The sequence below is a fragment of the Pseudomonas sp. TH15 genome (assembly GCF_016651105.1).
Taxonomy (GTDB): Bacteria; Pseudomonadota; Gammaproteobacteria; order Pseudomonadales; family Pseudomonadaceae; genus Aquipseudomonas.
This window is the reverse complement of record NZ_JAEKEL010000001.1, coordinates 569,953-683,435: the sequence shown is the minus strand read 5'-3', so window position 1 is coordinate 683,435 and position 113,483 is coordinate 569,953. Positions and strand designations below refer to the sequence as shown.

The window sequence follows — 113,483 nt, the reverse complement described above, 5'->3', positions numbered from 1 at the left end:
GGTGATCAAGGCCCTTGTCGAGGAAGTGCGCGCGGTCGGTGAATGGTCCAAGGCCAATCCCGAAGACGTCACCAAACAAGTTTCGCCTCTGCTCGGCCTGCCGGCAGACATCACCCTGACCTCGGTGAAACGCCAGGGCTACGGCGCGTTGTTCCTCACGCCGGAAGTGGTCGCCGCCCAACAGAAAATCGCCGACAGCTTCTACCAGCTCAAGCTGATTCCCAAGCCCTTGAGCATCAAAGACGTGATCTGGACGCCACCGGCAGCCGTTGCCAAAGCGCAGTAATTCGATTTCCTAAGGAGACCACTCCATGAGCCTCAATATTTTCTGGTTCCTGCCTACCCACGGCGACGGCCATTACCTTGGCACCGCCGAAGGCGCTCGCGCCGTTGACCACGGTTACCTGCAACAGATCGCCCAAGCGGCGGATCGCCTGGGTTTCGGCGGTGTGCTGATTCCCACCGGTCGCTCTTGCGAAGACTCGTGGCTGGTGGCCGCATCGCTGATCCCGGTCACCCAGCGTTTGAAATTCCTTGTCGCCCTGCGCCCCGGGATCATTTCCCCAACGGTGGCCGCGCGGCAAGCGGCGACACTGGATCGCTTGTCCGGCGGTCGTGCGCTGTTCAACCTGGTGACGGGTGGTGATCCGGATGAATTGGCCGGCGACGGTTTGTTCCTCAGCCACGAAGAGCGTTATCAGGCCTCGGTAGAATTCACCCGCATCTGGCGCCGCGTGCTGGAAGGCGAAACCGTCGATTACGACGGCCAGCACATCAGCGTTAAGGGCGCCAAGTTGCTCTATCCGCCGATCCAGCAACCGCGTCCGCCGCTGTACTTCGGTGGTTCGTCGGAAGCCGCGCAGGACCTGGCCGCCGAACAGGTGGAAATGGTCCTGACCTGGGGCGAACCACCGGCCGCCGTGGCCGAGAAAATTGAGCAAGTGCGGGCCAAAGCCGCGAAGCTCGGTCGCACCGTACGCTTCGGCATTCGCCTGCATGTGATCGTGCGTGAAACCAACGAGGAAGCGTGGGCCGCGGCGGATCGACTGATCTCCCATGTGGACGACGAGACCATCGCTCGGGCCCAGGCTTCGCTGTCGCGGTTCGATTCGGTGGGTCAGCAACGTATGGCCGCACTGCATGGCGGTAGCCGCGACAACCTGGAAGTCAGCCCCAATCTCTGGGCCGGTGTTGGCTTGGTGCGCGGCGGCGCCGGCACCGCATTGGTGGGCGATGGCCCGACCGTGGCCGCGCGCATGAAGGAATACGCGGACCTGGGCATCGACACGTTCATCTTCTCCGGTTATCCACACCTGGAAGAGGCTTACCGCGTCGCCGAATTGCTGTTCCCGCACATTGACGTGCAGCGCCCGGAACAGCCCCAAGGTGCCAACTTCGTCAGCCCGTTTGGCGAGATGGTGGCCAACGACATCCTCCCTAAAGCCGCGTCCCAGAGCTGAGGCGCCGCCATGAAGAAAATTATCCACACCCTCGCGCCCTGGGCGTTGCCGGTGTTGTTGCTGGCGGTGTGGCAGTTATCGGTGTCGGCGGGTTGGTTGTCGACACGGATTCTGCCGGCACCCATCGCGGTGATCGAAGCCGGCGTGAGCCTGGTGCGCAGCGGCGAAATCTGGACTCACCTCGCCATCAGTGGCTGGCGTGCGGCGCTGGGTTTCACCATTGGCGGCAGCATTGGTCTGGCGTTGGGCTTCATCACCGGCTTGTCGAAGTGGGGCGAGCGCCTGCTCGACAGTTCGGTACAGATGATCCGTAACGTACCGCACCTGGCGCTGATTCCACTGGTGATCCTCTGGTTCGGCATCGATGAGTCGGCGAAGATTTTCCTGGTGGCGTTGGGCACGTTGTTCCCGATCTACCTCAATACCTATCACGGCATCCGCAACGTCGATCCGGCGCTGGTGGAGATGGCGCGCAGTTACGGCTTGTCCGGTTTCAGTCTGTTCCGTCAGGTGATCCTGCCGGGTGCACTGCCTTCGATTCTGGTCGGTGTGCGTTTCGCGCTGGGCTTTATGTGGCTGACGCTGATCGTCGCCGAAACCATTTCCGCCAGCTCCGGCATCGGCTATCTGGCGATGAATGCGCGAGAGTTCTTGCAGACCGACGTGGTGGTGCTGGCGATTCTGTTGTACGCGGTGCTCGGCAAACTGGCCGACCTTGCGGCCCGTGGACTGGAGCGTGTCTGGCTACGCTGGCATCCGGCGTATCAGGTTGCCAAAGGAGGTGCCGCATGACTGCTCAACAACCTCCACGCCTGCTGCGCGGGATTCCGCTGGCGGTGCGCAAACTGCAAAAGACTTTTGGTTCGCGGCAAGTGCTGCGCGAGATCGACCTGCACATTCCGGCCGGTCAATTCGTCGCCGTGGTCGGTCGCAGCGGTTGCGGCAAAAGCACTTTGCTGCGCTTGCTCGCTGGTCTCGACCTGCCCACGGGCGGCGAATTGCTGGCCGGTTCTGCGCCTTTGAGTGATGCCCGGGAAGACACGCGATTGATGTTCCAGGAAGCGCGTCTGCTGCCATGGAAAAAGGTTATCGACAACGTCGGCCTCGGGCTCAAGGGCAACTGGCGGCCGAAAGCGCTCGATGCGCTGGAAGCTGTCGGTCTGGCGGATCGTGCCAATGAGTGGCCGGCGGCCTTGTCCGGTGGCCAGAAGCAACGTGTGGCCCTGGCCCGCGCGCTGATCCATCAACCGCGCTTGCTGCTGCTGGACGAACCCCTAGGCGCCCTGGATGCCCTGACCCGAATTGAAATGCAGCAACTGATCGAACGGCTCTGGCAAAAGCACGGTTTCACCGTGTTGCTGGTGACCCACGACGTCAGTGAAGCGGTGGCGATTGCCGATCGGGTGATCCTGATCGAAGAGGGCGAAGTCGGCCTCGACCTGCACGTGGAACTGCCGCGCCCTCGGGTTCGTGGCTCCCATCGGCTGGCGGCGCTGGAAACCGAAGTCCTCAACCGTGTGCTGTCACTGCCCGGCGAGCCGCCGGAGCCGGAACCTGTTTCACCATTGCCTACGCAACTGCGCTGGGCGCAATAACTCACGCCTCATCTCAACGACAGGAATCAACATCATGACTATCAAAGCCATCAACGTTCGTAACCAGTTCAAAGGCTCGATCAAAGAAATCGTGCTGGGTGACGTGCTGTCGGAAATCGACGTGCAAACCGCTTCCGGGATCGTCACTTCAGTGATCACCACCCGTTCGGTGAAAGAGCTGGAACTGGTGGTCGGCAGCGAAGTAATCGCGTTCGTGAAATCCACCGAGGTGTCGATCGCCAAGTTGTAAACGCGTGCATTACGAACAACCCTGGAGGGTGTGAGCCCTTCGGGGATTTTTATGCGAGTGAATCAGTGAGTTCGGTGGTGTGGCATTCGCGAGCAAGCCCGCTCCCACAGGGGATTTGTGCCGAACACAAATTCCATGCTCATTGAAGATCAATTGTGGGAGCGGGCTTGCTCGCGAAGAGGCCATTGAAGCCACTAGAGAACTCAGGCTGAAAGGGTGCGCTTGGGCAAGTAGGGCGGCAGATAAAGCCCCAAATACGCATCAAACACCCGCATCCCTTCCTCAGCCATGCGCGGTGTGATCTGCCCATGCAGTTGCACCGAGCGCGCATACACCCGATCTCCCAGCTCCATCGCCAACGCAAACACATCCACATCCATCGGCAGCCTCGGCAGCTCGAAGTGGTGATCGAACAGTTTGTGCATCAGGTCGCCCAGTTCGATGTCGTGCTGGCGGTCGGCCTGGGTGACTTCGGTCAGGCCGTGCTGGGCGAGGATCAGTTGCCGGGCGGCCGCGTCTTCGCCGTAGATGTCGAGCATGCGCTGTTCCACCAGTCGTGACAGGTCACGCCAGCTGTGGAGGGCTTCGTGGTTGATCGGCGCTTGCAGGCAGGCGCGGAATGCTGCGTGGACGTCGGCGGTCAAGGCTTCGAGCAGGGCCGGGACGCTGGCGAAGAAGTGGTAGACCGAGGACGGCGGGATCTGCGCGCGCTCGGCGACGCTGTAGATCGACAGGCTGGCCACGCCCTCGGCGGCGAGCAGCGTGCGGGCGGCATCGAGTATCGAATCGATCCGGGCCTGGCTGCGTGCGCGGGGTTTGCGAATAGGGGCGGGGCGCGTCATTGGAGTCTCCTGCGGGGCAGCGGGCATTGTACGCAGAGCGGGCGGATGTTCCATATCCCCTGTGGCCCTCAGTGATTCACTGTGGCGAGGGAGCTTGCTCCCGTTGGAGGCCGTAGGACTCCCTTTAATACGCAATGCGGTTCTGTCAGGCACACCGCATTGACTGGTTTTTTGGGGTGGCTTCGCGACCCAGCGGGAGCAAGCTCCCTCGCCACAGGGGTTGATGGCGGCCATAAAAAAACGCCGTCGGCCTTATCAGCCGGCGGCGTTTCTTTTTTACTGCAACCACTTACACGGTATGCAGGTACCAGTTGTACTCAAGGTCGGAGATGGAGTGTTCGAACTCCTCCAGCTCACTTTCCTTACAAGCCACAAAGATATCGATGTATTTCGGATCGATGTACTTGGCCATGACTTCGCTGTCGTCCAGCTCACGCAATGCGTCGCGCAGGTTGTTCGGCAGGCTTTGCTCGTTCTGCTCGTAGGAGTTGCCTTCTACGGGCGCGCCCGGCTCGATCTTGTTGGTCAAGCCGTGGTGAATACCGGCCAGAACCGAAGCCATCAGCAGGTACGGGTTGGCATCGGCGCCGGCAACGCGGTGTTCGATACGTACGGCATCGGACGAGCCGGTCGGTACGCGAATCGCTACGGTGCGGTTGTCCAGGCCCCAGCACGGCGAGTTCGGCACGTAGAACTGTGCGCCGAAACGACGGTACGAGTTGACGTTCGGGCAGAGGAAAGCCATCTGCGCCGGTAGGGTCTCGAGCACACCGCCGATCGCGTGACGCAATGCGGCGTTCTGCTCGGGATCCTCACTGGCAAAAATATTCTTGCCGTCTTTGTCGAGAATCGAAATGTGCACGTGCAGACCGTTACCCGCCTGGCCTGGGTAAGGCTTGGCCATGAAGGTGGTGTCCATCTCATGGTCGTAGGCGATGTTCTTGATCAGGCGCTTGAGCAACACCGCGTAGTCGCAAGCCTTGATCGGGTCGGCCACGTGGTGCAGGTTCACTTCGAACTGCGCCGGGGCACTTTCCTTGACGATGGCGTCGGCCGGGATGCCTTGCTCTTTCGCACCTTCCAGAATGTCCTGGAGGCAATCGACATATTCGTCGAGGTCGTCGATCAGGTAGACCTGTGTCGAGTGCGGACGTTTGCCGGAGATCGGCGAGCGAGGTGGTTGCGGTCGACCGTTCACGTTCTCCTGGTCGATCAGGTAGAACTCCAGTTCGAACGCGGCGCAGATCGTCAGACCCAGGTCATCGAACTTGGTCACGACTTGACGCAAGACTTCGCGAGGATCGGCGAAGAAAGGTTCACCTTCGATTTCGTGCATGGTCATTAACAGTTGCGCGGTAGGGCGCTTCTGCCAAGGCTCATTGCACAGGGTGTCGGGAATTGGATAGCAGATTCGGTCAGCATCGCCGATGTCCAGACCCAGGCCGGTGCTTTCCACCGTAGAGCCATTGATATCCAGAGCAAATAGAGAGGCCGGCAGGTTGATGCCTTTCTCGTAAACCTTGTGGAGGCTGGTGCGTTCAATGCGCTTGCCGCGCACCACACCATTCATATCCGCAATCAGAAGGTCAACGTACAGAACCTCAGGATGTTCCTTAAGGAACGCGTTCGCTTCGTTAAGCTGAACGGCACGCGGGGGTACCGACATGATGCAACACCTTTGTTGTTAAAAATATCAATCATTGATCTCTTCGGGTTTCAGTCAACCCGAACGGCATGCCGAAGTCAAGCGAGGCCTTTTTTGCCCTAAAAAAGCGCTCGCAGGGCTTTTTTGAGGCACTTTGGGGCGTTTTTTTGCCTTTAAGCGCTTTGGTGCCCGCGGGCTTGAGCGGGCCGTGTTGTATTTTTTACGGGGGTGTTGTGTAAAAAAATGAACAAGGCTAAGCTCGATTCAAACCCATAACACCAATAATACCGGGGTGCTTCATGTCTCGCCTGCCGTTAATCGGCGTCACCATCTGCTCTAGGCAGATAGGTCTGCATGCTTATCACATCAGTGGCGACAAATACGTACATGCCATGGCCTCAGTTGCCAAAGGCGTGCCGTTGATTCTTCCGTCTTTGGCGGATCCGCTGGCCCCGTCCGATATTCTGGACGGTCTGGATTGCATTCTCTTTACTCGCTCTCCCTCCAATATAGAACCGTTTCACCGTGGCAGCCCAGCCAATAAGCCGGGTTCTGCTCATGATTCTGCACGCACATCTAGCTTTCGCTGACCCTCTCCAGGGTCGCGACGGGTATTTGTGCCCGGCCATTGCAGTGGCAATCTGTATCACGCGACGCCGACGCGTCAAACAACGCCTGACTTATAAGAGTCAGGAAACTCAGCCTAGAGGCATTTATGAGTAACAACCTCGACCAGCTCACCGATTGGTTGAAAGACCACAAGATCACAGAAGTCGAATGCATGATCGCCGACTTGACCGGGATCACCCGGGGCAAGATTTCGCCGACCAACAAGTTCATTGCTGAAAAAGGCATGCGCCTGCCCGAGAGCGTTCTGTTGCAGACCGTGACCGGCGACTACGTCGAAGACGACATCTATTACGAACTGCTCGACCCGGCCGACATCGACATGATCTGCCGCCCCGACCAGAACGCGGTGTTCCTGGTGCCTTGGGCTATCGAGCCTACCGCTCAGGTGATCCACGACACCTACGACAAGCAAGGCAACCCGATCGAGCTGTCACCGCGCAACGTGCTCAAGAAGGTCCTGAAACTCTATTCCGACAAGGGCTGGCAGCCGATCGTGGCGCCGGAAATGGAGTTTTACCTGACCAAGCGCTGCGAAGACCCGGACTTCCCGCTGCAACCGCCGATTGGCCGTTCCGGTCGCCCGGAAACCGGTCGCCAGTCGTTCTCGATTGAAGCAGCGAACGAATTCGATCCGCTGTTCGAAGACGTCTACGACTGGTGCGAACTGCAAGAGCTGGACCTCGACACGCTGATCCACGAGGACGGCACGGCGCAGATGGAAATCAACTTCCGTCACGGCGATGCCCTGTCCCTGGCCGACCAAATCCTGGTGTTCAAACGCACCATGCGCGAGGCCGCGCTCAAGCACAACGTGGCGGCGACCTTCATGGCCAAGCCCATGACCGGCGAGCCGGGCAGTGCGATGCACTTGCACCAAAGCATCATCGACATCGAGACCGGCAAGAACGTCTTCTCAAATGAAGACGGGACCATGAGCCAGTTATTCCTGCATCACATCGGCGGTTTGCAGAAGCTGATCCCCGAGCTGTTGCCGCTGTTCGCCCCGAACGTCAACTCGTTCCGCCGCTTCCTGCCGGACACCTCGGCACCGGTGAACGTGGAGTGGGGCGAAGAAAACCGCACCGTGGGCCTGCGCGTACCGGATGCCGGCCCGCAGAACCGTCGGGTGGAAAACCGCCTGCCGGGCGCCGACGCCAACCCGTACCTGGCGATTGCCGCGAGCCTGCTCTGCGGTTATGTCGGCATGGTCGAAAACTTGAACCCAAGTGCGCCGGTAGTGGGCCGTGGCTATGAACGCCGCAACCTGCGCCTGCCACTGACCATCGAAGACGCGCTGGACCGGATGGAAAACAGCGCGACGATCGAGAAATACCTGGGCAAAAAATTCATCACTGGCTACGTCGCGGTCAAGCGGGCCGAGCATGAAAACTTCAAGCGCGTGATCAGTTCGTGGGAGCGGGAATTCCTGCTCTTCGCCGTCTGATGCGCCGGGCGCGGCTGTGTCTAGCTGCGCTCTAACCAATAACAAGGAGAATTCGCATGACCAGCAATAACCCGCAAACCCGTGAATGGCAGGCGCTGAGCAACGATCACCATCTGGCGCCGTTCAGCGACTTCAAACAGCTTAAAGAGAAAGGCCCGCGCATCATCACCAGCGCCAAGGGCGTTTACCTCTGGGACAGCGAAGGCAACAAGATCCTCGACGGCATGGCTGGCCTGTGGTGCGTAGCCATCGGTTACGGTCGTGATGAACTGGCCGACGCCGCCAGCAAACAAATGCGCGAGCTGCCTTATTACAACCTGTTCTTCCAGACCGCTCACCCGCCGGTGTTGGAACTGGCCAAAGCCATCGCCGACATCGCGCCAGAAGGCATGAACCACGTGTTCTTCACCGGTTCCGGTTCCGAAGGCAACGACACCATGCTGCGCATGGTTCGTCACTACTGGGCGATCAAAGGCCAGCCGAAGAAGAAAGTCATCATCAGCCGCAAGAACGGCTATCACGGTTCCACCGTGGCCGGCGCGAGCCTGGGTGGCATGACTTATATGCACGAACAAGGCGACTTGCCGATCCCGGGTATCGTCCACATCGCCCAGCCGTACTGGTTCGGTGAAGGTGGCGACATGAGCCCGGAAGAGTTCGGTATCTGGGCCGCCAATCAGTTGGAAGAGAAAATTCTGGAAGTCGGCGTGGACAACGTCGGTGCCTTTATTGCCGAACCCATCCAGGGTGCCGGCGGCGTGATCGTTCCGCCTGAAAGCTACTGGCCGCGCATCAAGGAAATCCTCGCCAAGTACGACATTCTGTTCGTGGCCGACGAAGTGATCTGCGGTTTCGGCCGTACCGGTGAGTGGTTCGGTAGTGATTACTACGACCTCAAGCCCGACATGATGACCATCGCCAAAGGCCTGACGTCCGGCTACATCCCGATGGGTGGCCTGATCGTGCGTGACGACGTGGTGGCGGTGCTCAATGAGGGCGGCGATTTCAACCATGGCTTCACCTATTCCGGTCACCCGGTGGCCGCTGCGGTGGCACTGGAAAACATCCGTATCCTGCGCGAAGAAAAAATTATCGAGCGCGTTCACGCAGAAACGGCACCCTATTTGCAAAAGCGTCTACGGGAACTGAGCGATCACCCGTTGGTGGGGGAAGTGCGCGGCGTTGGTCTGTTGGGGGCCATCGAACTGGTCCAGGACAAGGCCACTCGCAAGCGTTACGAAGGCAAGGGCGTCGGCATGATTTGCCGCACGTTCTGCTTCGACAACGGCCTGATCATGCGTGCCGTGGGCGACACCATGATCATTGCTCCGCCACTGGTGATTACACCGGCTGAAATCGATGAGCTGGTGGCCAAGGCGCGCAAGTGCCTGGACCTGACCCTGAGTGCCTTGCAGGCCTAAGTGCTAGGCTCTGGGCGGGGTGCGAAGACGGCACTTCGCCCGGAGTAAACAAAGGATGGGTCTTTCCTTGAAAGCCTGCCTTGTAACTTGCCAGACTACCGTTTGTTCGGATGCCCAGTAACAGGCCGCTGAGCACGTGGTTAAAAAGAAAAAATTGGAGCATTACCCATGAAGGCATTAGGTATGAAGATAGCTGGCAAGACCCTCCTCGCCATGTCCCTGATGGGCGTGATGGCGGGTGCAGTACAGGCCGATGACAAGGTGCTGCATATCTACAACTGGTCCGACTACATTGCACCGGACACCATCGCGAACTTCGAGAAAGAGTCCGGGATCAAGGTGGTGTACGACGTTTTCGACAGTAACGAAACCCTGGAAGCCAAGTTGCTGGCAGGCAAGTCCGGCTACGACGTCGTCGTGCCGTCGAACAACTTCCTCGCCAAGCAGATCAAGGCCGGCGTTTACCAGGAGCTGGACAAGTCCAAGCTGTCCAACTACGGCAACCTGAACAAATCGCTGCTCAAAGCGGTTTCCATCAGCGACCCGGACAACAAACACGCCTTCCCTTACATGTGGGGCTCGATCGGTATCGGTTACAACCCCGAGAAGGTCAAGGCTGCACTGGGCGTCGACACAATCGATTCCTGGGACATCCTGTTCAAGCCTGAAAACATCGCCAAGCTCAAAGGCTGCGGTGTGAGTTTCCTCGATTCGCCGACCGAAATGCTGCCAGTCGCGCTGCATTACCTGGGCCTGCCTACCGACAGCCAGAAGAAAGAAGACATCAAGAAAGCCGAAGATCTGTTCCTGAAGATTCGTCCTTCGGTCACTTACTTCCACTCGTCCAAGTACATCTCCGACCTGGCCAACGGCAACATCTGCGTAGCCGTCGGTTACTCGGGTGACGTGCAGCAAGCCAAGTCCCGCGCTGCTGAAGCCGGTGACAAGGTGAAAGTCAGCTACGCCATTCCAAAAGAAGGCGCTGGCAGCTTCTACGACATGGTCGCGATCCCTAAGGATGCGGAAAACGTCGACGGTGCCTACAAGTTCATGAACTACCTGTTGCAGCCGAAAGTGATGGCCGACATCACCAACGCCGTGCGTTTCCCTAACGGTAACGCCGAAGCAACCCAGTACGTGAACAAGGAAATCACTTCGGACCCGGGCATCTACCCGTCCGCCGAAGTGCAGGCCAAGCTGTATGCGATCGCTGATTTGCCAGCGGCCACTCAGCGTGAGCTGACCCGCAGCTGGACCAAGATCAAATCCGGTAAATAAGCCGATTTGAAGCCACATCCTGTTGCCGTTGCCTGCGCGGTGGCGGCAACAGGAATAATTAAATGACAGAAAGTTTTGCTGGAACGGTTTATCGAGGGTAAGTTGCGCGCCGGTTTTGTTGCTGGGCAGCTAAGGCTGTCATGTAACACGGGGCAACTTGGGCCCAACTAATTTTAGAGGACCTCCACTTGCCTATTTTTTCTTTGTTGCGCAATGCCCTGCTGGTCGGCGCCGGACTGACGATTGCCGTCAGTGTCCAGGCTGCGCCCACAGTGCATATTTATAATTGGTCGGATTACATCGCTCCAAACACCTTGGCCGATTTCCAGAAGGCCACCGGCATCAAACCGGTTTACGACGTGTTCGATTCCAACGAAACCCTGGAAGGCAAGTTGCTGGCCGGGCGTACCGGTTATGACGTGGTCGTGCCGTCCAACCACTTCCTCGGCAAGCAGATCAAGGCCGGCGCATTCCAGAAACTCGACCGCTCGCAACTGACCAACTACGCCAACCTCGACCCGGTGCTGCTCAAGCGCCTGGAACAGAACGATCCGGGCAACCAGTACGCCGTGCCGTACCTGTGGGGCACCAACGGCATCGGTTACAACGTCGACAAGATCAAGGAAGTGCTGGGCGTCGACAAGATCGATTCCTGGAGCGTGCTGTTCGAGCCGGAAAACATCAAGAAGCTGCACAGTTGCGGCGTGGCGTTCCTCGATTCCGCCGATGAAATGATGCCGACAGTCCTCAACTACATGGGCCTGAACGCCAACAGCACCAACCCCGAAGACTACAAAAAGGCCGAAGCCAAGTTGCTCGCGGTGCGGCCTTACGTGACCTACTTCCACTCGTCCAAGTACATCTCGGACCTGGCCAACGGCGACATCTGCATCGCGATCGGGTTCTCCGGTGACATGTTCCAGGCCCGGTCCCGCGCAGCCGAAGCCGGCAAAGGCGTGAAGGTCGCTTACACCATCCCGAAAGAGGGCGGCGCGCTGTGGTTCGACATGCTGGCGATTCCAAAGGATTCGAGCAATGTCAAAGAAGCCCACGCGTTCATCAACTATTTGCTGAAACCTGAGGTGATTGCCCAGGTCAGTGATTCGGTCGGCTATGCCAACCCTAATCCAGGGTCGGACAAACTGATGGAACAGTCCATCCGCACCGACGTAGCGGTTTATCCACCGCAAGCAGTGCTCGACAAGACCTACGTGTCGGTCGAGTTACCACCGAACATTCAACGTTTGATGACCCGCAGCTGGACCAAGGTCAAGTCGGGTAAATAGCTTCAAGGCTCAAACTATCCAAGGTTGGCTCACCTCGAGCGAACTGCACTCTTTTTTTCTGGGAGTTTCGTAAATGGCAGTTGCCTCCGGCGCCTATAAGAAAGCCCTCGAGGGCGACCAATCACCTAAACAGGTGTTGGTCAAAATCGACCGGGTCACGAAGAAGTTCGACGAGACGATTGCGGTGGACGATGTGTCCCTGGAAATCAAAAAGGGTGAAATCTTTGCCCTGCTCGGCGGTTCGGGATCGGGCAAATCCACCTTGCTGCGGATGCTCGCAGGGTTCGAACGGCCCACGGAGGGGCGCATTTACCTCGACGGCGTCGACATCACCGAGATGCCGCCGTACGAGCGACCGATCAACATGATGTTCCAGTCCTACGCCTTGTTCCCGCACATGACCGTGGCGCAGAACATCGCCTTCGGCCTCAAGCAAGACAAGATCTCGTCGTCGGAAGTCGATGCCCGCGTGACTGAAATGCTCAAGCTGGTACAGATGAGCCAGTACGCCAAGCGCAAGCCGCATCAGTTGTCCGGTGGCCAGCGTCAGCGTGTAGCCCTGGCGCGTTCGTTGGCCAAGCGGCCGAAGCTGTTGCTGCTCGACGAACCGATGGGTGCACTGGATAAAAAACTCCGTTCGCAGATGCAACTGGAGTTGGTCGAGATCATCGAACGCGTCGGCGTAACCTGCGTCATGGTGACCCACGATCAGGAAGAGGCCATGACCATGGCCGAGCGCATCGCGATCATGCACCTGGGCTGGATCGCCCAGATCGGCAGCCCGATCGACATCTACGAAACCCCGACCAGCCGTCTGGTCTGCGAGTTCATCGGCAACGTCAACATCTTCGAAGGTGAAGTGATCGACGACGCCGAAGGCCACGCGACCATCACCTGCAAAGACCTGGATCGCCAGATCTACGTCGGCCACGGCATCAGCACCTCGGTGCAGGACAAGTCCGTTACCTACGCGATTCGCCCGGAAAAACTGCTGGTCACCGCCGAAATGCCGACCTGCCAATACAACTGGTCCAGCGGCAAGGTCCACGACATTGCCTACCTCGGCGGCCATTCGGTGTTCTACGTCGAATTGCCGAGCGGCAAACTGGTGCAGTCGTTCGTTGCCAACGCCGAGCGCCGTGGCCAGCGTCCGACCTGGGGCGATCAGGTCTACGTGTACTGGGAAGACGACAGCGGCGTGGTACTTCGCTCATGAACATGCGCAAACTCAAACGCCGACTCAATCGAATAATTCCCGGTGGCCGCCAACTGGTCATCGGGGTTCCGTTCATCTGGCTGTTCATGTTCTTCATGCTGCCGTTCTTCATCGTCTTGAAGATCAGCTTCGCCGAAGCCGACGTGGCGATCCCGCCGTACACCGAGATCTATAGCTTCGTCGACCAGAAGCTCCAGGTGCTGTTGAACCTGGGCAACTACGCGATGCTCGGCGACGACGAGTTGTACATCGCTGCCTACCTCGGCTCGCTGAAGATGGCGTTTTTCAGCACCATCCTCTGCCTGCTGATTGGCTATCCGATGGCCTACGCCATCGCAAGCGCCCGTAAAGAGCTGCAAACGGTGCTGGTGCTGCTGATCATGATGCCGACCTGGACCGCGATCCTGATCCGCGTTTACGCGTGGATGGGCATCCTCAGCAACAACGGCCTGCTCAACGGTTTCCTGATGAGCATGGGCTGGATCAACGAGCCGTTGCAGATCCTCAACACCAACCTGGCGGTCTACATCGGCGTGGTTTATTCGTACCTGCCGTTCATGATCCTGCCGCTCTACGCCAACTTGGTGAAGCACGACCATAGCCTGCTGGAAGCCGCGTCGGACCTCGGTTCGAGCACCTTCAACAGCTTCTGGAAGATCACTATTCCGCTGTCCAAGAACGGCATCATCGCCGGCTGCATGCTGGTGTTCATTCCGGTGGTGGGCGAGTTCGTGATCCCGGAACTGCTCGGCGGTCCGGAAACCCTGATGATCGGTAAAGTGCTCTGGCAAGAGTTCTTCAACAACCGCGACTGGCCGGTGGCGTCTGCCCTGGCGGTGGTGATGCTGTTGATCCTGATTGTGCCGATCATCCTGTTCAACCGTAGCCAGGCCAAAGAAATGGAGGGCAAAGAATGAAGCGCTTCAGTTTCTCGAGCTTTATGTTGGTGTTCGGTTTGCTGTTCATCTACGCGCCGATGCTGATCTTGGTGATCTACTCGTTCAACGCCTCGAAACTGGTAACAGTTTGGGGCGGCTGGTCGATCAAGTGGTACGTCGGCCTGCTCGACAACACCCAACTGATGGGCTCGGTGATGCGCTCGCTGGAAATCGCCTGCTACACCGCGATTGCCGCGGTGGCGTTGGGCACACTGGCCGCGTTTGTGCTGACTCGCATCACCCGATTCAAGGGCCGCACGCTGTTCGGTGGCCTGGTGACGGCGCCGTTGGTGATGCCGGAAGTGATCACCGGTCTGTCGCTGTTGCTGCTGTTCGTGGCCATGGCGCAGATGATCGGCTGGCCGCAGGAGCGTGGCATTGTAACGATCTGGATCGCCCACACGACGTTCTGTGCGGCGTATGTGGCGGTGGTGGTTTCGGCGCGTTTGCGTGAGCTGGACCTGTCCATCGAAGAAGCCGCCATGGACCTTGGCGCGCGGCCGTGGAAGGTGTTCTTCCTGATCACCATTCCGATGATCGCGCCATCGTTGGCGGCGGGCGGGATGATGTCCTTCGCGCTGTCGCTGGATGACCTGGTGCTGGCGAGCTTCGTCTCCGGCCCGGGTTCGACGACCCTGCCGATGGAAGTGTTCTCGGCGGTACGCCTGGGCGTGAAGCCTGAGATCAACGCCGTGGCCAGCCTGATCCTGTTGGCGGTATCGATCGTGACCTTCATGGTCTGGTTCTTCAGCCGCCGTGCCGAGGAAAGCCGCAAGCGGGCGATTCAGCAAGCGATCGAAGAAGGTGCTGCCGATTCCTGGAAGCAACCGGACGTGCGTCGGGCGCAGGCGCCGGAAGCGGCTTAAGCCACATCCGGACACTAGCGATGAAGCCTTGTGGTGAGGGGATTTATCCCCGTTGGACTGCGTAGCAGGCCCCTTCTGTTTAGATCAAGAGAGGGGTCGCTTCGCAACCCAACGGGGATAAATCCCCTCGCCACAGGACCTATTCCACAGTTGGATTTAGGCAGTCCAGGGGGATTGGCGGATGACCTCGACGAAGTTCATCGGCTTGAATTCCGGCTCCTGATCCTTCAGCACATCGGTCTTCACGTTGCCGAATGTGGTCTGCGGACGGTGGCGCAAGCCGTCGGCAAACGCGCAGATGATGCACTCCTTGAAACCTTCCCCACGCGGGTGCGCATGCACCACCGCTTCACGCTGTACGCTGCTGAACGCCGCGTAATCCATGCCCAGCACGTCCATCTCGACACCGGCAGTCACCAGCGCCACAGTCGGACGCAAATGCTTCGGCACGCCCGGCGTGGTGTGCAGGGCAATCGACAGCCACACCTGTTCGATGTCGTCATCGCTCAACCCGTAAGGCTTGAGAAACGCTGCTGCCGCATTGGCGCCGTCGACTTCAAAACGCTCGTCAGCGCTGCGATGACCTTCAACCAGACCGAGGTCATGGAACATTGCTCCGACGTAGAGCAGTTCAGGATCGTAGGCCAGTTGCTGGCGCTCACCGCTTAGCGCGCCGAACAAAAATACCCGGCGTGAGTGGTGATAGAGCAGATCGGATTCGATGTCGCGAATGTACTCGGTGGTGGCCCGGGCGAGGGCGCTGTCAGGGATTTTGATGCCGGCAATGGTCGTGCTCATGGGAGGTTTCCTCACTGAAACGCCGTCGTGGCGCTGATGGGCAAAGTCTGTTCCTGGCGCTGAAAGCGAACAATCGACGCATGGCTGCGATCCTTGCCAATCCACCTGCAAATCGTGCCAACTGCCCTTCACAAGCTGGTATGCCATCAATTGTGGCGAGGGGGCTTGCCCCCGTTCGGCTGCGCAGCAGTCGTAAATCCAGCGCATGAAGACTACCTGAAAAAATGCGGTCGTAGGTTCTGGGGCTGCTTCGCAACCCAACGGGGATAAATCCCCTCGCCACTGGGTTACAGGGGACTTCAAAAAACATGAATAAAACCAGCGTGCAGTCGCGCATGGCTGCGATCCTTGCCAATCCGCCTGCAATGCCAACTGCCCTTCACAAGTTGGAATGCCATCCATTTGTGGCGAGGGGATTTATCCCCGTTCGACTGCGCAGCAGTCGTAAATCCAGCCATGATGACTGCCTGACACAACGAGGTGTATGGTCTTGGGGCTGCTTCGCAACCCAACGGGGATAAATCCCCTCGCCACTGGGTTACAGGGGACTTCAAAAAACATGATTAAAACCAGCGTGCAGTCGCGCATGGCTGCGATCCTTGCCAATCCGCCTGCAATGCCAACTGCCCTTCACAACTTGGAATTCTATCCATTTGTGGCGAGGGGGCTTGCCCCCGTTCGGCTGCGAAGCAGTCGTAGACCGGTGCATGCGGACTACCTGAAAAAATGCGGTCGTAGGTTCTGGGGCTGCTTCGCAACCCAACGGGGGCAAGCCCCCTCGCCACTGGGTTACAGGGGACTTCGAACCATGCAAAAAACCGTCGCCATCGTGGTGTTTTCCGGCGTTCAGTCGCTGGACGTCACCGGGCCCATGGATGTGTTCGCCGAGGCCAATCGTTTTCTGGCGCCGCAGGATCACTATCGGCTGGAAGTGATCGGCGTCGAGCGCGGGATGATGCCGTGTTCCAACGGTTTGTCCTTGAACGCTCACCGGCATTTCAGCGAAGCGCTTGAGGCTTATGACTTGCTGCTGGTGGCCGGTGGGCCGCAGTTGCCGTTCATGGATTTTGGCGTGACGTTCGACGCCTGGCTGCGGGACGCGAGTGCGCGGGCGCAACGCTTTGGTTCGATCTGCAACGGCGCGTTCATGCTCGCCCGGGCCGGTTTGCTCGAAGGACGAACTGTCACAACTCATTGGGGCGACGCAGCTGCGTTGGCGGCGATGTGTCCGTCGACGCAGGTGGAGGCTGATCGTTTGTACGTGCAGGACGGCGAGCTTTACACCTCGGCCGGGGTAACGGCGGGGATTGATTTGTCGCTGTACCTGTTGGGTCTCGATCACGGCCCGGAAGTCGCACTCAGCGTCGCCAAACGCCTGGTCGTGTTCACCCAGCGCTCGGGCGGGCAATCGCAGTTCAGCCCGTTCCTCACACCTCACGCCGAACCGACTTCGGCGGTGGCGCTGGTGCAGCTCTATGTCCTCGCCAACCTCAACGGCGACCTGACCATCGCCGATCTCGCCAACGCCGCCAACATGAGCGCTCGCAACTTTTCCCGGGTGTTCGCCAAGGAAGCGAAAGTGACCCCGGCGGAATTCGTCGAGCGGGCGAGGGTGGATGCGGCGCGGGTGCTGCTGGAAAGTACGCGGTCGCCGCTCAAGACCGTGGCGTATCAATGCGGGTTTCGCGATGCCCAGCACATGCGCAGTGTGTTCAACCGCCGGCTCGGGGTGACACCGCAGCAGTTCAGGCTGAACTTTGCGGTTCTGCTCTGAGATTTAAGGTGTTGCTGATGGCTCTTTCGCGAGCAGGCTCGCTCCCACAGGGGAATGCATTGCAAATGTGGGAGCGGGCTTGCTCGCGAAGACGGCAATCCGAACAACAAAAAACTACCGCGCCGGCAACAGCTTCAACGTACTCCGGGTATTCGCCGTCACTTCTTCATCACTGAAATGCGCCTGCAAATAAACCCCTTCGATATACGCCTCAGCCTGGTCGTCATAGTGGCTGTCGAACGGCACGCCGCTCTGGCCGACCGGGTTGATGGTCAGGCTGTGGGCCGGGTCGGCGAAGTCGATCAGCCGCCGGGTCGACGGGCCATACGTCACTGGCCATGGCGCCGGGCCAATCTTGGCCGAGAGGTTGTTCGGTACTTCGTGGCTGCCGGGAGCGGCGAACGGGCCGACGTTGAAAATCCGGTCCAAAGGCTTCTGCATCCCCAGCGGATGACCGTGGGTCAGCGTGTGCGCCTTGCCCCACTGCCACTGGGTGAAATCAGCACCCAGCGTGGTCTTGAGGTGCGCAATGCTCGCCTGCCACGCGACCTTCACCGTGTCGGCGCGGGTTTCCTTGGCCGGGGTGTTGCGGTTGTCCCACCACGGCGAATCCGGGCTGGCGGCCAGGCGCGGTAACGCAGCGTCGATCACCCGGGTCGAGAGCAGCGTTTCAAAGAAGTCGTTGCCCAGTTCATCGCGCATCGTCGCGTCGGCCAGGTTGTACAGAAACTGGTTGAACACCGTGGCATTGATTGAATCCAGCGGGTAATCGCCTTGCCACTGGGCCAGTTGCTCCACCAGTTTCTGTTCGGCCGAGTCAGTGACCACTTCACGCAATACCGGCAGCAACGGCGCCAGCAAGCGCGGGCCGTAAGCGGTGGTGGTACCCAGTTGCAGCTTCTGGTTGGCGTCGTTGTCCCACTTCACGTTTTTGTCGTTGAGCTGGCGATTGAGCTGTTGACCGCGGTCGGCCAGGTTGTAGTAGCCGGGAATCTCCATGCCGGTGGGCGAGACGGGTTGGAAGTTGGCCGAGACGATATAGCCCCGCGCCGGGTTCTCTTCCTGGGGGTTGGCGCTGAACGGGTAGAAACCTTCCTTGTCCGCCTGACTGGTGCTGCCATCGAGGATGAAGCCCGGTTTCACTCCAGCCGGGCGCTTGGGCAGCAGGGCCGAGGCCCACCAGCCGATATCACCCTTGGCATTGGCGTAGACGATGTTCAACCCCGGCGCCTGAACCTTGGCCGCTGCGGCGCGGGCCTTGGCGAGGGTGTCGGCACGGTTGAGCTGATAGAAGCCTTCGAGAATCGGATTCGGGGTTTCGAGGAACGCCCACCACATGGCGACCGGCGTCTTGCCGGCGGCGGTGCCGAGCACGTCGTTGATGATCGGGCCATGAGGCGACTGACGCAGCGTCAGCGTGACCGGCGCCTGGCCTTTCACGGCGATCTGCTGTTCGGTGCTGACCATGTCCACCCACTTGCCGCGATACCAGACCTGGTTCGGGTTGTCCGGGTTGACCTTCTCGGCGATCAAGTCCAGGTCGTCATTCTGGAACATGGTCAGGCTCCAGCCGAAATCCAGGTTGTGCCCCAGGAACGCGAACGGCACCAACGCCTGATGGTGACCGTAAAGCTCAAAGCCCGGCGCCGACAGTTGCGCCTCGTACCACACCGACGGCACCGAGAAGCGAATGTGCGGGTCTCCGGCCAGCAGCGGCTTGCCACTTTTGCTGCGGTTACCGGAAATGACCCAGGCGTTGCTGCCCTCGAACTGCGGCAAGCCGTTCTCGGTCATGGCTTGTTCGCTCAGACGGGCGAGGGCGTTCAGGTCTTTCCAGTCGCTGGCGGCCAACGCCGGGCCGGGTTTGGCGCGGGCCTTGGCCAACACGCCTTTGGGCTGCCAGTCGAGGTCGAAGATGTTCAGGTAGTCGGGGCCGAGCTGATCGCGGACGTAGGTCAGCAATGGCTCGGTGCGAAACGCGGCGGCAAAGCTGTAGGCCATGTAGCCGGCGACGCTGATGCTGTCTTCGGCGGTGAAGGGGCGTTTGTGGATGCCCAGCACGTCAAACTCTGCGGGTGCAGCGTGGGTGTCCTGATATTGGTTGATCCCGTCCAGATAAGCTTGCAGGGCTTTCCACGCCGGTGACTGACGATCCAGCGCGGCCACATAGCTCTCGGCACGCTCGCGGATGCGCAGGCTGCGGAACAGTTTGTCGGTGTCCACCAGTTTCGGCCCGAGGACTTCCGCCAGTTCGCCACGGGCCAGCCGGCGCATGACCTCCATCTGGAACAAGCGGTCCTGGGCGTGGACGTAGCCGAGGGCGCGGTAGAGGTCGGTTTCGTTGTCGGCGCGGATATGCGGTACGCCGCGCTCGTCGTAGCGCACGGTCACCGAACCTTGCAGGTTGTTCAGCGTCACCTGGCCCTGGCGCGTCGGCTGCTTGCTGTAGATGTAGCCGCCCACGCCGATGGCGAGCGCGACGATCAGCAAGGCAAGTACGGTCAGGACGCGTTTCATGGTGACTCCTTGTTCTTCGAGATTGCCGCCCGTGTGGGCTGCAAACATGTAGCACAGACTTTCTGTGCCGGGCACCCACCGTCCTTGAATAGTCCGGAATGCCTTACTTCACTTCCACCGCCCACGGACAATAGCAACCCACCGCCAGCGTGTGGGTGGCGTTCACCGTGCGGCCTTCGTTCAGCGCTTGCAGGATCGGTTCGATAAAGCTGTTGCTCGAGTTGCAGGTCAGGCCTTCACTGTACGGGCCGAAATACGCGAGCTTGCCGGCGCGGTCCCAGATCGCCACCGCCGGGCTGGCGGGGATCTGCTCGGAGCCGGGCAGTACGGTGATGGTTTTCAGGCTGCTCAAGGTGCTGGGCAACTGGCCGTGGCTGCCGGGTTTTTGTACCGAGTAAAACTCGACGCCCTGCGGTACATAGCGCTCAACCAGTTCGGTGAGGTGCTGTTGATTGCCAACGTTGCACGGGCAGGCCGGGTCCCAGAAATGTACGAGGCGGATGGCGCCGGGGCCGGCGAGGTTGTCGGGCAGGCGCAATGGGTCGCCGGAAAACACCGCCGTGTGCTCGCTGAACGCCCGCAGGTAGCGACCCTGAAACCAGTCGTACGCCGCCCACAGCACGCCGGCACACATGAGGGCGAGCAGGCTGGCAAGCAGAGTGGTGCGGTAGGCCGGACGCATGGGTTTCGATCCTCGAAGGTCGGCTAGCTTGCCATGCTTGCCGCGACAGATGAATATCGCAGGCCCATAAAGTCTGTTTCACGTTCTGGAATAACCATGCCTGCCACTTTCACTCCCGATCATTTGCGCGCCGGCCTGCGGCCATTGGCCGAGTGGCAGCCGTTGTCGACTGAGGGCCAGGCCTATCAGACGTTTTATGGGCTGGATTTCCCCGGACGTACGTTGCGCAAGGGGCTCGGTCGTTTCGCGGTCGATGGTTATGAGGTGGTCAGCCAGGTCTGGTGGCCGGCGCGGGCGAAGGCGACGTTGTTCCTGTTTCACGGCTTCTACGATCACACCGGGCTCTATCGGCATGTGATTGAGTGGGCGCTGGATCAGGGGTTTGCGGTGATCGCCTGCGATTTGCCGGGGCATGGCCTGTCCAGCGGCGAGCGCGCGAGCATCAAGGATTTCGCCGAGTATCAGGACACCCTGCAAGGCTTGTTCACTGAAGCGCAGTCGCTGAATTTGCCGCAGCCGTGGCACCTGTGCGGGCAGAGCACTGGCGGGGCGATCGTGATTGATCATGTGCTGAACCAAGGTGCGAACAGTCCGGCTCAGGGTCAGTTGATTTTGCTGTCGCCGCTGGTACGACCGCGAGCCTGGGGTTGGTCGCAGTTGAGCTATTACCTGCTCAAGCCCTTCGTCAAAGGCATTGCCCGGCGTTTCAGCGAGAACTCCAATGACCCGGCGTTCTTGCCATTTCTGCTCGCCGACCCGTTGCAGCCGCTGCGTTTGCCGACGGCGTGGGTGGGCGCGTTGGGACGCTGGATCAAGCGCGTCGAGGCCGCACCGAACAGCCCGCGACGGCCGCTGATCGTGCAGGGGCAGGCGGACATGACGGTGGACTGGGAGCACAACCTGGAGGTGTTGAAGGCCAAGTTTGATCGGCCGCAGGTGTTGATGCTGCCTGAGGCGCGGCATCATCTGGCGAACGAGACGCTGGCGTTGCGGGAAGAGTATTTCGGGTTTTTGACGAAGCGGATTAAAGGCCGGAATCTGTAGCGGCTGTTAGGGCCTCTTCGCGGGCAAGCCCGCTCCCACATTTGAAATGCATTCCAATGTGGGAGCGGGCTTGCCCGCGAAGGAAATCTTCCAAACGCCCAAAATTACTGATTTAAATTCGAGGTGCTTTGCCCCACCGCCAACCCCGCGCGAATCGCCGCCAGCGCTGCCTGGTAATACGCCTTGCCCTCAGCCGATTCGGCAAACGTGGCGAATTCTTCCAGTTCGTTATCCGACAAGTCGCGATAAACGTAGAGCAGCGTGTTGTTGAGGTCGGTGCCAATCTGATCCATCAAGCGCTGGCGCTGACCATTCAACATCCCTGGCGCCTGACCGCCACCGAGCAAACCGGGGATCATCGAACTCAGACTGTCCGCCGCGATGCCGGCAATTGCCAAGGTGACTTCAGCACCTGCCTCGCGGGCCGGTAAGGCTTGGGCCAGATGGCCGATGATCAACAGACGCGTGTCGCTGGCCTCGATCTTGGGCAAGCCCTTGGCGTTTTTCGCCAGTTGATCGCGCCGGGTCGCCAGCAGTTCGGCGGCGACGATTTTCTTGCCCAGTGGAGTTTGAAAGAAAGTCAGGGCCGGTTTCGGGTCGGCCAGGGTCTTGCGCAATTGCGCTTCGGCGCGCTGGTCCATGGCTTGGGGGGCGAAGCGCTGGTTGCTGTTGTTCACCAGAGCCTGAAACACCGCTGGCGGCAAGCTGTTCTGGTAGCGCTGCTGAGCGGCCGAGAGTGCGTCGTTGAAATGCGCGCGTTGGTCTGGCCAACCGGCGACCTTGTACAACTGGTCGTGGCCGTCTGCCCAAGCGGGCAAAACACAGAACATCAACAGTGAAAAAAGCAAACGGCGCATAGGGACTCCTGTCAGCAGGCGACTATTCTCCGTGCGGTACAAGAACTTGTCGAGAATTCGTATCAGCCCGCTGCGCGGCTCTGTCGGATTTGCAGGCACAGGAATACTATGCGCGCCATGCAAATACCCTCTGATCACCCGCTGCTGTTACGTATCGTCGACGACTTGGCCGAACGTGGCTGGTCGCGGCAGAATATTTTCCTGCCTCTGGGTCTGACCCGGGAACTGGCGGCTGAGTGCCGTAAACGTGCGGCCGAGGGTGAACTGGCCCCGGCGGCGGTGGGCCGTGGGCCGACTTCAGAGATTCGCGAAGGCATTCGTGGCGACCACATTCAGTGGCTCGAACCCGGTGAAACCGAGGCCTGCGACAGTTATCTGAGTTTGATGGACAGCCTGCGCGAGGCGATGAATCGCGGGTTGTTCCTCGGTCTGGAAGACTTCGAAAGCCACTTCGCCCTGTACCCGCCCGGTGCTTTCTACCTCAAGCATGTGGACCGTTTCCGCGACGACGACCGGCGCATGGTCTCGGCGGTGATCTACCTCAATGACGCCTGGCTGCCCGAGCACGGCGGCGAACTGCGCATGTACCTAGAGGATGGCGTCGAACACAACGTCGTGCCTACTGGTGGCTGCCTGGTGGTATTCCTGTCGGGCGAAGTGCCCCACGAAGTCCTGCCTGCGACCCGGGAGCGCCTGTCGTTGACGGGCTGGTTCCGGCGTCGTGGCAACGAGCCGTTCTGATCATGCAAAAGATTCTGGTCAGCCGCTGCCTGTTGGGCCACCGCGTGCGCTACGACGGTGGGGCCAGTGGGCCGTTTGATTTGCTGGATCAGTGGATCGCCGAAGGCCGGGTCGTGCCGTTGTGCCCGGAAGTGGCCGGCGGGTTGCCGACGCCAAGGGCTGCGGCGGAGATTCCGGGCGGGCAGGGTGGTGACGTGCTTGATGGCGTTGCTGCGGTGATGACCACCGAGGGCGAGGATGTCAGCGCACAGTTTCTGGAGGGTGCTCGGCAGGCGCTGGCGTTGGTGCAGAAACACGGCATCCGCGTGGCGGTGCTGAAAGCCAACAGCCCATCGTGCGGCAATCTGCTCACGTATGACGGCACGTTCAGTGGAGTGAAAGTCTCCGGCGAAGGCGTGACGGCTGCGTTGCTCAAGCGCCATGGGGTGCAGGTTTTCAGCGAACTCGAACTCCCGCAAGCCGCATTGGCCCTGACCCGCCTCGACTAGCCATTCACCACAAAACACTGTGGGAGCTGGCTTGCCAGCGATGGCATTGGGTCAGCCACCATCATTGCTGACTGAACCACCGCTATCGCTGGCAAGCCAGCTCCCACAGGTTTTTTGTTCACTTCAGGTTTTCAGTGGTCTGCGCTGTGAACCATTTCTCGGTCAGCGCTGCCAGGCGCCCGTCGGCTTTGATCCGCTGCATGGCGCTCGCAAGGCTGGCCTGAAACGCCGGATTACCTTTCTGAAACGGTATCGCCATCTCCACCGGCGGGCTCGACTTTGGCTTGGCGTCAGTCAACGCCTGCACCAGCACCATCGGCCGTGGTTGCTCATCCTTTTTCGCCAGCAGTTGTGCATCGACCTTGCCGTAAGGTTCGCTGAAGTCGAAACGATCCTTCAGATTCGCGGTCACTGCTATGTGGTTGATGGCGACGTCGTACTTGCCGGTTTCAACGCCTGGCAGCAGATCGTTTGACTCAGTGACAACGAAGTCGGCCCGCACATCCAGCTCATTGGCCAGCAACTGACCCAGCTCGACTTCAAACCCTGTGAGTTTGCCGTCGTCCTTGAAATTGAATGGCGGTGTATTGGCTTCCAGGGCAATGCGCAATTCGCCACGGTCGTTAACGTCATCAATCAGTTCGGCATGAGCCAAAGGGCTCAAAAGGGGTAGCAGGCAGATCAGGCCAGGCAAAAAACGCATGGTCACTCCTTTGAATTCATTATCGCGTCGCTCTGGTTCAGGCGCGCTTTGCTATGGTTATTGAGGTCCTTCGACAACGAATAGCCGTGAAGTTGTCACGGCCAAGCGGATTTTACGAAAAAACTGGAGAAGAGAATGCAAACATTCATGTCACGTGCTGTTTTGGCGGCCCTTTTGCTGGGCGCTTCGATGATGGCCAGCGCAGCTACCCCGGCCCCGCAAGGTGCCGCAGTGAACATCGGCTCGCCAACCAGCGGCGAAACTGTTGGCAAGACGTTCAAGGTCAAGTTTGAAGTCAAAGGCGTTGCTCTGGCTCCGGCGGGTGACGCCACTGCGAACACCGGCCACCACCACCTGCTGATCGACGCCAAGGAGGTCATTCCTGCCGGTTCGGTGATCCCGTCAGATGCCAATCATGTGCACTTCGGCAAGGCCCAGACTGAAACCGAGGTGACATTGACCCCAGGCCAGCACACGTTGCAACTCGAACTGGGCGACAAGAACCACATGGCTTTCGATCCGCCAATCGTCTCGGAAAAGATCACCGTGACGGTGAAGTAACTTTTCCGCAGGCATGAAAAAGGGAACCCGAGGGTTCCCTTTTTTTGTCGCTCAAGCAGTTATCAGAACAGTACACGGCAACGAATGGTGCCGTTGATGTGCTGCAGTTTCTCTTGGGCGATTTCCGAGTAGTCGGCGTCTACGTCGATAACCACGTAGCCGACTTTCTCGTTGGTCTGCAGGAACTGACCGGAGATGTTGATACCGTTTTCGGCGAAGACCTTGTTGATCTCGCTCATCACACCCGGAATGTTCTGGTGGATGTGCAGCAGACGGTGCTTGCCAGGGTGAGCCGGCAGGGCCACTTCCGGGAAGTTCACCGACGATACGGACGTACCGTTGTCGCTGTACTTGACCAGTTTTTCTGCCACTTCCAGACCGATGTTGGCTTGCGCTTCAGCGGTGGAACCACCGATGTGCGGGGTCAGGATCACGTTGTCCAGGCCACGCAGCGGGCTCTCGAACTCTTCGTCGTTGGAGCGAGGCTCCACCGGGAATACGTCGATGGCCGCGCCGATCAGGTGCTTGTCCTTGATCGCGTCCGCCAGGGCGTCCAGTTCGACCACGGTGCCGCGAGCGGCGTTGATCAGGATGCCGCCCTTCTTGATAGCGCGGATTTCCTTCTCGCCGATCATCCACTGGGTGGCTGCGGTTTCCGGTACGTGCAGGGTGACGATGTCGGACATGCCCAGCAGCTCGGTCAGGTTACCGACCTGAGTCGCGTTGCCCAATGGCAGCTTGGTCACGGTGTCGTAGAAGAACACCTGCATGCCCAGGCCTTCAGCCAGGACCGACAGTTGCGTACCGATCGAGCCGTAACCGACGATGCCGAGCTTCTTGCCACGGATCTCGAAGGAATTGGCCGCGCTCTTGATCCAGCCGCCACGGTGGCAGGAAGCGTTCTTCTCAGGGATGCCGCGCAGCAACAGGATCGCTTCGGCCAGCACCAGCTCGGCAACGGAGCGAGTGTTGGAGTACGGGGCGTTGAACACGGCGATACCGCGTTCGCGGGCAGCGTTCAGGTCAACCTGGTTGGTGCCGATGCAGAAACACCCTACAGCCACGAGCTTCTTCGCGTGATCGAAGATCTCTTCGGTCAGTTGAGTGCGAGAGCGAATGCCGATGAAGTGCGCATCAGCGATCTTTTCCTTCAGCTGGGCTTCCGGCAGAGAACCTGTAAGGTACTCGATGCTGGTGTAGCCAGCCGACTTGAGAACGTCGACAGCCGATTGGTGGACGCCTTCGAGAAGAAGGAACTTGATCTTGCTCTTATCGAGAGAAGTCTTGCTCATCTGCGTAAACCTGTATCCCGGAGAAAATTGGCAGGAAGTAGCCAGCAGATGCTGACCCGGACGGCAACAATGCCGTCACCGCAGAATAGCCTTTGGGCACTACCCTGCGGGGTCGGTATGCTAGCATACGCACCCCGCTAAACACTCATTCCTGCGACGTGAAGCGTTCTCAGGATGACCATGAATTGTTCGAGAGTTCTGTCGATGACCAATCCTTCCCTGATTGAAGAGCTGAAGACCCTGGTTGAGCCTGGCAAGGTCCTGACCGACGCCGACTCCCTGAATGCTTACGGTAAGGATTGGACCAAGCATTTCGCCCCCGCGCCCACCGCCATCGTGTTCCCCAAGACCACCGAGCAGGTCCAGGCCATTGTCCGTTGGGCCAATGAGCACAAGGTCGCGCTGGTGCCGTCCGGTGGGCGCACCGGGTTGTCCGCCGCTGCCGTGGCGGCCAATGGCGAAGTGGTCGTCTCGTTCGACTACATGAACCAGATTCTCGAGGTAAACCTCACCGACCGTACGGCCGTTTGTCAGCCGGGTGTGGTCACTGAGCAGTTGCAGAACAAGGCCGAAGAACACGGGTTGTACTACCCGGTGGACTTCGCTTCGGCAGGTTCGAGCCAGATTGGCGGTAATATCGGCACCAATGCCGGCGGGATCAAGGTTATTCGCTACGGCATGACCCGCAACTGGGTGGCCGGCATGAAAGTCGTCACCGGCAAGGGCGATCTGCTGGAACTGAATCGCGACCTGATCAAGAACGCCACCGGCTACGACCTGCGCCAGCTGTTCATCGGCGCCGAAGGCACCCTCGGTTTTGTGGTCGAAGCGACCATGCGTCTGGACCGTGCGCCGAAAAACCTCACCGCGATGGTCCTCGGCACCACCGATTTCGACTCGATCATGCCGGTACTGCACGCGTTCCAGAGCAAACTGGACCTGACCGCGTTCGAATTCTTCTCCGACAAAGCCCTGGCCAAGGTCATGGGCCGCGGCGATGTGCCGGCACCGTTCGAAACCGATTGCCCGTTCTACGCGCTGCTGGAATTCGAAGCGACCACCGAAGAAGTGGCCAACCATGCCCTGGAAACTTTCGAACATTGCGTCGAGCAGGGCTGGGTGCTGGACGGCGTGATGAGCCAGAGCGAAACCCAGTTGCAGAACCTCTGGAAGCTGCGCGAATACATCTCCGAAACGATCTCCCACTGGACGCCGTACAAGAACGACATTTCGGTCACCGTATCGAAAGTCCCGGCGTTCCTGAAGGAAATCGACGCGATCGTCGGCGAACATTACCCGGACTTCGAAATCGTCTGGTTCGGCCATATCGGCGACGGCAACCTGCACTTGAACATTCTCAAGCCGGATAACCTGAGCAAGGACGAGTTCTTTGCCAAGTGCGCTACGGTGAACAAGTGGGTATTCGAAACCGTCGAGAAGTACAACGGTTCGATTTCCGCCGAGCACGGCGTGGGCATGACCAAGCGTGACTACTTGACCTACAGCCGTTCCCCGGTTGAGATCGAGTACATGAAAGCCGTCAAGGCTGTGTTCGACCCGAACGGCATCATGAACCCGGGCAAGATCTTCGCGGTGTGATCCGCGAGTTTTAAGAATCCACGAGCAGGAGTCGGTAATGAGCTATCAGCACCAGTATGTCGACGGTACGCGTATTCACTTCCCGCTCGGGAAAGTGGTGTGCATCGGCCGCAACTACGCCGAACACGCTAAGGAACTGGACAATCCGGTGCCTACCGAGCCGTTGCTGTTCATCAAGCCGGGCAGTTGCGTGGTACCGCTGGAAGGCGGTTTTGCCATTCCGACCGAGCGTGGCTCGGTGCACTACGAAGCGGAAATCGCTGTGTTGATCGGCAAGCCGCTGTCGACCAAGCCGAGCCGTGAAGAAGTGCTCGACGCGATCTCCGGTTTCGCTCCGGCCCTGGACCTGACCCTGCGGGACAAACAGGCCGAGCTGAAATCCAAGGGCTTGCCGTGGGAAGTCGCCAAGTCCTTCGACGGCGCGGCGGTGATTGCCCCATTCGTGTCTGGCAGCACCTTTGCCGACCTGACCGATATCGGCATTCGCCTGACCATCAACGGCGAAGTGCGCCAGGATGGCAACAGCAAGGACATGCTCAACCCGATCGTGCCGATGATTCAGTACATGGCTGGCTGCTTCTCGCTGCAGGCGGGTGACGTGATTCTGACCGGCACCCCGGTGGGTGTTGGCCCGCTGAATGTCGGTGACGACCTGGTGCTGGAACTGGCCGGTGCGAGCAGCTTCACCAGCAGCGTCCGCTAACCCGCCATTCCTGTCATGTGAGCTTTGTGGTGAGGGGGCTTGCCCCCGTTGGACTGCGCAGCAGGCCCATCTTTTGGGGCCGCTTCGCGACCCAACGGGGATAAATCCCCTCACCACAGAAGTAAGTCTCGGCATTCATCGATGTGATCGCTTCTGCAAAGGTGCAGGGTAATCCAGCCATTTTCCGTTTTTTTCACATCCTGTCTGGAAAATCCGGGACTCTTGGCGGCTGAGCCTGCCCGTTTGTGCTATTACCTCTAGCCTGAATTTCTGGAACGCATCCCCTGATGGCAACGCAACCGCTCCCGCCCCTGCAAACTCCTCGTCGTCCACGATTCCTCATGCGCTGGTATTACTGGCTGTTGCTGGCTGCGGCGGCGGGCTATGGCCTCGCGTTCGCGATGCATTGGGACAACCGCGCTGTGCATTGGGTCAAGGAGAGCTTCGAAAGCCCGGCCGAACGCCAGCAAAGTGTCTGGCTGCCGGATTATCGGGCGGTGATCGACGCCAAACTGCTGCCGGGCATGGAAAAGGACGAAGCTTCGGACCTGTCCTACGACCCGCAGACAAAAACCCTGTTTTCGGTCATGGGCAAGAACCCGTTCCTGGTCGAGTTGACGTTGCAGGGCGATGTGCTGCGCAAGATGCCGCTGGTGGGTTGGGTCAATCCGGAAGGTGTGACGGTCATGGGCAACGGTCTGCTGGCCATCACCGATGAGCGAGAGCACATGCTGTCCATCATCAAGGTCGATGCCACTACCCGCGAACTGAACCGCGACAACTTCCCGAAATACGATCTGGGCCCGTCAAAAGACCAGAACAAGGCCTTCGAAGCCGTTGCCTGGGACCCGCGCAATCAGCAGCTTTTGCTGGGTGAAGAGCGTCCGCCAGCACTGTTCCGCTGGAAGAGCGACGGCAGCCAGAGCCTTAAGGGCGACAAAGAGAAACTGATTAATAACGATCTGGACATCCGTAACCTGTCGGCCTTGACCATCGACCCGCGCACTGGTCACACCCTGGTGCTGTCCGCCGACTCGCACCTGCTGATTGAGTTGGACGAGAAGGGCGATCAGGTCAGCTTCATGACCCTGCTGGGCGGTTTCAACGGCTTGAAGAAGACCATTCCCCGCGCCGAGGGCGTGGCCATGGACGAAGCGGGCACGCTGTACATGGTCAGTGAGCCGAACCTGTTCTATCGCTTCGAAAAGCAAAAGTAACCACATTCCCCCCGCCCTGCGGGAAACACCTGTAGGAGTCCGGCTTGCCGGCGAAGGCGTCCTTGAGATCGCCATCGCGAGCAAGCTCGCTCCCACGGTTGTGGTTCAAGGCTACTGGCCATTAAGCTTGAATTCAGACGGCCGTGATATTTCATCCGCCCGCCCTGTTTTCGAGCTTGCCTGAATGCGTCGACTTGCCCGCCCCAAACCCCTGATTTTGATTCTGTCGGTGATTGCGCTGAGCGTGCTCGTCGCGGTGGGCCAGTACTTGCGTCTGTTCGAACGTGCCTGGTTCAACCTTCAGACGGTCTGGCTGCCGGAAAATGCCCAGTCGATTGGCCTCGACCAGTATCAAGTCGTGGTCGAGGCGCACGTCATTGACGGGTTGAACGACGACGTCTCGGCACTGACCTACGATCCTGTGCGCAAAAGCCTGTTCACCGTGACCAACAAAAACGCCGAGCTGATCGAGCTGTCCCTGGACGGCAAGATCCTGCGGCGGGTGGCGCTGATCGGCTTCGGTGACCCGGAGGCGGTGGAGTTCATCAGCGTCGATACCTACGTGGTGACCGATGAGCGCCAGCAGCGGCTGATCAAGATTCATCTGGAGAAGGACACGACGTTCCTCGATGCCGCGGACGCCGAGCAAATGACCCTTGGCGTGCACATGAGCGGCAACAAGGGCTTTGAAGGGTTGGCTTATGACTCGGTGGGCAAGCGGCTGTTTGTCGCCAAGGAGCGCGACCCGATGCTGATCTACGAAGTGCAGGGCTTCCCGCATTACAACCCGGAGAAATCCTACGCCGTACACGTCGTCAACAACCCCAAGCGCGATGCCGGGATGTTTGTGCGAGACCTGTCGAGCCTGCAATACGATGAGCGCAGCGGCCACCTGATGGCGCTGTCCGATGAGTCACGGCTGATTCTGGAATTGGATATCGACGGCCGGCCGCTGAGTACGATGTCACTGAACAGTGGGCGCCAGGGCCTGCAAAAGACCGTGCCGCAGGCGGAAGGGATCGCGATGGACGACGACGGCACCTTGTACCTCGTCAGCGAACCGAACCTGTTCTACACCTTCAAAAAACCGACAAAACCCTAACAATCACCACAAACCCAATGTGGGAGCGGGCTTGCTCGCGAAAGCGCCGTGTCAGCCAATGAAGATGTTGGCTGAACTGGCGCTTTCGCGAGCAGGCTCGCTCCCACAGGTTTCTTCGTCTGCCCACAATTGTGTGGGTGACTGGGCCTACTCAGCCTTCAGGGTTTTTACGCCTTCGCTAGTGCCCAACAACAGCAAATCTGCCGGACGCGCCGCGAACAAACCGTTGGTCACCACGCCGACGATCGCATTGATCTGCGTTTCCAGCTCTACCGGGTTGGTGATTTGCATGTTGAACACGTCGAGGATGATGTTGCCGTTGTCAGTCAGCACGCCCTCACGGTAAACCGGGTCGCCGCCCAGTTTCACCAGCTCGCGGGCCACGTGGCTGCGGGCCATCGGGATCACTTCCACCGGCAGCGGGAACGCGCCGAGTACCGGCACCAGTTTGCTGCCATCGGCGATGCAGATGAAGGTCTTGGCCACGGCCGCAACGATCTTCTCGCGGGTCAGGGCGGCGCCGCCACCCTTGATCAGGTTCAGGTGTTCGTCGCTTTCGTCGGCGCCGTCGACGTAGAACTCCAGGTCGCTGACGGTGTTCAGCTCATACACCGGAATGCCGTGGCCCTTGAGGCGGGCGGCGGTGGCTTCGGAACTGGCGACCGCGCCATCGAAAGCGCCCTTGTGCTTGGCCAGTGCATCAATGAAGCAGTTGGCGGTGGAGCCGGTGCCGACACCGACGACGCTCTTGTCGTCGAGTTTCGGAAGGATGAAGTCGACGGCGGCCTGAGCCACTGCCTGTTTGAGTTGATCCTGGGTCATGCGGGCTCCGAAGCGGGCAAGGAGGGAACGGAAAGGCCGGCATTATAGGCTTCGGGGCGGTGAAGGTCATTGCCCGATTGGCGGGATGGAGATGAGGCGGTCGGCGCAGATCCCTGTGGCGAGGGAGCTTGCCCCCGTTGGAGTGCGAAGCGCTCCCCAGCATTCTTCCAGGTACATCAAATTAGTAGGTTTTACGACTGCTTCGCAGCCGAACGGGGGCAAGCCCCCTCGCCACAATGGATCGACGGTGTCCCCGAAGGATAAAACCACCTGTTTAGTGTGGTCGCTCAGGTAAAAGCCGGGTTAGACTCCTTGGCCCTGCCCAACCCGCTCAGTGATGCTTTCCGATGCTCGAACAGTACGTCAAAAAGATCCTCACCTCGCGCGTTTATGACGTTGCCGTAGAAACCCCATTGCAGACTGCTCGCCAGCTCTCCGAGCGGCTGGGCAACAATATTTGGCTCAAGCGCGAAGACTTGCAGCCGGTGTTTTCGTTCAAAATTCGCGGCGCCTACAACAAGCTGACCCAACTGAGCGATGAAGAACGCGCTCGTGGTGTGGTCACCGCATCGGCGGGCAACCACGCGCAAGGTCTGGCCCTGGCGGCCAAGGTGTTGGGCGTCAAAGCGACCATCGTCATGCCCAAGACCACTCCCGAAATCAAAGTCGAAGGCGTGCGTTCCCGTGGCGGCAAAGTGGTGCTGCACGGTGATTCGTTCCCGGAGGCCCTGGCCTACTCGCTGAAACTGGTCGACGAAAAAGGCTACGTCTACATCCACCCGTACGACGATCCCCACACCATTGCCGGGCAGGGCACGGTGGCGATGGAGATTCTGCGCCAGCACCCTGGTCGTCTGGATGCGATTTTCGTCCCGGTGGGCGGCGGCGGCTTGATCGCCGGTATCGCGGCCTACGTGAAATACCTGCGCCCTGAAATCAAAATCATCGGCGTCGAGCCGGATGACTCCAACTGCTTGCAAGCCGCTATGGCCGCTGGCGAGCGGGTGATTCTGCCGACTGTGGGCATCTTTGCCGACGGCGTGGCGGTGGCCCAGATCGGTAAGCACACCTTCGATATCTGCAAAGACTACGTCGATGATGTGATCACCGTCAGTACCGATGAAATCTGCGCGGCGATCAAGGATATCTACGACGATACCCGCTCGATCACCGAGCCTGCCGGCGCGCTTGGCGTGGCCGGGATCAAGAAATACGTCGAGCTGAACGGCGTCACCGGGCACACCTTCGTGGCCATCGACTCCGGCGCCAACGTCAACTTCGACCGCCTGCGCCACGTTGCCGAACGCGCCGAACTGGGCGAGGGCCGAGAAGCCATCATCGCCGTGACCATCCCCGAGAAGCCGGGCAGCTTCAAGGCGTTCTGCGAGGCGATTGGCAAGCGCCAGATCACCGAATTCAACTACCGCTACAACACCGGCAGCGAAGCGCACATCTTCGTCGGTGTGCAGACGCACCCGGAAACCGATCCGCGCAGTGCGCTGATCGCCAGCCTGAGCGAGCAGGGCTTCCCGGTGCTCGACCTGACCGACAACGAACTGGCCAAGTTGCACATCCGCCACATGGTTGGTGGTCGCGCGGCGCATGTGGTTGATGAAGTGATTCTGCGGTTCGAATTCCCGGAGCGTCCGGGAGCGCTGTTCAACTTCCTCAACAAACTGGGCGGGCGCTGGAACATCTCGATGTTCCACTACCGCAACCACGGAGCGGCGGATGGCCGTGTGGTCGCCGGCCTGCAAGTCCCGCATGACGAACGTCATCTGGTGCCGGCAGCGCTGGAAGAAATCGGTTACCCGTACTGGGACGAAAGCGACAACCCGGCCTATAAGCTGTTTCTCGGCTGAGCGGCTACGCTGATGGGCAAGTCATAAGGAAATCGAACAATGGAAACGTTAACCGCCCTGAAAATGGCTCATATGGTGGCAACGGTGTTGCTGCTGGCCAGTGCCTTGGGTCTGGCGATCTGGGTCGGGCTTGCACGGCGCAAGGGCGACGCAACGGCGGGAAGTCGCACGTTGCAGCGGCCCCGGGTGTTCGTTTGGCTGCTGATGGGCCTGGCGTTGCTGAGCATGCCGTTCACGGGGTGGTGGATGGTGCATCTGGTGGGTTGGCCGCTGGGGCAGACCTGGATTCTGGCGTCGAGCGTGCTCTACACCGTGGCGGCGCTGGCGTGGTTCTGGCTGCTGGTGCGCCTCAACAAACTGCGCAAGGCGCCGGGTGGCGTGGGTAAATTTACCTTTGCCTTGGCGTTGTTCAGTTTTGTCTGCTTTATCGCGATTGCGGGGTTGATGGGCGCCAAGCCGGTTTAAGGCGTTGGGCCGCGTTGACCCCATCGCGAGCAAGCTCGCTCCCACAGGGGATTTGTGTCGATCACAACATTGTGGCCTTTCACAAATCCTGTGGGAGCGAGCTTGCTCGCGATAGCGATGTCAGTCGCGCAGAGTCATCACCGGCCAACCACGCTTCTCGGCCTCGGCCCGCAGATTCGGATCAGGGTCCACAGCAACCGGATTCGTCACCTGCTCCAACAACGGCAAATCATTCATCGAATCGCTATAGAAATAGCTGTCTTCCAATGAATACCCCGTCTCTTCCAGCCAACGATTCAACCGTGTCACCTTGCCCTCACGGAAGCACGGAATGTCGGTACTGCGCCCGCTATAACGGCCATCGACCATTTCGCACTCAGTGGCGATCAGGGTTTCGACACCCAGGCGCAGGGCAATCGGCCCGGTAACGAAGCGGTTGGTGGCGGTGATGATCACCAGTTTGTCGCCGGCTTCGCGGTGTTTGGCCAGCAGTTCGATGGCCTTGGGCAATACGATCGGTTCGATGCAGTCGCGCATGTAATCCGAATGCCAGTGATCCAGCGTGGCCATCTCGGTGCGGCCAAGGATTTCCAGGCAAAAATTCAGGTACTCGGCGTTATCCAGCTTGCCCGCCAGGTAATCCTGATAGAACTCGTCGTTGCGTGCCTTGTACGTCACGGCGTCGAGAAAGCCGCGTTCGCATAGGTAATCGCCCCAGGCGTGGTCACTGTCGCCGCCCAAAAGCGTGTTGTCCAAGTCGAATAAAGCCAGCCGCATTGCAGTTACTCGCTGAAAAGTCTGTAGAAAGGCCCCCAGAATACGTACTTTTCACAAGAGTGCACATAAGGTGGGCCGGCTCGTTGCTGCCTTCACAACCTTTGTGGAACAATGCGGCGACATGCGTTTGCGAGGTTGTTGCCGTGATCGACCCCGATGGTTTCCGCCCCAATGTCGGGATCATTCTCACGAATGATGCTGGCCAGGTGCTATGGGCTCGCCGTATCAATCAAGATGCCTGGCAGTTTCCACAGGGCGGGATCAACCCCCAGGAGACGCCGGAAGACGCCTTGTACCGCGAGTTGAACGAAGAAGTGGGTCTGGAGCGCGAAGATGTTGAAATTCTCGCCTGCACCCGGGGCTGGTTGCGCTATCGTTTGCCGCAACGTCTGGTCCGTACCCACAGCCAACCGCTGTGCATCGGCCAGAAGCAGAAATGGTTTCTCCTGCGCCTGATCTCCAACGAGCAGCGGGTGCGGATGGATTTGACCGGTAAACCGGAATTCGATGGCTGGCGCTGGGTCAGTTATTGGTATCCGTTGGGCCAGGTGGTGACATTCAAGCGCGAGGTGTATCGACGCGCTCTCAAAGAGCTTGCCCCGCGCCTTTTAACGCGCGACTGACGACGGAGTTCGACCCCGAGCCATGCTCAATACGCTGCGCAAGATCGTCCAGGAAGTTAACTCCGCCAAGGATCTCAAGGCGGCGTTGGGGATTATTGTGTTGCGCGTCAAAGAGGCCATGGGCAGCCAGGTCTGCTCGGTCTACCTGCTTGATCCAGAGACCAACCGCTTCGTGCTGATGGCCACCGAGGGCTTGAACAAGCGCTCGATCGGCAAAGTCAGCATGGCACCCAACGAAGGTCTGGTTGGCCTGGTCGGCACGCGTGAAGAACCCCTGAACCTCGAAAACGCCGCGGATCACCCGCGCTACCGTTACTTCGCCGAGACCGGTGAAGAACGCTACGCCTCATTCCTCGGGGCGCCGATCATTCACCACCGTCGCGTCGTCGGCGTGTTGGTCATTCAGCAAAAAGAACGCCGCCAGTTCGATGAAGGTGAAGAAGCCTTCCTCGTGACCATGAGCGCGCAACTGGCGGGCGTTATCGCCCACGCCGAGGCCACCGGTTCGATCCGTGGCCTGGGCCGCCAGGGCAAAGGTATCCAGGAAGCCAAGTTCGTCGGCGTACCGGGTTCGCCGGGTGCGGCGGTCGGTACCGCGGTAGTCATGCTGCCACCCGCCGATCTGGACGTGGTGCCGGACAAGACCATCACCGACATCGACGCCGAACTCGGGCTGTTCAAGACCGCCATCGAAGGCGTGCGCGCCGACATGCGTGCCTTGTCCGCCAAGCTCGCGACCCAGCTGCGCCCGGAAGAGCGCGCGCTGTTCGACGTCTACCTGATGATGCTCGACGATGCCTCGCTGGGTAGCGAAATCACCACCGTGATCAAGACTGGCCAGTGGGCCCAGGGCGCGTTGCGTCAGGTGGTCACCGAACACGTCAACCGTTTCGAATTGATGGACGACGCCTACCTGCGTGAGCGCGCCTCGGACGTCAAGGACCTCGGTCGCCGTCTGCTCGCCTACTTGCAGGAAGAGCGTCAGCAGACTCTGGTCTACCCCGACAACACCATTCTGATCAGCGAAGAACTGACGCCGGCGATGCTCGGCGAGGTGCCGGAAGGCAAGCTGGTGGGTCTGGTCTCGGTACTCGGTTCCGGTAACTCTCACGTCGCGATCCTGGCCCGTGCCATGGGCATCCCGACGGTGATGGGCCTGGTCGACCTGCCGTACGCCAAGGTCGACGGCATCCAGATGATCGTCGACGGCTACCACGGTGAGGTCTATACCAACCCGAGTGATTTGCTGCGCAAGCAGTTCGCCGAAGTGGTCGAGGAAGAAAAACAACTGGCCCTCGGGCTCGATGCGCTGCGGGACTTGCCGTGCGTCACCGTCGATGGCCACCGCATGCCGCTGTGGGTCAACACCGGCCTGCTGGCGGACGTGGCGCGGGCGCAGAAGCGTGGCGCTGAAGGCGTGGGCCTGTACCGCACCGAAGTGCCGTTCATGATCAACCAGCGCTTCCCGAGCGAAAAAGAGCAACTGGCGATCTATCGCGAGCAGCTCGCCGCGTTCCACCCGCAACCGGTGACCATGCGCAGCCTGGACATCGGTGGCGACAAGTCGCTGTCGTACTTCCCGATCAAGGAAGACAACCCGTTCCTCGGCTGGCGCGGGATTCGCGTCACCCTCGACCACCCGGAAATTTTCCTGGTCCAGACCCGCGCGATGCTCAAGGCCAGCGAAGGCTTGAACAACCTGCGGATTCTGCTGCCGATGATCTCCGGCATTCATGAGCTGGAAGAAGCCCTGCACCTGATTCACCGGGCGTGGGGCGAAGTCCGCGACGAAGGCACCGACGTGCCGATGCCGCCGATTGGCGTGATGATCGAGATTCCGGCAGCGGTGTACCAGACCAAGGAACTGGCGCGGATGGTGGACTTCCTGTCGGTTGGCTCCAACGACCTGACCCAGTACCTGCTGGCGGTGGACCGGAACAACCCGCGAGTGGCCGACCTCTACGACTACCTGCACCCGGCGGTGCTGCAAGCCTTGCAGAACGTAGTGCGTGACGCCCATGCCGAAGGCAAACCGGTGAGTATCTGCGGCGAAATGGCCGGCGACCCGGCGGCAGCAGTGTTGTTGATGGCGATGGGCTTCGACAGCCTGTCGATGAACGCCACCAACTTGCCGAAGGTGAAGTGGATGCTGCGCCAGATCAACCTGAGCAAGGCCAAGGAATTGCTGGCTGAGCTGATGACCATCGACAACCCGCAAGTTATCCACAGCTCGCTGCAATTGGCGCTGAAGAACCTTGGGTTGGCGCGGATGATTAATCCGGCTTCGGTCAAGACGCTCTAAACCTGCTGCGGCCTCTTCGCGAGCAAGCCCGCTCCGACATTTGAAATGCATTCCGAATGTGGGAGCGGGCTTGCTCGCGAAGGCGTCCGCCCAGATAACACCAATCTAAATCGTCAACTCCACTTCCCCCAAATGCCCGCCATACGGGCCAAAACTGCGCTCCACCATCACCCGCGTCCCATCCGCCTGAACGATCAACGCCGTACTCGCCCGTGTCCCATACGTCGGGCTGGCAATAAACACACTCGACAACAACGTCTCGGTGGCCAACCCCACCCCGGTATCCGGCAGTTCCGCAAACGGCGCTGCCTGCGAGTCGCTCAAAATCGCCAACAACGCCTCAGGCCGCGGATCGTTCAGCACTTCACTCAACGCAGCCTTGGCCTTGAGCACCTTCGGCCACGGCGTATCCAGCCCGGCGTTCGACAATCCATAAACCCCCGGCGCCAGCATCACCGCCGCGGTTTCCCGTGCATTGAAGTGCCACAGCTCGTTGGTATTGCCTATCAGTAGGTTAAACCCGGCATATTCCAGCGAACGTCCGACAACGTCGCTCAAATAGTCATCAATGGACATGTCGCCGCTGAGAAACCCCGCGACCAATTCACCCCGTGACTTGCGCGACGGAGGTTGATGCGGATCGCGGATATTCGTCAGCGCGGCAAAGCGTCCATCGGCACCCACGCCGAGCCAGGTACCGCCCGCTTCCAGATCCCGGCCGGCATGAACGTGGGGCGAATGTGACCACTGAGCCAGGGGCAGGGTGGGCCGGGCATAGAATTCGTCGCGGTTGGCCGCCACGATCAACGGCTGGGCGTGGCCGGGCCGCCAGGCAAAGACAATCAGGCACATAAGGTGGTCCTTGTGTGTTTTTTGCTCACTCTACGCAGACATCGCCCGTCGATCCATCGGCTTGCGTAGTAGAGCCCGAGGCCATGCATCCGTTACCATGCCGCACCTGTTTTTGGGGATGCGTGAGGATACGGTCGTGGAATTTCTGCTCTACCTGGCGCTCGGCGCCTGTGCGGGCGTGCTGGCCGGGCTGTTTGGGGTAGGCGGCGGGATCATCATCGTCCCGGTGCTGGTGTTCAGTTTCAAACTGCAAGGCTTCGATCCGTCGATCCTTACGCACCTGGCCGTCGGCACTTCACTGGCGACGATCATCTTTACCTCGGTCAATGCGGTTCGCGAGCATCACCGCCGGGGCGCCGTACGTTGGCCGATTTTTGCCTGGATGACCGTTGGCATTCTCATCGGCGCCGGTTTCGGCGCGCTGACCGCTGAAGCGATCTCCGGCCCGAATTTGCAGAAGATCATCGGCGTATTCGCGTTGATCGTCGCCGCTCAGCTCGCCCTGGACTTCAAACCCAAGGCCAGCCGAACGGTGCCGGGTAAAGTCGGTCTGACCGTGGCCGGTAGTGTGATTGGCTGGGCTTCGGCGATTTTCGGGATTGGCGGCGGGTCGTTGACCGTGCCGTTCCTGACCTGGCGTAGCGTGCCGATGCAACATGCGGTGGCCACATCGTCGGCCTGCGGACTGCCGATTGCCCTGGCAAGTGCATTAAGTTTCATGATTTTGGGCTGGCACGATCCATTGTTGCCGGCCCATAGTCTCGGTTTTATTTATTTGCCGGCGTTGCTGGGGATTGCTCTGACCAGCATGTTTTTCGCCCGCTTCGGTGCGCGACTGGCTCACAATTTGTCGCCGCGCTTGCTCAAAAGACTATTCGCCGCTTTGCTGTTCTGCGTCGGGCTGAATTTCCTGCTCTGATGCCAATCGCAATCCTGGCTTAATCCTGAGGTGGCAGCGTCCCCCCGGGAATTTTGAAGGTTTCAACTCTAACGAGGAGTCGCAATGCTGCCTTACCCGCAGATCGACCCGGTGGCCCTGGCCATCGGTCCGCTGAAAATCCACTGGTACGGTCTGATGTACCTGATCGGCATCGGCGGCGCCTGGCTGCTGGCGTCCCGTCGGCTGAACCGCTTCGATCCGACCTGGACCAAGGAAAAACTCTCCGATCTGATCTTCTGGTTGTCGATGGGGGTTATTGTCGGTGGCCGTTTGGGTTATGTGCTGTTTTATAACCTGAGCGCCTACATCGACCAACCGACGCTGATCTTCGAAGTGTGGAAGGGCGGCATGTCGTTCCACGGCGGGTTTATCGGTGTAATGCTGGCGGCGTTGTGGTTCGGTAAAAAGAACGGCAAGTCATTCTTCCAACTGATGGACTTTGTAGCACCGATGGTGCCGATTGGTCTGGGGGCGGGGCGTATCGGTAACTTCATCAACGCCGAGTTGTGGGGCAAGCCGACCGATCTGCCGTGGGCGATGGTGTTCCCGCCGTTCAGCGACCCGGCGCAGCTGCCGCGTCACCCGTCGCAGCTGTATCAGTTCGCACTGGAAGGCGTCGCGCTGTTCCTGATTCTCTGGCTGTTCTCGCGCAAGCCGCGGCCAACCATGGCGGTATCCGGGGTGTTTACACTTTTCTACGGCATCTTCCGTTTTGCTGTCGAGTTCGTCCGAGTACCGGATGTCCAAGTCGGTGACCACGGCTATCTAGCCTGGAACTGGCTGACCATGGGCCAGGTGCTGTGCATCCCGATGATCGTCGCCGGTCTGTTCCTGATCTGGCTGGCTTATCATCGCGAGCCAAAGACCCCAGTGACTTCGGCCGCTTAAGACGCCGCGCTTTAGATTCGAATCCGGGGCCACGGCTCCGGGTTCCAGGACACAGGTAACTCATGAAGCAATATCTCGATCTGGTGGCTCACGTCATCAAGAACGGCACCAAACAGGCCAACCGTACCGGCGTTAACACCATCAGTTTCCCTGGCGCGATGCTGCGTTATGACCTGAAGGAAGGTTTTCCGGCGATCACCACCCGCAAGATGGCCTTCAAATCGGCCATCGGCGAGATGTGCGGTTTCCTGCGCGGGGTGAACAACGCTGCCGAATTCCGGGCGCTGGGCTGCAAAGTCTGGGACCAGAACGCCAACGAAAATGCCCAGTGGCTGGCCAACCCGTTCCGTCAGGGCGAAGACGACCTCGGCGAGATCTATGGTGTGCAATGGCGCAAATGGCCGGCGTACAAGCAGATCCCGCTCAGCAACCCGGCGGCCATCGAGCAGACCCTGAGCCAGGGCTATCGTCAGATTGCCGAAGGTGAAGAAGACGGTCAGGCCTACGTGGTGCTGTACAAGGCGATCGACCAGATCCGCCAGTGCGTCGACACCATCATCAAGGACCCGGGCAGCCGTCGCATCCTGTTCCACGGCTGGAACGTCGCCCAGCTCGATGAAATGGCCTTGCCGCCGTGCCACCTGCTGTACCAGTTCCACCCGAATGTCGAGACCAAAGAGATTTCTTTGACCCTCTACATCCGCTCCAACGACCTGGGCCTGGGCACGCCGTTCAACCTTACCGAAGGCGCTGCGCTGCTGAGCCTGATCGGTCGCCTGACCGGCTACACGCCGCGCTGGTTCACCTATTTCATCGGTGACGCCCATGTCTACGAAAACCATTTGGACATGCTGAATGAACAGCTCACCCGCGAGCCGTTCCCGATGCCGAAACTGGTGATCAGTGACCGTGTGCCGGAGTTTGCCAAGACTGGCGAGTACCAGCCGGAGTGGCTGGAGTTGATCGAGCCGAGTGATTTCTCGCTTGAGGGTTATCAGCACCATGCGCCGATGACCGCGCCGATGGCGGTCTGATTCAGGCACCGCTTCGCGGTGTTCGCGGGCAAGCCTCGCTCCTACAGGTTCACACCATTCCCGTAGGAGCGAGGCTTGCCCGCGAAGGCGTCCTCAATGCCCATGACTTCTCCCGACATGGGAATGCTCAACCTCCGTCGCCACAACCCCGCCGCTCACTTCCAGCCGCTGCAAAATCCCGCACTGATCGATATCCGGCCCTTCGCTGCAACGTTGGCGCAGGTCGAGCAGTTGTATCTGCAAGGCCAGCAAACCATCGATCCGTGCCTTGACGTGATGGATGTGTTCATCAATCAGCGCATTCACGTTTTCGCACTGATCCTGCGGGCTGTCGCGCAGGGTCAGTAGGCTGCGGATTTCTTCGAGAGTCATGTCGAGGGTGCGGCAGTTGCGGATAAACGTCAGCCGCTCGGCATGAGCCTGGGTGTAGACGCGGTAGTTGCCATCGCTGCGGGCCGGCTCCGGGAGCAGGTTTTCGCGCTCGTAATAGCGGATGGTTTCCACTGCGCAGTCGGTCAGTTTGGCCAGTTCTCCGATCTTCATCGCGACAATCTCCAAAAGGTTGCTTGACCCTATAGTGGCTACAGGGTCTTTACTTGGCAACAGGCATCTTTATGGACGCAACCCGATGAGCGATTCCCTTCACACCCACAAACCCGAGGCTGATCACGATCACGATCACGATCACGATCACGATCACAGCCACAAGCTGCAGCCTGTGCAGAAGAAGCACGACCATGGCGGCCACGGGGATTCCTGCTGTTCCTCCAAAGCCGCCGCGCCATCGCTGATCAAGCTGAGCGACAAGCCGACCGACGGCGCGCGGCTGAGCAGTTTCCGCATCGACGCGATGGACTGCCCGACCGAGCAAACACTGATCCAGAACAAACTGGGCAAGCTGTCGGGTGTGCAGCAACTGGAATTCAACCTGATCAACCGGGTGTTGGGCGTGACCCACGACCTGCCGAGCACTGCGCCGATCATCGAGGCGATCAAGTCGCTGGGCATGGTCGCGGAGCCATTGGAGCAGGGCGTCGAAGCCCCCGCGCCGGCCGCCGAGAAGAAGCACTGGTGGCCTTTGGCGCTGTCCGGCGTGGGCGCGTTGGCAGCTGAAGTCATCCACTTCACCAACGCCGCACCGACCTGGGTGGTGGCGATCATCGCGCTGATTTCGATCCTCAGCGGCGGCCTCACCACTTACAAGAAAGGCTGGATCGCCCTCAAAAACCTCAACCTGAACATCAACGCACTGATGAGCATCGCGGTGACGGGTGCGATCCTCATCGGCCAATGGCCGGAAGCGGCGATGGTGATGTTCCTGTTTACCATCGCTGAATTGATCGAAGCCAAGTCCCTGGACCGCGCCCGCAACGCCATCGGCGGGCTGATGCAGATGACCCCGGAACAAGCCACGGTGCAGCAGACCGACGGGAGTTGGGTCGAGCAAGACGTCAAAACTATCGAGCTGGGTGCGCGAGTGCGAGTGCGTCCGGGCGAGCGCATCGGCCTCGACGGCCAAGTGGTTTCCGGCACTTCGACCATCGATCAGGCGCCGATCACCGGCGAAAGCCTGCCGATCGAGAAGACTGTGGGCGATAAAGTCTTCGCCGGCACCATCAACCAGGCGGGTTCGCTGGAATACACCGTGACCGCTGCGGCCAACAACTCGACCCTGGCGCGGATCATCCACGCCGTCGAGCAGGCTCAAGGTGCGCGGGCACCGACCCAGCGCTTCGTTGATCAGTTTTCGAAAATCTACACGCCCGTGGTGTTTGTGTTTGCCCTGGCTGTCGCGGTTATTCCGCCATTGTTCATGGGCGCGCTGTGGTTCGACTGGATCTACCGGGCGCTGGTGTTGCTGGTGGTTGCTTGCCCATGTGCGCTGGTGATTTCCACCCCGGTGACCATCGTCAGCGGCCTCGCGGCAGCGGCGCGCAAAGGGATTCTGGTCAAGGGCGGCGTCTATCTGGAGGGCGGTTACAAGCTCGATTACCTGGCCCTGGATAAGACCGGCACCATCACCCACGGCAAACCGGTACAGACCGATTATCTGTCCCTCGACCCGACTACCGATGAAACCGCGCCAGCTATTGCCGCAGCGCTGGCCGGCCGTTCCGATCACCCGGTGTCGCTGGCTATCGCCAACGCCGCTGTGGATAAACAACTGGCGCCGTGGGTTGTGGATAACTTCGAGGCTTTGGCCGGTCGCGGTGTGCGCGGTGAAATCGATGGTCAGGTCTATTACCTGGGCAACCATCGTCTGGTGGAAGAGCTGAACCTCTGCTCGCCAGCGCTGGAAGAAAAACTGTTCGCCCTGGAGAAACAGGGCAAATCGGTGGTGCTGCTGCTCGACAAGTCTGGCCCCTTGGCGCTGTTTGCCGTGGCGGACACAGTGAAAGAGTCCAGCCGTGAAGCGATTCAACAGCTTCACGATCTCGGCATCAAAACCCTGATGCTGACCGGCGACAACGTCCACACCGCCCAGGCGATTGCCGCGCAAGTCGGGATCGACGAAGCCAAGGGCGACCTGCTGCCGACCGACAAACTGCAAGCCATCGAAGCCCTTTATGCGAAAGGACATAACGTCGGGATGGTCGGCGACGGCATCAACGACGCCCCGGCATTGGCCCGGGCTGAGATCGGTTTTGCCATGGCCGCCGCAGGCACCGATACCGCCATCGAGACGGCTGATGTCGCCCTGATGGACGACGATCTGCGCAAAATCCCTGCGTTCATCCGACTGTCGCGTCAGACCTCAAGCATCCTGAAACAGAACATCGCCCTCGCTTTGGTCATCAAGGCTATCTTTCTTGGGGTAACCTTCGCCGGGATCGCCACCATGTGGATGGCGGTGTTCGCCGACATGGGCGTCAGCCTGTTGGTGGTGTTCAACGGTTTGCGCCTGTTGCGCAAATAAGCGATGAGGAACGGGTGTGCTGAGTGCCGAGCTGAAGGCGTTTTACATGGTGGCCCGCTTGGGCAGCATTACCCTGGCGGCCAAGAAGCTCGGCCTGAGCCAACCCACCGTGACGACCCAGATTCGGCATCTGGAAAGCCAATACTCGGTTGAGCTGTTCTACCGTGGCGGTCGCCGCCTCAGCGTCAGCGATGAAGGCGCGCGGCTGCTGCCGATGGTCAAGGCGCTGTTGCAGCAGGAAGCCGACATCGAGTTTTTCCTGCGCAACAGCGGCCAGGTCCAGGGCACGTTGCGCATCGCCGCCACCGCTCCGTATTACATCCTCGATCTGGTGAAGACCTTTCGCGAGCGTTTGCCGCAGGTGGAAGTGTCGGTGGAAATCGGCAACTCCCAGCAAGTGCTCGAAGCGCTGGAGGATTACCGGGTCGATGTCGCCGCGTCTTCGCAGTTGCTGGACGATGCGCGGCTGATTCGCCGAGTGCTCGGCAGCGATCCGCTGGTGCTGGCGGTACATCGTAATCATCCGTTGGCAGTACACGATCATGTGCCGCTCAGCGCGTTGGCGGGGCATACCTTGTTGATGCGTGAGTCGGGCTCGACCACTCGGCGGCTGACTGAAGAGTTACTGGCCAGCGCCGGGGTGAGTTTCGGGCCGCTGCTGGAGATTGGTAGCCGTGAGTCGATCCGTGAAGCGGTGCTGCGCAATATCGGCATCAGCATCATCGCCCGGCAGGAAGTGCCGCATGACCCGCAATTGCGGGTGCTGACCATCGAGAATGCGCCGCAGATTCCGGAGTACTTGTACTGCCTCAAGGAGCGAAAGGGCGCGCGGTTGCCGGCGGCGTTTCTGGGGTTGGCGCAGGAAATGGCCCCCGCCTAGATTCCTGTGGCGAGGGGGCTTGCCCCCGTTCGGCTGCGCAGCAGTCGTAAACCCATTAAATGCGGTATGCCTGAAAAAACACCCTCGCAGTTTTGGGGCCGCTTCGCGACCCAACGGGGCAAGCCCCCTCGCCACAATTTCATCTGGCATAAGGCTGTGGATTTCTCTCAACCCAAATCCCCGAATACCACTATCGGCCGTTTTTGCCTCGTTGCCACATGACGGACGCATTACAAACCTAGGATGGCCCTCATCTGCTTGATGAGGTCTGTCCATGAACCACTCGATCGCAACTGCCCTGACCAACCCCGGCGCACCCATGAAAGTGCGCGGCGTGCAGAAACGCTTCGGCGCCTTCACCGCGCTGGATAACGTTTCCCTCGACGTGGCGGCCGGTGAGCTGGTGTGTCTGCTGGGCCCGTCGGGTTGTGGTAAAACCACCTTGCTGCGTTGCATTGCCGGTCTGGAGAAGCAGGACAGCGGCGAGTTGTACCTGGGTGATCGCGACGTTTCCCACCTGGCGCCGCAAGCCCGGGACTACGGCATTCTGTTCCAGTCCTACGCGCTGTTCCCCAATCTGACCGTCGAAGCGAACATTGCCTACGGCCTCGCCGGCAGTGGTCGCGATGAAGTGCGCAAGCGTGTCGGTCAGATGCTGGAACTGGTCGGCCTGCTCGGCAGTGAGAAAAAGTACCCCGGCCAATTGTCCGGCGGCCAACAGCAGCGCGTCGCACTGGCCCGAGCCTTGGCTCCGGCGCCTTCGTTGTTACTGCTCGACGAACCGATGTCGGCACTCGACGCGCGAGTCCGCGAGCACCTGTGCACCGAGCTGCGCCAATTGCAGCGCAACCTCGGCGTCACGACCCTGATGGTCACGCACAATCAGGACGAGGCCATGCTGATGGCCGATCGCATCGCCGTGATGAACAACGGCAGAGTCGAGCAGTACGCCACGCCGCAGGAAATCTACGACCGTCCGGCCACGCCGTTTGTGGCGGAGTTCGTTGGTCAGGGCAACTGGCTGCCGTTCCGCCGCAGCAGCGACAGCCACGCCCAGGTTGGCGGGATGAACATGCGCCTGGCCGAAGGCAGTGCGAAAACCGCGTCCGGCCGTTTGTTCTGCCGCCCGGAGGCGATCAACGTCAATCCGCCGGTGCACGAAGAAAACCTGTTCCCGGCCAAGGTTCGTGAAATCACTTTCCTCGGCAACCGTTGCCGCATGAGCTTCGAACTCGATCAACTGCCGGGCCACGCACTGCTCGCCGAGCTCGCGCCGGAAGCCATGCCACGCCTCGGTGCTCAACAAATCATGGTTGCCTTGCCTCCGCGTAGCCTGCAGGTGTTTGCCTGATGGGCGCGAACCTCGCGCTGCCGATACCGCACAAGCAGGTTCGGCAGACCTCCCGTGCCGAGATCGGCGACCGGGTGTTCGTGGTCGGCGGCAAAGTTCTGTTGCTGGTCTTGCTCGGTGTCGCGGTGTTGATGCCGTTGCTGGCGATCTTCTGGCGCGGTTTCAGCGCTGAAGCCGGGCAGGGCGGTGGTCTGGTGGCTGCCCGTGAATTGGTGACCAGCGCGAATTTCCACTGGTTGCTTGGCAACAGTCTGAAAGTTTCCCTCAGCGTCGCGGCCATCGTCGTACCGCTGGCTTACCTGTTTGCCTACGCCCTGCAACGTACGTTGATGCCGGGCAAGGGCATCTGGCGCGGGATGTCTCTGTTGCCGCTGATGGCACCGTCGATGCTGCCGGGGATTGCACTGGTTTACCTGTTCGGTAACCAGGGCATGTTGCGTGGTTTGCTCTCGGACAATATCTACGGTTTCTGGGGGATTGTTCTCGGTGAGGTGATCTACACCTTCCCACACGCCTTGATGATTCTTCTGTCGGCGCTGTCCCTGGCGGATGCGCGACTGTTCGATGCCGCTTCAAGCATGGGCGCCAGTCCGGCGAAAGCCTTTCGCAGCATCACCTGGCCGGCGACTCGTCAGGCGGTGTTCGCGGCGTTCTGCCTCGTCTTCACCCTGACCATCACCGACTTCGGCGTGCCCGTAGTGGTTGGCGGCGACTATCAAGTGCTGGCGCTGGAAGCCTACAAAGCCGTGGTCGGCCAGCAACAGTTCGGTCGTGGCGCGTTGATCGGCATGGTTCTGCTGCTGCCGGCGCTATTCAGTTTCGGGGTCGACGCCTGGCTGCGTCGGCGTCACGGCGATTCCATGAGCGGTCGGGCGCAAGTGTTCAAACCGGCGCCATCGAAGCTGCGGGACGGCTGCTACCTGGCCGTTGTGCTGCTGATCTGCGCGGTGTTGCTGTTGGTGTTCGGCATGGCGGTGTACTCGTCGCTGGTGAAATTCTGGCCGTACAACCTGTCGCTGTCGCTCAACCATTACCAGTTCAACGACACCGCAGGCGGTGGCTGGCTGGCCTACGGCAACAGCGTGAAGATGGCCCTGTGCACGGCGTTGATCGGCAGCGTGCTGATTTTCACCGGCGCCTACCTGATGGAAAAAACCAAAGGCCAGCGCGGATTGAATCTGACCCTGCGCATGCTCAGTTTCGTACCGATGGCGGTGCCGGGTCTGGTGTTGGGCCTGGGTTACGTCTTCTTCTTCAACCTCAACGGCAACCCGCTGCATGTGCTCTACGGGACCATGACCCTGCTGGTGGTCTGCACCATTGCTCACTATTTGACCACCGCGCAAATGACCGCCACCACTGCGCTGCGCCAACTCGACGCCGAGTTCGAGGCCGCCGCGCTGTCGCTCAAGGCGCCGCTGTATCGGCATTACCTGCGGGTCACCGTGCCGATCTGCCTGCCGGCGCTGCTGGACATCGTGCGCTACCTGTTCGTCTCGGCGATGACCACCGTCTCGGCAGCGATCTTCCTCTACAGCCCCGACACCATCCTTGCGGCGGTGGCGGTGCTGAACATGGACGACGCCGGCAACGTCGGTGGCGCGGCGGCGATGTCGACTTTGATTCTGTTCACTTCGGCGGGCGTGTCCCTGCTGCTGGCCTGGGCTTCGCGCGGTTTGCTGCGCCGCTCCCAGGCCTGGCGGCAGACCGCGCCTGGCCATTGATTTTCAATCCCGCAAACCTCAACTCAAACAGGAAAAGATCATGTTCAAGCCCCTGGCCCTGGCCGCTGCTGTCCTCACCGCTTTCAGCCTGAACGCCTTCGCGGCGAAAACCGAGTTGACGGTGTACACCGCCCTCGAAGCCGAACAACTGACGGCCTATAAGGCGGCCTTCGAAAAGGCCAACCCGGACGTCGAGATCAAGTGGGTGCGTGACTCCACCGGGATCATCACCGCCAAACTGCTGGCCGAAAAAGCCCGGCCACAAGCCGACGCAGTCTGGGGCCTGGCGGCGTCGAGCCTGGCGATCCTCGATCAGCAAGGCATGCTGCAAAGCTATGCGCCAAAGGATTTGGCCAAGATCGGCGGCAACTACCGCGACGCCGCCAACCCGCCAGCCTGGGTCGGCATGGACGTCTGGGCCGCGACCATTTGCTTCAACACTGTCGAAGCCGAAAAGCAGGGCCTGAGCAAACCCGTGAGCTGGCAAGACCTGACCAAGCCTGAGTACAAAGGCAAGATCGTCATGCCTAACCCGGCCTCGTCCGGCACCGGTTTCCTTGATGTCAGCGCCTGGCTGCAAACCTTCGGCGAGAAGCAGGGTTGGGCGTACATGGACGGCTTGCACCAGAACATCGGCCAGTACGTTCACTCCGGCTCCAAGCCTTGCAAACTGGCGGCTTCCGGCGAATTCCCGATTGGTATTTCCTTCGAATACCCGGCCGTCCAGCTGAAACGCCAGGGCGCGCCGCTGGACATCATCCTGCCGAAAGAAGGCCTGGGCTGGGAGATCGAAGCCACCGCTGTAATCAAGGGCACGGCCCATGAAGAAGCCGCGAAGAAACTGGCGGACTTTTCTGCCAGCCCGGCGGCGATGGAACTCTACAAAGAGAACTTCGCGGTCCTCGCGCAACCCGGTATTGCCAAGCCGCAGACCGAATTGCCCGCGGATTACGAGCAGCGTTTGATCAAGAACGACTTTGCCTGGGCCTCGAAGAATCGCGACGAGATCTTGACCGAGTGGCGTAAGCGCTATGACGGCAAGTCCGAGAAGGTCGTTGCCAAGTAAGATCTCTATCGGCTGATACGGCCTCATCGCGAGCAAGCTCGCTCCCACATTGGATCGTGTTCACCACACAATTCTCTGAGGGAGCTGACACATTGGATCTTCAGTGAACGCAAATTCTGTGTGCACCAAAAATCCCCTGTGGGAGCGAGCCTGCTCGCGAATGCGGTCTCTCATTCAGAGCACCTCTAAATGACACACCACAAAGACCTGCTCATCGTAGGTGCCGGCATCCTCGGCCTGTCCCACGCTTACGCCGCCGCCAAGCGCGGCCTCAAGGTCACTGTTTTCGAACGCACCGCTACGCCCCTCGGCGCCTCGGTGCGCAACTTCGGCCAAGCGCTGGTCACCGGCCAACCACCCGGCCCGATGCTCGAACTGGCCATACAACGGCCAGTTCAGCCATCACCGCGCCGCGCTGCACGGCAAGGACGATCAGCAACTGTATTCGCGCGAAGCAATTCCAGCGCTGATCGACTACCTGCGCCGCGAATTGGGCGTCGAGTTTCACTTCTCCACCCTGGTGCGTGACATTGAGCCCGGCCGCTTGCATAGCACTGCCGGCAGCTTCTTTGCCGAGCAGATCATCGTCTGCTCCGGTCACGACTATCAGACCTTGCTGGCTGAGTCGATTGCCGCGCTCAACCCGCAAATCTGTCGTCTGCAAATGCTTCGCGCCCGGCCGCAGATCAACCTGAATCTGCAACACGCACTGCTCACCGGATTGAGTTGCGTGCATTACGGCGCGTTTGCCGACCTGCCGGAAGCTGCGGCGGTGCAAGCACAGATCCTGCGGGACGCGCCGCACTTGCAGGAGAACGGCATTCACCTGCTGATCAGCCCGACGCCTCACGGCGAACTGATCATCGGCGATTCCCACCATTACGGCAGCGACCCTTCACCGTTCAACGCCGAGCAGGTGGACGACTGGATGATCGAGCTGGCCGAGCAGACCCTGGGCTGCAAAGTGCAAGTGGTCGAGCGCTGGCAGGGTGTCTATGGTTCACGGGGACCGGGGCCGTTCTCGTTCCTGCGCCCGGCGAAAGGTTTGGGCGTGGCGTTGATGCACACTGGCGTCGGCATGAGCGTCGGGCCGGCGATGGCCGAACGTAACGTCGCACTGTTGTTGGGAGAGGATTGATGGAGCGCCATGAACAAGTGATCGCCGAAGTCTTCGCGCTGTACGAGCGCTTTGGCGACAGCGACTACATCGGTGAGCCGGTGTCGCAGATCGAGCACATGTCCCAGGCCGCCGAACTGGCCATGGCCGAAGGCTTCGACGATGAAGTGGTGTTGGCGGCGTTCTTTCACGATATCGGGCATATCTGTGCTGAGGATGCCGAGAACATGGGCGGGTTTGGCGTGGTCAGTCATGAGCGTTTGGGCGCGGATTATTTGCGTCGGGCTGGCTTCAGCGAGCGCATGGCGCGGCTGGTGGAATACCACGTTCAAGCCAAGCGTTATCTGACGCTCAAGGAGCCGGGGTACTACGAGCGTTTGAGCGAAGCCAGTCGCCGGACGCTGGAATATCAGGGTGGGGTGATGACGGTGGCCGAGGCTGAGGCGTTTGAGCGTGATCCGTTGTGTGCGGTCAGTTTGCGGATGCGGCAGTGGGATGAACTGGCAAAGGAAGAGTGGGTGCCGGTGATTGATATGGCAGTGCTGAAAGAGAAAGCGGCGCGATTGTTTGCTGCCTAAGTTTTTGAACCGAGTTGCTGCAATCGCTAGCAGGCTAGCTCCCACAGGGGATTTGTGTTGTGACCACGATCCAGTGTGGGAGCGAGCCTGCTCGCGAAGAGGCCGGCTCAGGCGCTACAAATCTTCAGCCAAAGACTCAACCTGTTCCTGCCTTTCCCCCTGACTCAACTTCGCCTGCGGATTAAGCGACGACCATTGCGGATGCGCCCGAGCCTTGTTCAGGGCTTCGGGCAGTTTGCCTTCGCGCCAGGTTTTGTCCTGCGGCGTGGCGACCTGGATGCTGTCCATCGCCGCATGTCCGCGCTGGTTCAGGGCTTGTACCAGTTGCCGCTGACGCAACGCCAGCAACCGCAACACGCTGTCGTCGACAGTCAGCTCCCGCTGCCCCTTGATCTTGCCCAGCAACCGGCCGCCATAACTGCGCGCGGTTTGCAGGGCGCCGCCGGCAATCGCACCGGCCAGTGCTGCTGCGCCGAGGGTCAGGCCGCCGACCAGCAGGTCCACGCCAGCTCCCGCCGCCGCGCCGGCCGCGATGCCACTGCCAACCCGCACCCCCAATTGCTTGAGTGTTTCCGGGTTGAACAAGTCATCACCCCAACGGCCATCGAGCAGCGGCAAGTCACTGGCCGCCGCGTCCTGTGGGCGGAACGCGTAGAGCTTGAGCAACGCTTCGACGCAACGTTGTTCCCGTTGTCGAACGGCTTTGCGCAATTCGTTGATTGCTTGTCGTTCCAGCTCAGGTTTACTCGCCACGCTGCGCCGGCACGCGGCGCAATCGATCAATAATTCGGCAATCAGCCGCGCTGCACTCTGCTGGCGAGCCAGGCGTTGAGCCTGTTGATCGGCGATCAGCCGTTCAAGCTGCTCGCGGGAGTGTTCCAGCAACAGTGCGAGGCTTTCATAGAGTCTGCGTTCGCCATCTTCTGGTGGAGCGACGCTGTCGAAACGCACCAACGCATGCAAACCCAGCCGCGCCAGAGCCTCGCGCCAATCCGGTTCGCGATGGTTGGCGCTGCTGACGAAATTCAGCACCGGCAGCAACGGTTTGCCGCAACTGGCCAACACTTCCAGTTCGTCGCGGTACTTGGCCAGCACCGGTTCCCGGGCGTCGATCACATAGAGTCCGGCGTCCGAGGCCAGCAGTTGGCGCAGCACCTTGGCCTCTTGTTCGAACCGCTGTCGGGCCTCGCTGCCCTCGAGGAATCGCGCCAGGCGTGCCGGGCCGTCGAGGCGTTCGCCGGGGCGTTCCAGGCGTTCGAGGTAGTCGAGCAGGGCGATGGCGTCTTCCAGGCCGGGCGTGTCGTAGAGGTCGAGCAGCGGCTCACCGTCCACCGACAACCGCGCGCCTTCGACGTGGCGGGTGGTGCTGGGCCGATGGGACACTTCACCGAAACCGACGTCCCGGGTCAGGGTGCGCAGCAATGAGGTTTTGCCGACGTTGGTGTGGCCGACGACGGCGAGCTTCAACGGCTTAGTCATGACCGGTCTCCAGCCAGTTCATGGGCGCGCAATCAGCGAATGGCAGTTCAAGCTGTTGCAACGCCGTATGCCAGTCACCGAGTCGCTCGGCATCCAGCGCTTCGCCGGGCGGCGCTTGCAGCAGCCAGACGCGGGTGGCGCTGGCGTTGCGCGCCAGTTCGGCGATCAACGCCAGGCTGCCGCGATCCGGTGAACGGCGCGGGTCGCAGGCAATCAACAGGCGAGCCGGGGGAAAGCGGCTGAGCTGTTCGAGGAGTTTGTTGCGCGACTCGCGGCTGTCGAGGATGCCGGCATCGCTCACGGTTTTCGGTAGTTGTGGCGGCCATGGGCGTTGACCGTCCAGTTCGATGGCCACCAGCAGCGCGCCATCGCTGTGCAATTCGCTGACGCTGCTTTCGACGCGGTGAAGTTGATCCGGGGCGGCATCGCTGATGCCCAGGCGTTCGCTGGTGGGCATCAGGCGTTCGCGTAATTGAGCGTAGCCGGGCAGGTTCAAATCCAGACGCAAGGCAGCCTGGCCGGTTTTCCAGCGCCACAGGCAAAACAGCGCCAGCAGCAGGCGCGGCACCACGCCGTAAACCACCAAGACGCCGACCAGCCAGGTTGCCCAGGCCTGACGGGCGCTTTCGATGTTGAGCGCGGTGTCGCCGCTGGCGCGGATCATCTCCACGGTCGGCACGTTGAAGCCGAGCAAGGCCGGCAGGGTGCCGAGGGTTTGGGTCATGGCGACAAAGGTGTCGGCGCTGAGCAGGGTGGTTTCCCAGACAAAGCCGTAACGCCGGGTCGCCATCAGCGTCAGCAGAATCGCCAGGGCACTGAGCATCGCCAACAGCCACAAGCTGTTGACCAGCACGCCGATGGCCCAGCGATTGAGTTTGTGCCGTTGCAGCAACAGCAGCAGGGCCGGGGCCAGTTGTGCGGCTTTGGCGTCGCGGGCGAGTTTTTCGCTGAGCCACAGCCACAGTCGTCCGAGAGTAGCGCCGTGTTCACCGGCAAATACCAGGCCCAAGGCCCAGCTCAGTAGAAGAATCAGGTTCAGCCCGAGCAGGCTGCCCAAGGCCCAGAACACATTCACCGCAATTTGCCCATCGCTTAGCGCCGCAAACGCGAGGCCGGCGCCGCTGACCACGGCCACTATGACGAGCACCAACAACGCCAGTCGTGCACCTTGCAGCCAGTGGGTGAGCGCGTTGGTCAGCCCATCGCGTTCGGCCAGCCACAGGGCGCGGCGTTGAATCCGTGTCGGCAGGTCGCCGCCAGCCGTGCGGGCCAGTCGGTTGGCTTCCAGGTCATCCAGTGGCCCGGCATGTTCTTCGCGCAAACGGATGGTTTCCGTCAGCCAGAGGTTATTCAGTTCAGTCACGCGGCATCCCGTCGCTTAAATGAACGGTGAGCATAACCGCTGTGGCGCTTATCCGGGAAAGGGAGGCTCTGGTATCCTCGCCGGCATGACTAAATCACTCCCCCTTAGCCTGATCGCAGCCCTCGGTGAAAACCGTGTGATCGGCGTCGACAACAGCATGCCCTGGCACTTGCCGGGGGACTTCAAATACTTCAAGGCCACCACCTTGGGCAAGCCGATCATCATGGGGCGCAAGACCTGGGATTCCCTCGGTCGTCCGCTGCCGGGCCGGTTGAACATCGTGGTCAGCCGTCAGGCGGATCTGGTGTTGGCGGGCGCGGAGGTTTATCCGTCGCTGGAGGCTGCGGTTGTTCGCGCTGAAGAGTGGGCGAAGGAGCAGGGCATCGATGAGCTGATGCTGATTGGCGGGGCGCAGTTGTATGCCCAAGGCTTGGCACAGGCCGATCGGCTGTACCTGACGCGTGTCGCGCTGAGCCCGGAAGGGGATGCGTGGTTTCCGGAGTTTGATTTGAACCAGTGGAAACTGGTGTCGAATGTGCCGAATCCGGCGGAAGGGGATAAGCCGGCGTACGCATTTGAAGTTTGGGAAAAAGCCTAAATTGTGGCGAGGGGATTTATCCCCGTTGGGTTGCGCAGCAGCCCCAAAATAATGGGGTCGCTACGCAACCCAACGGGGATAAATCCCCTCGCCACAAGTATGTGTTGCAGTTAAGCCTGAGCCAACTCCGCATGCTCATCCGCATCCAGCAGCTCTTTATCCGTCTGCTGCATGATCTGGCTGGTAATCGCCCCCGCCGTAATCGAACCGCTGACGTTCAACGCCGTACGGCCCATGTCGATCAGCGGCTCGACCGAAATCAGCAACGCCACCAGTGACACCGGCAAGCCCATGGCCGGCAGCACAATCAACGCGGCAAACGTCGCGCCGCCACCGACCCCGGCCACACCGGCCGAACTCAGGGTCACAATCGCCACCAGCGTCGCGATCCACAGCGGGTCGAGCGGGTTGATGCCCACGGTCGGCGCGACCATCACCGCCAACATCGCCGGGTACAGACCGGCGCAGCCGTTCTGGCCAATGGTCGCGCCGAACGAAGCGGCGAAACTGGCGATGGACTGCGGGATGCCCAGGCGACGGGTCTGCGCTTCGATGCTCAGCGGAATGCTCGCTGCGCTGGAGCGGCTGGTGAAGGCAAAGGTCAGCACCGGCCAGATCTTGCGGAAGAAACGCAGCGGGTTGATCCCGGCCGCCGACACCAGCAGGCCATGGATCACGAACATCAGGCCCAGGCCGATGTAGGACACCACCACGAAACTACCGAGCTTGATGATGTCTTGCAGGTTGGAGCCGGCGACCACTTTGGTCATCAGCGCCAAAACGCCGTACGGGGTCAGCTTCATCACCAGACGCACCAAACGCATCACCCAGGCTTGCAGGGTGTCGATGGCGTTGATCACTTTCTGACCTTTCTCGACGTCGTCTTTCAGCAGCTGCAGCGCCGCGACCCCGAGGAACGCAGCGAAAATCACCACGCTAATGATCGACGTCGGCTTGGCGCGGGCCAGGTCGGCGAACGGGTTCTGCGGGATGAACGACAGCAGCAACTGCGGCACATTCAGGTCGGCGACCTTGCCGGCGTAGTCGGTCTGGATGGTTTGCAGACGGGCCATTTCCTGAGTGCCGGCCACCAAACCATCGGCGGTCAGGCCGAACAGGTTGGTCAGGCCGATACCGATCAGCGCCGCGATGGCGGTGGTGAACAGCAGCGTGCCGATGGTCAGGAAGCTGATTTTGCCCAGCGACGAGGCGTTGTGCAGACGGGCCACAGCGCTGAGGATCGAGGCGAACACCAGCGGGATCACGATCATTTGCAGCAACTGCACGTAACCGTTACCGACCAGATCGAACCAGCCGATCGAGGCTTTCAGCACCGGGTTGCCGTCACCGTAAATGGCGTGCAACGCCACGCCGAATGCCACACCCAATGCCAGTGCGAGCAGGACTTTTTTGGCCAGGCTCCAGGAGGTGTGACGGGTTTGCACCAGGCCGAAGAGCAGGGCGAGGAACACCAGCAGATTGAGAATCAGCGGCAGATTCATAAAGACTCCGATAAGGCTTGTGCCAACTGCCTTCCAGGGCAGCTGCGAACCGGCAAGCTTAACAGCTTGATATCTAATGAATTAATATCAAAAACAGAGGTGGACTGTCGTTTTTGGAATAAGCCAGTGCCGCTCTGGGGAATGCGCCTGACGGAATCAGGACGTAAGCGGTCGCGGGCGGACGAGAACGGTCACACTTTTTTGTTAGCGTCGATCTCTTTGAATCAGGGTCTCTCTACAAGGAAGCATGCAGATGAAGTTCGCACCGAAAATGCTGGCTGTCGCACTGGGTTTAGGATTGGGCTTGAGCCTTGCGGGCCAGGCGTTCGCGACTGACCTGAAACACTGGCCAGCCGATCAGGCCAAGGCACTGGACGCGATGATCGCGGCCAATGCCAACAAAGGTAACTTCGCGGTGTTCGACATGGACAACACCAGTTACCGCTACGACCTCGAAGAGTCGTTGCTGCCGTTCCTGGAAAACAAGGGCCTGATCACCCGCGAGACCCTCGATCCCTCCCTGAAACTGATTCCGTTCAAGGACACCGCCGACCATAAGGAAAGCCTGTTCAGTTACTACTATCGCCTCTGTGAAATCGACGACATGGTTTGCTATCCATGGGTCGCCCAAGTGTTCGCAGGCTTCACCCTTCAAGAGCTCAAGGGTTATGTCGATGAGCTGATGGCGTCCGGCAAACCGGTGCCGAGCACGTATTACGACGGCGATGTGGTCAAGAACATCGACGTCCAGCCACCGAAAGTCTTCACCGGCCAGGCCGAGCTTTACAACAAGCTGATGGAGAACGGCATCGAGGTCTACGTGATGACCGCCGCCTCCGAGGAACTGGTGCGCATGGTCGCGGCCGATCCGAAGTACGGCTACAACGTCAAACCGCAGAACGTGATCGGCGTGAGCACGCTGCTCAAGGACCGCAAGACTGGCGAACTGACCACCGCGCGCAAACAGATCACTGCTGGCAAGTATGACGAGAAGGCCAACCTCGGCCTGGAACTGACGCCATACCTGTGGACACCGGCAACCTGGATGGCCGGCAAGCAAGCGGCGATCCTCACCTACATCGACGAGTGGAAAAAACCGGTGCTGGTGGGTGGCGATACACCGACCAGTGACGGCTACATGCTGTTTCACAGCGTCGACGTGGCCAAGGGTGGCATCCACTTGTGGGTCAACCGCAAAGACAAATACATGACTCAGCTCAACGGCATGATGGCCAAGCACGCTGCGGCTCAGGCGAAAGAAGGCTTGCCGGTGACGGCGGACAAGAACTGGGTGATCGTCAAGCCTGAAGAGATTCAGTAACCCACACAGATCTAGTGTGGGAGCGAGCCTGCTCGCGAAAGCGTTGTGTCAGTCATCCTCTTCGTTTCTGACATACCGCATTCGCGAGCAGGCTCGCTCCCACAGGGGATTTACAGTGTTCAGTAGCTCGTGGCAGACAAAAAAATGCCCCGCACTTGGCGGGGCATTTTTTTGTTCGACGGTTAAGCCTTACAGCCCGTCGAGCATCGCCTTGTTACGCACAGCACCCTTGTCAGCGCTGGTGGCCAGCAGGGCGTAGGCTTTCAGCGCGGTGGTCACTTTACGTGGACGTTTCTCTACCGGTTTCCAGCCTTTCTGGTCTTGCTCGACCCGGCGTGCCGCCAGTTCTTCATCGCTGATCAACAGGTTGATCGAGCGGTTCGGAATGTCGATCAGCACTTTGTCGCCGTCCTGCACCAGACCAATCGCACCGCCGGCAGCGGCTTCTGGCGAAGCGTGACCGATGGACAGACCCGAGGTGCCGCCGGAGAAACGACCGTCGGTGAGCAGCGCGCAGGCTTTGCCCAGGCCTTTGGATTTCAGGTAGGACGTTGGGTACAGCATTTCCTGCATGCCCGGGCCGCCTTTCGGACCTTCGTAACGGATGATCACGATGTCGCCGGCCTTCACTTCGTCAGCGAGGATGCCGCGTACGGCGCTGTCCTGGCTTTCGAAGATCTTCGCGTTGCCTTCGAAGACGTGGATCGACTCGTCGACGCCGGCGGTTTTCACCACGCAACCGTCCAGGGCGATGTTGCCGTACAGAACGGCGAGGCCGCCTTCTTGCGAATAAGCGTGCTCGACACTGCGAATGCAGCCGTTTTCACGGTCGTCGTCCAGGGTTTCCCAACGGGTCGACTGGCTGAACGCGGTTTGCGTCGGGATGCCCGCAGGGCCGGCCTTGAAGAAGTGATGCACGGCTTCGTCGGTGGTCTGGGTGATGTCCCACTTGGCGATGCCTTCGGCCATGCTTTTGCTGTGCACGGTCGGCAGCTCGGTGTGCAGCAGGCCGCCACGAGCCAGCGAGCCGAGGATGCTGAAGATGCCACCGGCGCGGTGTACGTCTTCCATGTGGTACTTCTGGATATTTGGCGCGACTTTGCACAGTTGCGGCACGTGGCGGGAGAGGCGGTCGATGTCCTTCAGGTCGAAGTCGATCTCGGCTTCCTGGGCGGCGGCCAGCAAGTGCAGGATGGTGTTGGTGGAACCGCCCATGGCGATGTCCAGCGTCATGGCGTTTTCGAACGCCTTGAAGTTGGCGATGTTGCGCGGCAATACCGACTCATCGTTGTCGCCGTAGTAACGCTTGCACAGGTCGACGATGGTGCGGCCGGCTTGCAGGAACAATTGCTCGCGGTCGCTGTGGGTGGCCAGGGTCGAACCGTTGCCCGGCAATGCCAGGCCCAGGGCTTCAACCAGGCAGTTCATCGAATTGGCGGTGAACATGCCGGAGCACGAACCGCAGGTCGGGCAAGCGCTGCGCTCGTACTCAGCGACTTTCTCGTCAGAAGCGCTGGAGTCGGCGGCGATCACCATGGCATCGACCAAGTCGAGACCGTGGCTGGCCAGTTTAGTCTTGCCGGCTTCCATCGGACCGCCGGAAACGAAGATCACCGGAATGTTCAGGCGCAGGGCGGCCATCAGCATGCCAGGGGTGATCTTGTCGCAGTTGGAGATGCAGACGATGGCGTCGGCGCAGTGGGCGTTGACCATGTATTCGACGGAGTCGGCGATGATCTCGCGGCTCGGCAGCGAATACAGCATGCCGTCGTGGCCCATGGCGATGCCGTCATCCACGGCGATGGTGTTGAATTCTTTGGCGACACCGCCGGCCCGTTCGATTTCGCGGGCGACCAGTTGGCCAAGGTCCTTGAGGTGGACGTGGCCCGGTACGAACTGGGTGAAGGAGTTGGCAATGGCGATGATCGGCTTCTTGAAGTCGTCATCTTTCATCCCGGTGGCGCGCCACAGTGCGCGGGCGCCGGCCATGTTGCGGCCGTGGGTGGATGTTTTCGAGCGGTAATCAGGCATGGAGCACTCCGGGCGGCTAATCAGGTATCAAAGGGGAGTGAGCTTCTATTGACGTCTGGAACACTCAGAAATGGCCGTGTGTCCGGAAGTTGCCGATGACTTTGCGGGATCGCCGCTTGCCTCAGCCTGAGCTCATAAACCCGCCGGGGGATGAATGGCGATGAATCCCGCGATTCTACACCGCTGGCGTCAAGAGGGAATGCCGGAAAGTGTTGTTGCAGCACCGACGGTGTGTGTGGAATGACGACCGGCAGGCTAATCACCACCCACGGCGTTGGCTTCGAGGATTCTGGCGCGAAGACTGATGTGCCTGTTGAGCGCCAACGCCACGGTGCTCAGCAGAATAAAGCTGTAGCCCAATGTCAATTGCAGGTTGGCCGGGCTCAAACTGATCAGCGCGCTGATAAGGCCACCGCAAATGAAGATGAGGGTGCTGCCTGCCGAGGCCGAGGTGCCGGCAATCTCGGGGAACACGTTCATGGCCTTTGACGTGGCAGCCGGGCGGGCAATGGTGGTACCGGCGGTGCAGATCAGCATCGGGATCAGCACGGTGGCCGGTGCCAGCGCAAAGTTCGCGGACAGGTACAGCATCGTCAGACCCGACAGCAGAATCAGGCTCAGGCCGACGATGATTTGCTGGCCGGGGCGGACCCGTCGACTCAGCAGTGTGGCGACGATGCCGCCCACCACATAGGCGGCACCGTAGATCAGCAGAATCAGTGAGAAGTCATAGGGCGCCATTTGCAGTTGATCCATGAAGATCAGCGGCGAAATCACGATGAAGGAGAAGTGGCAGGCAAAGGCAAATGCCGACACCAGCCAATAGCTGACGAATTCGAAATCTCCCAGCACCCGCCGGTACGACTGAATGAAACCCAGGCGCACGCCGCTGTGAGCAGGGCGACTGTTGTTCAGGAACAGCCAGGCTTTGATCAGCACGACGGCAGCCAGCACGGCGAACACCCAGAAGCTGCCGCGCCAGCCGAGGGTGGCCTGCAGGAAGGTGCCGGCCAGGGGCGACACCGAAATGAAGATCCCCGTGGCGGTCACCATCAGAATGCGCAGACGGTCACGCTGCTCGCCTTCGAACAGATCCTGCACCAAGGCCTGTGACAACACGAAACAGCCGCAGCCCAGGGCCTGCACCACGCGGAATATCAGGAACAACGTGTAATCACTGGTGGCCACGCAGCCGAGCGCGCCGATCATCGAGACCGCCATGCCTGCCAGCAGCAAACCCTTGCGGCCGATCACGTCTGACAGCGGGCCTATCAATACTTGAGCAAAGGCGATGCCCACCGCAAACAGGCTGATCGACAGCGCGATGTCCGCCGGGGAGGTACGGAAGTGTCCGGCCAGCGCCGGAAAAGAAGGCAGCAGGACATCCAGCGGAAACACGCCCAGCAGCACCATCGCCATGAGCAAGCTGACAGCTGCGCGTCGTTGTCGGGTGGTCACCACAGATTTTCCATCATCCATCGATCAATCCTGCCTTGGCAAAAAGTTTCTGGTTGTTGGGGAGTGCGAAGAATCCGGCTTTTTCCAGTGCGTCGAGCGTAGCCATTGCTCCCGTTTTGGCGCGCTGACGGCCGGCGTGTGCATTGACCAAACCGTCGAGAATTTCCCTGATGGCACTGTCGGCAATACCCGCACCACGCAAACTCTGTTGTAGCCAGCGTTCATCGACTTCGAAAAAATCCTGATGACTTCCAGCAGGATTTTTGCCGCAAACGTGCGCTGACTGCTGGTCAGGGTCAGCCACAGGTAGTGGAACACCTCTGAAAAATAGCGACTGTGGCGCGCCTCGTCCGTGAGGTGATCCCTGAGCATCTCCTGAACGCTGGTCACCAGCGACTCGCGGCAAACGTCGAGCAGTTCCCTGGCGATAATCGTCTCCGATACAAAGCCGACCAGGAACCAGGCCAGTGCGCTGTGCCGGTCCGGGGTTTGGGCGAGCAGAGCGTTCAGCCGGGTGATCCGCTGGGGCATCATTGGACGCTGGGTGATGCCGTAAAAACGGGCAATCTGCTCGGCAAGGCTATTGGAGAACAATGCGTGGAAACCTTCGTCGGTATAGAGCTGCAACGCCGCCGTTTTCATCCGTTGCGGGATGTTGAGATCCAGTTCGCCATGAACGATGGTTTCTACCGCGCGGTTGACGATGCGATGTTCGAGCAGGGTGGTGTAGTCGAGGAAATACACCAGATGGTTGGCCGCCAGCCTGTGCGTAACATCGAGGCCCGCGGCCTGAACGGCAGGGTGCGCCAGGTACGGCAGGAATGCCGGAGGAAACCAGTGGCGGGTTTGCAGCTGTTGCTGCAGGTCATCCGGCAATTGGTAGTCATGTTGGCTGGTGCGCACCGAAGCGCGGTTGTCCCAGTCGTTGAGGGTGAACTTGAGCGGCCAGGATACAGGTGCTTCGAGTTGATCCGGGGTCAGCGCGCTCATGCTTGCGTTTCCTGCAGCAGGGTCTGCATTTCCTGACACATCGCCTGACCGTCGCTGGCGCCGCAACCGACAAAGAACAGCGGCTGCTCGGCGCTGCCGGTGATGCCCAGCAGGTTCTCGACCTGATGATCGCCAAACGCGCCGGTCAGCCAGGTATTGAGACCCAGCGCTGTGGCTATCAACTGGAACGATTGCGAAAGGTGGCCCGCTTCGACGAAGGCCATGCGATAGGCCCGCGAATGTTCGTATTTCCACCAGAGCTTGTCGAAGCGCGCAGTGATGAACAGCCCCAGCGGCAGGTTATTGATGAAGTGTTGGCCGCCGAGCAGGTTGCCCAGCGCCGATTCGGGCAAAGGGTTGATCAGGCTCAGGGCATGCTCTGCCGAGTGATAGGCATAAATGCCGGGCTCCAGGCCGCGGACATTCTGTGCCAGAACAAAACCTTCACACGCATTCAGTCCTCCGCCCGAAGGGCTGCTGCGACGGGCGTGGAGACCATTGGCGATGCTGTCGTCGCGGTCGTTTTCGCGCTCGTGAAGAAAGCCGAGGGACAAGTAAAGCAGGGTGGCGACGTCATTCAGCGTGATCGCTTCACCGGTATAGGAACGACAGGTCTTGCGCTGACGCAGCGCGCTGCCGAGGCTGTCATCGGCCAACTCGCAAGGCGCGGGCAGCACGATGCGCTCGCTCGCATCCGGCGCTGGACGCTCGTTTTCGGGTGCCGGTTTGCTCAGCACTTCATTGCAGTGGCTCAGGTATTGTCGGGACCATTCGTGGATATTCTGTGGTGTCTGTTCGCACGGGATATTCTGAGTGCCGATGTGATAAATCTTCGACAGTTCATCCCAACCCCATTCAGGGTTGTCTATTTTTGAAACGGTTAGTATTCCTGCGCTTAACAGTTGTGTGTCTATTATGTTGCCGTGATCGAATATGTTCGGATTGTCGATAAGTTTGGCAAGTCGGCAGGCGTAATTAAGATCGAGTTCATGTTGAACGTGGTCTTTGTAGTTCCAGACTATTTGTCCGGGCGTGCGCGGTAATATGAATAGGTACGGATTGATGTGCATGTTCAATACTTCACTCTGGAAGGGTCGGGTGGACGCTGGGTAGCCGGCACTCCCCAGCGTCTCGCTTACTTAACGGGCTTTAGGGGCGACCAGAAAAGCCAGGTTAGCGATTTTGTTGGTTTCCAGAGTAATTGCTTTCATGTTTTTAACTCCATGTAAGTGATAGTGAGTGCCACCTCGTGGTGACAACTCAATCATAGTTACTAATTAATTATTGGCAAGTGGATATTAAGTAGGAAGATTCCGTAAATTTGTCGGAGCAAACCTTACGTCAAACGCTTATTTGTAAGTTGTTTTTCGCTAAATCAGGAATGCAGAGAAATTTCCTGCAAGAGTTCAGGAAGTTAGTTGTAGGAATGAATTGGATTTAATGGGCGCCGACGGCATTGCACCGTCCTAAAATAAAACGGGGAGCCCTTGGGCTCCCCGTTTTTACTGACCGATCAGCTGTTTGGCAGCAGACGGCAGGTGATGCTCTTGATGTAGCGGGTTTCGGCGATGGCCGGGTGAACCGGGTGATCCGGGCCCTGACCGCCACGTTCCAGCATTTGGATGTTGCGGTCCAGGTGACGGGCGCTGGTCAGCAGGATGTTCTGCAGATCGTCTTCCGGCAGGTGCATCGAGCACGAAGCGCTGATCAGGATGCCGTCCTTGCTGAGCAGGCGCATGGCTTGCTCGTTCAGGCGACGGTAGGCGCCTTCACCGTTCTTCATGTCTTTCTTGCGTTTGATGAAGGCCGGCGGGTCGGCGACGATCACGTCGAATCGTTCTTCGCTGGCTTTGAGCTCTTTCAGGGCTTCAAACACATCGCCTTCGACGCAGGTCATTTTCTCGGCGACGCCGTTCAGCGCGGCGTTGCGCTCGACGCCGTCGAGGGCGAAGGCTGAGGAGTCGACGCAGAACACTTCACTGGCGCCGAACGCGGCGGCTTGCACGCCCCAGCCGCCGATGTAGCTGTACAGGTCGAGCACGCGCTTACCTTTGGCATACGGCGCCAGGCGTGCGCGGTTCATGCGGTGGTCGTAGAACCAGCCGGTTTTCTGGCCTTGAATGACAGGCGCCTCGAACTTCACGCCATTCTCTTCCAGCGCAACCCATTCCGGCACCAGGCCGAATACGGTTTCGACGTAGCGGTTGAGGCCTTCGGCGTCACGGGCCGCGGAGTCGTTCTTGAACAGAATGCCGCTCGGCTTGAGCACTTGGGTCAGCGCTGCGATCACGTCTTCTTTATGAGCTTCCATGGTCGCCGAAGCGATCTGGACCACCAGGATGTCGCCGAAACGGTCGACGACCAGGCCTGGCAACAGGTCCGAATCACCGTAGACCAGGCGATAGAACGGCTTGTCGAACAGGCGATCGCGCAGGGACAGGGCGACGTTCAGGCGATGCACCAGCAGCGATTTGTCCAATGGCAACTTGATGTCGCGCGACAGCAGGCGTGCGCAGATCAGGTTGTTCGGGCTCATGGCGACGATGCCCAGCGGCTTGCCGCCGGCGGCTTCGAGGATCGCCTGGTCACCGGCCTTGAAACCGTGCAAAGGGGTCGCCGCTACATCGATTTCGTTGCTATAGACCCACAAGTGGCCGTTTCGCAGGCGACGGTCGGCGTTGGCTTTGAGGCGCAGGCTAGGCAGGGACATGACGTCGCTCCGGAAAAAAGAGCGGGAGTATAGCGTGTTGTGCAAGGCCCCGGCTTGGCAGATAGACCTGTGGCGCGGGAGCTTCCTGTGGTGAGGGGGCTTGCCCCCGTTCGGCTGCGGAGCAGTCGTTGATTTTGGGCCGGCGTCGCCGTCCAGCGGGAGCAATCTCCCTCGCCACAGACGCTTGCACATCAGCCCAGGAATGACTGGGCAATAGATGAAATTTTCGGCGATCTGCCGGCCAATGTGTCGGATCCAACTTTTTAAAGGTTAGAATCCCCGCCTGTCCCAGAGTGTGTACTTATGTCCCAAGAGCTGAGTTCCGAACAGATTCAACAGTCCCTGCAAGGCATCAGCGTGCCGGCCCAGCCGCAGATCATGGTGGATCTGCAGATGGAACAGTACATGCCCGATCCGGACCTGGAAGTGATCGCGAAACTGATTGCCCAGGACCCAGGCCTCTCCGGGGCACTGCTGAAAATCGTCAACTCGCCTTACTACGGCTTGAGTAACAAGATCGCTTCGATCCAGCGTGCAGTGAATTTGCTGGGCAGCCGTTCGATCATCAACCTGATCAACGCGCAGTCGATCAAGGGTGAGATGAACGACGACACCATCGTGACCCTGAACCGGTTCTGGGACACCGCTCAGGATGTGGCGATGACATGCCTGACGCTGGCCAAGCGCATCGGCTCCCAGGCCGGCGACGAGGCTTATGCGCTGGGTTTGTTCCATGACTGCGGCGTGCCGTTGATGCTCAAGCGTTTCCCCGACTACATGAAAACCCTGGAAGAGGCCTACGCCAACGCGAGTGCCGAATGCCGGGTAGTGGACACCGAGAACCGGGTGTTCAACACCAACCACGCCGTGGTCGGTTATTACACCGCCAAGTCCTGGCGCTTGCCGGAACACATCACCGCCGCCATCGCCAATCACCACAATGCGCTGGCGATCTTCAGTGATGAATCCTCGCGCAACAGCCAGCTGAAAAACCTGCTGTCGATCCTGAAAATGGCCGAACACATTTGCGCGTCCTATCGGGTGCTGGGTAACCAGTCCGAGGACCACGAGTGGAACAGCGTCGGGCCTTTGGTGCTCGATTATGTCGGTCTCTCGGATTACGATTTCGAAACCCTCAAGCAAACGATCCGTGACCTCGGCGCGCATTGATTCGAGAGCACCATGCCTGAACTGCCAGAAGTCGAAACCACCCGCCGGGGCATCGCCCCGCACCTGGAAGGCCAGCGCGTCAGCCGGGTGATCGTGCGCGACCGGCGTCTGCGCTGGCCAATTCCCGAAGACCTGGATGTGCGGCTGTCCGGCCAGCGCATTGTGCTGGTGGAACGACGCGCCAAGTACCTGTTGATCAATGCCGAGGTCGGCACCTTGATCAGCCATTTGGGGATGTCAGGGAATTTGCGCCTGGTCGAGGTCGGCACCCCGGCGGCCAAGCATGAGCATGTGGATATTGAACTCGAGTCTGGCCTGGCCCTGCGTTACACCGACCCACGCCGGTTTGGCGCGATGCTCTGGAGCCTGGACCCGCTCAATCACGAATTGCTGATTCGCCTGGGGCCGGAGCCGTTGACCGATCTGTTCGATGGCGAGCGCTTGTTCCAGAAGTCTCGCGGGCGCTCCATGGCGGTCAAGCCGTTCATCATGGACAACGCGGTGGTGGTGGGTGTCGGCAATATCTATGCGACAGAAGCGTTGTTCGCTGCCGGCATCGACCCGCGCCGTGAAGCGAAGAGCATTTCCCGGGCGCGATACCTGAAACTGGCAATCGAGATCAAACGCATCCTCGCCCATGCCATCGAGCGGGGCGGCACTACGTTGCGCGATTTTATCGGCGGCGACGGCCAGCCGGGCTACTTCCAGCAGGAACTGTTCGTCTACGGTCGTGGCAGTGAGCCCTGCAAAGTCTGCGGCACAGAGCTGCGGGACGTGCGCCTCGGGCAGCGCGCCAGTGTCTTTTGCCCACGCTGTCAGAGCTGATACGTCCTACGGTCTATAGTCAGTGTTCTCACTGCCTAGCCGAAGGACCGTGCCATGAATTCGTTTCGAACCTTTGTCGTTGTTTTGCTGCTGAGTGCCGGTCTGCCGGCGCTGGCGGCTGAGAGCAGCGGCGGCAGCGGCGACCCGCGTTACGCCATCCAGAACCCACCGGCCTACGCCATGATCGGCGACTTGCTGATTGCCCGACCTTTATTGGTGGTGGCGACAGTGATCGGTGCGGGTGTGTTTGTGGTGTCGTTGCCGTTTACCGCGTTGGGTGGCGGTGTTGGCGATGCGGGGCAGGCGCTGGTGGTTGATCCGGCGAAAGCCGCGTTTGTGCGGTGCCTGGGGTGTACCGGGGATGGGTTTGAGGAGCGCGAGTGAAGTCTCGGTGACATCTTCGGTATGGCTGATGACGCCTTCGCGAGCAAGCCCGCTCCCACAGTTGATCTGTGTTGTTAATCAGTGGGTCTGAGCACAGCAGATCCCATGTGGGAGCGGGCTAGCTCGCGAAGAGGACCGCAAAGACGCCACAGAAACATCTGGCTCACGCCTTACCGGTAATGATCCGGTATTTCGCCATCAACTGCTCTTCAGTCTCTGGATGCGCTTCATCCAGCGGAATGCAATCTACCGGGCAGACTTGTTGGCACTGAGGCTCGTCGTAGTGGCCGACACACTGCGTGCACAGGTTAGGGTCGATCACGTAGATCTCTTCGCCTTGGGAGATGGCGGCGTTCGGGCACTCGGGTTCGCAAACGTCGCAATTGATGCAATCGTCGGTGATGATCAGGGACATGCTAACTCCAGCCAGGGCGGCAGGCCCGGGCGCAATAAACCAATGCGCGCAATTGTGCCGCATTGGCGCCCGCAGTGCACGCGGGCGCGATCAAGGGCAAAAGATCGCAGCCTTCGGCAGCTCCTACTTCTTGAAGCGTTCGGTGAGGGCGTCCGCCACCGCTGGGTGGACAAACTTGGTGATATCGCCGCCCAAGGCAGCGATTTCACGAACCAGCGTCGAGGAAATGTACGAATAACGCTCGGAAGGCGTAAGAAACAGGCTTTCCACATCCGGCGCCAGTTGGCGGTTCATGTTGGCCAGCTGGAATTCGTATTCGAAGTCCGACACTGCGCGCAAACCGCGCAGGAACACGTTGGCGTTCTTCTCTTTGGCGAAGTGCGCCAGCAGCGTCGAGAAGCCGACGACTTCAACGTTGGGCAGATGTTTAGTGACCTCGCGGGCCAGCTCCACACGCTGTTCCAGGGGAAACAACGGGTTTTTCTTCGGGCTGGCGGCGACAGCGATGATCACATGATCGAACAGGCGCGAGGCGCGTTCGACCAGATCGCCATGGCCCTTGGTAATAGGGTCGAAGGTACCTGGGTACAACACTCGGTTCATCGCGTCGTCCTGGCGGGAGTCCGTTGGGGAGTCGGATGGTATCGCAGCCTTCCCGGTCGGGAAAGTCGCCTGTTGGGTAAGAAAGCACTATAGACGATAGGAGAATTCCGGTTTTTCATGGGTTTTTCAGGCGTTCGGCCAGGGAAGTCGCCAGTTGCGCCGTCAGCCCGTAGACCGACAATTGTGGGTTTGCGCCAATGCTGGTGGGGAATAGCGATCCGTCATGGATAGACAGATTGCTGATCTGATGATGGCGGCCAAGGCTGTCGGTCACTGCGTTTTTCGGGTCTTCGCCCATCGCACAACCGCCCATCACGTGAGCACTGCCCAGGCGTGTGCGGTACAGCTCAAGGCTCAGGCCATCGATCAAGGATCGGGCCTCGGCGAGGGTTTTCACGTAGCGCGCATCGGCGTGCATCGGCATCACCGCTTTGGCGCCACCGGCGAACTGGATCTCGGCCATGCTATGGAACGCACGGCGCAAGCCGTCCCAGGCGTAGGGTGAAACCTGGTAGTCGAGGACCGGCGTGCCATCGCCGCGCAACTCGACGCTGCCCCCGGGACTGTCCGGGTGGAAGCCGTCGCGCAGCAACGCCAGCATGGCGTGGGTGTGGGGCAGGTTTTCCATGTGTTGTGAGTTTTCTTTGCCAAAGCCGCCCAGCAGAGTCGCCGCCAGGGCCGGTTGCAGCGGCGGTACTTCGAGCTTGTAGGACATTTTGCCGGTGGTGCCGTCCTGCCATTGGAAATGGTCGGAATAGATCGACTGCGGCGCACCGTAGAACGGGTTGATCACCTCGTCGAACAGCCCGGCGGACATGTTGACCAAATGCAGGAACGTCCGGGTGCCCAGCCGTTTGTGCGGGTCGGGTGCGTCGGAACGCAGCAGCAACGCCGGGCTGTTGATCCCGCCGCCGGCCAGCACGTAGTGCCGGGCCTTGACCGTGATGGTGCGTCCGGTCGGTGCGACGCAGCGATCGTCCATGGCCACGCAATTGAGGCCGGTGACCTTGCCATCCTTGATCGACAGTTTCTCGGCACGGGCCAGGTAGAGCAGTTCGCCGCCCTTTTCCAGGGTCGCCGGAATGGTCGTCACCATCATTGATTGCTTGGCGTTGGTCGGGCAGCCCATGCCGCAGTAGCCGAGGTTCCAGCAGCCGCGCACATTGCGCGGGATCACGTGCCAGCTATAGCCGAGTTGCTCGCAGCCTTTGCGGATCACGTCGTTGTTGGCGTTGGGCGGAATCATCCACGGCGCGACGCCCAGGCGTTGTTCCATTTTTTCGAACCACGGCGCCATCTCGGTCGGGCTGTGGCCTTTGACGTTGTGCTCCTTGGCCCAGTGTTCGAGGGTCGGGTCCGGCGTGCGGAAGCTTGAGGTCCAGTTGATCAGCGTGGTGCCGCCCACCGCCCGGCCTTGCAAGATGGTGATCGCGCCATCCTTGCTCATGCGACCGATGCCTTCCTGATAGAGGCTGGCGTAGGCCTGGTCTTCGAGCATCTTGAAGTCGCTGCTGGTCTTGAGCGGGCCTTCTTCGATCAGCAACACCTTGTAGCCAGCGGCGCTGAGGATTTCGGCGGTGGTGCCTCCACCGGCACCGCTGCCGATGATTGCCACGTCGGCTTCCAGGGTCAGGTCCTGGGTCAATTGCGCGCCGTTGTAGGTTTTCCAGCCACGGGCCAGGCCTTCGCGGAACGGATCGGGTACGGGCATGTTCAGAATTCTCTTTTTATTTTGGATTCAGTCGTGAGGCGGCTGGCGCCTTCGCGGGCAAGCCACGCTCCCACAGGGTTTGAGTCGTTTACAAATGGGCGCTCCGCCACAAACCCTGTGGGAGCGAGGCTTGCCCGCGAAGGGGTCGCCTCGGTCTCAAACGGTCGGTGGCCCCGGATACCCGCAATGCGCCCAGGACTCCTTCCGGCTGTACCACGCCATCATCACCAGTTGCAGCAACGAGCTATGCCCCATGCGCAACAGGCTCAACGAACTGTTCTGCCAACGATCAAGGAAATGCCGAATCTCATCGCCACTGGCGTTTTCCCAACTGCCCCAGATCCCGGTCAGCGGTCCACGAGTCACGGCCATCCCGAGCACATCGAACAGCTGTTGAGTCAGTTTGAGCATTTCCGGTGACAGGTGATTGAGGCCGCTATCCAGGTTTTTCAGGGTGCCGTCGACCGCCGTCGGCATGTTCACTGAGGCCACTGCGCCGTCGAGCATCACCGGGATCAGCGCTCGCAAAAACAACAGGTCGCCGCTGCGCAAAATCGCAAAACCGCTGGCCGGAATGCTCGACGAGCAACCACTGAGGCTGGCCCCCAGCCCGGCGGTGGCGAGAAAGGCGCTGGCGCCCAGGCTGAACTTCAGCAGGCCACGCCGTGACAGCGCGGGTGTATCGGACAGGCTTGGGCTCATTATTGTTATTACCCGGCGGTGAGGGTTATTAGCGGATAAATAGCTTCTGAATCAGTTTCTGAATAGCTTTGCCATACGGCGGATAAATCAACTTCGCCGCGTTGAACCGCTGTTTGATCAGCACACCCTTGGCCTTGCTGAAGGTCAGGAAACCTTCGTGACCGTGGTAATGGCCCATGCCCGAGGCGCCGATGCCACCGAACGGCATGTCGTCCTGGGCGACGTGCAGCAGCGTGTCGTTCAGGCACACGCCGCCGGAATGGGTTTCGTGAAGCACGCGATTCTGCTCGCGCTTGTCGTAGCCGAAGTAGTACAGCGCCAGCGGACGAGGCCGTTGATTGATGTAGGCAAATGCCTGATTCAGGTCGGTGTACGGCACGATAGGCAGCACCGGGCCGAAGATTTCGTCCTGCATTACCGTCATGTCGTCGCTGACATTGAGTAACAGGCTGTGGCCCATGCGTCGGCCCTGGCCCTGGTCGAACAGCGGAATCAACAGCGCGCCCTTGCTGGTGGCGTCGCTGAGGTAGCCGTTAAGCCGCGCCAGCTGTCGGTCATTGATGATGGCGGTGTAATCCGGGTTGTCGACCAGGGTCGGATAAAACCCGCGAACCGCTTGGCGATAGGCTTCGACGAAAGATCCGACACGATCCTCGGGCACCAGCACGTAGTCCGGCGCCACGCAGGTTTGCCCTGCGTTGAGGGTTTTACCGAAAGCGATGCGTTCGGCAGCGTCCTTGAGTGGCACGTCGCGAGAGACGATGGCCGGGGACTTGCCACCCAGTTCGAGTGTCACCGGGGTCAGGTTCTCGGCCGCTGCGCGCATGACGTGTTTGCCGATGCTGGTGGCGCCGGTAAACAGCAAGTGATCAAAACGCAGTCGGGAGAACGCGACACCGATATCAGCCTCGCCCAGCACCACGCAGACCAGGTCTTGTGGAAACACCCGGCCGAGCAACTCCTTGAGCAGTAAACCCGTAGCCGGCGTGGACTCGCTGAGTTTGAGCATCACCCGATTACCCGCCGACAACGCACCCACCAGAGGGCCGATGGCCAGATACAGCGGGTAGTTCCACGGCACGATCACACCGACAACGCCGAGCGGCTGATAAACGACTTTGGCTGAAGCGGGTTGAAAAGCGATGCCGACCTTGCGCCGCGACGGTTTCATCCAGCCCTTGAGGTGTTGGCTGGCGTAATGAATGCCGTGCAGGCTCGGCATCAGCTCGGCGAGCAGGGTTTCATCGGCGCTGCGGTGGCTGAAATCCTGGCTGATGGCGTCGATCAAGGCCTGACGTTCATCGCTCAGCAGATCCCGCAAAGCCTTGAGCCATTGCTGGCGTTGGGCGGCGGGCGGCATCGGGTTGGCGGCGTAAGCGGCCCGTTGCGCATCAAACAGTGTTTGGAGTTCGTCCAAAGGCTGCTGTAGGTTCTGCAGGTAGGCGATGTCGGCACTCATGGTCGGCTCCGGATTTATTGTAATGAGGAACTTTTTAGAGTCTATGCTCTAGAAAGTCAAATGACATCCTGGCGCAGCTTTGTTTTATCCACTCCCGGATAGGTCGTAAGATGCCCGTCACCGCACTCTGAATTAAAGCTCAAGCCATGGCCCCACGGATCAAAACCAGCGAGCGCATCGTGCAGAACAGCCTGGAGCTGTTCAATCAGCAGGGCGAGCGCAGCATCAGCACCAACCACATTGCTGCCCATATGGAAATTTCCCCGGGCAACCTGTACTACCACTTCCCCAACAAGCAGGCGATCATCGCCGTGTTGTTCAGTGAGTACGAAAGCCTTGTGGACAGCTTCCTGCGCCCGCCCCAAGGTCGCGCCGCTACGGTTGAGGACAAGCGTTACTACCTCAAGGAGCTGCTGGCGGCGATGTGGCGCTACCGGTTTTTGCACCGTGACCTCGAACATCTGCTCGAAAGCGATCCGGACCTGGCCGCCCGTTACCGGCGCTTTTCCCAGCGCTGCGTGATTCAGGGCACGGCCATTTACAAAGGGTTCGTCGAGGCTGGCATCCTGAACATGGACCGGGTGCAGATCGAATCCCTGACCATCAATGCCTGGATCATTCTTACGTCCTGGGTGCGTTTTTTGTGCACCACGCGGGAAAACTCCAACCACTTGAGCGAGCAAGCGATCAAGCGTGGGGTGTATCAGGTGTTGGTGCTGGAAGCCGGGTTTGTCACCGATCAGTCTCGCGAAGAGGTGAATGCCCTGTTCGAAGAGTTTTACGTGCCGCTGGCCCAAGCCCTGGAAGAAGGGCCGCAGGATCAAATACCGAGTTAATCACAGGAGCCCGTTATGCCCATTGCGCAACTGATCAGCCCGCAAGCGTTGGACCTGAAGAAGGAGCAGCCGGGGCTGGTGATTCTGGATTGTCGTTTTGCCCTCGAAGACCCTGACTACGGTCAGCGCAGTTATGCCGAAGGGCATATCGCCGGGTCGAGCTTTGCCGATCTGGAGCGTGATCTCAGCGGGACGGTCATCAAAGGCGTCACCGGGCGCCATCCGCTGCCTGAACCCGAAGATTTGATCGAACGCCTGCAAGCCTGGGGCATCAGCCCTGACAGCGAAGTGGTTCTGTACGACGACGGTCCCGGTGCCTACGCGGCTCGGGCCTGGTGGTTACTGGCCTGGCTGGGCAAGCGTGACGGCGTGTTCATCCTCGATGGCGGGCTCAAAGCCTGGCACGCGGCCGGTCTGCCATTGAGTCTCGATGCGCCTTCGGTTTTGCGTGGAACCTTCAGCGGTACGCCGGATGCTTCATTGTTGCTTAGTGCCGATCAACTTCAGCAACGTCTCGGCCATCCTGCGCTGACCCTGCTCGACGCCCGCGGCTTGCCGCGCTTCAAAGGCGAAGTGGAGCCGATCGACCCGATTGCCGGGCACATCCCCGGCGCGCAATGCGCGGCGTTCACTGACAATCTGGGCAGCGACGGGCGTTTCCTGCCGGCCGATCAGCTCAAGCAGCGCTTTGCCGCGAAACTCGGTGATCGCTCGCCGACGGAATTGGTGGCGTATTGCGGTTCCGGCGTGACGGCCTGCCACAACCTGTTTGCGTTGTGCCTGGCGGGTTATCCGTTGGCGTCGTTGTATGCCGGGTCGTGGAGTGAGTGGATCAATGAACCGGCGCGGGGCGTTGCGACCGGCGAATAAGATCAAAAGATCGCAGTCTGCGGCAGCGCCTACATTGGAATGCATTCCATGTAGGCGCTGCCGCAGGCTGCGATCTTTAGCTTTTAAGGCGGGCACTGCGATACGCCCCCGGCCCAACCCCGTAAACCTGCTTGAACTGCCGGCTCAGATGACTCTGGTCGGCAAACCCCAATCGCGTCGCGACTTCCAGCGGCAGGCAGCCGTCCTGTAACAAGGCCCGCGCTCGAGCAATACGTTGCTGCATCAGCCAGGTGTGCGGCGGCATGCCGGTGGCGCGGCGGAACACTCGGGCAAAGTGGAAGGGCGACAGGTTCACTGCTGTGGCCAGTTCTTCCAGTGACGGCGGTGCTGCCAATTGCGAATGCAGCAAGTCTTTGGCCTGCGTCACCGCCCGGTGTTCCTTGCCAGGTTTGCCGGCAATCGACACGGCGGCATGGCGTTGCAGCAGCGACAGCATCATTTCCCGCCAGACCGTCTGCTGTTGCAATGCTGTGGACGGGCTCTCCAGCAGACGATGCAACTGGCAGAAACCCTTCACCAGATCCGGATCGCGATACAGCGTGGCGCCGAATGCCGGCAATTCACTGGTTGGCAATTCCAGCTCGGCCAGCAGCGAGAGAATCTGCCCACTGTCGGGATAAAACGCTCGGTACAACCAACCGTCCTCGGCGCCTTTATGGCCGGTGTGCAATTCATCCGGGTTGATCAAAACGAGAGTGCCACTGCCCGCCAGATGCTCAGCGCCGCGATAACGATAGCGCTGGGCGCCAGCCATGATCATGCCGATGACATAGCCGTCATGCACATGGGGTGCGAAGCGGTGTTCGATGTAGCGCGCGGATAACAGTTCGACCCCGGCCAGCGGTGCCGTTTGCCAGAACCGAATCGACTCGCCCTGATCGTTATCCATGGCGTTATTCGCGACCCGCAGCGGTCAGCCATTGGGGAATGCGCCGCTCAAGGTAGTAACCCGGTTGCCTGAACGTACCGTCGACGAAGCCGACATGCCCACCCTTGGCTTGCAACTCGAATTGGGTGCAGGCAGACAACTCACTGGCTTCGGGCAGGCTGTGAGGAAACACGAACGGGTCGTCAGCAGCCTGGATGATCAGGGTTGGTGTGCGGATTTCACCGAGGAAATAGCGACTAGAGGCGCGGCGATAGTAATCCTCGGCGTCCGCGAAACCATTCAGCGGCGCGGTGACCCGGCCATCGAAATCCCAGAACGTGCGCATGTTTTCCAGCGAGCCTAGCGCGGCCAATTCGGCCAAGCCATCGTGGCGTCCGTCATGCTGGAACTGGCGTTGCTTGTTCTTGATGTAGGCCACCATCTCGCGCATGAAATGCGCTTGATAGACCTTGGAAAAACCCTGCCCAATGCGGTCGGCGCACTGATCAAGGCGAAACGGCACTGACACCGCCACAGCGCCGAGTACGCCGCTGTCGCTGCCGGTCTCGCCCAAGTGCTTGAGCAACACATTGCCGCCCAGGGAATAGCCGACGGCATACAGCGGCGCGAGCGGTCGTTTGGCTTTCAGGTGCTTGATGGTTTCGGCCAGGTCTTCACTGGCGCCGGAATGGTAGCTTCGCGGCAACAGATTTGGCTCGCCCGAGCAACCGCGCCAGTTCAGCGCAACACTGGCCCAACCCTGATCGCCCAGCACTTTTTGCAGGCCAGCCACGTAAGGCGAGTTCGACGAACCGGTCAGCCCGTGCAACACCAGCACCAGCGGTGCGTTGGCGGTGTGCGGGCCGTGCCAGTCGAGGTCGAGGAAGTCGCCGTCTTCGAGCCAAAGCCGTTCGCGCTCGCGATCAATATGGGTGGTTTTTCGCCACAGCGGCCCCCACAAGGTTTGCAAGTGCGGGTTGCCAAAGCCGAAGGCCGGGGTGAAGCGTTCTGGCGGATGGGACACATTATTCTCGATGCAGCGGTGCGCAACCGGTGCGCACCTTGTTTCAGGCTAGTCGATTAACCAGCAATCTCTGCTGTACGCTGCCACAACGCGTAGTAAACCCGCCCGGATTTCTGCTCGCGGTGCAGGCGCCAGTTGCCCGGCAAACCCAGCGACGACGGCGCATTTTCGCTTTCGGTGTAGACCCAGGCCTCGTCGGCCAGCCATTGACGCTCTTCGAGTAGTGCGCAAACACCGGGTAACAGGTTCTGGTTGAACGGCGGGTCGAGGAACACCACGTCGTAGGCGGTTGCTGTCTGGGTTTCCAGGTAGCGCAAGGCGTCGGCGGTCTGGACCTGGCCGGTGGTGCAGCGCAGCGTGCCCAAGTGTTCCTTGATGCTGGAGACCGCGATGTTGCTGGCGTCCAGCGCCTGGCCCATGGCCGCGCCACGGGACAGCGCTTCGAGGAACAGTGCGCCGCTGCCGGCAAACGGATCCAGCACCTTGGCCCCGGCGACATACGGTGCGAGCCAGTTGAACAGGGTTTCACGCACCCGGTCCGGCGTCGGGCGCAGGCCCGGCGCATCGGGGAAGCTCAGCTTTCGGCTGCCCCATTCACCGCCGATGATGCGCAGTTGATTTACGCCGTTATGGACGTTGTGAACAGGTTTTTTAGGACGCGATGGACTGGCCATTAATGCTCCGGAACCCCGAGCGGCTGCTCGGTGGGTTTATCAGATGGGGCCGGTAACGGCTTTTGCGGCACGGTCGGGCCAGCGGTGACGATGACCATTTTGTCCGTGCTCAAGTGTTTGTTCAGTGCGGTTTTAACCTGCTCGACAGTCAGGCTCTGGGACTGCTGCATGAAGTCTTCCAGATAGCTAAGCGGCAAGTTGTAGAAACCCATGGCGCCGAGTTGGCCGACGATATCGGCGTTGCTGGCGGTGGACAGCGGGAAGCTGCCGGCCAGTTCACGCTTGGCGTCGTCGAGTTCTTTCTGGGTCGGGCCGGTTTTAAGGTAGTCGGCGAGGACATCCTGCACCAGTTTCAGGGTGCCTTCGCTCATTTCGGCGCGGGTTTGCAGATTGATCATGAACGGCCCGCGAGCCTGCATCGGGGTGAAGCCCGAATACACGCCGTAAGACAGACCACGCTTCTCGCGCACTTCGCTCATCAATCGGGTGCCGAAACCGCCGCCGCCAAGGATCTGGTTGCCCATGGACAGTGCTGCGTAGTCCGGGTCATCACGGTCGATACCCAGTTGCGCGAGCATCAGGTTGGTTTGCTTGGAAGGGAACTCGATGTGGTTGATGCTGGCCTTCGGTTCGGTCGGCTGCGCAATCTTCGCCAGGGCCGGGCCTTTTGGCAGGGCGCTGGAGACTTGCGCGGCAATCGCTTCAGCCTCGGCGCGGGACAGGTCACCGACCATCGCAATTACTACGTTACCCGCGGCGTAGGCTTTCTCGTGGAAGGCCCGCAACTGCGCCAGGGTGATCGCCGGAACAGATTTCGCTGTGCCGTCGCTGGAGGTAGCGTAAGGATGATCGCCGTAGAGACGTTTCATCAGCTCCAGGCCAGCCAGTTTGCCGGGGTTCTGCTTCTGGTATTCGAAGCCGGCGAGCATCTGGTTTTTGATCCGCGCGAACGAGTCGGCAGGGAAGGTCGGTTTACCGATGACTTCGGAGAACAACTTCAATGCCGGCTCGCGTTTGTCCACAGCGCTCAAACTGCGCAGCGAAGCAATCGCCATGTCTTTATAAGCACCGTTGCCAAAGTCTGCGCCCAAGCCTTCGAAGCCCTGGGCGATAGCGCCGACATCTTTGCCGGCAACGCCTTCGTTGAGCATGGCGTTAGTCAGCAGGGCCAGGCCGGGCGCATTGCCGTCCTGGCTGCTGCCGGCGGCGAAGATCAGGCGCATGTCGAACATCGGCAGCTCCCGGGCTTCGACGAACAACACCTTGGCGCCTTCGGCGGTGGTCCAGGATTGCACGTTCATGTTGCGATGGCTCGGGGCTTTGCCGTCGAGTTCGGCCAAAGACTGCAGCTTCTGGCTGGTCTTGGCTTTATCGAGGGCTTCGCTGGCCTTGGACTCATCGGTTTTGGAAAAATAGAACGCGGCCGAGCCGATCAGGGCGACAGCGATCAGGCCAATCAGTGGCAGGCGCGATTTTTTATGCTCACTCATGAGTCGTCTCCAGTGGAAGTACATGGGCGACGCTGAGACGTTCGCGGGTGAAATACAGCTTGGCGGCTTTCTGGATGTCTTCGGGGGTGACGCTTTCCAGATCGGCGAGTTCGGTGTCCATCAGCTTCCACGACAGACCGACGGTTTCCAGTTGGCCGATCGAGGTGGCCTGGCTGGTGATCGAGTCGCGCTCGTAGACCAGGCCGGCAATGACCTGAGCCCGCACGCGCTCCAGTTCCTGCGCCGATGGTGCGGTGGTTTTCAGCTGTTCGAGCAGCTTCCATAGACCGGCCTCAGCCTGGGCCATGGTTTTGTTTTTCTGGGTGTTCGGGGTCGCCGACAGAGTGAACAAGCTGTCGCCACGGGTGTAGGCGTCGTAGCTCGACGAACCGCCGGACACCAGCTCTTCGCCGCGCTCCAGTTGTGTCGGGATACGTCCGCTGTAGCCGCCGTCGAGCAGGGCCGAGATCAGGCGCAAGGCATTTACCGAGCGCTTGTCTTCGGCGGTGGCGATGCTCGGCACGTTGAAGGCCAGCATCAGGGCCGGCAGTTGGGTTTGCACGTGCAGGGTGATCTGCCGTTCGCCGGGCTCGGCCAGTTCCAGCGGGATTTTCGCCGGTGGTACGTCGCGCTTGGCAATCGGGCCGAAGTAACGCTGGGCCAGGGCTTTGACTTCATCCGGGGTTACGTCGCCGACCACCACCAAAGTGGCGTTGTTCGGCACGTACCAGGACTTGTACCAGTGGCGCAGTTCTTCGACCTTCATGCGGTCGAGGTCAGCCATCCAGCCGATGGTCGGCGTGTGATAACCGCTGGCCGGGTAGGCCATGGCCTTGAAACGTTCGTAAGCCTTGGACATCGGCTTGTCGTCAGTGCGCAGGCGACGCTCTTCTTTAATAACCTCGATCTCGCGGCTGAACTCGTCGGCCGGCAATTTCAGGTTGGCCATGCGGTCCGCTTCGAGCTCGAAGGCCACGCCCAGGCGATCACGGGCCAGCACTTGGTAGTACGCCGTGAAGTCGTCGCTGGTGAAAGCGTTCTCTTCGGCGCCGAGGTCACGCAGGATCAGCGACGCTTCGCCGGGGCCAACCTTCTCGCTGCCCTTGAACATCATGTGTTCCAAGGCGTGGGACAAACCGGTTTGCCCCGGCGTCTCATAGCTTGAGCCGACCTTGTACCAGATCTGGGAAACCACCACCGGCGCACGATGGTCTTCGCGCACGACGACCTTCAAGCCGTTGTCGAGGGTGAATTCGTGGGTGGGTTGTGGATCGGCAGCCAGGGCCGAGAGGGGCAGACAAACTGTGCTGAGCAGCAGGCCTGCGGCGCGGCGGGCTAGAGCATTCATACGTTTTTAAACCTGTTGAGCTGCCCGCTTGGTCTTAGCCTAGGCGGGCGAGGAGGTGCTAGGATACTGATCCGTTTTACTGGCGGCCACGCCTATCAGGCCATTAATCGGCCTGCAGGTTGTATGGGTTCTCGGCAGAAGCTTTCAGTTTGTCAGCTAAACTCTGCGTTTTCGCCGACGATGCCGGTCCAGTCCTTCGTATTAGTCGACCTTTGAGGTGCCGTTGGTGCCTCGACAAATAGTTGCGCGTGAACAAGCTGGATGAATCGCAGTCTGTTCTGCATTGAATATTTATTTGCCGGGGCGCCCTTTGGCGCGTCGCTACCGTGAGATAGCCGTCCTCCATGTTTGGTTCCAACGACGACAAGAAGACCCCAGCTGCGGCTGGCGAGAAGAAAAGCCTGTTCGGATGGCTGCGCAAAAAGCCGCAGGAAACCGTCGTCGAACAGCCACAGCCACTGCCCGAGCCGGTAATAGAAGAAGAGCCGGCGCCGATTGTCCTGGCGATTGCCGAGCCGGTGCTGCAACCGGTGGCTGAGCCTGAGCCTGAGCCTCAAGTCGAAGTCGTGGCCGAGTCGCCAGTGACGCCGGCCGCTGCGCCCTGGCTGACCTTGCCGGTAGCGGAAGAGCCGGTGGCGTTGGTCGAAGAGGCTGCGCCGCACGTGACGCCAGTGATTCCTGCGCCTGCCGCGTTGGTTACCGAGGTTGCTCCGGCGCCTGTGGTCGAGCCGATTGTCGAGCCTGCGCCGGTTGTCCCTGAGCCTGTTGTTGCCGAGCCGGTTACCCCTGTGGCTGTTGCCCCGGCAGCGCCGGTCATTGCGCAGCCAGAGCCTGCACCTGCACCTGCACCTGTCGTCGCTGCGCCAGTTGTGCCGGTTGAAGTGGTTGCCGAAGCAGCCGTTGAAGCGCCCACCGAAGCTCCGCGCACCGAAGAAACCAAAGCCGGTTTCTTCGCTCGCCTCAAGCAAGGCCTGTCCAAGACCAGCGCCAGCATCGGCGAAGGCATGGCCAGCCTGTTCCTGGGCAAGAAGATCATCGATGACGAGCTGCTCGAAGACATCGAAACCCGTCTGCTGACCGCTGACGTAGGCGTCGAAGCGACGTCGGTGATCATTCAGCGCCTGACCCAGAAAGTCGCGCGCAAAGAGCTGGCCGATGCCGATGCGCTGTACAAATCCCTGCAAGCGGAACTGGCAGCGATGCTCAAGCCTGTCGAGCAGCCGCTGAAAATCACCTCGCAGAACAAACCGTTCGTGATTCTGGTGGTTGGCGTCAACGGCGCCGGCAAAACCACCACCATCGGCAAACTGGCGAAGAAGCTCCAGCTGGAGGGCAAGAAAGTCATGCTCGCCGCCGGTGACACCTTCCGCGCCGCTGCGGTGGAGCAATTGCAGGTCTGGGGTGAGCGCAACAAGATCCCGGTGATCGCCCAGCACACCGGCGCCGATTCGGCTTCAGTGATCTTCGACGCTGTGCAGGCCGCCAAGGCCCGGGGCATCGACGTGCTGATTGCCGACACCGCCGGTCGCCTGCACACCAAAGACAACCTGATGGAAGAACTGAAGAAGGTTCGTCGGGTGATCGGCAAACTTGACGCCGACGCGCCGCACGAAGTGCTGTTGGTGCTCGACGCCGGTACTGGCCAGAACGCCATCAACCAGGCCAAGCAGTTCAACCAGACCGTGCAGTTGACGGGCCTGGCGCTGACCAAGCTCGATGGCACGGCCAAGGGCGGGGTGATTTTCGCCCTGGCCAAGCAGTTTGGCTTGCCGATTCGCTACATCGGCGTCGGTGAAGGCATCGACGACTTGCGTACTTTTGAAGCAGAACCCTTTGTCCAGGCATTGTTTGCCGAGCGGGAGCGTTCATGATTCGTTTCGAACAGGTCGGTAAACGCTACCCGAATGGTCACGTCGGCTTGCATGAGCTGAGCTTTCGAGTCCGTCGGGGCGAATTCTTGTTTGTCACCGGCCATTCCGGCGCCGGTAAAAGCACCTTGCTGCGGCTGTTGCTGGCCATGGAGCGTCCGACCACCGGCAAATTGCTGTTGGCCGGCCAGGACCTGGGCACCATCAGCAACGCACAGATTCCGTACCTGCGGCGGCAGATCGGCGTGGTGTTCCAGAACCACCAACTGCTGTTCGATCGCACGGTGTTCAACAACATCGCGCTGCCGTTGCAGATCCTCGGCCTGTCCAAGCCCGAGATCGCCAAACGTGTCGACTCGGCCCTGGAGCGCGTGGCGCTCTCGGACAAGACCGATCTGTACCCCGGCGACCTGTCCACCGGTCAACAGCAGCGCGTCGGCATCGCCCGCGCCATCGTTCACCGTCCGGCCTTGCTGCTGGCGGACGAACCGACCGGTAACCTCGATCCGCGTCTGGCGGCCGAGATCATGGGCGTGTTCGAAGACATCAACCGCTTGGGCACCAGCGTACTCATCGCCAGTCACGACCTGGCACTGATCGCCCGTATGCGCCATCGCATGCTGACCTTGCAGCGCGGTCGATTGATCGGTGACGGGGAGGCCGGCGTATGAGTGCGACACGCAGCCCCAAGGTTTCCGAGCGCGTAGCCCCCAAGGCTGCCGATCAGCAACCGAAAAAGAAAAAACGCGACGATGACGACGGCCCGGATTTCGCCACGCTGTTGCGTGCCTGGATCGAAAGCCATCGCGCCAGCCTGGTGGACAGTCTGCGTCGGTTGGGCAAACAGCCGATCGGCAGCTTTTTCACCTGCATGGTGATGGCAGTGGCCCTGAGTTTGCCGATGGGCCTGTCACTTTTGCTGAATAACGTCGAGCGACTCGGTGGTTCCTGGCAACGTGCGGCGCAGATTTCCTTGTATCTGGAGCTCAGCGCCAGCCCGGAACAGGGCGAGTCGTTGCGCGAACAGATCAAAGGCATGCCCGGCGTAGCAGATGCTGAATATGTCGGTCGCGATCAGGCGCTGGAAGAGTTCCAGCAACAGTCGGGCCTGGGTGAGGCGCTCAAGGAGTTGCCGGAAAACCCGCTGCCAGGCGTGGTCCTGGTGACGCCGAAAGAGGTCGACAAGCCGACTCTTGAAGCATTACGACAAAAACTTTCCGAATTGCCGAAGGTACAACAAGCGCAACTTGATCTAGTCTGGGTCGAGCGTCTGGCCGCCATCCTCAAGCTGGGTGACCGGTTTGTCTTCGGTCTGACCGTGCTTTTGGTTTCTGCATTACTTTTGGTGATAGGCAATACCATTCGTCTTCATATTGAAAACCGCCGCACAGAGATAGAAGTGATTAAACTCGTCGGCGGCACGGACAGCTATGTGCGCAGGCCCTTTCTGTACATGGGCGCGCTTTATGGCTTCGGTGCGGGGGTTCTTTCCTGGGGTGTCTTGGCGTTTGGCCTGAACTGGCTGAACGACGCAGTGGTTGGTTTGGCCGGCTTGTACGGCAGTAATTTTGCGCTGGCCGGAGTGCCAGTTGCCGATGGTCTGTCGCTCTTGCTTGGCGCGGTGCTGTTGGGTTATATCGGTGCATGGATTGCAGTCGCACGCCATCTCAGGGAGTTGGCGCCGAAGTAGTATCTTTTTGTGCGTATTGACCTTTCGGTTTTTATGGGAACTTGTCCAACGGTTTCCGGTCAATTTTCGCAGTGCTGAACTGCACGAGTTATGTAAGTCGGAGGTTTTTTCGTATGACCACTTCTTTGCAACCTGCTTATGCTCTGGTCCCAGGCGCAAACCTGGAGGCCTATGTGCACACCGTGAACAGCATTCCATTGCTGACGCCGGAGCAGGAGCGTGAACTGGCCGAGAGTCTCTATTATGAGCAGGATTTGGGGGCGGCTCGGCAGATGGTGCTCGCCCACCTGCGTTTTGTTGTACACATTGCCCGTAGCTATTCCGGCTACGGCCTGGCCCAGGCTGACCTGATCCAGGAAGGCAACGTCGGCCTGATGAAGGCTGTAAAACGCTTCAACCCGGAAATGGGTGTGCGTCTGGTTTCGTTCGCTGTGCACTGGATCAAGGCGGAAATTCACGAGTTCATCCTGCGCAACTGGCGCATTGTGAAAGTCGCGACCACCAAGGCCCAGCGCAAACTGTTCTTCAACCTGCGCAGCCAGAAGAAACGTCTGGCGTGGCTGAACAACGAGGAAGTCCACCGTGTGGCGGAAAGCCTCGGCGTAGAGCCGCGGGAAGTGCGCGAGATGGAAAGTCGCCTGACGGGCCATGACATGGCCTTCGACCCGGCCGCCGAAGCGGACGACGACAGCGCTTTCCAATCGCCGGCCAACTATCTGGAAGACCACCGGTACGACCCGGCCCGTCAACTGGAAGATGCCGACTGGAGCGACAACTCCAACCACAACCTGCACGAAGCGCTGGAAGTGCTGGACGACCGCAGCCGTGACATTCTCTACCAGCGCTGGCTGGCAGAAGAAAAAGCCACGCTGCACGACCTGGCGCAAAAGTACAACGTGTCGGCCGAGCGTATTCGTCAGCTTGAAAAGAGCGCGATGAACAAGCTCAAGTTGTCGATCGCCGCCTAGCCCGCGCACCGGCAATAAAAAACGCCCCGATCAGAGATGATCGGGGCGTTTTTGTATGCAGCGTTTAAAGCTGATCAAATCAGCGCTGAACGACGCGCATCTGATGCGGTTCTTTCGGCAAAACCCGCTTGGCTACCACGTAGTGGCTTTCCCAGTACGGTTTCTTCAGCGTATCGATGGACACCGCCTTGCCACGGCGCGGTGCGTGGATGAAGCGGTCGTTGCCCAGGTAGATGGCAACGTGATTGACCTTACGGCTCTTGATATTGAAGAAAATCAGATCGCCCGGCTTCAGATCCTTGCGTTCGACTTTCTGCCCATGACCGCTGGCCATGGCGTTGGAGGTCCGTGGCAGGTCGAAGGTAGCGTCGTTAAACGCATATTTCACCAAACCACTGCAGTCGAACCCTTTACTTGGGCTGCTGCCGCCCCAACGATAAGGAGTGCCGAGGACATTCACGGCACGGCTCAACACGTTGCTGCTTTGCTTGTTCGCCATCGGCGGAACCAGCTTGCTGTTGGCAGTGGCCAGGTGGGTGGAATGTTTTGCAGTTTGTTTGTTTTTGCTCGTAGGAGCAGAAACATGGGATTTAGGGGTGTAACCATTAACGTTAGGAAGACGTTGCTCACGATTGGTGGCGTGGGCGGCCAGTGGCATTAATAGGCAAATGGTTAGCCATGTCTTGAAAAATGGACGCATTAGGCAAGGCTCATATGGGTTAGCGCGCAACTTTATAACAGCTTTTTTGGCCCTTCCGAGTCCGTTGGTCGATTGGACCTGGGGGTCAATTTCGCTCAACAAGCGGTAAATTGAGCCAATTGTCGGACAGAACCCAAGCCCCACAAGGCTTTGCGCAAGGTGTAACAGTGACGAGCCACTTGTCGGCTCGACATAAAAAAGTCACAAAGAATTCAACAATATTTATCTATCGTGTGAATCGAGGTCCTTCATGAACACCTATCAACAGTCTGCGGCGCAGCAAGACACCCACAGCAAAGTGATCGGATACCTGCTTTGGATTTTCGGTTTTACCGGGGCTCACCGCTTCTATTACGGCAAGCCGGTGACCGGGACGATCTGGTTCTTCACGTTTGGTTTGCTGGGCATCGGTTGGCTGATCGACCTGTTTCTGATTCCGGCCATGGACCGGGAAGCCGACCTGCGGTTTACCGCCGGGCCCATCGAATACAACGTTGCGTGGATTCTGCTGGCGTTTCTTGGGGTATTCGGCGTGCACCGGATGTATCAAGGGAAGTGGATCAGCGGGTTGCTGTACCTGGTGACGGGCGGGTTGTTCTTCGTGGGAGTGCTGTATGACTTCTGGACACTGAACGACCAAGTGTCGGTGCGTAACGCACAGAGTCGCGGCGCCTTCCAGTAAGTCATCGCGAGCAGGCTCGCTCCCACAGGGGAACGCATTCCAATGTGGGAGCGAGCCAGCTCGCGATGGGAGCGGCGCGGTCTTAAACCTGGTGGCTAATCCGTCCATCCACCAAGGTGTAACGCACCACACTCGGCAGGCTGTGGCCAATAAACGGGCAATTTTCACCCTTGGACAGCCAGGTTTCGCCGGCCACGGTCGAAGCCGCCGGGTCGAACAGCACGATGTCCGCCGCCCCACCGACGGTCAATTTACCCGCCGGCAGGCGCAAGGCCTCGGCCGGTCCGGCGCTGAGACGGGTCAACAGTGTCGGCAGATCGAGCAAACCGTCCTCCACCAACGTCATCGCCAGTGGCAGCAGCAGTTCAACGCTGCTGATGCCCGGCTCGGTGGCACCGAACGGCGCCAGTTTGGCGTCGCGCTCGTGAGGTTGGTGATGGCTGGAGATGGCCGAAACCACCCCGGACTTCACCGCCGCACGCAGACCATCACGGTCGGCGCGGGTGCGCAGCGGCGGCTGGACGTGATAGAGGCTGTTGAAATCGATCAGCGCTTCGTCAGTCAGGATCAGCTGATACAGCGCCACATCGGCGGTCACCGGTAGTCCGCGGGCCTGGGCCTGGGCGATCAGGGCCACGCCGCGAGCGCTGGTGAGCTGGCTGAAGTGCGCACGCACGCCGCTTTGCTCGACCAGCAACAGATCCCGGGCCAGGGCCACGGTTTCGGCGGTTTCCGGAATGCCCGGCAAGCCAAGGAAACTCGCGGTCGGGCCTTCGTGGGCCAAGCCATCTTCGGCCAGGTCATGATCCTGCGAGTTGAAAATCACTGTCAGGTCGAACGTCGCCGCGTATTCCAGCGCCCGGCACAGGGTGCGGGTGTTGCGGAAGCTCTCCAGACCGTTGCCGAAGGCCACGCAGCCGGCATCGCGCAAGGCGACCAGCTCGGCCAGCTGTTCGCCGTCCAGGCCTTTGCTCAGGGCGCCAATCGGGAAGACTTTGGTGTTGCCGGCCTCGCGGGCGCGGTCGAGGATCAATTCGGCCACGGCCGAAGTGTCCAGCACCGGTTTGGTTTTTGGCGGGCAGCACAGGCTGGTCACGCCACCGGCCGCAGCGGCGCGGGTTTCGCTGGCAATCGAGCCTTTGCGGCTGTAACCCGGCTCGCGCAGGGCGACGTTCAGGTCAACCAGTCCAGGTGCGGCCACCAGGCCTTTGGCGTCGATGGTCTCGACCGGGACAAAACCGGCCGGCGCAGCACCAAGGGCGACGATCTTGCAGGCTTCGATATGAATGTCGGTAACTTTATCCAGCCCCGAGGTTGGATCGATGACGCGGGCGCCGAGAATGCTGAGCTTCACTGGGCTTTCTCCTGCTCGAATTGACGTTGCGCAGTCTGCCCGCTCATGGCCATGGACAGCACGGCCATACGAATCGCAATACCGTAGGTAACCTGGTTGAGGATCACCGAGTGCGGGCCGTCGGCCACTGCCGACTCAATCTCCACCCCGCGGTTGATCGGCCCCGGGTGCATGACGATGCAATCCGGTTTTGCGCCGGCCAGGCGCGCGGTGGTCAGGCCGAACAGGCGGTAGAACTCGCCTTCGCTCGGCAGCAGGCCGCCGGTCATGCGTTCACGCTGCAAGCGCAGCATGATCACCACGTCGACGTCTTTCAGGCCTTCGGTCATGTCGGTGTAGACCTTCACGCCGTATTGCTCGATGCCGATCGGCAGTAGGGTTTTCGGCGCGATCACGCGGATGTCCGGGCAACCGAGGGTTTTCAGCGCGAGCATGTTCGAGCGCGCGACCCGCGAGTGCAGGATGTCGCCAACGATGGCCACCGAGAGGTTTTCGAAGCCGCCCTTGTGCCGACGGATGGTGAGCATGTCGAGCATGCCCTGCGTCGGGTGGGCGTGACGGCCGTCGCCGCCGTTGATGATCGCCACCTGCGGGCACACGTGTTCGGCGATGAAGTGCGCCGCGCCGGAGTCACCGTGACGCACGACGAACATGTCGGCGGCCATGGCTTCGAGGTTGCGCAGGGTGTCGAGCAGGGTTTCGCCCTTGCTCGCCGACGACGTCGATACGTTCAGGGTGATCACGTCCGCCGACAGGCGCTGGGCCGCCAGTTCGAAAGTGGTACGGGTGCGGGTGGAGTTCTCGAAGAACACGTTGCACACGGTTTTGCCGCGCAGCAACGGGACCTTCTTTACCGCCCGGGCGCCGACTTCGAGGAACGAGTCGGCGGTATCGAGGATTTCCGTCAGCAGCTCGCGGCGCAAACCGTCGAGCGAGAGGAAGTGGCGCAGCTGGCCCTGATCATTGAGCTGCAGCGGGCGCTTGGTGTCTAGAGGCGTCATCGCGAGGGGGACTCTCAATAGGGCGAATTAAAGGGCAAGGTCTTGCAGTTCGAGCTTGAGCTCCGGGCCGGACAGCTTCACCCGCTCGTGGGCGGCCAGCGACAAGGTCGCGCCCACCACGTTCGGGCGGATCGGCAACTCGCCGGCGTCCAGGTCCAGCAGGCAGACCAGCGTTACGCTGGCCGGGCGGCCGTAGTCGAACAGTTCGTTCATGGCGGCGCGGATGGTCCGGCCGCTCATCAGTACGTCGTCGATCAGCACCAGGTGCTGGCCTTCGATCTCGAACGGCAGGGCCGAAGGGCGCACTTGCGGGTGCAAGCCGTTCTGGCTGAAGTCGTCGCGGTAGAAGGATACGTCCAGGGTGCCGAGCGGCGAATCGCTGCCCAGTTCATCGAGCAACGCCTGGGCGACCCAGACGCCGCCGGTACGAATACCGATGTAACGTGGTTCGCTGATGCCACGTTTGGCCAGATAGGCGTCAAGCCGGGTCGCCATCTGGCTGATCAGTTCAACGGGATTGGGCAGGCTCATGGTTGCTCCTTCTTGGGCCCGAGCCGAGTGATGCTTGAGTGGTGGCTCGGGTTGTAGCTATAGAGAGTCGCCAGGGGCGGCTCTTCAGGATTCGAACAGTGCGGTGTTTTCGTCGAGCCAGCCTTGCAGCAGCAGGGCGGCGGCGATGGCATCGACCGGGTTATCGCGGTAACTGCCTTTCTGGCCGCCACGATCACGCCGCTCGCCCTTGGCTTCGAACGTGGTCAGACGCTCGTCGTGGGTATAGAAGGGCAAGTTGTAACGACCGTTGAGGCGGCGGGCGAACTTCTCGGCCCGCAGGCACATGTCGCTTGGCGTGCCGTCCATGTTCAGCGGCAGGCCGACCACCACGGCGTCGGGCTTCCATTCCTTGATCAGGGCTTCGACCTGATTCCAGTCGGGAATACCGTTTTGTGCCTTCAAGGTGCACAGCTCACGGGCCTGGCCGGTAATCACCTGGCCGACCGCTACGCCGATCTGTTTGGTGCCGTAGTCGAAACCCAAAATCAGTCGCAGGGCCATCAGGCGTGGCCCGCCTGGCTGGTCAGCAGGCTGAGATTGACACCCAGGTGCTTGGCCGCCGCTTCGAGGCGCAGTTCGCTGCTGGTGTTGAACAGGATGTCGGCGTCGTAAGGGCAGGTCAGCCAGGCGTTGTCGGCCAGTTCGGCCTCCAGTTGTCCGGCTTCCCAGCCCGCGTAGCCGAGAGTGATCACACTTTTCGCCGGGCCGACGCCGTCAGCGATGGCGAACAGCACATCCTGGGAGGTCGACAGGGCCAGTTCGCCGTCGAGTTCGACGGTGGCCTGAAAGGTTTTCCCCGAGGGATGCAGGACAAACCCGCGATCAGTCTGCACCGGCCCGCCGATAAATATCGGCACATGCTGGCAGAGCAACGGCGGCTCGATGTCCGGGCGCAGTTGCTCGAGGATATCGGCCAGGTTCAGTTCTTGCGGACGGTTGACCACCAGCCCCATGGCACCATTGGCCGTGTGCTCGACGATGTAGGTCAAGGTGTGCGCAAAGTTCGGGTCGGCCATGTGCGGCATGGCGATCAGGAAGTGATGCTTGAGGTAGCTGGGGCTGACGTTCTTCATGAGCGCTAGTGTGGCGTTGGAGGGGCGAACTGACAAGCTGGGGATGCCGCAATTTGGCAGTCAACGGCGATCAAATGTGGGAGCGGGCTTGCTCGCGAAGGCGTTGTGTCAGTCGGCATCAATGTTGAATGATCGACCGCATTCGCGAGCAAGCCCGCTCCCACAGGGGATTTGCGGTGCTCAGTTACTGGAGAGTTTGTCGCCCCGGGCGAATTTCCACGTGCGGATGATTTCCAGCCGATCGACATCCGACAAATCCCCGGTAAACGGTGCAAATGGCGCCGCCAGCCTGACGATCCGCTGTGCTGCCTGATCCAGCAACGGTTGCCCGGACGACTCCAGCACCAGCACTTCAAACAGCGAACCATCGCTGTTGATCGAAACCATCAGCCGCAAATTGCCGTAGATCTGCTTGCGCCGTGCTTCGTCGGGGTAATTGAGGTTGCCGATGCGCTCGACTTTCTTGCGCCATTCGTCCTTATACCAGGCGCCCTTGTCGCGCATGGTCGACGCCGCGCTCAAGCGGTGGATACGCGGGCGTTTGGCGTACAGCTGTTGTTCGTTGGCCAGTTCCGCTTCGAGGCTGGCGATGTCGCTGGACAGCTGCGAGCTGTCGAACGTCGGCGCGGCCACGGCGGGTTTGGGTTCAGTCTTGGGTTCTTCGTTTTTGGCGACGGCTTTTTTCGGCTTCGGCGCGATGGTCGTCACGGCTGCCTTGGGCGCGGCTGCCTGCACTTCAGGCTTGGCGGCCGGCGGCGGGGTGACTTTTTGCACCTTGGTGTCCTGGAACGGCGCGACCTCGGTGGTCTTGGGAATCGCCTTTTTATCCAGGGTGCCGCTGCCTTGCTGATTCTCTTGAGCGATGAAATCAGCTTTTTTCGGCTTGGTTTCGCTTTTGAACGTGGCGAGGGTGATTTCCAGGGTTTTGCTGATTTGCTTGGGTTCGACCATGGTGAACCCGACGCCCAACAGCAAGGCCAGGTGAATCAGCGCCGCCAGAAACAGGGTAAAACCGAGGCGATCGGCCGGGCGCACGCCACGATGGGCGAGTTCAGCGGGCAGATCGGACGGGAGCGTCATGACAAGAAAACCAACATCGCGTTTTTTACAGGCCGCGCATGATAACGCAATGTTGGTTTTTAGCTGCAAGCTTCAAGTGGCAAGCGACATAAGGGCAGCTGCAAGTTTCGAACGGCAAGCTGCAAGTAAAAGCTTGTAGCTCATGGCTTGCGGCTTGTAGCTGGCCGTCAGGCTTGCTGCTTGCGGCTAGAGGCTTGCAGCTTCTTCTCGATAGCATCCATGAGCATGCCGCCGATGTCCGTGCCAAACGCGTTGTCGATTTCGCGGATGCAGGTCGGGCTGGTGACGTTGATTTCGGTCAGGCTCTCGCCGATCACGTCCAGGCCCACGAACAGCAGGCCTTTCTCGCGCAGGGTCGGGCCGACTTGAGCGGCGATCCAGCGATCCTTGTCGGTCAGCGGACGGGCTTCGCCACGGCCACCGGCCGCGAGGTTGCCACGGGTTTCGCCAGCGGCAGGAATCCGCGCCAGGCAGTAATCCACCGGCTCGCCGTCGATCATCAGGATGCGCTTGTCGCCATCCTTGATGGCCGGCAGGTAAGCCTGGCCCATGATCTGCTGGGTGCCCAGCGCGGTCAGGGTTTCCAGAATCACCGACAGGTTCGGATCGCCTGCGCGGTGACGGAAGATCGAGGTGCCACCCATGCCGTCCAGCGGCTTGAGGATCACGTCGCCGTGCTTGGCGGCGAATTCACGCAGCACGTCGGCGCGGCGGCTGACCACGGTTGGCGGTGTGCACTGCGGGAACAGCGTGGCGAACAGCTTTTCGTTGCAGTCGCGCAGGCTCTGCGGCTTGTTGACCACCAGCACGCCTGCGCGCTCAGCTTGCTCCAGCAGATAGGTGGAGTAGACGAACTCCATGTCGAACGGCGGATCCTTGCGCATCAGGATCACGTCCAGATCGCTCAGCAACGCGTCGGTCTCGGCTTCCAGTTCGAACCATTTTTCCGGGTTGGCGAAAACTTTCAGCGGCCGCATCCGCGCCCGTGCTTCACCTTCGCCCTGGTACAAATCCCGCTGTTCCATATAGAACAGTTCCCAACCGCGCTTTTGCGCGGCCAGCAGCATGGCCAGCGAGCTATCCTTTTTATAGGAGATGCTGGCGATTGGGTCCATGACAATCCCGACGCGAACGCTCATGGGTATTTCCTCGAAATTTGGGTAGGCGCAAGGCCAGAAAAAGTGGCGTCAGAGTGGCGCTGAGTGTGTTCCCGGTCAAGGAAAAACCATCGCCAGGGTCGCCCGATAGATTGGTATTGGAGACTGTGCTAAAAAGGTCGCCATGTCGCGCTGGCCCTTGAGCATCAAGGGTTTCGAGCCGTCAAACGGACAAATTGATTCGCAAAGGCGACGGTAGAGCATTTATGGAACAGCATTCCAGCGCCTTGAAGGTCATGGTGATCGACGATTCGAAGACGATTCGCCGCACCGCCGAAACGCTGTTGAAAAACGTGGGCTGTGAAGTCATCACCGCCATCGATGGTTTCGATGCGCTGGCCAAGATTGCCGACAATCACCCCGGCATTATCTTTGTCGACATCATGATGCCGCGCCTGGATGGTTATCAGACCTGCGCTTTAATCAAGAACAACAGTGCGTTCAAGTCCACGCCAGTGATTATGCTGTCGTCCAAGGACGGGCTGTTCGACAAGGCCAAGGGGCGCATCGTCGGCTCCGATCAGTTTTTGACCAAGCCTTTCAGCAAGGAAGAACTGCTGAACGCGATCCAGGCCCATGTACCGGGCTTTGCCGCCGTTTTGCCGCAGTAGGACACGCACAGTGACGCTCGGCCAGCGGGCCCGGCGTCGACAAGAAGAATGGGGAAGACCATGGCACGTATTCTGATCGTCGATGATTCGCCGACTGAAATGTACAAACTGACCGGCATGCTGGAAAAGCACGGTCATGAAGTGTTGAAAGCTGAAAACGGCGCCGACGGCGTGGCCCTGGCCCGTCAGGAAAAACCCGACGCCGTGCTGATGGACATCGTCATGCCCGGCCTCAACGGTTTCCAGGCGACCCGTCAACTGACCAAAGACCCGGAAACCGGGCACATCCCGGTGATCATCATCACCACCAAGGATCAGGAAACCGACAAGGTCTGGGGCACACGCCAGGGTGCCAAGGACTACCTGACCAAACCGGTCGACGAAGAAACCCTGATCAAAACCCTGAACAACGTGCTGGCCGGTTGATCGTGCGGCCATGACCGAGTCGCTCACAGCTTTCGAACTGCTGCTGCAGATCGACCAGCGTTGTCGCGTGCTGGCGGCAGACTTGCCGTCCCAGCTGACCCGACAGGACCGCTGGAGCGGCATCGGTTTTCGCCTGGGCGAGCACTGGTATGTCGCGCCAATGGGCGAAGTCAGCGAAGTCCTGCATGAACCGCGCTTCACTCAGTTGCCGGGGGTCAAGCCGTGGGTCAAGGGCGTCGCCAACTTGCGTGGGCGGCTGCTGCCGATCATGGATGTGTGCGCTTTCTTTTCTGATCAAGAGCTTGGTCATGAGTTGTCGGCGGTGCGCAAGCAGCGGCGGGTGCTGGTGGTGGAATACAAAGATGTGTTTGCCGGGTTGATGGTCGATGAAGTCATTGGCTTGCAGCACTTTGAGCAGGACAGCTTCGAGCCCATTTCGATCAGCAAGCGTCAGGGCTCGAAGGCCGAGTTCGTCAAAGGCTATTTCCGGCGCGAGCAGAACTGGCGAGTGTTCAGCCTGTTTGCGCTGGCCAGATCCCCGGTGTTCATGAGCGTCGCGATATAACCGCAACAACAGAGAACCCATTGTGGGAATCAACTCTGTGATGAGGAAATATTGGGGTTGAGAAGATCCTGTGGTGAAGGGCTTTTGTAGTGTGTGGATGTGTGGATGAGGGAATTTGTGGGTGAGATAACCCTGTGGCGAGGGGATTTATCCCCGTTGGGTCGCGCAGCGGCCCCAAAGTCTGCAATGGGCTGACCATCGTCAGTGCATGCAAAATTTTGCGACTGCTTCGCAGCCGAACGGGGATAAATCCCCTCGCCACATAACCCCGTCTCTAAAGAACTCCATTACCACAGGACTTCCTTATACAAGGCCAGCTCCCACAGGTTGTTCGATGAGCTTCAAACAGGCGAGGACCGATGACAAAAGCAAAAACAGGCAAGCCAGAAGGATCGCGCAGCCGTTCGCAGATTATCGTGCTGTTTATCGCGCTGATCGTCTTCATCATGCTGCTGTTCGCCAACTTCGCTTACCTCAACACTCAGGCAACCTACGACAAACAGTACATCGGTCACGCCGGTGAGCTGCGCGTGCTGTCCCAGCGCATCGCCAAGAACGCCACCGAAGCCGCCGCCGGCAAGGCTGCCGCGTTCAAGTTGCTCGGCGATGCGCGCAACGACTTTGCCCAGCGCTGGGGTTACCTGAAAAAGGGTGATCCGAGCACCGGCCTGCCGCCAGCCCCGTCCACCGTGCGCCCGGAAATGCGCGCCGTGCAGCTGGACTGGGAGCGCCTGCTGAAAAACACCGATGCCATTCTCTCCAGTGAACAGACCGTGCTGTCCCTGCATCAAGTCGCCGCGACCCTGGCCGAAACCGTGCCGCAGTTGCAGGTCGAGTACGAGAAGGTCGTCGAGATCCTCCTCCAACGCGGCGCCCCGGCGGCTCAGGTGGTGATGGCTCAGCGTCAGTCGTTGTTGGCTGAACGGATTCTAGGTGCGGTGAACACGGTGTTGTCCGGCGACGAAAACTCGCAACAGGCCGCCGACGCCTTCGGTCGCGATGCGGCGCGGTTCGGCCAGGTGCTCAACGGCATGCTCCAGGGCAATCCGGCACTGAAAATCAGCCAGGTTGAAGACAAGGATGCACGCGCCCGACTGAGCGAAATCGCCGAACTGTTCGAATTCGTCTCGGGCTCGGTGGATGAAATCCTCGAAACCTCGCCGGAGCTGTTCAAGGTCCGGGAATCGGCGACCAACATTTTCACCCTGTCGCAAACCCTGCTCGACGAAGCCTCGCACCTGGCCACCGGTTTCGAAAACCTGGCGGGCGGGCGCAACACCGACACCATCGGCGGCTACGTACTGGGTCTGTTGGCGCTGATGTCGATCATCCTTATCGGCCTGGTGATGGTCCGCGAAACCAATCGTCAGCTTCAGGAAACCGCCGAGAAGAACGAGCGCAACCAGAACGCGATCATGCGCCTGCTCGATGAAATTGAAGACCTCGCCGACGGTGACCTGACCGTGACCGCCTCGGTGACCGAAGACTTCACCGGGACCATCGCCGACTCGATCAACTATTCCGTCGACCAATTGCGCGACTTGGTGGCAACCATCAACCTCACCGCCGGCCAGGTCGCCGCTGCTGTGCAGGAAACCCAGGCCACTGCCATGCACCTGGCCCAGGCCTCGGAGCATCAGGCGCAGCAGATTTCGGAAGCCTCCACGGCGATCAACGAGATGGCGCAATCCATCGACCAGGTCTCGGCCAACGCCGCCGAGTCTTCGGCGGTGGCCGAGCGCTCGGTGGAAATCGCCAACAAGGGCAACGAGGTGGTGCACAACACCATCCATGGCATGGACAACATCCGCGAGCAAATCCAGGACACCGCCAAACGGATCAAGCGTCTGGGCGAGTCTTCCCAGGAAATCGGCGACATCGTCAGCCTGATCGACGACATTGCCGACCAGACGAATATCCTCGCCCTCAACGCGGCGATCCAGGCCTCGATGGCCGGTGATGCCGGGCGCGGGTTTGCCGTGGTGGCGGACGAAGTGCAGCGCCTGGCCGAGCGCTCGTCCGCCGCGACCCGACAAATTGAAACACTGGTGCGGGCGATCCAGACCGATACTAATGAAGCGGTGATCTCGATGGAGCAGACCACCACCGAAGTGGTGCGCGGCGCGCGGCTGGCGCAGGATGCCGGTGTGGCCCTGGAAGAAATCGAAGGCGTTTCGAAGACCCTGGCGGCGCTGATCCAGAGCATTTCCAACGCTGCGCAGCAACAGACGTCGTCAGCCGGCCAGATTTCCCTGACGATGAACGTGATCCAGCAGATCACCACGCAGACCTCGTCCGGCTCCACGGCGACGGCCGAAAGCATCGGCAACCTGGCGAAAATGGCCAGTCAGCTGCGGCGTTCTGTATCGGGTTTCACCTTGCCGACCGCGCCGGCCGAGGTCACGGACAAAGCCTGAACCGCCTGCGGGCGACTGCATTTTGAGTGAAGTGGGGATTGGAGTGGTTATGGGTGATCGGCACGACTATGTGGCCCTCGAGTGGGTCAAAGGCGAGATTGCCGAAACGCTGAAGCAGGCTCATCAAGCACTGGAAACCTTGCTGGATGACCCGCAGGCGACGTATGCGCTGGACGAGTGCCTGGGGTGTATCCACCAGGTTCACGGCAGTTTGCAGATGGTCGAGTTCTACGGTGCGGCCCTGCTCGCCGAAGAAATGGAACAACTGACCGTCGCCTTGCAACAAAACCGCGTCAATCATCGCGATGAAGCCATCCACCTGTTAAGACAGGCACTGGGGCAACTGCCGATCTACCTCGACCGGGTGCAAGGGGCACGACGTGACTTGCCGCTGGTGGTGCTGCCGTTGATCAACGATTTGCGCAGTGCCCGGGGTGAAAGCCTGCTGTCGGAAACCAGCCTGTTCAGCCCGCAACTGCCGCATTTGCCGGCGCTGGACAAGGAAGCCCTGGCGCTGCTGGAACCGGCGGAATTACCCAACGTGCTGCGCAAACTGCGTCAGATGCTGCAAATGGCTTTGGTCGGTTTGCTCCGTGAGCAAGACGACCAGACGCACCTTGGGTATCTGGCGAAAGTCTTCACACGCCTTGAAGCGTTGTGCGGTGACGCGCCGCTGAGCCCGTTGTGGCAGGTCGCTTCGGCGCTGGTCGAAGGCATGCGCGGCGGCTCGATTGCCAACAGCCCGGCGCTGCGCAGCCTGTTCAAGAACGCTGACAAAGAACTCAAGCGCTTGCTGGAACAGGGCATGTCCGGCGTCAATCAGGCGCCACCGCCAGAGCTGTTCAAAAGCTTGTTGTTCTACATTGCCAAAGCCGAACATCCCACCGGGCAGATGCTGACTATGAAAGATCGCTACGGACTGGACGAAGCGCTGCCCGGCAGCGCGATGGTCGACGAAGAACGCGCACGGCTGGCCGGCCCTGACCGCGATGCCATGCGCTCGGTGCTTGCCGCGCTGTGCGAAGAGCTGGTGCGGGTCAAGGAACGCCTGGACCTGTTTGTGCGCAGCGACCGCCAGCACACCTCGGACCTCGAAAGCCTGCTGGCGCCGCTGCGGCAAATCGCCGACACCTTGGCGGTGCTCGGTTTTGGCCAGCCGCGCAAGGTCATCATCGATCAACTGGCGGTGGTGCTGAGCCTCGCTCAGGGCCAGCGCGAGCCCAACGACGCGATCCTGATGGACGTGGCTGGCGCCTTGCTTTACGTCGAGGCGACGCTGGCCGGGATGGTCGGCACCGTGGAGCCGGAGAGCCAGGAAGAAAGTCGCCTGCCGACCACCGACCTGACCCAGATCCACCAGATCGTGATCCGCGAAGCACGGATCTGCCTGCAACAAGCCAAAGACATGATCGTCGACTACATCGACGCCGACTGGGATCGCCAGCAACTGCAGCCTTTGCCGGCGTTGCTGACCCAAGTGCGCGGTGCGCTGGCGATGATTCCGCTGAGCCGTGCCGCGAGCCTGATCGAAGCGTGCAACAGCTTCATTCGCGAACACCTGCTGGTGGACACCGATCATCCCGGTTGGCAGCAACTGGACAGCCTGGCCGACGTCATTACCAGCATCGAGTATTACCTGGAGCGTCTCAACGACGACCCGCAAGAGTCCAGTGAACAACTGCTCGACGTGGCGGAAAAGAGCCTGGCCGCGCTCGGGTTTTTCCCCAGCGAAAAACGGGTGCCGGTGCTCGAAGACGTGCTCAGCCCCAATGAAGCCCAGGTCATGCAGGATATGCAGGAACTGGATGATCCCGACACCGTGCAGTCGTTGGCCGATGTGCTGGCCAGCCCGGTTTCTGCTGTCAATCCACCGGCCCTGAATACGCCGGGCAGCCTATTGCCGCCGCCAGTGGACGAAGAACCGGTGGACGATGAGCTGCGGGAAGTCTTCCTCGAAGAAACTGAAGAGGTGCTGGAAGCCCTGCACGAATACCTGCCGCGCTGGTCGGCCAACGCTGATCACACAGGCGCATTAAGTGAGCTACGCCGGGCCTTCCACACCTTGAAGGGCAGTGGCCGGATGGTCCGCGCATTGGTGCTGGGCGAGTTGGCCTGGGCGATGGAAAACCTGCTGAACCGGGTGCTGGAGCACAGCATCGAGCCGGGGCCAGCAGTGCAACAGTTGCTGACTGACGCGCTGAACCTGCTGCCGGAACTGGTCACCGAATTTGCCGCCAATGCCCAGCGTCAACGCGACGACGTGGACCGCTTGGCCGCTCGGGCGCACGCCTTGGCCAAGGGCGATGGGTCGCTGTCGGATGAGGACACCCAAGACGTCGCAGCCCTCGATCCGTTGCTGCTGGAGATCTTCCGCAAAGAGGCCGAAACCCATCTCGCCAGCCTCAATCGTTTTCTCGATCAGGCCGCCGAACATGTGCCGCTGCAAGCCAGCGACGAGTTGCAGCGGGCCTTGCACACGCTCAAGGGCAGCGCCTCGATGGCCGGTGTGTTGCCGATTGTCGAGCTGGCGGCGCCGCTGGACCAACTGGCCCGCGAGTACAAGGCGCACTTGATCGCCCTGGACCTGGATGAAGTCGAGTTGCTACTGGAAGCCGAAGGGCTGTTCCGCCTCGGATTGCGCCAACTCAAGACTGATCCGCTGGGCGAGATTCCCGGCGCTCGTTCGTTGATCGAGCGCACTCACACGTTATTGGAAGAACACCTGCATTCCATTCTTACAGCACCAAACAGAGGCTTGCGGATCAAGCGCGATCCGCAACTGATCAACAACTTCCTGGCCCAGGGCATGGACATCCTGCTGGATGCCGAAAGCCTGTTGCGCCGTTGGCAGCAACACCCCGGCGAGCGCCAGGAACTCAGCGCGCTGCTGGACGAACTGACCACCCTGGGCGAAGGCGCGCACCTCGCCGATCTGCACCCGGTGGACGAACTCTGCGAAGCGCTGCTCGACCTGTATGGCGCGGTGGAAGAAAGCAGCCTGGCGGTCAGCGACGGGTTTTTCCATGAAGCGCAAAGTGCCCATGAAGCGCTGATCAATATGCTCGACGAACTGGCCGCCGGCCAGGAAGTCAGTTCGCAACCGGAGCGCGTCCGGGCCTTGCGCGATTTGCTCGATACAAGCCTCGACCCGTCGGCCACGGGGCTGATCCGCAGCGACGGCAGCCGGACGTTGAGCATTCGCGAACTGGGCAGTGCCACCGCTGAGCTGGCGCAGTCCTCGACTCGGATTGAGCAGAATGACGAGATCGTTTCGATCTTCCTCGAAGAAGCGATGGATATCCTCGAAAGCGCCGGCCAGGCGTTGCAGCGCTGGTTGAGCGACCCGGACAACGCCGCGCCGCTATCGTCGTTGCAGCGGGATTTGCACACCCTCAAGGGTGGCGCGCGGATGGCCGAAGTCGTGCCGGTCGGTAACCTGGCCCACGAACTGGAACACCTTTATGAAGGCCTGGTGGATCGCCGCTACAGCCACAGCGAAGCACTGGCCCAGTTGCTGCAAACCAGCCATGACCGACTGGCGGTGTTGCTTGAGCAATTGCAAAAGCAAAAGCCTTTAGACGACCCGAACGAGCTGATCGAAGCGATTCGCGCGTTCCGCCACGGCAATGCCGGCACGGCTGAAACCGTCGAACCGACGCACAACATGATTCGCCGGGCCACGATCCGGAGCTACTGGAAATCTTCCTCGAGGAAGGTTTCGACATCATCGAAAACTCCGGCGCGGCGCTGGTGCGCTGGCAGGCCGAGCCGTCGAATCGACAGGAAGTCGAGACCCTGCTGCGCGACCTGCACACCCTCAAGGGCGGCGCGCGGATGGTGGAAATCGCCCCGATTGGCGACCTGGCCCACGAACTGGAGTTTCTCTACGAAGGCCTGTCGGCCGGGGTGCTGCAACCGACGACGGCGCTGTTCACGCTGTTGCAAAGCAGTCACGACCGGTTGGCGCAGATGCTCGACGCCACTCGCGCCGGGGAACCTTGCCCGCCGGCGGATCGGCTGATCGATGCGATCAAGAACTTCAGCCACCCGGCCGTGCCCGAGGCGCCAGTGGTGGCACCGGCCACGGTCAAAGTCGAGACGCCAACGCCTGATGCCGGCGCCGACATGGTCAAGGTTTCGGCGGAATTGCTCGACGACTTGGTCAACCTGGCCGGGGAAACCTCGATCTTCCGTGGCCGTATCGAGCAGCAGGTCAACGATGCCCGCGTGGCCCTGAGCGAGATGGAAACCACCATCGAGCGGATGCGCGACCAGTTGCGTCGCCTCGACACCGAAACCCAGGGGCGGATTCTCAGCCGTCAGCAGGTAGAAGCTGAACGCCTGGGCTACGAAGAATTCGATCCGCTGGAAATGGACCGTCATTCGCAATTGCAGCAACTGTCTCGGGCACTGTTCGAATCCGCCTCCGACTTGCTCGACCTCAAGGAAACCCTCGACCGGCGCAATCAGGACGCGGAAAACCTGCTGCAACAGCAGGGCCGCATCAACACCGAATTGCAGGAAGGCCTGATGCGCACGCGCATGGTGCCGTTCGAACGGATGCTGCCGCGTTTGAAACGCATCGTCCGCCAGGTGTCCAGCGAGCTGGGCAAGGACGTGGAATTCGTCGTCGGCAACGCTGAAGGCGAGATGGATCGCAACGTGCTGGAACGCATGGCGCCGCCGCTGGAACACATGCTGCGCAACGCCGTGGATCACGGTCTGGAATCCACCGAAGCGCGGATCGCGGCGGGTAAACCGGCCCAGGGGCGGATCACCCTCGACCTGTCCCGTGAGGGTGGCGACATCATTTTCGACATCCGCGACGATGGTGCCGGAGTGCCGTTGGATGCGGTGCGGCGCAAGGCGATCAAGCGCGGCATGCTCGCGCCGGACAGCAACATCAGCGACCGTGACGTGCTGCAATTCATCCTGCAACCGGGGTTCTCCACCGCTGAAAAAATCACCCAGATTTCCGGGCGAGGCGTCGGCATGGACGTGGTGCATGAAGAGGTGCGGCAACTCGGTGGCACGATGAGCATCGACTCGACGGCGGGGCAGGGCGTGCATTTCCGCATTCGCCTGCCATTCACCGTGTCGGTCAATCGGGCGCTGATGGTGCAGTGCTTTGATGATCAATACGCGATCCCGCTGAACACCATCGACGGCATCGTCCGTGTGCTGCCCAACGAACTCGAAGGGCATTACCGGCTCGATCCGCCGACCTACAAATACGCCGGCCAGCACTATGAGCTGTGCTACCTCGGCGAACTGCTGAAAACCAGCACTCGGCCGAAACTGCTGGGCCAGAGCTTGCCGTTGCCGGTGTTGCTGGTGCAATGCAACGAGCGGCACATCGCCGTGCAAGTCGATTCCATGGCCGGTACTCGCGAGATTGTGGTCAAAAGCCTCGGTCCGCAATTTGCGGCGGTGCAGGGCTTGTCCGGGGCGACGATTCTCGGTGACGGCCGGGTGGTGCTGATTCTGGATTTGCTGGCGCCGATTCGCGCCATGCAGGCGCGTGTGCCGCAACAGTCGATGACTCAAGAGGTTGAAGCCGAGCCGCACAAGCCGCTGCTGGTGTTGGTGGTCGACGACTCGGTGACCGTGCGCAAAGTCACCAGCCGCTTGCTCGAACGCCACGGCATGAACGTGCTGACCGCCAAGGACGGGGTCGACGCCATGCTGCTGCTCGAAGATCACCTGCCCGACGTGATGTTGCTGGACATCGAAATGCCACGCATGGACGGCTTCGAAGTGGCGACCCAGGTCCGTGCCGACGAACGATTGCAGCACCTGCCGATCATCATGATCACCTCGCGCACCGGCCAGAAACACCGCGACCGCGCCATGGCCATCGGCGTCAACGACTACCTCGGCAAGCCATACCAGGAATCGGTGCTGCTCGAAAGCATCGCCCTGTGGAGCAAAACCCATGCTTGAGCACCGCACCAGCAACCTCACCGGGCTGTTGCTGCCCTTGGCAGATCGCAATTTGATCCTGCCCAACGTCGCCGTTGCGGAACTGATCGACTATCAGCCGGGGGCGTTCGACCTCGATACACCGCCGTGGTACTTGGGGCTGGTGACGTGGCGGGATCGGCAGATTCCGCTGCTGAGTTTCGAGTCGGCGTGTGGCAATAAAGTGGTGATTGGCGAGCGCGCGCGGATCGTCATCCTCAATGCCCTCGGCGGGCGGCCGGAATTGAAGTTTATTGCACTGCTGGTGCAGGGGATTCCGCGGTCGTACAAGCTCGATAGCCAGTTGAGCTATGTGGATGTGCCGTTGTGTTCGCTGGAACAGGCGGCAGTGCAGGTGGGGGAGCAAGTGGCCAAAGTGCCTGACTTGCTGGGGTTGGAGAAGTTGTTGGTGGATGCTGGGCTGGTCTTCTGATTTGATCGTTCCCACGCAGAGCCTGGGAATGATCATTGGCGGGCTGATCCAGAACTTGCGCTGCTTCGGCTGGCCGCTTCGCGAGCAGGCTCGCTCCCACATTGGATCTGCAGTGAATTTGAATTTTGCGTACGACATAGCCTCCACTGTGGGAGCGAGCCTGCTCGCGAAAGCGCCAGTCGCAGCACTGAATTCCGACAGACAAATCCTCAATCTCTGTGCGCAATAAACACCTTTCAGTCTCGTTGTTTAAAGACACTCTGTGTTACGGCTCCCTAGCCTACAAATCCTTGCGCCACTGCCTACGCATGTACCAGAATCCGCCGGCTTGTGCGCCTTGGGGCTGCTCGGTAACTTGATTCCTGTCACTGACCATCAGTGATCGGGTTTAGCAGCCCGGGGTATCTAGTGAGTTGCACAAGCTCCGTCAGTCAGGCATGCCCATGCCTGCACTCGATGGTAGCTGTGCGCAGGGCGCCTTCGGGCGCGCCGGCTTTGCTAGATCCCCGGTCTGCTAACCTGCGTACAGCTGCCTCCCCTTCTTTTAGCAGAGAAGCGGTTCCAGCTTTATTTCGGAACCTGAAGATGATTAAACCTACGCCAAACCCCCACTCGACGACCCCGCATCCCCCTACGAATCCCCCGATTCAAAGAAATTCCACGACGCCGCCGAACGCGCACTCGATCACTATCTCGGCCCGCCGAATGTCGACTTCATGGCCACGCCCTACACCCCGAACACGCTGTACATGGCCAACCCCAACGCCGACACCGAATCCCTGCTGACCGACGCCAGCGAGACCCTCGGCTCGGCAACGGTGATGCTCAACAATCACGCAGCCATGGTTGAAGGCACGCACCGCAAGACCCTGCAGGGTATTGCGCAAGTGGTGATGGTGGCGGAAATGGCCGTCAATCGCGTGTTGGACAGATTGGTGCCGACGGAGTGACTTAAAAGCTGACCCTCACCCCAGCCCTCTCCCAGAGGGAGAGGGGGCCGACCGAGGTGTCTGGCGTCATACATCGACCTGAAAAACCGAGTCGATTATGGGTTTGGTAAAGCGAGTCGATTATGGATTCGGTAAAGCACGATCAGGTCGGCGTATCCCTTGAGCATCCCCCAATCAGTCCCCTCTCCCTCCGGGAGAGGGCTAGGGTGAGGGTGCCCTTGATCGTTACGGTGAGCGTAACGATCCAACGCTGCGCTTGATTGATGCCCTGACACATCCCTCCTATGGTTACCCCACGACAGCGAACCCGTGGAGTGGTCATGACAACAACAATATCCCCCGACTCGCGATGGACGCGGCGGCGCAGCGAGAAGCAGCGGCGTCTGGCGTTGGTCAAGGATCTGGCTGACGGTGTGGTGTTGCCCACCGACAAGATCGTTGCGGCGCTGGAGGCGTTGATCCTGCCCGGCGACCGTGTGGTGTTGGAGGGCAATAACCAGAAGCAGGCGGATTTTCTTTCGCGCTCGCTGGTCAAGGCTGACCCCGCCAAGCTGCATGACCTGCATATGATCATGCCCAGCGTCGGCCGCGCTGAGCACCTGGACCTGTTCGAACGCGGCATTGCCCGCAAGCTCGATTTTTCCTTCGCCGGTACCCAGAGCCTGCGCATCAGCCAGTTGCTGGAAGACGGCTTGCTGGAAATCGGCGCGATCCACACCTACATCGAGCTCTACGCGCGGCTGGTGGTGGACCTGATTCCCAACGTCGTGCTCTCGGCCGGTTTCATGGCCGACCGCGCCGGCAACATCTACACCGGCGCGAGCACTGAAGACACTCCGGCATTGATCGAACCAGCCGCCTTCAGCGACGGCATCGTCATTGTCCAGGTCAATCAATTGGTGGACGACGTCACTGACCTGCCTCGCGTCGACATCCCGGCCTCCTGGGTCGATTTCGTCGTGGTGGCCGACAAGCCGTTCTACATCGAACCGCTGTTCACCCGCGACCCACGCCACATCAAGCCTGTGCACGTGTTGATGGCGATGATGGCGATCCGCGGGATCTACGAAAAACACAACGTCCAGTCCCTGAACCACGGCATCGGTTTCAACACCGCCGCCATCGAATTGATCCTGCCCACCTACGGTGAATCCCTCGGCCTCAAAGGCAAGATCTGCCGCAACTGGACCCTCAACCCGCACCCAACCCTGATCCCGGCCATCGAAAGCGGCTGGGTCGAAAGCGTGCATTGCTTTGGCACCGAACTGGGGATGGAAAACTACATTGCCGCCCGGCCCGACGTGTTCTTCACCGGGCGTGACGGTTCGCTGCGTTCCAACCGGATGTTCTGCCAATTGGCCGGGCAGTACGCGGTGGACTTGTTTATCGGCGCGACCCTGCAAGTCGATGGCGACGGTCATTCCTCCACGGTGACTCGCGGACGGCTGGCCGGTTTCGGTGGTGCGCCGAACATGGGCCACGACCCGCGCGGTCGCCGCCACAGCACGCCTGCCTGGCTCGACATGCGCCACGACGATGCACCGGAAGCCTTGCTGGAGCGCGGCAAGAAACTCGTGGTGCAAATGGTCGAGACCTTCCAGGAGGGCGGCAAACCGACCTTCGTCGAAACCCTCGACGCGGTGGAAGTGGCGCGCAAAAGCGGCATGCCGCTGGCGCCGATCATGATTTACGGCGACGACGTCACGCACCTGCTGACCGAAGAAGGCATCGCCTATTTGTACAAGGCCCGTTCGCTGGAAGAACGCCAAGCGATGATCGCCGCCGTCGCCGGGGTGACCGTCATCGGCATGCGCCACAACCCGAAAGACACCGCCCGTATGCGCCGTGAAGGCTTGATCGCCTTGCCCGAAGACCTCGGCATCCGCCGCACCGACGCCACCCGCGAACTGCTCGCGGCGAAAAGCGTGGCCGATCTGGTCGAGTGGTCTGGTGGCCTCTACAACCCTCCCGCCAAGTTCAGGAGCTGGTAAATGCACGCACTTAACCTGCAAACCAAAACACTGAGTTTGGCCGAACGGCTGGCGGACCTGGCGGTGGACGCGCTGATCGACGAAGCGGACCTGTCGCCAAAACCGGCGCTGGTGGATCGTCGCGGCAACGGCGCGCATACCGATTTGCACCTTGGGCTGATGCACGCCTCGGCGCTGTCCTTGTGGCCGGCGTTCAAGGAAATGGCCGAAGTGGCCATCGAATTCGGCGACGTCGGTTTACCGCTGCGCGAAGCTCTCGGGCGGATTGGCCGGGAAGGGGAGCAAGCGATGCTCGCCACCACCAACGGTGTGAATACCCATCGCGGGGCGATTTGGGCGTTGGGTTTGTTGGTCGCTGCTGCGGCACTGGAATCCACGAACACCAAGTCAAGCGCAGTGACTTTGCGTGCTGCGCGCCTTGCTTTGCTCGAAGACCGCTACGCCCCACGTCCGTTGAGCCACGGCGCCCAAGTCGCCCAGCGTTACGGCGCACGCGGCGCCCGTGAGGAAGCACAACTCGGCTTCCCTTCGGTGCTGCAACGCGCTCTACCGCAACTCCAACGCAGCCGCGCCTCGGGCCACGGGGAACAGAACGCTCGCCTCGACGCGTTGCTCGCGATCATGACCCAACTGGCCGACACCTGCGTGCTCTATCGCGCTGGTGAAGAAGGTTTGCACACCATGCAACTCGGCGCCCAAGCCGTGCTCGACGCGGGTGGCAGTGCCAGCCTCGCCGGCCGTCGCCGGTTGCATGAGTTGGATGAACATTTAATTGCGTTGAATGCCTCGCCCGGCGGCGCCGCCGACTTGCTCGCCGCCTGCCTGTTTATCGACCGCATCGAGTCCGGAGCTTTCTGATGGAAACCTTATCCTTTGAATTCCCCGCCGGGCAGCCGCCCAAGGGCCGCACGCTGGTGGGCTGCGTCGGCTCGGGCGATCTGGAAGTGCTGATCGAACCGGGTGTGGCCGGCAAGTTGACGATCCAGGTGCAGACCTCGGTGAATGGCGCGGAACAGCGCTGGCAGCACCTGTTTGCGCGGATGTTTGACGGCCAGACACCGCCAGCGATGGCGATTGATATTCACGACTTCGGCGCGACGCCGGGCGTGGTGCGCTTACGTCTGGAACAAGGCTTTGAGGAGATCGGCCATGACTGATCTCCTTAACAAGCACAGCTTCGTGGAACTCGGCGCCCGGCAACGGGCGAAAGCCTTGCTCGACGCCGGCACCTTCCGCGAATTGCTCGACCCGTTTCAACGGGTCATGTCGCCATGGCTGTCGCGCCAAGGCGTAGTGCCGCAAGCCGATGACGGCGTGGTGATCGCCAAGGGCAGCATCGGCGGTTTGCCGGTGGTGATTGCCGCGATTGAAGGCGCCTTTCAGGGCGGCAGCCTCGGCGAAGTCGGCGGAGCCAAAATTTCCGGTGCGCTGGAGCTGGCCGCTGAAGATAACCGCAAAGGCATTCCAACCCGCGCTGTGCTGCTGCTGGAAACCGGTGGCGTGCGTTTGCAGGAAGCCAATCTCGGGTTGGCGGCGATTGCCGATATTCACGCGGCGATTGTCGATCTGCGCCAGTACCAACCGGTGGTTGGCGTCGTGGCCGGCAGCGTCGGTTGTTTTGGCGGGATGTCGATTGCGGCCGGGTTGTGCAGTTATTTGCTGGTGACCCAGGAAGCGCGGCTTGGCCTGAATGGCCCGCAGGTGATCGAGCAAGAAGCCGGGCTTGAGGAATACGACTCTCGGGATCGTCCTTTCATTTGGAGCCTGACCGGTGGCGAGCAGCGTTTTGCCAGTGGTTTGGTGGATCGCTATGTCGCTGACGACGTGGTGCAGATTCAGCAGCAGGTCAGCGAATTGCTCAAGCAGGGTTTGCCGGCGCAGCAACGTAGCCAACAGGCTGAGCTGTTCTTGCAGCGCTTGGCCCGGCTGGACGCCGAACCGCAAATCGAGCCGTCAGTGGTTCGCGATCTGTATCAAGGAGAACGCTCATGAGAGGTTTGAACTGGTTCAACGCCTTGAGCAACGGGGCACAACCGGTCGACGGTTTGCCTGCTTCGTTGAAGGTTGCCGACGGTGTTTTGGGTGATCAACCGGTGCGGTTTATTGCCGTGGTGACCGACCCCGAAAACCGTTTTCCCCGTGCTCGCAATGGTGAAGTCGGCCTGTTGGAAGGCTGGGGCCTGGCCAAGGCTGTGGATGAAGTGATCGCCGCTGACGTTGATAAACCGAACAAGCGCGCCGTGATCGCCATCGTCGATGTGCCGAGCCAAGCCTACGGTCGCCGTGAAGAAGCCCTCGGCATTCACCAAGCATTGGCCGGGGCGGCGGACAGCTACGCTCGCGCCCGATTGGCCGGCCATGCGGTGATTGGTTTACTGGTGGGCAAGGCGATGTCCGGGGCGTTTTTGGCCCATGGTTATCAAGCCAATCGACTGATCGCCCTGCGTGATCCGGGCGTGATGGTGCATGCGATGGGCAAGGCGTCGGCAGCGCGGGTGACCTTGCGCAGTGTCGAAGAACTGGAAGCCTTGGCCGCGAGCGTGCCACCGATGGCGTATGACATCGACAGCTATGCGAGCCTCGGGTTGCTTTGGGAAACCTTGTCGGTGGAACAGATTGAGCAGCCGACGGTGCAGGATCTGACGCGAGTGACTGAATGCCTGAGCCTGGCGATCAGCGATGTCGCCGCGAAGGGCCGCGACCTGAGCACCCGCTTGGGCGCCAGCAACCGGGCGGCATCGAGCAAGGTTCGCGAACTGCTGAGAGCGCAGTGGTGAACACGTTTCTGGCCCACGACCTGCTCTGGGGCATGACCCCGGAGCAGTTGCCTTTGGACGCGCCTGCGTGGGTGATCGAATCGCTGAGTGCCGGTCAGCCTGTGGTGGTTCGGCGTGCGTTGAGCGTGGCGGGTCAGGTTGCGGTTGGTGTGCGCGGGCCGTTGCGTGAACAGCGTTATGCGACGGCGATGTCGGTCGATGCGATTCAGCGTCGGGTAAAACCCGAAGATCTTTGTCATGTCTCGATTGATCGGGATCTGCCGGTATTGCGTGCGCTGACTCAATTGCGCGCGATGCTTGATATCAGCGGTTGGGTCTGGGGTATCAGCGGTAGCGCGGGGTTTGAATTGGCCAGTGGTGTTGAGGCGTTGCATGAGCACAGCGACCTCGACTTGATCCTGCGCACGCCGCAACCGATGAGTCGTGAACAGGCTCAGGAACTGGTGAAGATTTTTGATACCGCTGCGTGCCGGGTGGATATGCAATTGCAGACACCTCACGGTGCCATCGCCTTGCGCGAATGGGCCGGCCCTTCGCAGCGAATCCTGCTGAAAAACGCAATTGAAGCCTGTCTGGTGCTTGATCCCTGGAACCCTCAGGAGCGAGCAGCGTGAGCAGCTTGCTGGTGTTTCCCGGCCAGGGCGCGCAGCAGCCGGGCATGCTTCATCGCTTGCCTCGGGAGTCGGTGGACGAGGCGAGTGAAACCTTGGGCGAAGACGTGCTGCTGCTGGATTCTGCCGAGTCGTTGAAGTCGACTAGGGCGGTTCAGCTTTGCCTGCTAATCGCCGGAGTGGCTGCTTCACGGCAGTTGTCTTCGACGGCTGATTACGTGGCGGGATTGTCCATCGGCGCCTACCCGGCAGCAGTCATTGCCGGCGCCTTGGAATTCAGCGATGCCCTGCATCTGGTCAGCCTGCGCGGTGAACTGATGCAACAGGCTTATCCACAGGGCTATGGCATGACCGCGATCATCGGTCTCGATTTATCCACAGTGGAAAGCTTGCTGGCGCAGGTGCACAGCGCCGACACGCCGGTCTATCTGGCCAATATCAACGCCGATAACCAGGTGGTGATTGCCGGCAGCGACGGGGCGATGAAAGCGGTTGCCGAGTTGGCGAAAGGTCGCGGTGCAGGTCTGGCCAAACGTCTGGCTGTTAGCGTGCCATCGCACTGCCCGCTACTGGACTCTCCGGCGAAAACCCTGGCAGAAGCCTTCGCCAAAGTGACATTGAAAACGCCGACGATGGGCTACCTGAGCGGCAGTCGCGCACGGCCCATCATCAACCTTGAAGCCCTGCGCGACGACCTCGCTTTCAACATGTGCCGAGTCGTCGATTGGCGCGGCACGGTGCAAAGCGCCTACGAGCGCGGCGTACGTCTACAAATCGAACTGCCGCCCGGATCAGTACTGACCGGGCTGGCGCGCCGGGTGTTCGAGCAAGGCACCGTCATTGCCTTCGACGGTGCCCGCCTGGATACCTTGCAAGCGTTGCTGCGTGAGGAGGGAAACCGCCAACCCTAGAACACCGACTCAGGCTTGCGAAGCACAAAAACAACAACTTCGACGATGCACTTTGAGGACTACAACAATGATTATTTACGGTGTGGCGCTGCTGGCGATTTGTACGCTGGCAGGGGTGATCCTGGGGGATGCGCTTGGCGTGTTATTGGGCGTCAAGTCCAACGTCGGCGGGGTCGGGATCGCGATGATCCTGTTGATCTGCGCGCGGTTGTGGATGCAAAAACGCGGCGGCATGACCAAGGACTGTGAGATGGGCGTCGGCTTCTGGGGCGCGATGTACATTCCGGTGGTGGTGGCGATGGCCGCGCAACAGAACGTCGTGACCGCGCTGCACGGCGGTCCGGTGGCGGTGCTGGCGGCGATTGGTTCGGTGGTGGTCTGCGGCTGCACCATTGCCCTGATCAGCAGGACCCATAAAGGTGAACCCTTGCCCGATGAACCGGCGGAAGTCACGCCGGTTGGCACGCCCGTAGGAGGCCGCTGATATGTGGGAACTCATTGATAAAGGCCTGACCAATAACAGCCTGGTGACCGCGTTCGCTTTCGTCGGCATCATCATGTGGGTGTCGGTGGTGGTGTCCAAACGCCTGACGTTCGGACGGATTCACGGCTCGGCGATTGCCATCGTCATCGGCCTGGTACTGGCCTGGGTCGGCGGCACCATGACCGGCGGGCAAAAAGGCCTGGCGGATCTGTCGTTGTTCTCCGGCATCGGTTTGATGGGCGGCGCGATGCTGCGGGACTTTGCCATCGTTGCCACGGCGTTTGAAGTGCAAGCCACCGAAGCGAAAAAGGCCGGGTTGATCGGCGCGGTTGCGCTGCTGCTGGGCACGATCCTGCCGTTCATTGTCGGGGCGAGCATCGCCTGGGCGTTCGGCTATCGCGATGCGATCAGCATGACCACCATCGGCGCGGGCGCGGTGACGTATATCGTCGGGCCAGTGACCGGGGCGGCGATTGGTGCGAGTTCGGATGTGGTGGCGTTGTCGATTGCCACTGGGTTGATCAAGGCGATTCTAGTGATGGTCGGCACGCCGATGGCGGCGAAGTGGATGGGGCTGGATAACCCGCGTTCGGCGATGGTGTTTGGCGGGTTGGCCGGGACGGTCAGCGGTGTCACGGCCGGGCTGGCGGCGACGGATCGGCGGTTGGTGCCTTACGGCGCGTTGACCGCGACGTTCCACACCGGGCTTGGGTGCTTGCTGGGGCCTTCGTTGTTGTACTTCATTGTTCGCGGGATTATGGGCTGAAGATCACAAGCCCCTCACCCTAGCCCTCCCGAAACGTCGGACCGCCCGTAGGGCGAGGGGACTGACTGCGGTGGATGTTGGAGGTACGCCGACCTGAAAGCCCTGAGTCGAACTCAGGTTCTGAAAAGCCCCCGATCTGCTCCCTTTCCCCCTCGCCCCCTTGGGGGAGAGGGCTGGGGTGAGGGGGTAAGCTCTTGATCTGCTGTTAATCCGGTAACTGGCGATTGGCATACATCCGACACTCGGCTAACAGCGCCAGCAAATTCGGATCGCGTTCCTTGGCCTTCAAGAACACCACGCCAATGTGCTGCTGCAACCGGTACTTTTCCTGCAATGGAATCAGCTTCACCCGGTTCTCATACACCGCCGCAATCCTTCCTGGCAGCAACGCATAACCCACCCCCGAGCTGACCATGCTCAGCAGGGTGAAGATGTCGTTGACCTGCATCGCCACTTTCGGCTCGAACCCCGCCTGCTTGAACACGCGAATCCCGTCCTGGTGCGTGGCGAAGCCCTGGGTCAGGGTGATGAAGGTTTCGTCGCGCACTTCCGCGAGGTCGACTTCAGTCCGTTGGGCGAATTTCGAATCCGCCGGGGTAGCGAGGAAGATGTCGTCGGAGAACAGTTGGATTTGCTCGCAGTCCGGGTCGTTGACGCTGTCGTCCAAGGACACCAGGATCGCGTCGACTTCCATGTTCTTGAGCTTGTACAACAGGTCGATGTTGGAGCCGAGGATCAAGTCGATGTTGAGTTCGCTGCGGCGGATTTTCAGGCCCATGATCAGCTGCGGCACGGTCTTCACCGTCAGTGAATACAGCGAGCCAAGTTTGAAGCGCTCAGCCGAAAATCCGGCGGCTTCGCGGGTCAGGCGTACTGTTTCGACCACGTCCTGAATCAACTTCTGTGCCCGCTCTTCCAGCACGTAGGCGCTTTCCAGTGGCGTCAGGTTGCGACCTTCATGCTTGAACAGCGGGCAGCGCAGGGCGCTTTCCAGCGAGTGAATCGCCCGGTGCACGCTCACGTTGCTGGTCTGCAACTCGGCGGCGGCCCGGGCCAGGTTGCCGGTGCGCATGAAGGCGAGGAACACCTCGAGCTTTTTCAGGGTCAACTCTTCGTCGATCAGCATGGGCCGGACTCTTATTCGAATGGCTCGATTGTGCCCAATTCCTCCGGCGCACGCAGGCCTTTGTAGGAGCTGCCGAAGGCCGCGATCTTTTGATCTTTGGCGTCTTTAAGGGCGCCGGAAATCAAGATCAAAAGATCGCAGCCTCGTTTCTCTCGGCAGCTCCTACGCAGCGCCAATGGGGATATGTGTCTTGAAACATTGCGCTTTTAGTCTCAAGGGCTGAGCCTTGCGTAATGCAACAACGAATTTTGAGGTGAGCGATACATGTACCACGGGGAAAGATTGAACGCCTGGACCCATTTGGTCGGGGCGGTGGCGGCGTTTGTCGGGGTGGTGTGGATGCTGGTGATCGCCGGCATGGACGGTAACCCGTGGAAGATCGTCAGCGTGGCGATTTACGGGTTCACCTTGCTGGTGCTCTACAGCGCCTCGACCGTGTACCACAGCGTGCGCGGGCGCAAGAAAGAGATCATGCAGAAGGTTGATCACTTTTCGATCTATCTGCTGATCGCCGGCAGCTATACGCCGTTCTGTCTGGTGACCTTGCGCGGGGCGTGGGGCTGGACGTTGTTCGGGATCGTCTGGGGCCTGGCGCTGATTGGCATCCTGCAAGAGATCAAACCGCGTTCGGAAGCGCGGATTCTGTCGATCGTGATTTACGCGGTGATGGGCTGGATCGTGTTGGTAGCGGTCAAACCGCTGCTTGCGGCGCTGGGCACTGCCGGATTTGTCTGGCTGGCGTCGGGCGGGGTGTTGTACACCGTGGGGATTATCTTTTTTGCCCTGGACCATCGCCTGCGGCATGCCCATGGGATCTGGCATTTGTTCGTGATTGCCGGGAGCTTGCTGCACTTTGTGGCGATATTGTTTTATGTCCTTTGAACCTGTGGCGAGGGGGCTTGCCCCCGTTCGGCTGCGCAGCAGTCGTCATCCGGTCAGTGCGATGTGTGGTTGAAAAGATTAGGGCCGCTTCGCGACCCAACGGGGGCAAGCCCCCTCGCCACAGGGCCCTAGAAGTCACCCCATAACTGCTGGGCCACCGCCAACGCCACCACCGGCGCGGTCTCGGTGCGCAACACCCGAGGACCGAGGCGGGCGGCGTGGAAACCGCTGGCCTTGGCCTGATCCACTTCCACATCCGACAACCCACCCTCCGGGCCAATCAGGAATGCCAACGTCCCAGGCTTGGCATGACTCACCAACGGTTCCGCCACCGGGTGCAATACCAACTTCAACTCGGCCTCAGTCTGCTTCAACCAATCCGCCAGCAGCATTGGCGGATGAATCACCGGCACCGTTGAGCGCCCACACTGCTCGCAGGCGCTGATCGCCACTTGGCGCCAGTGCAGCCGGCGTTTGTCGGCGCGTTCGTCCTTGAGGCGGACTTCGCAGCGGTCGGTGAAGATCGGGGTGATTTCGGTGACGCCCAGTTCGGTGGCTTTCTGAATCGCCCAGTCCATGCGCTCGCCACGGGACAAACCCTGGCCGAGGTGGATCTGTAGCGGCGACTCGATTTGCCCGCTGAAGCTTTCATCGATCTGCACCGTGACGCGTTTCTTGCCAACGTCTGCCAGCGTGCCGCGAAACTCGTGGCCCGAGCCATCGAACAATTGCACCGCATCACCCTCGGCCATGCGCAACACGCGGCTGATGTAATGCGCCTGGGCTTCGGGCAACTCGTGCTCGCCGGTGCTCAGGGGGGCGTCGATAAAGAAGCGGGACAGTCTCATCTTGGGTCTCTGTAAAAAGTCGAATGAAGCTTGGCACAGGTTGGTGATCAGCTTTTGTGGCGAGGGAGCTTGCTCCCGCTCGGCTGCGAAGCAGTCGTAAGCCCAGTCAACGCGGTATTTCTGATACACCGCGTTGGATGGGGTTGGGAGTCCTTCGGCCTCCAGCGGGGGCAAGCCCCCTCGCCACAGGGTTATTCAGTGACTGTTAGCCCGGATCACGGAAGCCCGGGTGAAACTCTTTCGGCACCGAAACGCTGACGCTGTCACGGGTCGCGATATCGATCCCTTCACTGGCCACTTCAGCCAAAAAGTCGATCTGCTCCGGCGTTATCACGTACGGCGGCAGGAAATACACCACGCTGCCCAGCGGTCGAAGTAAAGCACCGCGCTCCAACGCATGCTTGAACACTTTCAAGCCGCGACGCTCCTGCCATGGGTAGGCTTCTTTGGTGGCTTTGTCCTTGACCATCTCGATGGCCAGCACCATGCCGGTCTGGCGCACTTCCGCAACGTTCGGGTGATCCACCAGGTGCGCGGTAGAGGTCGCCATGCGCTGGGCCAGGGCCTTGTTGTTTTCGATGACGTTGTCTTCTTCGAAGA

General features: G+C 60.3%; 101 protein-coding genes and 5 pseudogenes (2 of these 106 only partly in view). 65 read left to right on the top strand and 41 right to left on the bottom strand.

The features are described from left to right. The 5 genes in view from JFT87_RS03175 to JFT87_RS03155 are tightly spaced (at most 34 nt apart) and all read left to right on the top strand, a layout consistent with a single transcriptional unit that may run on beyond the window. A protein-coding gene (locus tag JFT87_RS03175; protein ID WP_201198702.1) for a sulfonate ABC transporter substrate-binding protein crosses the window boundary here: on the top strand, nt 1-286 show its 3' portion. The gene continues 680 nt to the left of window position 1, outside the view; the window shows 286 of its 966 coding nt (coding positions 681-966); its start codon lies off the left edge, out of view; it ends in the stop codon at nt 284-286. 25 nt (nt 287-311) lie between these two features. Then, a complete protein-coding gene (gene ssuD, locus JFT87_RS03170; RefSeq protein ID WP_149660253.1) occupies nt 312-1,460 on the top strand; it encodes an FMNH2-dependent alkanesulfonate monooxygenase in 1,149 nt (382 codons plus the stop codon). Between the two features lie 9 nt (nt 1,461-1,469). Beyond that, on the top strand, nt 1,470-2,252 hold the full coding sequence (gene ssuC / locus JFT87_RS03165) for an aliphatic sulfonate ABC transporter permease SsuC (protein ID WP_201198698.1): 783 nt from the start codon (nt 1,470-1,472) through the stop codon (nt 2,250-2,252). Then, nucleotides 2,249-3,055, top strand: a complete 807-nt coding sequence (ssuB, locus tag JFT87_RS03160; RefSeq protein WP_201198695.1) for an aliphatic sulfonates ABC transporter ATP-binding protein — start codon at nt 2,249-2,251, stop codon at nt 3,053-3,055. Before ssuC ends, ssuB begins: the two co-directional genes overlap by 4 nt. A gap of 34 nt (nt 3,056-3,089) precedes the next feature. Continuing rightward, nucleotides 3,090-3,305: a TOBE domain-containing protein gene (locus tag JFT87_RS03155; protein WP_003229256.1), complete on the top strand. Its 216-nt coding sequence runs from the start codon at nt 3,090-3,092 to the stop codon at nt 3,303-3,305. Nucleotides 3,306-3,508: 203 nt separating this feature from the next. Here JFT87_RS03155 and JFT87_RS03150 read toward each other — a convergent pair whose 3' ends face one another. Beyond that, on the bottom strand, nt 3,509-4,147 hold the full coding sequence (locus tag JFT87_RS03150) for a TetR/AcrR family transcriptional regulator (protein ID WP_201198694.1): 639 nt from the start codon (nt 4,145-4,147) through the stop codon (nt 3,509-3,511). A 289-nt stretch (nt 4,148-4,436) separates the two neighbouring features. After that, entirely contained in the window at nt 4,437-5,813 is a 1,377-nt protein-coding gene (locus JFT87_RS03145) for a glutamine synthetase family protein (RefSeq protein WP_201190203.1), read from the bottom strand. A 278-nt stretch (nt 5,814-6,091) separates the two neighbouring features. Here JFT87_RS03145 and JFT87_RS03140 point away from each other — a divergent pair. From JFT87_RS03140 to JFT87_RS03105, 8 genes and pseudogenes are all read left to right on the top strand, one after another. Continuing rightward, a pseudogene (locus JFT87_RS03140) lies at nt 6,092-6,373 on the top strand (gamma-glutamyl-gamma-aminobutyrate hydrolase family protein); the annotation flags it as partial. Nucleotides 6,374-6,507: 134 nt separating this feature from the next. Beyond that, nucleotides 6,508-7,866 (top strand): glutamine synthetase family protein, encoded by a 1,359-nt coding sequence (locus tag JFT87_RS03135; protein ID WP_201198692.1) that lies wholly within the window; start codon nt 6,508-6,510, stop codon nt 7,864-7,866. A gap of 56 nt (nt 7,867-7,922) precedes the next feature. After that, on the top strand, nt 7,923-9,287 hold the full coding sequence (locus tag JFT87_RS03130) for an aspartate aminotransferase family protein (RefSeq protein ID WP_201198690.1): 1,365 nt from the start codon (nt 7,923-7,925) through the stop codon (nt 9,285-9,287). A 183-nt stretch (nt 9,288-9,470) separates the two neighbouring features. Beyond that, a complete protein-coding gene (locus JFT87_RS03125; RefSeq protein WP_201205058.1) occupies nt 9,471-10,565 on the top strand; it encodes a polyamine ABC transporter substrate-binding protein in 1,095 nt (364 codons plus the stop codon). Nucleotides 10,566-10,753: 188 nt separating this feature from the next. Then, on the top strand, nt 10,754-11,851 hold the full coding sequence (locus tag JFT87_RS03120) for a polyamine ABC transporter substrate-binding protein (RefSeq protein ID WP_201198689.1): 1,098 nt from the start codon (nt 10,754-10,756) through the stop codon (nt 11,849-11,851). A 73-nt stretch (nt 11,852-11,924) separates the two neighbouring features. Then, nucleotides 11,925-13,067: an ABC transporter ATP-binding protein gene (locus JFT87_RS03115; RefSeq protein ID WP_201198688.1), complete on the top strand. Its 1,143-nt coding sequence runs from the start codon at nt 11,925-11,927 to the stop codon at nt 13,065-13,067. Between the two features lie 35 nt (nt 13,068-13,102). Then, nucleotides 13,103-13,984 carry an ABC transporter permease subunit gene (locus JFT87_RS03110; RefSeq protein WP_201205056.1) on the top strand — a complete coding sequence of 294 codons (882 nt, stop codon included), beginning with the start codon at nt 13,103-13,105 and terminating at the stop codon, nt 13,982-13,984. Beyond that, a complete protein-coding gene (locus JFT87_RS03105) occupies nt 13,981-14,871 on the top strand; it encodes an ABC transporter permease subunit (protein ID WP_201198687.1) in 891 nt (296 codons plus the stop codon). The genes JFT87_RS03110 and JFT87_RS03105 overlap by 4 nt, the downstream gene beginning before the upstream one ends. Before the next feature lie 156 nt (nt 14,872-15,027). Here the strand turns inward: JFT87_RS03105 and JFT87_RS03100 are convergent, their stop codons facing one another. Then, nucleotides 15,028-15,669 (bottom strand): HD domain-containing protein, encoded by a 642-nt coding sequence (locus tag JFT87_RS03100; RefSeq protein WP_201198685.1) that lies wholly within the window; start codon nt 15,667-15,669, stop codon nt 15,028-15,030. Between the two features lie 808 nt (nt 15,670-16,477). Here JFT87_RS03100 and JFT87_RS03095 point away from each other — a divergent pair. Then, nucleotides 16,478-17,443, top strand: coding sequence for a GlxA family transcriptional regulator (locus JFT87_RS03095; protein ID WP_201198683.1), 966 nt, complete (start codon nt 16,478-16,480; stop codon nt 17,441-17,443). Between the two features lie 114 nt (nt 17,444-17,557). Here JFT87_RS03095 and JFT87_RS03090 read toward each other — a convergent pair whose 3' ends face one another. Then, nucleotides 17,558-19,960 carry a penicillin acylase family protein gene (locus JFT87_RS03090; protein WP_201198674.1) on the bottom strand — a complete coding sequence of 801 codons (2,403 nt, stop codon included), beginning with the start codon at nt 19,958-19,960 and terminating at the stop codon, nt 17,558-17,560. A gap of 103 nt (nt 19,961-20,063) precedes the next feature. Continuing rightward, on the bottom strand, nt 20,064-20,642 hold the full coding sequence (locus tag JFT87_RS03085) for a DUF6436 domain-containing protein (RefSeq protein WP_201198672.1): 579 nt from the start codon (nt 20,640-20,642) through the stop codon (nt 20,064-20,066). Between the two features lie 96 nt (nt 20,643-20,738). Between JFT87_RS03085 and JFT87_RS03080 the strand changes: the two genes are divergently transcribed. Further along, on the top strand, nt 20,739-21,686 hold the full coding sequence (locus JFT87_RS03080) for an alpha/beta hydrolase (protein WP_201198670.1): 948 nt from the start codon (nt 20,739-20,741) through the stop codon (nt 21,684-21,686). 104 nt (nt 21,687-21,790) lie between these two features. Here the strand turns inward: JFT87_RS03080 and JFT87_RS03075 are convergent, their stop codons facing one another. Then, complete coding sequence (locus tag JFT87_RS03075) at nt 21,791-22,543, bottom strand: DUF2059 domain-containing protein (RefSeq protein WP_201198668.1); 753 nt, start codon at nt 22,541-22,543, stop codon at nt 21,791-21,793. Nucleotides 22,544-22,651: 108 nt separating this feature from the next. On the opposite strand from JFT87_RS03075, the gene JFT87_RS03070 reads away from it, so the two are divergent. Next, nucleotides 22,652-23,284, top strand: coding sequence for a 2OG-Fe(II) oxygenase (locus JFT87_RS03070; RefSeq protein ID WP_201198666.1), 633 nt, complete (start codon nt 22,652-22,654; stop codon nt 23,282-23,284). 2 nt (nt 23,285-23,286) lie between these two features. After that, complete coding sequence (locus JFT87_RS03065) at nt 23,287-23,772, top strand: DUF523 domain-containing protein (protein ID WP_201198664.1); 486 nt, start codon at nt 23,287-23,289, stop codon at nt 23,770-23,772. Nucleotides 23,773-23,890: 118 nt separating this feature from the next. Here JFT87_RS03065 and JFT87_RS03060 read toward each other — a convergent pair whose 3' ends face one another. Then, nucleotides 23,891-24,475, bottom strand: coding sequence for a transporter substrate-binding domain-containing protein (locus tag JFT87_RS03060; RefSeq protein WP_201198662.1), 585 nt, complete (start codon nt 24,473-24,475; stop codon nt 23,891-23,893). A gap of 135 nt (nt 24,476-24,610) precedes the next feature. On the opposite strand from JFT87_RS03060, the gene JFT87_RS03055 reads away from it, so the two are divergent. Further along, nucleotides 24,611-25,036, top strand: coding sequence for a DUF4399 domain-containing protein (locus tag JFT87_RS03055; RefSeq protein ID WP_201198660.1), 426 nt, complete (start codon nt 24,611-24,613; stop codon nt 25,034-25,036). Between the two features lie 62 nt (nt 25,037-25,098). Here JFT87_RS03055 and serA read toward each other — a convergent pair whose 3' ends face one another. Further along, nucleotides 25,099-26,328 carry a phosphoglycerate dehydrogenase gene (gene serA / locus JFT87_RS03050; protein WP_201198657.1) on the bottom strand — a complete coding sequence of 410 codons (1,230 nt, stop codon included), beginning with the start codon at nt 26,326-26,328 and terminating at the stop codon, nt 25,099-25,101. A 204-nt stretch (nt 26,329-26,532) separates the two neighbouring features. Between serA and JFT87_RS03045 the strand changes: the two genes are divergently transcribed. The 4 genes from JFT87_RS03045 (at nt 26,533) to JFT87_RS03030 (ending at nt 30,949) form a co-directional block, all read left to right on the top strand. Further along, nucleotides 26,533-27,927, top strand: coding sequence for an FAD-binding oxidoreductase (locus JFT87_RS03045; protein ID WP_201198655.1), 1,395 nt, complete (start codon nt 26,533-26,535; stop codon nt 27,925-27,927). A 37-nt stretch (nt 27,928-27,964) separates the two neighbouring features. Then, entirely contained in the window at nt 27,965-28,630 is a 666-nt protein-coding gene (locus tag JFT87_RS03040; RefSeq protein ID WP_201198653.1) for a fumarylacetoacetate hydrolase family protein, read from the top strand. A 287-nt stretch (nt 28,631-28,917) separates the two neighbouring features. Next, nucleotides 28,918-29,847 (top strand): SdiA-regulated domain-containing protein, encoded by a 930-nt coding sequence (locus JFT87_RS03035; RefSeq protein ID WP_201198651.1) that lies wholly within the window; start codon nt 28,918-28,920, stop codon nt 29,845-29,847. A gap of 184 nt (nt 29,848-30,031) precedes the next feature. After that, nucleotides 30,032-30,949 carry an SdiA-regulated domain-containing protein gene (locus JFT87_RS03030; protein WP_201198649.1) on the top strand — a complete coding sequence of 306 codons (918 nt, stop codon included), beginning with the start codon at nt 30,032-30,034 and terminating at the stop codon, nt 30,947-30,949. A gap of 147 nt (nt 30,950-31,096) precedes the next feature. Here the strand turns inward: JFT87_RS03030 and rpiA are convergent, their stop codons facing one another. Further along, a complete protein-coding gene (gene rpiA / locus JFT87_RS03025; protein ID WP_201198647.1) occupies nt 31,097-31,771 on the bottom strand; it encodes a ribose-5-phosphate isomerase RpiA in 675 nt (224 codons plus the stop codon). Between the two features lie 347 nt (nt 31,772-32,118). Between rpiA and ilvA the strand changes: the two genes are divergently transcribed. Both ilvA and JFT87_RS03015 read left to right on the top strand, forming a co-directional pair. Further along, nucleotides 32,119-33,633 (top strand): threonine ammonia-lyase, biosynthetic, encoded by a 1,515-nt coding sequence (ilvA, locus tag JFT87_RS03020; RefSeq protein ID WP_201198645.1) that lies wholly within the window; start codon nt 32,119-32,121, stop codon nt 33,631-33,633. A 39-nt stretch (nt 33,634-33,672) separates the two neighbouring features. Beyond that, nucleotides 33,673-34,098: a DUF2269 family protein gene (locus JFT87_RS03015; protein ID WP_201198643.1), complete on the top strand. Its 426-nt coding sequence runs from the start codon at nt 33,673-33,675 to the stop codon at nt 34,096-34,098. A gap of 120 nt (nt 34,099-34,218) precedes the next feature. Here the strand turns inward: JFT87_RS03015 and JFT87_RS03010 are convergent, their stop codons facing one another. Then, nucleotides 34,219-34,875: a histidinol-phosphatase gene (locus JFT87_RS03010; RefSeq protein WP_201198641.1), complete on the bottom strand. Its 657-nt coding sequence runs from the start codon at nt 34,873-34,875 to the stop codon at nt 34,219-34,221. Nucleotides 34,876-35,018: 143 nt separating this feature from the next. Between JFT87_RS03010 and JFT87_RS03005 the strand changes: the two genes are divergently transcribed. Next, on the top strand, nt 35,019-35,498 hold the full coding sequence (locus JFT87_RS03005) for an RNA pyrophosphohydrolase (protein WP_007945562.1): 480 nt from the start codon (nt 35,019-35,021) through the stop codon (nt 35,496-35,498). A 22-nt stretch (nt 35,499-35,520) separates the two neighbouring features. Then, nucleotides 35,521-37,800 (top strand): phosphoenolpyruvate--protein phosphotransferase, encoded by a 2,280-nt coding sequence (ptsP, locus tag JFT87_RS03000; RefSeq protein ID WP_201198639.1) that lies wholly within the window; start codon nt 35,521-35,523, stop codon nt 37,798-37,800. Between the two features lie 105 nt (nt 37,801-37,905). On the opposite strand, the gene JFT87_RS02995 is transcribed toward ptsP, so the two are convergent. After that, on the bottom strand, nt 37,906-38,652 hold the full coding sequence (locus JFT87_RS02995) for an NRDE family protein (RefSeq protein ID WP_201198637.1): 747 nt from the start codon (nt 38,650-38,652) through the stop codon (nt 37,906-37,908). Between the two features lie 136 nt (nt 38,653-38,788). Between JFT87_RS02995 and JFT87_RS02990 the strand changes: the two genes are divergently transcribed. From JFT87_RS02990 to JFT87_RS02980, 3 genes are all read left to right on the top strand, one after another. Beyond that, the gene (locus JFT87_RS02990) at nt 38,789-39,571 is read left to right on the top strand and encodes a TSUP family transporter (RefSeq protein ID WP_201198635.1); all 783 of its coding nucleotides are present in this window, start codon (nt 38,789-38,791) and stop codon (nt 39,569-39,571) included. Between the two features lie 84 nt (nt 39,572-39,655). Next, nucleotides 39,656-40,480, top strand: a complete 825-nt coding sequence (lgt, locus tag JFT87_RS02985) for a prolipoprotein diacylglyceryl transferase (protein WP_201198633.1) — start codon at nt 39,656-39,658, stop codon at nt 40,478-40,480. 62 nt (nt 40,481-40,542) lie between these two features. Further along, entirely contained in the window at nt 40,543-41,514 is a 972-nt protein-coding gene (locus tag JFT87_RS02980) for a thymidylate synthase (protein ID WP_201198631.1), read from the top strand. 93 nt (nt 41,515-41,607) lie between these two features. Here the strand turns inward: JFT87_RS02980 and cadR are convergent, their stop codons facing one another. Next, nucleotides 41,608-42,057, bottom strand: a complete 450-nt coding sequence (cadR, locus tag JFT87_RS02975) for a Cd(II)/Pb(II)-responsive transcriptional regulator (RefSeq protein ID WP_201198629.1) — start codon at nt 42,055-42,057, stop codon at nt 41,608-41,610. Between the two features lie 85 nt (nt 42,058-42,142). Here cadR and JFT87_RS02970 point away from each other — a divergent pair, with 85 nt between their 5' ends. From JFT87_RS02970 to JFT87_RS02940, 7 genes and pseudogenes are all read left to right on the top strand, one after another. Continuing rightward, nucleotides 42,143-44,431: a heavy metal translocating P-type ATPase gene (locus JFT87_RS02970; RefSeq protein WP_201198625.1), complete on the top strand. Its 2,289-nt coding sequence runs from the start codon at nt 42,143-42,145 to the stop codon at nt 44,429-44,431. A 16-nt stretch (nt 44,432-44,447) separates the two neighbouring features. Beyond that, on the top strand, nt 44,448-45,311 hold the full coding sequence (locus JFT87_RS02965; RefSeq protein ID WP_123361013.1) for a LysR family transcriptional regulator: 864 nt from the start codon (nt 44,448-44,450) through the stop codon (nt 45,309-45,311). A gap of 274 nt (nt 45,312-45,585) precedes the next feature. Then, on the top strand, nt 45,586-46,662 hold the full coding sequence (locus JFT87_RS02960; protein ID WP_201198624.1) for a putative 2-aminoethylphosphonate ABC transporter ATP-binding protein: 1,077 nt from the start codon (nt 45,586-45,588) through the stop codon (nt 46,660-46,662). Then, nucleotides 46,662-48,386, top strand: a complete 1,725-nt coding sequence (locus JFT87_RS02955) for a putative 2-aminoethylphosphonate ABC transporter permease subunit (protein WP_201198623.1) — start codon at nt 46,662-46,664, stop codon at nt 48,384-48,386. Before JFT87_RS02960 ends, JFT87_RS02955 begins: the two co-directional genes overlap by 1 nt. Before the next feature lie 40 nt (nt 48,387-48,426). Next, the gene (locus JFT87_RS02950; RefSeq protein ID WP_201198621.1) at nt 48,427-49,452 is read left to right on the top strand and encodes a putative 2-aminoethylphosphonate ABC transporter substrate-binding protein; all 1,026 of its coding nucleotides are present in this window, start codon (nt 48,427-48,429) and stop codon (nt 49,450-49,452) included. A gap of 189 nt (nt 49,453-49,641) precedes the next feature. Further along, nucleotides 49,642-50,590: pseudogene (locus JFT87_RS02945) on the top strand (TIGR03364 family FAD-dependent oxidoreductase). Then, nucleotides 50,590-51,147, top strand: coding sequence for a phosphonate degradation HD-domain oxygenase (locus tag JFT87_RS02940; protein ID WP_201198620.1), 558 nt, complete (start codon nt 50,590-50,592; stop codon nt 51,145-51,147). The pseudogene JFT87_RS02945 and the gene JFT87_RS02940 overlap by 1 nt, the downstream one beginning before the upstream one ends. A 114-nt stretch (nt 51,148-51,261) precedes the next feature. Here the strand turns inward: JFT87_RS02940 and JFT87_RS02935 are convergent, their stop codons facing one another. Both JFT87_RS02935 and JFT87_RS02930 read right to left on the bottom strand, forming a co-directional pair. Continuing rightward, nucleotides 51,262-52,626 (bottom strand): GTPase/DUF3482 domain-containing protein, encoded by a 1,365-nt coding sequence (locus tag JFT87_RS02935; RefSeq protein ID WP_201198619.1) that lies wholly within the window; start codon nt 52,624-52,626, stop codon nt 51,262-51,264. Continuing rightward, nucleotides 52,619-53,989, bottom strand: a complete 1,371-nt coding sequence (locus tag JFT87_RS02930) for a DUF2868 domain-containing protein (RefSeq protein WP_201198618.1) — start codon at nt 53,987-53,989, stop codon at nt 52,619-52,621. Before JFT87_RS02930 ends, JFT87_RS02935 begins: the two co-directional genes overlap by 8 nt. Nucleotides 53,990-54,074: 85 nt before the next feature. On the opposite strand from JFT87_RS02930, the gene JFT87_RS02925 reads away from it, so the two are divergent. Beyond that, entirely contained in the window at nt 54,075-54,587 is a 513-nt protein-coding gene (locus JFT87_RS02925; protein WP_201198617.1) for a dihydrofolate reductase, read from the top strand. A gap of 110 nt (nt 54,588-54,697) precedes the next feature. Here JFT87_RS02925 and JFT87_RS02920 read toward each other — a convergent pair whose 3' ends face one another. After that, nucleotides 54,698-56,089 carry an L-cystine transporter gene (locus JFT87_RS02920; RefSeq protein WP_201198616.1) on the bottom strand — a complete coding sequence of 464 codons (1,392 nt, stop codon included), beginning with the start codon at nt 56,087-56,089 and terminating at the stop codon, nt 54,698-54,700. A gap of 253 nt (nt 56,090-56,342) precedes the next feature. Between JFT87_RS02920 and JFT87_RS02915 the strand changes: the two genes are divergently transcribed. Next, nucleotides 56,343-57,410, top strand: coding sequence for a haloacid dehalogenase-like hydrolase (locus tag JFT87_RS02915; RefSeq protein WP_201198615.1), 1,068 nt, complete (start codon nt 56,343-56,345; stop codon nt 57,408-57,410). A gap of 189 nt (nt 57,411-57,599) precedes the next feature. On the opposite strand, the gene ilvD is transcribed toward JFT87_RS02915, so the two are convergent. The 5 genes and pseudogenes from ilvD to JFT87_RS02890 form a co-directional block, all read right to left on the bottom strand. Next, nucleotides 57,600-59,441, bottom strand: a complete 1,842-nt coding sequence (gene ilvD, locus JFT87_RS02910; RefSeq protein WP_054044474.1) for a dihydroxy-acid dehydratase — start codon at nt 59,439-59,441, stop codon at nt 57,600-57,602. A 255-nt stretch (nt 59,442-59,696) separates the two neighbouring features. Continuing rightward, the gene (locus JFT87_RS02905; protein ID WP_201198608.1) at nt 59,697-60,920 is read right to left on the bottom strand and encodes an MFS transporter; all 1,224 of its coding nucleotides are present in this window, start codon (nt 60,918-60,920) and stop codon (nt 59,697-59,699) included. Beyond that, a pseudogene (locus tag JFT87_RS02900) lies at nt 60,913-61,889 on the bottom strand (diiron oxygenase). Before JFT87_RS02900 ends, JFT87_RS02905 begins: the two are co-directional and overlap by 8 nt. After that, a complete protein-coding gene (locus JFT87_RS02895; RefSeq protein WP_201198606.1) occupies nt 61,886-62,959 on the bottom strand; it encodes a SagB family peptide dehydrogenase in 1,074 nt (357 codons plus the stop codon). The pseudogene JFT87_RS02900 and the gene JFT87_RS02895 overlap by 4 nt, the downstream one beginning before the upstream one ends. Nucleotides 62,960-63,402: 443 nt before the next feature. After that, nucleotides 63,403-64,599 carry a class I SAM-dependent rRNA methyltransferase gene (locus JFT87_RS02890; protein WP_201198596.1) on the bottom strand — a complete coding sequence of 399 codons (1,197 nt, stop codon included), beginning with the start codon at nt 64,597-64,599 and terminating at the stop codon, nt 63,403-63,405. 357 nt (nt 64,600-64,956) lie between these two features. On the opposite strand from JFT87_RS02890, the gene JFT87_RS02885 reads away from it, so the two are divergent. From JFT87_RS02885 to JFT87_RS02875, 3 genes are read left to right on the top strand one after another with little or no spacing between them, the layout of a single operon-like run. Further along, nucleotides 64,957-65,769, top strand: a complete 813-nt coding sequence (locus JFT87_RS02885) for an HDOD domain-containing protein (RefSeq protein WP_201205054.1) — start codon at nt 64,957-64,959, stop codon at nt 65,767-65,769. Between the two features lie 12 nt (nt 65,770-65,781). Further along, nucleotides 65,782-66,594, top strand: a complete 813-nt coding sequence (mutM, locus tag JFT87_RS02880) for a bifunctional DNA-formamidopyrimidine glycosylase/DNA-(apurinic or apyrimidinic site) lyase (RefSeq protein ID WP_201198594.1) — start codon at nt 65,782-65,784, stop codon at nt 66,592-66,594. Nucleotides 66,595-66,648: 54 nt separating this feature from the next. After that, the gene (locus JFT87_RS02875; RefSeq protein ID WP_201198593.1) at nt 66,649-66,978 is read left to right on the top strand and encodes a multidrug transporter; all 330 of its coding nucleotides are present in this window, start codon (nt 66,649-66,651) and stop codon (nt 66,976-66,978) included. Nucleotides 66,979-67,141: 163 nt separating this feature from the next. Here the strand turns inward: JFT87_RS02875 and JFT87_RS02870 are convergent, their stop codons facing one another. From JFT87_RS02870 to JFT87_RS02850, 5 genes are all read right to left on the bottom strand, one after another. Beyond that, entirely contained in the window at nt 67,142-67,393 is a 252-nt protein-coding gene (locus JFT87_RS02870) for a YfhL family 4Fe-4S dicluster ferredoxin (protein ID WP_010466792.1), read from the bottom strand. A gap of 123 nt (nt 67,394-67,516) precedes the next feature. Next, on the bottom strand, nt 67,517-67,996 hold the full coding sequence (coaD, locus tag JFT87_RS02865; RefSeq protein ID WP_201198592.1) for a pantetheine-phosphate adenylyltransferase: 480 nt from the start codon (nt 67,994-67,996) through the stop codon (nt 67,517-67,519). A gap of 115 nt (nt 67,997-68,111) precedes the next feature. Then, nucleotides 68,112-69,707, bottom strand: coding sequence for a GMC family oxidoreductase (locus JFT87_RS02860; RefSeq protein ID WP_201198591.1), 1,596 nt, complete (start codon nt 69,705-69,707; stop codon nt 68,112-68,114). A 156-nt stretch (nt 69,708-69,863) separates the two neighbouring features. Continuing rightward, a complete protein-coding gene (locus tag JFT87_RS02855; protein ID WP_201198590.1) occupies nt 69,864-70,409 on the bottom strand; it encodes a twin-arginine translocation pathway signal protein in 546 nt (181 codons plus the stop codon). 28 nt (nt 70,410-70,437) lie between these two features. Further along, the gene (locus JFT87_RS02850; protein WP_201198589.1) at nt 70,438-71,868 is read right to left on the bottom strand and encodes a coniferyl aldehyde dehydrogenase; all 1,431 of its coding nucleotides are present in this window, start codon (nt 71,866-71,868) and stop codon (nt 70,438-70,440) included. 146 nt (nt 71,869-72,014) lie between these two features. On the opposite strand from JFT87_RS02850, the gene JFT87_RS02845 reads away from it, so the two are divergent. Continuing rightward, on the top strand, nt 72,015-72,704 hold the full coding sequence (locus JFT87_RS02845) for a TetR/AcrR family transcriptional regulator (protein WP_201198588.1): 690 nt from the start codon (nt 72,015-72,017) through the stop codon (nt 72,702-72,704). A gap of 15 nt (nt 72,705-72,719) precedes the next feature. Further along, nucleotides 72,720-73,574 carry a sulfurtransferase gene (locus tag JFT87_RS02840; protein ID WP_201198586.1) on the top strand — a complete coding sequence of 285 codons (855 nt, stop codon included), beginning with the start codon at nt 72,720-72,722 and terminating at the stop codon, nt 73,572-73,574. 76 nt (nt 73,575-73,650) lie between these two features. Here JFT87_RS02840 and JFT87_RS02835 read toward each other — a convergent pair whose 3' ends face one another. From JFT87_RS02835 to JFT87_RS02815, 5 genes are read right to left on the bottom strand one after another with little or no spacing between them, the layout of a single operon-like run. After that, nucleotides 73,651-74,484, bottom strand: coding sequence for an AraC family transcriptional regulator (locus JFT87_RS02835; protein WP_201198584.1), 834 nt, complete (start codon nt 74,482-74,484; stop codon nt 73,651-73,653). A 4-nt stretch (nt 74,485-74,488) separates the two neighbouring features. After that, nucleotides 74,489-75,487, bottom strand: a complete 999-nt coding sequence (locus JFT87_RS02830; protein ID WP_201198582.1) for a hydrolase — start codon at nt 75,485-75,487, stop codon at nt 74,489-74,491. A 56-nt stretch (nt 75,488-75,543) separates the two neighbouring features. After that, a complete protein-coding gene (rsmD, locus tag JFT87_RS02825) occupies nt 75,544-76,161 on the bottom strand; it encodes a 16S rRNA (guanine(966)-N(2))-methyltransferase RsmD (protein WP_201198580.1) in 618 nt (205 codons plus the stop codon). Beyond that, nucleotides 76,161-77,651, bottom strand: a complete 1,491-nt coding sequence (locus tag JFT87_RS02820) for a M16 family metallopeptidase (RefSeq protein ID WP_201198578.1) — start codon at nt 77,649-77,651, stop codon at nt 76,161-76,163. Before JFT87_RS02820 ends, rsmD begins: the two co-directional genes overlap by 1 nt. Then, nucleotides 77,644-78,999 (bottom strand): M16 family metallopeptidase, encoded by a 1,356-nt coding sequence (locus JFT87_RS02815; protein WP_201198576.1) that lies wholly within the window; start codon nt 78,997-78,999, stop codon nt 77,644-77,646. The genes JFT87_RS02820 and JFT87_RS02815 overlap by 8 nt, the downstream gene beginning before the upstream one ends. A 344-nt stretch (nt 79,000-79,343) precedes the next feature. Here JFT87_RS02815 and ftsY point away from each other — a divergent pair, with 344 nt between their 5' ends. The 4 genes from ftsY (at nt 79,344) to rpoH (ending at nt 83,525) form a co-directional block, all read left to right on the top strand. Further along, complete coding sequence (gene ftsY / locus JFT87_RS02810; RefSeq protein WP_201198574.1) at nt 79,344-80,870, top strand: signal recognition particle-docking protein FtsY; 1,527 nt, start codon at nt 79,344-79,346, stop codon at nt 80,868-80,870. Next, nucleotides 80,867-81,538, top strand: a complete 672-nt coding sequence (ftsE, locus tag JFT87_RS02805) for a cell division ATP-binding protein FtsE (protein WP_201190075.1) — start codon at nt 80,867-80,869, stop codon at nt 81,536-81,538. The genes ftsY and ftsE overlap by 4 nt, the downstream gene beginning before the upstream one ends. Then, nucleotides 81,535-82,557: a permease-like cell division protein FtsX gene (ftsX, locus tag JFT87_RS02800; RefSeq protein WP_201198572.1), complete on the top strand. Its 1,023-nt coding sequence runs from the start codon at nt 81,535-81,537 to the stop codon at nt 82,555-82,557. The genes ftsE and ftsX overlap by 4 nt, the downstream gene beginning before the upstream one ends. A gap of 113 nt (nt 82,558-82,670) precedes the next feature. Next, complete coding sequence (gene rpoH / locus JFT87_RS02795) at nt 82,671-83,525, top strand: RNA polymerase sigma factor RpoH (protein ID WP_003176698.1); 855 nt, start codon at nt 82,671-82,673, stop codon at nt 83,523-83,525. A 79-nt stretch (nt 83,526-83,604) separates the two neighbouring features. Here the strand turns inward: rpoH and JFT87_RS02790 are convergent, their stop codons facing one another. Next, on the bottom strand, nt 83,605-84,225 hold the full coding sequence (locus JFT87_RS02790; RefSeq protein WP_201198570.1) for a C40 family peptidase: 621 nt from the start codon (nt 84,223-84,225) through the stop codon (nt 83,605-83,607). Nucleotides 84,226-84,475: 250 nt separating this feature from the next. Here JFT87_RS02790 and JFT87_RS02785 point away from each other — a divergent pair, with 250 nt between their 5' ends. Beyond that, nucleotides 84,476-84,907, top strand: coding sequence for an NINE protein (locus tag JFT87_RS02785; RefSeq protein ID WP_201198568.1), 432 nt, complete (start codon nt 84,476-84,478; stop codon nt 84,905-84,907). Between the two features lie 82 nt (nt 84,908-84,989). Here the strand turns inward: JFT87_RS02785 and JFT87_RS02780 are convergent, their stop codons facing one another. The 7 genes from JFT87_RS02780 to gshB form a co-directional block, all read right to left on the bottom strand. Further along, nucleotides 84,990-86,261, bottom strand: a complete 1,272-nt coding sequence (locus JFT87_RS02780; protein ID WP_201198566.1) for a dihydroorotase — start codon at nt 86,259-86,261, stop codon at nt 84,990-84,992. Then, nucleotides 86,258-87,262 carry an aspartate carbamoyltransferase catalytic subunit gene (locus JFT87_RS02775; RefSeq protein WP_201198564.1) on the bottom strand — a complete coding sequence of 335 codons (1,005 nt, stop codon included), beginning with the start codon at nt 87,260-87,262 and terminating at the stop codon, nt 86,258-86,260. The genes JFT87_RS02780 and JFT87_RS02775 overlap by 4 nt, the downstream gene beginning before the upstream one ends. 27 nt (nt 87,263-87,289) lie before the next feature. Then, the gene (gene pyrR, locus JFT87_RS02770) at nt 87,290-87,793 is read right to left on the bottom strand and encodes a bifunctional pyr operon transcriptional regulator/uracil phosphoribosyltransferase PyrR (protein ID WP_201198562.1); all 504 of its coding nucleotides are present in this window, start codon (nt 87,791-87,793) and stop codon (nt 87,290-87,292) included. Nucleotides 87,794-87,877: 84 nt separating this feature from the next. Beyond that, the gene (gene ruvX, locus JFT87_RS02765; protein ID WP_005792259.1) at nt 87,878-88,315 is read right to left on the bottom strand and encodes a Holliday junction resolvase RuvX; all 438 of its coding nucleotides are present in this window, start codon (nt 88,313-88,315) and stop codon (nt 87,878-87,880) included. Continuing rightward, nucleotides 88,315-88,887 carry a YqgE/AlgH family protein gene (locus JFT87_RS02760; protein ID WP_201198560.1) on the bottom strand — a complete coding sequence of 191 codons (573 nt, stop codon included), beginning with the start codon at nt 88,885-88,887 and terminating at the stop codon, nt 88,315-88,317. Before JFT87_RS02760 ends, ruvX begins: the two co-directional genes overlap by 1 nt. Nucleotides 88,888-89,067: 180 nt before the next feature. Further along, entirely contained in the window at nt 89,068-89,967 is a 900-nt protein-coding gene (locus JFT87_RS02755; protein ID WP_201198558.1) for an energy transducer TonB, read from the bottom strand. Between the two features lie 167 nt (nt 89,968-90,134). After that, on the bottom strand, nt 90,135-91,106 hold the full coding sequence (gene gshB / locus JFT87_RS02750; RefSeq protein ID WP_201198556.1) for a glutathione synthase: 972 nt from the start codon (nt 91,104-91,106) through the stop codon (nt 90,135-90,137). A 224-nt stretch (nt 91,107-91,330) separates the two neighbouring features. Between gshB and pilG the strand changes: the two genes are divergently transcribed. The 16 genes and pseudogenes from pilG (at nt 91,331) to madM (ending at nt 110,027) form a co-directional block, all read left to right on the top strand. Next, nucleotides 91,331-91,735 (top strand): twitching motility response regulator PilG, encoded by a 405-nt coding sequence (gene pilG / locus JFT87_RS02745; RefSeq protein WP_008152601.1) that lies wholly within the window; start codon nt 91,331-91,333, stop codon nt 91,733-91,735. A 60-nt stretch (nt 91,736-91,795) separates the two neighbouring features. Next, the gene (gene pilH, locus JFT87_RS02740) at nt 91,796-92,161 is read left to right on the top strand and encodes a twitching motility response regulator PilH (RefSeq protein WP_008068134.1); all 366 of its coding nucleotides are present in this window, start codon (nt 91,796-91,798) and stop codon (nt 92,159-92,161) included. Between the two features lie 10 nt (nt 92,162-92,171). Beyond that, entirely contained in the window at nt 92,172-92,726 is a 555-nt protein-coding gene (locus JFT87_RS02735) for a chemotaxis protein CheW (RefSeq protein ID WP_201198553.1), read from the top strand. A 359-nt stretch (nt 92,727-93,085) separates the two neighbouring features. Continuing rightward, entirely contained in the window at nt 93,086-95,143 is a 2,058-nt protein-coding gene (locus JFT87_RS02730) for a methyl-accepting chemotaxis protein (RefSeq protein ID WP_201198551.1), read from the top strand. A 49-nt stretch (nt 95,144-95,192) separates the two neighbouring features. Continuing rightward, nucleotides 95,193-101,086: pseudogene (locus tag JFT87_RS02725) on the top strand (Hpt domain-containing protein). Further along, entirely contained in the window at nt 101,079-101,537 is a 459-nt protein-coding gene (locus JFT87_RS02720) for a chemotaxis protein CheW (RefSeq protein ID WP_201198550.1), read from the top strand. The pseudogene JFT87_RS02725 and the gene JFT87_RS02720 overlap by 8 nt, the downstream one beginning before the upstream one ends. A 585-nt stretch (nt 101,538-102,122) precedes the next feature. Next, a pseudogene (locus tag JFT87_RS02715) lies at nt 102,123-102,487 on the top strand (DUF6124 family protein). Between the two features lie 320 nt (nt 102,488-102,807). Continuing rightward, nucleotides 102,808-104,478, top strand: coding sequence for a malonate decarboxylase subunit alpha (mdcA, locus tag JFT87_RS02710; protein WP_201198549.1), 1,671 nt, complete (start codon nt 102,808-102,810; stop codon nt 104,476-104,478). Then, entirely contained in the window at nt 104,479-105,336 is an 858-nt protein-coding gene (locus JFT87_RS02705) for a triphosphoribosyl-dephospho-CoA synthase (protein ID WP_201198548.1), read from the top strand. Continuing rightward, a complete protein-coding gene (locus JFT87_RS02700) occupies nt 105,336-105,635 on the top strand; it encodes a malonate decarboxylase subunit delta (RefSeq protein ID WP_201198547.1) in 300 nt (99 codons plus the stop codon). Before JFT87_RS02705 ends, JFT87_RS02700 begins: the two co-directional genes overlap by 1 nt. Next, nucleotides 105,628-106,470, top strand: a complete 843-nt coding sequence (locus JFT87_RS02695; protein WP_201198546.1) for a biotin-independent malonate decarboxylase subunit beta — start codon at nt 105,628-105,630, stop codon at nt 106,468-106,470. Before JFT87_RS02700 ends, JFT87_RS02695 begins: the two co-directional genes overlap by 8 nt. Then, nucleotides 106,467-107,255, top strand: a complete 789-nt coding sequence (mdcE, locus tag JFT87_RS28270) for a biotin-independent malonate decarboxylase subunit gamma (RefSeq protein WP_201198545.1) — start codon at nt 106,467-106,469, stop codon at nt 107,253-107,255. The genes JFT87_RS02695 and mdcE overlap by 4 nt, the downstream gene beginning before the upstream one ends. Continuing rightward, a complete protein-coding gene (locus JFT87_RS02685; RefSeq protein ID WP_201198544.1) occupies nt 107,249-107,869 on the top strand; it encodes a malonate decarboxylase holo-ACP synthase in 621 nt (206 codons plus the stop codon). The genes mdcE and JFT87_RS02685 overlap by 7 nt, the downstream gene beginning before the upstream one ends. Then, nucleotides 107,866-108,777: a malonate decarboxylase subunit epsilon gene (gene mdcH / locus JFT87_RS02680; protein ID WP_201198543.1), complete on the top strand. Its 912-nt coding sequence runs from the start codon at nt 107,866-107,868 to the stop codon at nt 108,775-108,777. Before JFT87_RS02685 ends, mdcH begins: the two co-directional genes overlap by 4 nt. Before the next feature lie 67 nt (nt 108,778-108,844). Then, nucleotides 108,845-109,261: a malonate transporter subunit MadL gene (madL, locus tag JFT87_RS02675; RefSeq protein WP_201198541.1), complete on the top strand. Its 417-nt coding sequence runs from the start codon at nt 108,845-108,847 to the stop codon at nt 109,259-109,261. 1 nt (nt 109,262) lies between these two features. Further along, entirely contained in the window at nt 109,263-110,027 is a 765-nt protein-coding gene (madM, locus tag JFT87_RS02670; RefSeq protein ID WP_201198539.1) for a malonate transporter subunit MadM, read from the top strand. A gap of 205 nt (nt 110,028-110,232) precedes the next feature. Here the strand turns inward: madM and JFT87_RS02665 are convergent, their stop codons facing one another. After that, a complete protein-coding gene (locus JFT87_RS02665; protein ID WP_201198537.1) occupies nt 110,233-111,153 on the bottom strand; it encodes a LysR family transcriptional regulator in 921 nt (306 codons plus the stop codon). 264 nt (nt 111,154-111,417) lie between these two features. Here JFT87_RS02665 and trhA point away from each other — a divergent pair, with 264 nt between their 5' ends. After that, nucleotides 111,418-112,035, top strand: coding sequence for a PAQR family membrane homeostasis protein TrhA (gene trhA / locus JFT87_RS02660; protein WP_201198535.1), 618 nt, complete (start codon nt 111,418-111,420; stop codon nt 112,033-112,035). Between the two features lie 128 nt (nt 112,036-112,163). On the opposite strand, the gene JFT87_RS02655 is transcribed toward trhA, so the two are convergent. Both JFT87_RS02655 and JFT87_RS02650 read right to left on the bottom strand, forming a co-directional pair. Beyond that, on the bottom strand, nt 112,164-112,883 hold the full coding sequence (locus JFT87_RS02655) for a 16S rRNA (uracil(1498)-N(3))-methyltransferase (RefSeq protein WP_201198533.1): 720 nt from the start codon (nt 112,881-112,883) through the stop codon (nt 112,164-112,166). 205 nt (nt 112,884-113,088) lie between these two features. Further along, a protein-coding gene (locus tag JFT87_RS02650; RefSeq protein WP_201198531.1) for an adenosylmethionine--8-amino-7-oxononanoate transaminase crosses the window boundary here: on the bottom strand, nt 113,089-113,483 show its final stretch. 1,012 nt of this gene lie beyond the right edge of the window; the window shows 395 of its 1,407 coding nt (coding positions 1,013-1,407); the start codon falls outside the window, past its right edge — the gene reads right to left on this strand; its stop codon occupies nt 113,089-113,091.

What these genes read in the sequence shown, in the direction of transcription:
- JFT87_RS02995 (WP_201198637.1), bottom strand. Translation starts at nt 38,652, where the DNA reads ATGTGCCTGATTGTCTTTGCCTGGCGGCCCGGCCACGCCCAGCCGTTG.
- JFT87_RS02925 (WP_201198617.1), top strand. Translation starts at nt 54,075, where the DNA reads ATGACTAAATCACTCCCCCTTAGCCTGATCGCAGCCCTCGGTGAAAAC.
- pilH (WP_008068134.1), top strand. Translation starts at nt 91,796, where the DNA reads ATGGCACGTATTCTGATCGTCGATGATTCGCCGACTGAAATGTACAAA.
- JFT87_RS03130 (WP_201198690.1), top strand. Translation starts at nt 7,923, where the DNA reads ATGACCAGCAATAACCCGCAAACCCGTGAATGGCAGGCGCTGAGCAAC.
- JFT87_RS03030 (WP_201198649.1), top strand. Translation starts at nt 30,032, where the DNA reads ATGCGTCGACTTGCCCGCCCCAAACCCCTGATTTTGATTCTGTCGGTG.
- JFT87_RS03080 (WP_201198670.1), top strand. Translation starts at nt 20,739, where the DNA reads ATGCCTGCCACTTTCACTCCCGATCATTTGCGCGCCGGCCTGCGGCCA.
- rpiA (WP_201198647.1), bottom strand. Translation starts at nt 31,771, where the DNA reads ATGACCCAGGATCAACTCAAACAGGCAGTGGCTCAGGCCGCCGTCGAC.
- JFT87_RS02695 (WP_201198546.1), top strand. Translation starts at nt 105,628, where the DNA reads ATGACTGATCTCCTTAACAAGCACAGCTTCGTGGAACTCGGCGCCCGG.
- JFT87_RS02820 (WP_201198578.1), bottom strand. Translation starts at nt 77,651, where the DNA reads ATGAGTGAGCATAAAAAATCGCGCCTGCCACTGATTGGCCTGATCGCT.
- JFT87_RS03055 (WP_201198660.1), top strand. Translation starts at nt 24,611, where the DNA reads ATGCAAACATTCATGTCACGTGCTGTTTTGGCGGCCCTTTTGCTGGGC.
- ilvA (WP_201198645.1), top strand. Translation starts at nt 32,119, where the DNA reads ATGCTCGAACAGTACGTCAAAAAGATCCTCACCTCGCGCGTTTATGAC.
- JFT87_RS02655 (WP_201198533.1), bottom strand. Translation starts at nt 112,883, where the DNA reads ATGAGACTGTCCCGCTTCTTTATCGACGCCCCCCTGAGCACCGGCGAG.
- JFT87_RS03100 (WP_201198685.1), bottom strand. Translation starts at nt 15,669, where the DNA reads ATGAGCACGACCATTGCCGGCATCAAAATCCCTGACAGCGCCCTCGCC.
- JFT87_RS02700 (WP_201198547.1), top strand. Translation starts at nt 105,336, where the DNA reads ATGGAAACCTTATCCTTTGAATTCCCCGCCGGGCAGCCGCCCAAGGGC.
- JFT87_RS03105 (WP_201198687.1), top strand. Translation starts at nt 13,981, where the DNA reads ATGAAGCGCTTCAGTTTCTCGAGCTTTATGTTGGTGTTCGGTTTGCTG.
- JFT87_RS02705 (WP_201198548.1), top strand. Translation starts at nt 104,479, where the DNA reads ATGCACGCACTTAACCTGCAAACCAAAACACTGAGTTTGGCCGAACGG.
- JFT87_RS03015 (WP_201198643.1), top strand. Translation starts at nt 33,673, where the DNA reads ATGGAAACGTTAACCGCCCTGAAAATGGCTCATATGGTGGCAACGGTG.
- JFT87_RS03065 (WP_201198664.1), top strand. Translation starts at nt 23,287, where the DNA reads ATGCAAAAGATTCTGGTCAGCCGCTGCCTGTTGGGCCACCGCGTGCGC.
- JFT87_RS03145 (WP_201190203.1), bottom strand. Translation starts at nt 5,813, where the DNA reads ATGTCGGTACCCCCGCGTGCCGTTCAGCTTAACGAAGCGAACGCGTTC.
- JFT87_RS03090 (WP_201198674.1), bottom strand. Translation starts at nt 19,960, where the DNA reads ATGAAACGCGTCCTGACCGTACTTGCCTTGCTGATCGTCGCGCTCGCC.
- JFT87_RS02940 (WP_201198620.1), top strand. Translation starts at nt 50,590, where the DNA reads ATGGAGCGCCATGAACAAGTGATCGCCGAAGTCTTCGCGCTGTACGAG.
- JFT87_RS02915 (WP_201198615.1), top strand. Translation starts at nt 56,343, where the DNA reads ATGAAGTTCGCACCGAAAATGCTGGCTGTCGCACTGGGTTTAGGATTG.
- JFT87_RS03035 (WP_201198651.1), top strand. Translation starts at nt 28,918, where the DNA reads ATGGCAACGCAACCGCTCCCGCCCCTGCAAACTCCTCGTCGTCCACGA.
- JFT87_RS02790 (WP_201198570.1), bottom strand. Translation starts at nt 84,225, where the DNA reads ATGCGTCCATTTTTCAAGACATGGCTAACCATTTGCCTATTAATGCCA.
- ptsP (WP_201198639.1), top strand. Translation starts at nt 35,521, where the DNA reads ATGCTCAATACGCTGCGCAAGATCGTCCAGGAAGTTAACTCCGCCAAG.
- JFT87_RS02860 (WP_201198591.1), bottom strand. Translation starts at nt 69,707, where the DNA reads ATGCCCGTACCCGATCCGTTCCGCGAAGGCCTGGCCCGTGGCTGGAAA.
- JFT87_RS02785 (WP_201198568.1), top strand. Translation starts at nt 84,476, where the DNA reads ATGAACACCTATCAACAGTCTGCGGCGCAGCAAGACACCCACAGCAAA.
- serA (WP_201198657.1), bottom strand. Translation starts at nt 26,328, where the DNA reads ATGAGCAAGACTTCTCTCGATAAGAGCAAGATCAAGTTCCTTCTTCTC.
- JFT87_RS02815 (WP_201198576.1), bottom strand. Translation starts at nt 78,999, where the DNA reads ATGAATGCTCTAGCCCGCCGCGCCGCAGGCCTGCTGCTCAGCACAGTT.
- JFT87_RS02775 (WP_201198564.1), bottom strand. Translation starts at nt 87,262, where the DNA reads ATGACGCCTCTAGACACCAAGCGCCCGCTGCAGCTCAATGATCAGGGC.
- JFT87_RS02850 (WP_201198589.1), bottom strand. Translation starts at nt 71,868, where the DNA reads ATGAGTGCCGACATCGCCTACCTGCAGAACCTACAGCAGCCTTTGGAC.
- JFT87_RS02735 (WP_201198553.1), top strand. Translation starts at nt 92,172, where the DNA reads ATGACCGAGTCGCTCACAGCTTTCGAACTGCTGCTGCAGATCGACCAG.
- mdcA (WP_201198549.1), top strand. Translation starts at nt 102,808, where the DNA reads ATGACAACAACAATATCCCCCGACTCGCGATGGACGCGGCGGCGCAGC.
- madM (WP_201198539.1), top strand. Translation starts at nt 109,263, where the DNA reads ATGTGGGAACTCATTGATAAAGGCCTGACCAATAACAGCCTGGTGACC.
- JFT87_RS02875 (WP_201198593.1), top strand. Translation starts at nt 66,649, where the DNA reads ATGAATTCGTTTCGAACCTTTGTCGTTGTTTTGCTGCTGAGTGCCGGT.
- ftsX (WP_201198572.1), top strand. Translation starts at nt 81,535, where the DNA reads ATGAGTGCGACACGCAGCCCCAAGGTTTCCGAGCGCGTAGCCCCCAAG.
- mdcE (WP_201198545.1), top strand. Translation starts at nt 106,467, where the DNA reads ATGAGAGGTTTGAACTGGTTCAACGCCTTGAGCAACGGGGCACAACCG.
- JFT87_RS03115 (WP_201198688.1), top strand. Translation starts at nt 11,925, where the DNA reads ATGGCAGTTGCCTCCGGCGCCTATAAGAAAGCCCTCGAGGGCGACCAA.
- JFT87_RS02920 (WP_201198616.1), bottom strand. Translation starts at nt 56,089, where the DNA reads ATGAATCTGCCGCTGATTCTCAATCTGCTGGTGTTCCTCGCCCTGCTC.
- JFT87_RS03155 (WP_003229256.1), top strand. Translation starts at nt 3,090, where the DNA reads ATGACTATCAAAGCCATCAACGTTCGTAACCAGTTCAAAGGCTCGATC.
- rpoH (WP_003176698.1), top strand. Translation starts at nt 82,671, where the DNA reads ATGACCACTTCTTTGCAACCTGCTTATGCTCTGGTCCCAGGCGCAAAC.
- ssuD (WP_149660253.1), top strand. Translation starts at nt 312, where the DNA reads ATGAGCCTCAATATTTTCTGGTTCCTGCCTACCCACGGCGACGGCCAT.
- JFT87_RS02960 (WP_201198624.1), top strand. Translation starts at nt 45,586, where the DNA reads ATGAACCACTCGATCGCAACTGCCCTGACCAACCCCGGCGCACCCATG.
- pilG (WP_008152601.1), top strand. Translation starts at nt 91,331, where the DNA reads ATGGAACAGCATTCCAGCGCCTTGAAGGTCATGGTGATCGACGATTCG.
- JFT87_RS03095 (WP_201198683.1), top strand. Translation starts at nt 16,478, where the DNA reads ATGCAAAAAACCGTCGCCATCGTGGTGTTTTCCGGCGTTCAGTCGCTG.
- JFT87_RS03085 (WP_201198672.1), bottom strand. Translation starts at nt 20,642, where the DNA reads ATGCGTCCGGCCTACCGCACCACTCTGCTTGCCAGCCTGCTCGCCCTC.
- JFT87_RS02890 (WP_201198596.1), bottom strand. Translation starts at nt 64,599, where the DNA reads ATGTCCCTGCCTAGCCTGCGCCTCAAAGCCAACGCCGACCGTCGCCTG.
- JFT87_RS02935 (WP_201198619.1), bottom strand. Translation starts at nt 52,626, where the DNA reads ATGACTAAGCCGTTGAAGCTCGCCGTCGTCGGCCACACCAACGTCGGC.
- gshB (WP_201198556.1), bottom strand. Translation starts at nt 91,106, where the DNA reads ATGAGCGTTCGCGTCGGGATTGTCATGGACCCAATCGCCAGCATCTCC.
- JFT87_RS03150 (WP_201198694.1), bottom strand. Translation starts at nt 4,147, where the DNA reads ATGACGCGCCCCGCCCCTATTCGCAAACCCCGCGCACGCAGCCAGGCC.
- JFT87_RS03060 (WP_201198662.1), bottom strand. Translation starts at nt 24,475, where the DNA reads ATGCGTTTTTTGCCTGGCCTGATCTGCCTGCTACCCCTTTTGAGCCCT.
- JFT87_RS02835 (WP_201198584.1), bottom strand. Translation starts at nt 74,484, where the DNA reads ATGGATAACGATCAGGGCGAGTCGATTCGGTTCTGGCAAACGGCACCG.
- JFT87_RS03070 (WP_201198666.1), top strand. Translation starts at nt 22,652, where the DNA reads ATGCGCGCCATGCAAATACCCTCTGATCACCCGCTGCTGTTACGTATC.
- ssuB (WP_201198695.1), top strand. Translation starts at nt 2,249, where the DNA reads ATGACTGCTCAACAACCTCCACGCCTGCTGCGCGGGATTCCGCTGGCG.
- JFT87_RS03045 (WP_201198655.1), top strand. Translation starts at nt 26,533, where the DNA reads ATGACCAATCCTTCCCTGATTGAAGAGCTGAAGACCCTGGTTGAGCCT.
- JFT87_RS02950 (WP_201198621.1), top strand. Translation starts at nt 48,427, where the DNA reads ATGTTCAAGCCCCTGGCCCTGGCCGCTGCTGTCCTCACCGCTTTCAGC.
- trhA (WP_201198535.1), top strand. Translation starts at nt 111,418, where the DNA reads ATGTACCACGGGGAAAGATTGAACGCCTGGACCCATTTGGTCGGGGCG.
- JFT87_RS02665 (WP_201198537.1), bottom strand. Translation starts at nt 111,153, where the DNA reads ATGCTGATCGACGAAGAGTTGACCCTGAAAAAGCTCGAGGTGTTCCTC.
- JFT87_RS02755 (WP_201198558.1), bottom strand. Translation starts at nt 89,967, where the DNA reads ATGACGCTCCCGTCCGATCTGCCCGCTGAACTCGCCCATCGTGGCGTG.
- JFT87_RS03135 (WP_201198692.1), top strand. Translation starts at nt 6,508, where the DNA reads ATGAGTAACAACCTCGACCAGCTCACCGATTGGTTGAAAGACCACAAG.
- JFT87_RS02895 (WP_201198606.1), bottom strand. Translation starts at nt 62,959, where the DNA reads ATGCACATCAATCCGTACCTATTCATATTACCGCGCACGCCCGGACAA.
- lgt (WP_201198633.1), top strand. Translation starts at nt 39,656, where the DNA reads ATGCTGCCTTACCCGCAGATCGACCCGGTGGCCCTGGCCATCGGTCCG.
- coaD (WP_201198592.1), bottom strand. Translation starts at nt 67,996, where the DNA reads ATGAACCGAGTGTTGTACCCAGGTACCTTCGACCCTATTACCAAGGGC.
- JFT87_RS03010 (WP_201198641.1), bottom strand. Translation starts at nt 34,875, where the DNA reads ATGCGGCTGGCTTTATTCGACTTGGACAACACGCTTTTGGGCGGCGAC.
- JFT87_RS02855 (WP_201198590.1), bottom strand. Translation starts at nt 70,409, where the DNA reads ATGAGCCCAAGCCTGTCCGATACACCCGCGCTGTCACGGCGTGGCCTG.
- cadR (WP_201198629.1), bottom strand. Translation starts at nt 42,057, where the DNA reads ATGAAGATCGGAGAACTGGCCAAACTGACCGACTGCGCAGTGGAAACC.
- pyrR (WP_201198562.1), bottom strand. Translation starts at nt 87,793, where the DNA reads ATGAGCCTGCCCAATCCCGTTGAACTGATCAGCCAGATGGCGACCCGG.
- JFT87_RS02840 (WP_201198586.1), top strand. Translation starts at nt 72,720, where the DNA reads ATGCCCATTGCGCAACTGATCAGCCCGCAAGCGTTGGACCTGAAGAAG.
- ftsY (WP_201198574.1), top strand. Translation starts at nt 79,344, where the DNA reads ATGTTTGGTTCCAACGACGACAAGAAGACCCCAGCTGCGGCTGGCGAG.
- JFT87_RS02905 (WP_201198608.1), bottom strand. Translation starts at nt 60,920, where the DNA reads ATGGATGATGGAAAATCTGTGGTGACCACCCGACAACGACGCGCAGCT.
- JFT87_RS03040 (WP_201198653.1), top strand. Translation starts at nt 27,965, where the DNA reads ATGAGCTATCAGCACCAGTATGTCGACGGTACGCGTATTCACTTCCCG.
- ftsE (WP_201190075.1), top strand. Translation starts at nt 80,867, where the DNA reads ATGATTCGTTTCGAACAGGTCGGTAAACGCTACCCGAATGGTCACGTC.
- JFT87_RS02980 (WP_201198631.1), top strand. Translation starts at nt 40,543, where the DNA reads ATGAAGCAATATCTCGATCTGGTGGCTCACGTCATCAAGAACGGCACC.
- JFT87_RS02730 (WP_201198551.1), top strand. Translation starts at nt 93,086, where the DNA reads ATGACAAAAGCAAAAACAGGCAAGCCAGAAGGATCGCGCAGCCGTTCG.
- rsmD (WP_201198580.1), bottom strand. Translation starts at nt 76,161, where the DNA reads ATGGCCAGTCCATCGCGTCCTAAAAAACCTGTTCACAACGTCCATAAC.
- ssuC (WP_201198698.1), top strand. Translation starts at nt 1,470, where the DNA reads ATGAAGAAAATTATCCACACCCTCGCGCCCTGGGCGTTGCCGGTGTTG.
- mutM (WP_201198594.1), top strand. Translation starts at nt 65,782, where the DNA reads ATGCCTGAACTGCCAGAAGTCGAAACCACCCGCCGGGGCATCGCCCCG.
- JFT87_RS02845 (WP_201198588.1), top strand. Translation starts at nt 72,015, where the DNA reads ATGGCCCCACGGATCAAAACCAGCGAGCGCATCGTGCAGAACAGCCTG.
- ruvX (WP_005792259.1), bottom strand. Translation starts at nt 88,315, where the DNA reads ATGGCCCTGCGACTGATTTTGGGTTTCGACTACGGCACCAAACAGATC.
- JFT87_RS02970 (WP_201198625.1), top strand. Translation starts at nt 42,143, where the DNA reads ATGAGCGATTCCCTTCACACCCACAAACCCGAGGCTGATCACGATCAC.
- JFT87_RS02760 (WP_201198560.1), bottom strand. Translation starts at nt 88,887, where the DNA reads ATGAAGAACGTCAGCCCCAGCTACCTCAAGCATCACTTCCTGATCGCC.
- JFT87_RS02955 (WP_201198623.1), top strand. Translation starts at nt 46,662, where the DNA reads ATGGGCGCGAACCTCGCGCTGCCGATACCGCACAAGCAGGTTCGGCAG.
- madL (WP_201198541.1), top strand. Translation starts at nt 108,845, where the DNA reads ATGATTATTTACGGTGTGGCGCTGCTGGCGATTTGTACGCTGGCAGGG.
- ilvD (WP_054044474.1), bottom strand. Translation starts at nt 59,441, where the DNA reads ATGCCTGATTACCGCTCGAAAACATCCACCCACGGCCGCAACATGGCC.
- JFT87_RS03125 (WP_201205058.1), top strand. Translation starts at nt 9,471, where the DNA reads ATGAAGATAGCTGGCAAGACCCTCCTCGCCATGTCCCTGATGGGCGTG.
- JFT87_RS03075 (WP_201198668.1), bottom strand. Translation starts at nt 22,543, where the DNA reads ATGCGCCGTTTGCTTTTTTCACTGTTGATGTTCTGTGTTTTGCCCGCT.
- JFT87_RS02720 (WP_201198550.1), top strand. Translation starts at nt 101,079, where the DNA reads ATGCTTGAGCACCGCACCAGCAACCTCACCGGGCTGTTGCTGCCCTTG.
- JFT87_RS02870 (WP_010466792.1), bottom strand. Translation starts at nt 67,393, where the DNA reads ATGTCCCTGATCATCACCGACGATTGCATCAATTGCGACGTTTGCGAA.